This window comes from Pseudomonas sp. IT-P258 (assembly GCF_949767825.1).
Taxonomy (GTDB): Bacteria; Pseudomonadota; Gammaproteobacteria; order Pseudomonadales; family Pseudomonadaceae; genus Aquipseudomonas; species Aquipseudomonas monachiensis.
In genome coordinates this window covers 1-112,107 of the sequence record NZ_CATKPU010000032.1, presented here as the reverse complement: position 1 = coordinate 112,107, position 112,107 = coordinate 1, and the positions used below count along the sequence as shown (strand labels likewise).

At 60.7% G+C, this 112,107-nt stretch carries 107 protein-coding genes, 1 tRNA gene and 1 riboswitch; of the genes, 59 read left to right on the top strand and 49 right to left on the bottom strand.

All coding sequences use genetic code 11. The features are described 5' to 3' along the window. Complete coding sequence (gene pdxH / locus ACM6G4_RS13095; protein ID WP_056720842.1) at positions 1 to 648, top strand: pyridoxamine 5'-phosphate oxidase; 648 nt, start codon at positions 1 to 3, stop codon at positions 646 to 648. Between the two features lie 5 nt (positions 649 to 653). On the opposite strand, the gene ACM6G4_RS13090 is transcribed toward pdxH, so the two are convergent. Beyond that, a complete protein-coding gene (locus tag ACM6G4_RS13090; protein WP_056720840.1) occupies positions 654 to 890 on the bottom strand; it encodes a hypothetical protein in 237 nt (78 codons plus the stop codon). A gap of 165 nt (positions 891 to 1,055) precedes the next feature. Here ACM6G4_RS13090 and ACM6G4_RS13085 point away from each other — a divergent pair, with 165 nt between their 5' ends. Beyond that, positions 1,056 to 1,520 (top strand): glycine zipper 2TM domain-containing protein, encoded by a 465-nt coding sequence (locus ACM6G4_RS13085; RefSeq protein WP_056720838.1) that lies wholly within the window; start codon positions 1,056 to 1,058, stop codon positions 1,518 to 1,520. A gap of 104 nt (positions 1,521 to 1,624) precedes the next feature. On the opposite strand, the gene nhaA is transcribed toward ACM6G4_RS13085, so the two are convergent. Continuing rightward, positions 1,625 to 2,812: a Na+/H+ antiporter NhaA gene (gene nhaA / locus ACM6G4_RS13080; RefSeq protein ID WP_414913848.1), complete on the bottom strand. Its 1,188-nt coding sequence runs from the start codon at positions 2,810 to 2,812 to the stop codon at positions 1,625 to 1,627. A 247-nt stretch (positions 2,813 to 3,059) separates the two neighbouring features. On the opposite strand from nhaA, the gene ACM6G4_RS13075 reads away from it, so the two are divergent. Then, positions 3,060 to 4,157, top strand: coding sequence for a PLP-dependent cysteine synthase family protein (locus ACM6G4_RS13075; RefSeq protein WP_177336453.1), 1,098 nt, complete (start codon positions 3,060 to 3,062; stop codon positions 4,155 to 4,157). 95 nt (positions 4,158 to 4,252) lie between these two features. Here ACM6G4_RS13075 and ACM6G4_RS13070 read toward each other — a convergent pair whose 3' ends face one another. The 3 genes from ACM6G4_RS13070 to ACM6G4_RS13060 form a co-directional block, all read right to left on the bottom strand. After that, entirely contained in the window at positions 4,253 to 5,866 is a 1,614-nt protein-coding gene (locus tag ACM6G4_RS13070; protein WP_056720832.1) for an NAD(P)/FAD-dependent oxidoreductase, read from the bottom strand. Positions 5,867 to 5,961: 95 nt separating this feature from the next. Continuing rightward, on the bottom strand, positions 5,962 to 6,630 hold the full coding sequence (locus tag ACM6G4_RS13065) for a COG3650 family protein (RefSeq protein WP_056720830.1): 669 nt from the start codon (positions 6,628 to 6,630) through the stop codon (positions 5,962 to 5,964). Positions 6,631 to 6,798: 168 nt separating this feature from the next. Continuing rightward, a complete protein-coding gene (locus ACM6G4_RS13060; protein ID WP_056720829.1) occupies positions 6,799 to 7,395 on the bottom strand; it encodes a short chain dehydrogenase in 597 nt (198 codons plus the stop codon). Between the two features lie 104 nt (positions 7,396 to 7,499). Between ACM6G4_RS13060 and ACM6G4_RS13055 the strand changes: the two genes are divergently transcribed. Beyond that, positions 7,500 to 8,408, top strand: a complete 909-nt coding sequence (locus ACM6G4_RS13055; protein ID WP_414913847.1) for a LysR family transcriptional regulator — start codon at positions 7,500 to 7,502, stop codon at positions 8,406 to 8,408. A 158-nt stretch (positions 8,409 to 8,566) separates the two neighbouring features. On the opposite strand, the gene ACM6G4_RS13050 is transcribed toward ACM6G4_RS13055, so the two are convergent. The 5 genes from ACM6G4_RS13050 to ACM6G4_RS13030 form a co-directional block, all read right to left on the bottom strand. Beyond that, positions 8,567 to 9,268: an ABC transporter ATP-binding protein gene (locus tag ACM6G4_RS13050; protein ID WP_015093834.1), complete on the bottom strand. Its 702-nt coding sequence runs from the start codon at positions 9,266 to 9,268 to the stop codon at positions 8,567 to 8,569. Then, positions 9,269 to 10,036, bottom strand: coding sequence for a high-affinity branched-chain amino acid ABC transporter ATP-binding protein LivG (livG, locus tag ACM6G4_RS13045; protein WP_056720826.1), 768 nt, complete (start codon positions 10,034 to 10,036; stop codon positions 9,269 to 9,271). Next, on the bottom strand, positions 10,033 to 11,289 hold the full coding sequence (locus tag ACM6G4_RS13040; RefSeq protein ID WP_414913846.1) for a high-affinity branched-chain amino acid ABC transporter permease LivM: 1,257 nt from the start codon (positions 11,287 to 11,289) through the stop codon (positions 10,033 to 10,035). The genes livG and ACM6G4_RS13040 overlap by 4 nt, the downstream gene beginning before the upstream one ends. Then, complete coding sequence (gene livH, locus ACM6G4_RS13035) at positions 11,286 to 12,209, bottom strand: high-affinity branched-chain amino acid ABC transporter permease LivH (protein ID WP_414913845.1); 924 nt, start codon at positions 12,207 to 12,209, stop codon at positions 11,286 to 11,288. The genes ACM6G4_RS13040 and livH overlap by 4 nt, the downstream gene beginning before the upstream one ends. Positions 12,210 to 12,442: 233 nt before the next feature. Then, positions 12,443 to 13,570, bottom strand: a complete 1,128-nt coding sequence (locus tag ACM6G4_RS13030; RefSeq protein WP_056720823.1) for a branched-chain amino acid ABC transporter substrate-binding protein — start codon at positions 13,568 to 13,570, stop codon at positions 12,443 to 12,445. A 350-nt stretch (positions 13,571 to 13,920) separates the two neighbouring features. Between ACM6G4_RS13030 and ACM6G4_RS13025 the strand changes: the two genes are divergently transcribed. Beyond that, positions 13,921 to 14,226: a DUF2288 domain-containing protein gene (locus ACM6G4_RS13025; protein WP_414913844.1), complete on the top strand. Its 306-nt coding sequence runs from the start codon at positions 13,921 to 13,923 to the stop codon at positions 14,224 to 14,226. 295 nt (positions 14,227 to 14,521) lie between these two features. Here the strand turns inward: ACM6G4_RS13025 and ACM6G4_RS13020 are convergent, their stop codons facing one another. Continuing rightward, positions 14,522 to 16,717: a hypothetical protein gene (locus ACM6G4_RS13020; protein WP_056720819.1), complete on the bottom strand. Its 2,196-nt coding sequence runs from the start codon at positions 16,715 to 16,717 to the stop codon at positions 14,522 to 14,524. Positions 16,718 to 16,913: 196 nt separating this feature from the next. On the opposite strand from ACM6G4_RS13020, the gene ACM6G4_RS13015 reads away from it, so the two are divergent. Further along, positions 16,914 to 17,810: an NAD(P)-dependent oxidoreductase gene (locus ACM6G4_RS13015; protein ID WP_414913843.1), complete on the top strand. Its 897-nt coding sequence runs from the start codon at positions 16,914 to 16,916 to the stop codon at positions 17,808 to 17,810. On the opposite strand, the gene ACM6G4_RS13010 is transcribed toward ACM6G4_RS13015, so the two are convergent. After that, the gene (locus tag ACM6G4_RS13010) at positions 17,767 to 19,983 is read right to left on the bottom strand and encodes a putative bifunctional diguanylate cyclase/phosphodiesterase (protein ID WP_414913842.1); all 2,217 of its coding nucleotides are present in this window, start codon (positions 19,981 to 19,983) and stop codon (positions 17,767 to 17,769) included. The genes ACM6G4_RS13015 and ACM6G4_RS13010 overlap by 44 nt on opposite strands. A gap of 147 nt (positions 19,984 to 20,130) precedes the next feature. Next, positions 20,131 to 20,496 (bottom strand): YkgJ family cysteine cluster protein, encoded by a 366-nt coding sequence (locus tag ACM6G4_RS13005; RefSeq protein WP_046043993.1) that lies wholly within the window; start codon positions 20,494 to 20,496, stop codon positions 20,131 to 20,133. A 256-nt stretch (positions 20,497 to 20,752) separates the two neighbouring features. Here ACM6G4_RS13005 and ACM6G4_RS13000 point away from each other — a divergent pair, with 256 nt between their 5' ends. Next, complete coding sequence (locus ACM6G4_RS13000; RefSeq protein WP_414913841.1) at positions 20,753 to 22,102, top strand: spinster family MFS transporter; 1,350 nt, start codon at positions 20,753 to 20,755, stop codon at positions 22,100 to 22,102. A gap of 168 nt (positions 22,103 to 22,270) precedes the next feature. On the opposite strand, the gene rapA is transcribed toward ACM6G4_RS13000, so the two are convergent. Then, entirely contained in the window at positions 22,271 to 25,117 is a 2,847-nt protein-coding gene (gene rapA, locus ACM6G4_RS12995) for an RNA polymerase-associated protein RapA (RefSeq protein ID WP_056720815.1), read from the bottom strand. Positions 25,118 to 25,334: 217 nt separating this feature from the next. On the opposite strand from rapA, the gene ACM6G4_RS12990 reads away from it, so the two are divergent. The 3 genes from ACM6G4_RS12990 to ccoM all read left to right on the top strand — a co-directional run bounded on the left by ACM6G4_RS12990 (position 25,335) and on the right by ccoM (position 26,192). Further along, the gene (locus ACM6G4_RS12990; RefSeq protein ID WP_056720814.1) at positions 25,335 to 25,676 is read left to right on the top strand and encodes a hypothetical protein; all 342 of its coding nucleotides are present in this window, start codon (positions 25,335 to 25,337) and stop codon (positions 25,674 to 25,676) included. 99 nt (positions 25,677 to 25,775) lie between these two features. After that, positions 25,776 to 25,937 carry a hypothetical protein gene (locus ACM6G4_RS12985; RefSeq protein WP_008074569.1) on the top strand — a complete coding sequence of 54 codons (162 nt, stop codon included), beginning with the start codon at positions 25,776 to 25,778 and terminating at the stop codon, positions 25,935 to 25,937. 144 nt (positions 25,938 to 26,081) lie between these two features. Next, positions 26,082 to 26,192, top strand: coding sequence for a cytochrome c oxidase subunit CcoM (ccoM, locus tag ACM6G4_RS12980; RefSeq protein WP_007976669.1), 111 nt, complete (start codon positions 26,082 to 26,084; stop codon positions 26,190 to 26,192). Positions 26,193 to 26,376: 184 nt separating this feature from the next. Here ccoM and ACM6G4_RS12975 read toward each other — a convergent pair whose 3' ends face one another. Both ACM6G4_RS12975 and ACM6G4_RS12970 read right to left on the bottom strand, forming a co-directional pair. Beyond that, positions 26,377 to 27,852, bottom strand: coding sequence for an inorganic phosphate transporter (locus tag ACM6G4_RS12975; RefSeq protein ID WP_414913840.1), 1,476 nt, complete (start codon positions 27,850 to 27,852; stop codon positions 26,377 to 26,379). A gap of 376 nt (positions 27,853 to 28,228) precedes the next feature. Continuing rightward, positions 28,229 to 28,429, bottom strand: a complete 201-nt coding sequence (locus ACM6G4_RS12970; RefSeq protein WP_008054177.1) for a hypothetical protein — start codon at positions 28,427 to 28,429, stop codon at positions 28,229 to 28,231. A 690-nt stretch (positions 28,430 to 29,119) separates the two neighbouring features. Here ACM6G4_RS12970 and pcaR point away from each other — a divergent pair. From pcaR to pcaC, 11 genes are all read left to right on the top strand, one after another. Further along, complete coding sequence (gene pcaR / locus ACM6G4_RS12965) at positions 29,120 to 29,962, top strand: pca regulon transcriptional regulator PcaR (RefSeq protein WP_008054175.1); 843 nt, start codon at positions 29,120 to 29,122, stop codon at positions 29,960 to 29,962. 123 nt (positions 29,963 to 30,085) lie between these two features. Next, the gene (locus ACM6G4_RS12960) at positions 30,086 to 31,432 is read left to right on the top strand and encodes an MFS transporter (protein ID WP_056720808.1); all 1,347 of its coding nucleotides are present in this window, start codon (positions 30,086 to 30,088) and stop codon (positions 31,430 to 31,432) included. A gap of 273 nt (positions 31,433 to 31,705) precedes the next feature. After that, a complete protein-coding gene (locus ACM6G4_RS12955) occupies positions 31,706 to 32,563 on the top strand; it encodes a CoA transferase subunit A (protein WP_008054173.1) in 858 nt (285 codons plus the stop codon). Beyond that, positions 32,563 to 33,342, top strand: a complete 780-nt coding sequence (locus tag ACM6G4_RS12950) for a CoA-transferase subunit beta (protein WP_056720807.1) — start codon at positions 32,563 to 32,565, stop codon at positions 33,340 to 33,342. The genes ACM6G4_RS12955 and ACM6G4_RS12950 overlap by 1 nt, the downstream gene beginning before the upstream one ends. Next, on the top strand, positions 33,339 to 34,544 hold the full coding sequence (pcaF, locus tag ACM6G4_RS12945) for a 3-oxoadipyl-CoA thiolase (RefSeq protein WP_414913839.1): 1,206 nt from the start codon (positions 33,339 to 33,341) through the stop codon (positions 34,542 to 34,544). The genes ACM6G4_RS12950 and pcaF overlap by 4 nt, the downstream gene beginning before the upstream one ends. Before the next feature lie 37 nt (positions 34,545 to 34,581). Then, positions 34,582 to 35,286 (top strand): protocatechuate 3,4-dioxygenase subunit beta, encoded by a 705-nt coding sequence (pcaH, locus tag ACM6G4_RS12940; RefSeq protein ID WP_414913838.1) that lies wholly within the window; start codon positions 34,582 to 34,584, stop codon positions 35,284 to 35,286. A 1-nt stretch (position 35,287) separates the two neighbouring features. Then, positions 35,288 to 35,854, top strand: coding sequence for a protocatechuate 3,4-dioxygenase subunit alpha (gene pcaG / locus ACM6G4_RS12935; RefSeq protein ID WP_414913837.1), 567 nt, complete (start codon positions 35,288 to 35,290; stop codon positions 35,852 to 35,854). Between the two features lie 192 nt (positions 35,855 to 36,046). After that, positions 36,047 to 37,351, top strand: coding sequence for an MFS family transporter (locus ACM6G4_RS12930; protein WP_223541658.1), 1,305 nt, complete (start codon positions 36,047 to 36,049; stop codon positions 37,349 to 37,351). Between the two features lie 45 nt (positions 37,352 to 37,396). Further along, complete coding sequence (locus ACM6G4_RS12925; protein ID WP_414913836.1) at positions 37,397 to 38,761, top strand: 3-carboxy-cis,cis-muconate cycloisomerase; 1,365 nt, start codon at positions 37,397 to 37,399, stop codon at positions 38,759 to 38,761. A gap of 12 nt (positions 38,762 to 38,773) precedes the next feature. Beyond that, the gene (gene pcaD / locus ACM6G4_RS12920) at positions 38,774 to 39,565 is read left to right on the top strand and encodes a 3-oxoadipate enol-lactonase (RefSeq protein ID WP_414913835.1); all 792 of its coding nucleotides are present in this window, start codon (positions 38,774 to 38,776) and stop codon (positions 39,563 to 39,565) included. A 10-nt stretch (positions 39,566 to 39,575) separates the two neighbouring features. Next, positions 39,576 to 39,968, top strand: coding sequence for a 4-carboxymuconolactone decarboxylase (pcaC, locus tag ACM6G4_RS12915; protein ID WP_056720797.1), 393 nt, complete (start codon positions 39,576 to 39,578; stop codon positions 39,966 to 39,968). A 95-nt stretch (positions 39,969 to 40,063) separates the two neighbouring features. Here the strand turns inward: pcaC and ACM6G4_RS12910 are convergent, their stop codons facing one another. The 4 genes from ACM6G4_RS12910 to emhA form a co-directional block, all read right to left on the bottom strand. After that, positions 40,064 to 41,323, bottom strand: coding sequence for an OprD family porin (locus ACM6G4_RS12910; RefSeq protein ID WP_414913834.1), 1,260 nt, complete (start codon positions 41,321 to 41,323; stop codon positions 40,064 to 40,066). Positions 41,324 to 41,662: 339 nt separating this feature from the next. Continuing rightward, a complete protein-coding gene (emhC, locus tag ACM6G4_RS12905; protein WP_056720793.1) occupies positions 41,663 to 43,123 on the bottom strand; it encodes an efflux RND transporter outer membrane subunit EmhC in 1,461 nt (486 codons plus the stop codon). After that, on the bottom strand, positions 43,120 to 46,284 hold the full coding sequence (gene emhB / locus ACM6G4_RS12900) for an efflux RND transporter permease subunit EmhB (protein WP_414913833.1): 3,165 nt from the start codon (positions 46,282 to 46,284) through the stop codon (positions 43,120 to 43,122). The genes emhC and emhB overlap by 4 nt, the downstream gene beginning before the upstream one ends. A 3-nt stretch (positions 46,285 to 46,287) precedes the next feature. Then, on the bottom strand, positions 46,288 to 47,445 hold the full coding sequence (emhA, locus tag ACM6G4_RS12895) for an efflux RND transporter periplasmic adaptor subunit EmhA (protein ID WP_414913832.1): 1,158 nt from the start codon (positions 47,443 to 47,445) through the stop codon (positions 46,288 to 46,290). A 264-nt stretch (positions 47,446 to 47,709) separates the two neighbouring features. Here emhA and emhR point away from each other — a divergent pair, with 264 nt between their 5' ends. After that, positions 47,710 to 48,342 carry an efflux system transcriptional repressor EmhR gene (gene emhR, locus ACM6G4_RS12890; RefSeq protein WP_414913831.1) on the top strand — a complete coding sequence of 211 codons (633 nt, stop codon included), beginning with the start codon at positions 47,710 to 47,712 and terminating at the stop codon, positions 48,340 to 48,342. 260 nt (positions 48,343 to 48,602) lie between these two features. On the opposite strand, the gene ACM6G4_RS12885 is transcribed toward emhR, so the two are convergent. The 3 genes from ACM6G4_RS12885 to ACM6G4_RS12875 are packed head-to-tail and all read right to left on the bottom strand — an operon-like array spanning position 48,603 to position 51,181. After that, entirely contained in the window at positions 48,603 to 49,652 is a 1,050-nt protein-coding gene (locus tag ACM6G4_RS12885; RefSeq protein WP_414913830.1) for an alkene reductase, read from the bottom strand. Positions 49,653 to 49,673: 21 nt separating this feature from the next. Beyond that, positions 49,674 to 50,843 (bottom strand): MFS transporter, encoded by a 1,170-nt coding sequence (locus ACM6G4_RS12880; RefSeq protein ID WP_223459332.1) that lies wholly within the window; start codon positions 50,841 to 50,843, stop codon positions 49,674 to 49,676. 35 nt (positions 50,844 to 50,878) lie between these two features. Continuing rightward, positions 50,879 to 51,181 carry an ArsR/SmtB family transcription factor gene (locus tag ACM6G4_RS12875; protein WP_007976715.1) on the bottom strand — a complete coding sequence of 101 codons (303 nt, stop codon included), beginning with the start codon at positions 51,179 to 51,181 and terminating at the stop codon, positions 50,879 to 50,881. A 170-nt stretch (positions 51,182 to 51,351) separates the two neighbouring features. Here ACM6G4_RS12875 and ACM6G4_RS12870 point away from each other — a divergent pair, with 170 nt between their 5' ends. Next, complete coding sequence (locus ACM6G4_RS12870) at positions 51,352 to 51,930, top strand: ACP phosphodiesterase (protein ID WP_056720780.1); 579 nt, start codon at positions 51,352 to 51,354, stop codon at positions 51,928 to 51,930. Positions 51,931 to 51,992: 62 nt separating this feature from the next. On the opposite strand, the gene ACM6G4_RS12865 is transcribed toward ACM6G4_RS12870, so the two are convergent. Together ACM6G4_RS12865 and olsB are read right to left on the bottom strand one after the other, a co-directional pair. Further along, positions 51,993 to 52,784: a lysophospholipid acyltransferase family protein gene (locus ACM6G4_RS12865; protein ID WP_056720778.1), complete on the bottom strand. Its 792-nt coding sequence runs from the start codon at positions 52,782 to 52,784 to the stop codon at positions 51,993 to 51,995. Then, positions 52,784 to 53,539, bottom strand: coding sequence for an L-ornithine N(alpha)-acyltransferase (olsB, locus tag ACM6G4_RS12860; RefSeq protein WP_414913829.1), 756 nt, complete (start codon positions 53,537 to 53,539; stop codon positions 52,784 to 52,786). Before olsB ends, ACM6G4_RS12865 begins: the two co-directional genes overlap by 1 nt. A 150-nt stretch (positions 53,540 to 53,689) precedes the next feature. On the opposite strand from olsB, the gene ACM6G4_RS12855 reads away from it, so the two are divergent. From ACM6G4_RS12855 to ACM6G4_RS12815, 9 genes are all read left to right on the top strand, one after another. Beyond that, the gene (locus ACM6G4_RS12855) at positions 53,690 to 54,568 is read left to right on the top strand and encodes an acyl-CoA dehydrogenase (protein ID WP_414913828.1); all 879 of its coding nucleotides are present in this window, start codon (positions 53,690 to 53,692) and stop codon (positions 54,566 to 54,568) included. Positions 54,569 to 54,737: 169 nt separating this feature from the next. Next, the gene (locus ACM6G4_RS12850; protein WP_414913827.1) at positions 54,738 to 55,832 is read left to right on the top strand and encodes a serine hydrolase domain-containing protein; all 1,095 of its coding nucleotides are present in this window, start codon (positions 54,738 to 54,740) and stop codon (positions 55,830 to 55,832) included. Then, positions 55,829 to 56,152, top strand: coding sequence for an amidase (locus ACM6G4_RS12845; RefSeq protein ID WP_414913826.1), 324 nt, complete (start codon positions 55,829 to 55,831; stop codon positions 56,150 to 56,152). The genes ACM6G4_RS12850 and ACM6G4_RS12845 overlap by 4 nt, the downstream gene beginning before the upstream one ends. Before the next feature lie 145 nt (positions 56,153 to 56,297). After that, positions 56,298 to 57,473 (top strand): M20 aminoacylase family protein, encoded by a 1,176-nt coding sequence (locus tag ACM6G4_RS12840; RefSeq protein ID WP_056720771.1) that lies wholly within the window; start codon positions 56,298 to 56,300, stop codon positions 57,471 to 57,473. Between the two features lie 82 nt (positions 57,474 to 57,555). Continuing rightward, positions 57,556 to 58,866, top strand: a complete 1,311-nt coding sequence (locus tag ACM6G4_RS12835) for a citrate-proton symporter (RefSeq protein WP_056720769.1) — start codon at positions 57,556 to 57,558, stop codon at positions 58,864 to 58,866. Beyond that, positions 58,863 to 60,311 (top strand): amidase, encoded by a 1,449-nt coding sequence (locus tag ACM6G4_RS12830; protein WP_414913825.1) that lies wholly within the window; start codon positions 58,863 to 58,865, stop codon positions 60,309 to 60,311. The genes ACM6G4_RS12835 and ACM6G4_RS12830 overlap by 4 nt, the downstream gene beginning before the upstream one ends. A gap of 69 nt (positions 60,312 to 60,380) precedes the next feature. Then, positions 60,381 to 61,151: an IclR family transcriptional regulator gene (locus tag ACM6G4_RS12825; protein ID WP_414913824.1), complete on the top strand. Its 771-nt coding sequence runs from the start codon at positions 60,381 to 60,383 to the stop codon at positions 61,149 to 61,151. Between the two features lie 102 nt (positions 61,152 to 61,253). Then, positions 61,254 to 61,844 (top strand): YceI family protein, encoded by a 591-nt coding sequence (locus ACM6G4_RS12820; protein WP_056720766.1) that lies wholly within the window; start codon positions 61,254 to 61,256, stop codon positions 61,842 to 61,844. 1 nt (position 61,845) lies between these two features. Beyond that, complete coding sequence (locus tag ACM6G4_RS12815) at positions 61,846 to 63,003, top strand: phospholipase D-like domain-containing protein (protein WP_056720764.1); 1,158 nt, start codon at positions 61,846 to 61,848, stop codon at positions 63,001 to 63,003. Positions 63,004 to 63,078: 75 nt separating this feature from the next. On the opposite strand, the gene bglX is transcribed toward ACM6G4_RS12815, so the two are convergent. Beyond that, on the bottom strand, positions 63,079 to 65,370 hold the full coding sequence (bglX, locus tag ACM6G4_RS12810) for a beta-glucosidase BglX (protein WP_414913823.1): 2,292 nt from the start codon (positions 65,368 to 65,370) through the stop codon (positions 63,079 to 63,081). Between the two features lie 262 nt (positions 65,371 to 65,632). Here bglX and ACM6G4_RS12805 point away from each other — a divergent pair, with 262 nt between their 5' ends. From ACM6G4_RS12805 to ACM6G4_RS12780, 6 genes are all read left to right on the top strand, one after another. Further along, entirely contained in the window at positions 65,633 to 66,238 is a 606-nt protein-coding gene (locus ACM6G4_RS12805) for a LemA family protein (protein ID WP_056720761.1), read from the top strand. Between the two features lie 135 nt (positions 66,239 to 66,373). Continuing rightward, positions 66,374 to 67,129 (top strand): TPM domain-containing protein, encoded by a 756-nt coding sequence (locus ACM6G4_RS12800; RefSeq protein ID WP_056720758.1) that lies wholly within the window; start codon positions 66,374 to 66,376, stop codon positions 67,127 to 67,129. Between the two features lie 28 nt (positions 67,130 to 67,157). Next, the gene (locus ACM6G4_RS12795) at positions 67,158 to 67,775 is read left to right on the top strand and encodes a TPM domain-containing protein (protein WP_056720756.1); all 618 of its coding nucleotides are present in this window, start codon (positions 67,158 to 67,160) and stop codon (positions 67,773 to 67,775) included. Between the two features lie 131 nt (positions 67,776 to 67,906). After that, positions 67,907 to 68,200 carry a helix-turn-helix domain-containing protein gene (locus ACM6G4_RS12790; RefSeq protein WP_082562879.1) on the top strand — a complete coding sequence of 98 codons (294 nt, stop codon included), beginning with the start codon at positions 67,907 to 67,909 and terminating at the stop codon, positions 68,198 to 68,200. Beyond that, the gene (locus tag ACM6G4_RS12785; RefSeq protein ID WP_056720754.1) at positions 68,197 to 68,556 is read left to right on the top strand and encodes a putative holin; all 360 of its coding nucleotides are present in this window, start codon (positions 68,197 to 68,199) and stop codon (positions 68,554 to 68,556) included. The genes ACM6G4_RS12790 and ACM6G4_RS12785 overlap by 4 nt, the downstream gene beginning before the upstream one ends. Beyond that, on the top strand, positions 68,553 to 68,834 hold the full coding sequence (locus tag ACM6G4_RS12780) for a phage holin family protein (RefSeq protein ID WP_223541818.1): 282 nt from the start codon (positions 68,553 to 68,555) through the stop codon (positions 68,832 to 68,834). The genes ACM6G4_RS12785 and ACM6G4_RS12780 overlap by 4 nt, the downstream gene beginning before the upstream one ends. A 16-nt stretch (positions 68,835 to 68,850) precedes the next feature. Here the strand turns inward: ACM6G4_RS12780 and ACM6G4_RS12775 are convergent, their stop codons facing one another. After that, on the bottom strand, positions 68,851 to 69,279 hold the full coding sequence (locus ACM6G4_RS12775) for a helix-turn-helix domain-containing protein (protein ID WP_223541819.1): 429 nt from the start codon (positions 69,277 to 69,279) through the stop codon (positions 68,851 to 68,853). A 300-nt stretch (positions 69,280 to 69,579) separates the two neighbouring features. Here ACM6G4_RS12775 and ACM6G4_RS12770 point away from each other — a divergent pair, with 300 nt between their 5' ends. The 6 genes from ACM6G4_RS12770 to ACM6G4_RS12745 all read left to right on the top strand — a co-directional run bounded on the left by ACM6G4_RS12770 (position 69,580) and on the right by ACM6G4_RS12745 (position 73,038). Then, positions 69,580 to 69,858, top strand: coding sequence for an ogr/Delta-like zinc finger family protein (locus ACM6G4_RS12770; RefSeq protein WP_056720750.1), 279 nt, complete (start codon positions 69,580 to 69,582; stop codon positions 69,856 to 69,858). A 2-nt stretch (positions 69,859 to 69,860) separates the two neighbouring features. Further along, positions 69,861 to 70,223, top strand: coding sequence for a hypothetical protein (locus ACM6G4_RS12765; RefSeq protein ID WP_056720744.1), 363 nt, complete (start codon positions 69,861 to 69,863; stop codon positions 70,221 to 70,223). A 132-nt stretch (positions 70,224 to 70,355) separates the two neighbouring features. Then, positions 70,356 to 71,573: a class I SAM-dependent methyltransferase gene (locus tag ACM6G4_RS12760; RefSeq protein ID WP_414913822.1), complete on the top strand. Its 1,218-nt coding sequence runs from the start codon at positions 70,356 to 70,358 to the stop codon at positions 71,571 to 71,573. A 134-nt stretch (positions 71,574 to 71,707) separates the two neighbouring features. Further along, a complete protein-coding gene (locus tag ACM6G4_RS12755; protein ID WP_008051822.1) occupies positions 71,708 to 72,289 on the top strand; it encodes a DJ-1/PfpI family protein in 582 nt (193 codons plus the stop codon). A 13-nt stretch (positions 72,290 to 72,302) separates the two neighbouring features. Beyond that, positions 72,303 to 72,608: a ribbon-helix-helix domain-containing protein gene (locus ACM6G4_RS12750; RefSeq protein WP_008051823.1), complete on the top strand. Its 306-nt coding sequence runs from the start codon at positions 72,303 to 72,305 to the stop codon at positions 72,606 to 72,608. Between the two features lie 85 nt (positions 72,609 to 72,693). Further along, positions 72,694 to 73,038, top strand: coding sequence for a YegP family protein (locus ACM6G4_RS12745; protein ID WP_414913821.1), 345 nt, complete (start codon positions 72,694 to 72,696; stop codon positions 73,036 to 73,038). Positions 73,039 to 73,172: 134 nt separating this feature from the next. On the opposite strand, the gene ACM6G4_RS12740 is transcribed toward ACM6G4_RS12745, so the two are convergent. After that, on the bottom strand, positions 73,173 to 74,192 hold the full coding sequence (locus ACM6G4_RS12740) for a DUF4917 family protein (protein ID WP_414913820.1): 1,020 nt from the start codon (positions 74,190 to 74,192) through the stop codon (positions 73,173 to 73,175). Between the two features lie 130 nt (positions 74,193 to 74,322). On the opposite strand from ACM6G4_RS12740, the gene ACM6G4_RS12735 reads away from it, so the two are divergent. The 4 genes from ACM6G4_RS12735 to ACM6G4_RS12720 all read left to right on the top strand — a co-directional run bounded on the left by ACM6G4_RS12735 (position 74,323) and on the right by ACM6G4_RS12720 (position 79,091). Then, positions 74,323 to 75,231, top strand: a complete 909-nt coding sequence (locus ACM6G4_RS12735) for a LysR family transcriptional regulator (protein WP_414914029.1) — start codon at positions 74,323 to 74,325, stop codon at positions 75,229 to 75,231. A 236-nt stretch (positions 75,232 to 75,467) separates the two neighbouring features. Then, positions 75,468 to 76,661, top strand: coding sequence for a CaiB/BaiF CoA transferase family protein (locus ACM6G4_RS12730; protein ID WP_056720737.1), 1,194 nt, complete (start codon positions 75,468 to 75,470; stop codon positions 76,659 to 76,661). Beyond that, positions 76,658 to 77,584, top strand: coding sequence for a hydroxymethylglutaryl-CoA lyase (locus ACM6G4_RS12725; RefSeq protein ID WP_414913819.1), 927 nt, complete (start codon positions 76,658 to 76,660; stop codon positions 77,582 to 77,584). Before ACM6G4_RS12730 ends, ACM6G4_RS12725 begins: the two co-directional genes overlap by 4 nt. Positions 77,585 to 77,759: 175 nt before the next feature. After that, positions 77,760 to 79,091, top strand: coding sequence for an MFS transporter (locus ACM6G4_RS12720; protein ID WP_414913818.1), 1,332 nt, complete (start codon positions 77,760 to 77,762; stop codon positions 79,089 to 79,091). Between the two features lie 78 nt (positions 79,092 to 79,169). On the opposite strand, the gene ACM6G4_RS12715 is transcribed toward ACM6G4_RS12720, so the two are convergent. Beyond that, positions 79,170 to 79,658, bottom strand: coding sequence for a DMT family transporter (locus ACM6G4_RS12715; protein ID WP_056720731.1), 489 nt, complete (start codon positions 79,656 to 79,658; stop codon positions 79,170 to 79,172). 77 nt (positions 79,659 to 79,735) lie between these two features. Here ACM6G4_RS12715 and ACM6G4_RS12710 point away from each other — a divergent pair, with 77 nt between their 5' ends. The 5 genes from ACM6G4_RS12710 to ACM6G4_RS12690 all read left to right on the top strand — a co-directional run bounded on the left by ACM6G4_RS12710 (position 79,736) and on the right by ACM6G4_RS12690 (position 83,647). Beyond that, a complete protein-coding gene (locus ACM6G4_RS12710; protein WP_056720729.1) occupies positions 79,736 to 80,671 on the top strand; it encodes a LysR family transcriptional regulator in 936 nt (311 codons plus the stop codon). Positions 80,672 to 80,730: 59 nt separating this feature from the next. Next, the gene (locus ACM6G4_RS12705) at positions 80,731 to 81,369 is read left to right on the top strand and encodes a LysE family translocator (protein ID WP_056720727.1); all 639 of its coding nucleotides are present in this window, start codon (positions 80,731 to 80,733) and stop codon (positions 81,367 to 81,369) included. Positions 81,370 to 81,448: 79 nt separating this feature from the next. Then, positions 81,449 to 82,795, top strand: a complete 1,347-nt coding sequence (locus ACM6G4_RS12700) for a diguanylate cyclase domain-containing protein (protein ID WP_414913817.1) — start codon at positions 81,449 to 81,451, stop codon at positions 82,793 to 82,795. A 117-nt stretch (positions 82,796 to 82,912) separates the two neighbouring features. Further along, complete coding sequence (locus ACM6G4_RS12695) at positions 82,913 to 83,071, top strand: KGG domain-containing protein (RefSeq protein WP_082562877.1); 159 nt, start codon at positions 82,913 to 82,915, stop codon at positions 83,069 to 83,071. Between the two features lie 72 nt (positions 83,072 to 83,143). After that, positions 83,144 to 83,647 carry a DUF4142 domain-containing protein gene (locus ACM6G4_RS12690; protein WP_056720724.1) on the top strand — a complete coding sequence of 168 codons (504 nt, stop codon included), beginning with the start codon at positions 83,144 to 83,146 and terminating at the stop codon, positions 83,645 to 83,647. A 55-nt stretch (positions 83,648 to 83,702) separates the two neighbouring features. On the opposite strand, the gene ACM6G4_RS12685 is transcribed toward ACM6G4_RS12690, so the two are convergent. Next, positions 83,703 to 84,113 carry a low affinity iron permease family protein gene (locus tag ACM6G4_RS12685; RefSeq protein WP_414913816.1) on the bottom strand — a complete coding sequence of 137 codons (411 nt, stop codon included), beginning with the start codon at positions 84,111 to 84,113 and terminating at the stop codon, positions 83,703 to 83,705. A gap of 154 nt (positions 84,114 to 84,267) precedes the next feature. Between ACM6G4_RS12685 and tam the strand changes: the two genes are divergently transcribed. Then, entirely contained in the window at positions 84,268 to 85,038 is a 771-nt protein-coding gene (gene tam / locus ACM6G4_RS12680) for a trans-aconitate 2-methyltransferase (RefSeq protein ID WP_414913815.1), read from the top strand. Positions 85,039 to 85,518: 480 nt separating this feature from the next. Here tam and ACM6G4_RS12675 read toward each other — a convergent pair whose 3' ends face one another. The 14 genes from ACM6G4_RS12675 to ACM6G4_RS12610 all read right to left on the bottom strand — a co-directional run bounded on the left by ACM6G4_RS12675 (position 85,519) and on the right by ACM6G4_RS12610 (position 102,054). After that, the gene (locus ACM6G4_RS12675; RefSeq protein ID WP_414913814.1) at positions 85,519 to 85,788 is read right to left on the bottom strand and encodes a short-chain dehydrogenase; all 270 of its coding nucleotides are present in this window, start codon (positions 85,786 to 85,788) and stop codon (positions 85,519 to 85,521) included. A 462-nt stretch (positions 85,789 to 86,250) separates the two neighbouring features. Further along, positions 86,251 to 87,795: a Fic family protein gene (locus ACM6G4_RS12670; RefSeq protein WP_414913813.1), complete on the bottom strand. Its 1,545-nt coding sequence runs from the start codon at positions 87,793 to 87,795 to the stop codon at positions 86,251 to 86,253. Positions 87,796 to 88,126: 331 nt separating this feature from the next. Further along, positions 88,127 to 88,200 (bottom strand) — tRNA-Gly (locus ACM6G4_RS12665). A 179-nt stretch (positions 88,201 to 88,379) separates the two neighbouring features. Then, entirely contained in the window at positions 88,380 to 89,264 is an 885-nt protein-coding gene (locus tag ACM6G4_RS12660) for an alpha/beta fold hydrolase (protein ID WP_056720712.1), read from the bottom strand. 312 nt (positions 89,265 to 89,576) lie between these two features. Next, positions 89,577 to 90,269, bottom strand: a complete 693-nt coding sequence (locus tag ACM6G4_RS12655) for a pseudouridine synthase (RefSeq protein WP_409079378.1) — start codon at positions 90,267 to 90,269, stop codon at positions 89,577 to 89,579. Between the two features lie 37 nt (positions 90,270 to 90,306). Further along, on the bottom strand, positions 90,307 to 90,522 hold the full coding sequence (locus tag ACM6G4_RS12650; protein WP_409079377.1) for a cysteine-rich CWC family protein: 216 nt from the start codon (positions 90,520 to 90,522) through the stop codon (positions 90,307 to 90,309). Next, positions 90,509 to 92,002, bottom strand: a complete 1,494-nt coding sequence (locus ACM6G4_RS12645; RefSeq protein ID WP_414913812.1) for a diguanylate cyclase — start codon at positions 92,000 to 92,002, stop codon at positions 90,509 to 90,511. The genes ACM6G4_RS12650 and ACM6G4_RS12645 overlap by 14 nt, the downstream gene beginning before the upstream one ends. Positions 92,003 to 92,205: 203 nt before the next feature. After that, complete coding sequence (atzF, locus tag ACM6G4_RS12640) at positions 92,206 to 93,987, bottom strand: allophanate hydrolase (RefSeq protein ID WP_414913811.1); 1,782 nt, start codon at positions 93,985 to 93,987, stop codon at positions 92,206 to 92,208. A gap of 25 nt (positions 93,988 to 94,012) precedes the next feature. Continuing rightward, the gene (uca, locus tag ACM6G4_RS12635; protein WP_414913810.1) at positions 94,013 to 97,672 is read right to left on the bottom strand and encodes an urea carboxylase; all 3,660 of its coding nucleotides are present in this window, start codon (positions 97,670 to 97,672) and stop codon (positions 94,013 to 94,015) included. A 306-nt stretch (positions 97,673 to 97,978) separates the two neighbouring features. After that, on the bottom strand, positions 97,979 to 98,620 hold the full coding sequence (locus ACM6G4_RS12630) for an urea amidolyase associated protein UAAP2 (protein ID WP_056720700.1): 642 nt from the start codon (positions 98,618 to 98,620) through the stop codon (positions 97,979 to 97,981). An 11-nt stretch (positions 98,621 to 98,631) separates the two neighbouring features. Then, on the bottom strand, positions 98,632 to 99,357 hold the full coding sequence (locus ACM6G4_RS12625) for an urea amidolyase associated protein UAAP1 (protein ID WP_414913809.1): 726 nt from the start codon (positions 99,355 to 99,357) through the stop codon (positions 98,632 to 98,634). A 13-nt stretch (positions 99,358 to 99,370) separates the two neighbouring features. Continuing rightward, positions 99,371 to 100,159 carry an ABC transporter ATP-binding protein gene (locus ACM6G4_RS12620; protein ID WP_414913808.1) on the bottom strand — a complete coding sequence of 263 codons (789 nt, stop codon included), beginning with the start codon at positions 100,157 to 100,159 and terminating at the stop codon, positions 99,371 to 99,373. Then, entirely contained in the window at positions 100,156 to 100,971 is an 816-nt protein-coding gene (locus ACM6G4_RS12615; RefSeq protein WP_056720695.1) for an ABC transporter permease, read from the bottom strand. Before ACM6G4_RS12615 ends, ACM6G4_RS12620 begins: the two co-directional genes overlap by 4 nt. 15 nt (positions 100,972 to 100,986) lie before the next feature. Continuing rightward, a complete protein-coding gene (locus ACM6G4_RS12610; protein ID WP_414913807.1) occupies positions 100,987 to 102,054 on the bottom strand; it encodes a putative urea ABC transporter substrate-binding protein in 1,068 nt (355 codons plus the stop codon). Between the two features lie 60 nt (positions 102,055 to 102,114). Beyond that, positions 102,115 to 102,215, bottom strand: a riboswitch (guanidine-I (ykkC/yxkD leader). Between the two features lie 282 nt (positions 102,216 to 102,497). On the opposite strand from ACM6G4_RS12610, the gene ACM6G4_RS12605 reads away from it, so the two are divergent. Both ACM6G4_RS12605 and ACM6G4_RS12600 read left to right on the top strand, forming a co-directional pair. Further along, on the top strand, positions 102,498 to 102,746 hold the full coding sequence (locus tag ACM6G4_RS12605; protein ID WP_414913806.1) for a hypothetical protein: 249 nt from the start codon (positions 102,498 to 102,500) through the stop codon (positions 102,744 to 102,746). Positions 102,747 to 102,913: 167 nt separating this feature from the next. Beyond that, on the top strand, positions 102,914 to 103,369 hold the full coding sequence (locus ACM6G4_RS12600) for a hypothetical protein (protein ID WP_082562875.1): 456 nt from the start codon (positions 102,914 to 102,916) through the stop codon (positions 103,367 to 103,369). Between the two features lie 66 nt (positions 103,370 to 103,435). Here the strand turns inward: ACM6G4_RS12600 and ACM6G4_RS12595 are convergent, their stop codons facing one another. Then, positions 103,436 to 104,548 (bottom strand): enoyl-CoA hydratase/isomerase family protein, encoded by a 1,113-nt coding sequence (locus ACM6G4_RS12595; RefSeq protein WP_056720689.1) that lies wholly within the window; start codon positions 104,546 to 104,548, stop codon positions 103,436 to 103,438. 132 nt (positions 104,549 to 104,680) lie between these two features. Between ACM6G4_RS12595 and ung the strand changes: the two genes are divergently transcribed. Next, positions 104,681 to 105,373: a uracil-DNA glycosylase gene (ung, locus tag ACM6G4_RS12590; protein ID WP_007979816.1), complete on the top strand. Its 693-nt coding sequence runs from the start codon at positions 104,681 to 104,683 to the stop codon at positions 105,371 to 105,373. A gap of 157 nt (positions 105,374 to 105,530) precedes the next feature. Here the strand turns inward: ung and ACM6G4_RS12585 are convergent, their stop codons facing one another. The 4 genes from ACM6G4_RS12585 to ACM6G4_RS12570 are packed head-to-tail and all read right to left on the bottom strand — an operon-like array spanning position 105,531 to position 109,576. Beyond that, positions 105,531 to 106,571: an AbrB family transcriptional regulator gene (locus tag ACM6G4_RS12585; protein WP_056720686.1), complete on the bottom strand. Its 1,041-nt coding sequence runs from the start codon at positions 106,569 to 106,571 to the stop codon at positions 105,531 to 105,533. Beyond that, positions 106,564 to 108,078 (bottom strand): tripartite tricarboxylate transporter permease, encoded by a 1,515-nt coding sequence (locus ACM6G4_RS12580; RefSeq protein WP_056720684.1) that lies wholly within the window; start codon positions 108,076 to 108,078, stop codon positions 106,564 to 106,566. The genes ACM6G4_RS12585 and ACM6G4_RS12580 overlap by 8 nt, the downstream gene beginning before the upstream one ends. Before the next feature lies 1 nt (position 108,079). Then, on the bottom strand, positions 108,080 to 108,538 hold the full coding sequence (locus ACM6G4_RS12575; protein ID WP_414913805.1) for a tripartite tricarboxylate transporter TctB family protein: 459 nt from the start codon (positions 108,536 to 108,538) through the stop codon (positions 108,080 to 108,082). Positions 108,539 to 108,598: 60 nt separating this feature from the next. Beyond that, the gene (locus ACM6G4_RS12570) at positions 108,599 to 109,576 is read right to left on the bottom strand and encodes a Bug family tripartite tricarboxylate transporter substrate binding protein (RefSeq protein WP_414913804.1); all 978 of its coding nucleotides are present in this window, start codon (positions 109,574 to 109,576) and stop codon (positions 108,599 to 108,601) included. Positions 109,577 to 110,018: 442 nt separating this feature from the next. On the opposite strand from ACM6G4_RS12570, the gene ACM6G4_RS12565 reads away from it, so the two are divergent. Together ACM6G4_RS12565 and ACM6G4_RS12560 are read left to right on the top strand one after the other, a co-directional pair. Beyond that, on the top strand, positions 110,019 to 110,690 hold the full coding sequence (locus tag ACM6G4_RS12565; protein ID WP_056720678.1) for a response regulator: 672 nt from the start codon (positions 110,019 to 110,021) through the stop codon (positions 110,688 to 110,690). Continuing rightward, positions 110,683 to 112,071 (top strand): sensor histidine kinase, encoded by a 1,389-nt coding sequence (locus ACM6G4_RS12560; protein ID WP_056720677.1) that lies wholly within the window; start codon positions 110,683 to 110,685, stop codon positions 112,069 to 112,071. The genes ACM6G4_RS12565 and ACM6G4_RS12560 overlap by 8 nt, the downstream gene beginning before the upstream one ends. Positions 112,072 to 112,107: the final 36 nt, after the last annotated feature.

Below are 112,107 nucleotides of genomic sequence, written 5' to 3'. Positions count from 1 at the left end.
ATGACCCAGGGCCTGGCTGATATGCGTCGTGACTACACCCGTGATGGCCTGACCGAGGCACAAGCCCCGGCCGAGCCGTTCGCACTGTTCCACCAGTGGTTCGCCGACGCGGTGAAAACCGAGCAGGCACCGGTGGAAGCCAACGCCATGACCCTGGCCACCGTTGACCAGGACGGTCGACCGCACTGTCGCATTCTGTTGCTCAAGGGCCTGGACGAGCAGGGCTTCACCTTTTTCACCAACTACGAAAGCGCCAAGGGCCAGCATCTGGCCGCGAATCCGTTCGCGGCCATGACGTTTTTCTGGCCGGCGCTCGAGCGCCAGGTGCGTATCGAAGGACGGGTGGTGAAGGTGACGCCTGAGGAGTCCGACGCCTATTATCAGGTCCGTCCGCTGGGCAGTCGCCTGGGGGCCTGGGCGTCACCGCAGAGCCGGGTGATCGCCGGTCGTGGCGAACTCGAAGCGCTGCTCAAGAATACCGAGCAACGTTTCAGCGACACCCAGCCCCATTGCCCGGAACACTGGGGCGGTTATCGCCTGCTGCCGGAACGCATCGAATTCTGGCAGGGCCGCCCAAGCCGCCTGCACGACCGCCTCAATTACCGCCAGCAGGGCGCCGACTGGATTCTTGAACGTCTGGCACCCTGAGCAGTCTACCGATCGGGATAGCCTGCCGCAGCGGCCTCCAGCCACTTCGGCAGGTCTCGACGCTTGATCTTCTGCGCCCGGGCACTCGCCAATCGTTCGAGCATGAAGGCTTTTTTCTGCTCGTCCTTGCCCGCCAGCGCTAGCGCCAGGTCGCGGTCCATCCAGCGTTTGATCCGCACGTACAGCCACCAATGGAAGTACAAACCGGCAACAGTCGTGACGACGATGATAAAGTAGTCCATTGAAATCCTTGGCCAGTGGGGCAGTTTTGCGAATTTGCCGCTACTGTGTGAGTTCGTGGAGGCGCCTTAACGGAGCCTGAATCAAACCAATTTTACCCGGGCGATGCCGTGACAGGCGTCAAGCCGCGGAGTTTAATGAACAACTGTTTCTTTGGAGTTGATGCTATGCGTAAGTCTGTCCTGCTGGTTGCTTCCTTTTCCACGATGGCGATGTTGCTCACTGGTTGCCAATCGAGCCTGACCGGTGACTCCTACTCCCGTGACGAGGCGCGTCGGGTGCAGACCGTTCGCATGGGCACCATCGAAGCATTGCGCCCGGTGAAAATCGAAGGCACCAAGACCCCGATCGGCGGCGCTGCAGGCGCAGTGGTCGGTGGCGTTGGCGGCAGCTCCATCGGTGGCGGCAAGGGCAGTATTGTTGCTGCGGTCATTGGCGCAGTCGCCGGCGGCCTGATCGGTTCGGCCGCGGAAGAAGGCCTGACCCGCACCCAGGGTGTGGAAATCACCGTACGCGAAGACGATGGCAGCATGCGCGCCTACGTACAGGAAGTTCAGCCGAACGAAGTGTTCCGTGTTGGCGAGCGTGTGCGCATCGCAAGTGTGAATGGCACCAGCCGCGTTTCGCACTAAACGCAAACACTGGATAAACAAAAAACCCGATCAGGTGACTGATCGGGTTTTTTGTTTTGCGGCTCAGGCGAGTCTTGATTGGCGCCAGGGTTTATTGCGGTTTATCAGGAGGCCAGCGCACTGTTCTTGCGGCTTGCCATCGCCGTCACCACATAACCGATCAGCGCCGCCAGAATCGAACCGGTCAAGATCCCCATGCGGTCCATCCCGGCGAAATCACTCACGCCCGGCTCGAAGGCCAGCGAGCCGACAAACAGGCTCATCGTGAAACCAATGCCACAGAGAATCGCCACGCCCAGTATCTGACCCCAATTGGCGCCTTGGGGCAGGGTGGCGATACCGGTTTTCACCGCCAGCCAGGTCAGGCCGAAGACGCCGACGGTCTTGCCCAACAGCAACCCGATGGCGATGCCCATGGGGACGTGGTGAGTGAAGCTTTCAACGGTGACACCGCTCAGGGACAGGCCGGCATTGGCAAAGGCGAACAGTGGCAGGATGCCGTAGGCCACCCACGGATGCAGGGCGTGCTCCAGGGTCAGCAATGGCGAAGGCTCGGCATTTTTCGTGCGCAGCGGAATGCAGAAGGCCAGGGTCACGCCGGCCAGCGTGGCGTGGACACCGCTCTTGAGCACGCAGACCCAGAGGATCAAGCCAATGATCATGTACGGCCCGAGCTTGACCACGCCAAGCCGGTTCATCCCGATCAGCGCCGCAATACAGGTCGCGGCCAGCGCCAGGGACAGGGTCGACAGCGCGCCGGAGTAGAAAATCGCAATGATGATGATCGCGCCGAGGTCGTCGATGATCGCCAGGGTCATCAGGAACAGTTTCAGCGATACCGGAACCCGTTTGCCCAGCAGCGCCAGCACGCCAAGGGCGAAGGCGATGTCGGTGGCGGTCGGGATTGCCCAGCCGTTGAGGGCCGCTGGCGTGTCGCGATTGAGGTACCAGTAGATCAGCGCCGGCACCACCATGCCACCAATGGCGGCGGCACCGGGCAGGACGATTTGCGACGGTTTGGACAACTGGCCGTCGAGGACTTCGCGCTTCACTTCCAGGCCGATCAGCAGGAAGAACAGCGCCATCAGGCCGTCGTTGATCCAGAGCAACGCCGGTTTGGCGATTTTCAGCGCGCCGATCTGGGCCACCACGGGAGTGTCCAGCAGGCCGTTGTACAGCCACGACAGCGGCGAGTTGTTGATAATCAGAGCCAGAACGGCAGCGGCGATCAGTAACAGACCGCTGGCAGCTTCCAACTGAAAGAAACGCGTGAAAGTGCTACGCAGAGGCAAGGTCGCTCTCCATCTGTGAATTCAAAAGGTGTTACACCCTAACAAGTACTGTTAGTTGTTAAAACAAAAGTTATATTCTTTTTTGTTATATGTCGTTACAGACTGATCCCCCAGCATCGACCTGAGCCTAGCAGTTGCCGGGCGTATTGGATTTCAGCTGTACCTGTGCCGAACGCGGGTTTTTTCCTAAGCTTGTTGGATGAGCCTTTTCAAAAGGCCGACCCCTGCCCGATACAACGAGAAAACCATCATGAGCGACAACCGACAGTGGTCCCGCGAAGCGATCCGGATCATCGAAGCCGATTTCCAGCGCAGCGCCGACACCCACTTGATCCCCTTGCCGCTGCCGGGTTTTCCAGGCATCGAGTTGTACTTCAAGGATGAGTCCAGCCACCCCACGGGCAGCCTCAAACATCGCCTGGCCCGTTCGCTGTTCCTGTATGCGCTGTGTAACGGCTGGCTCAAGCCCGGTGCGCCGGTCATTGAAGCTTCCAGCGGTTCCACGGCGATTTCCGAAGCGTACTTCGCGCGCATGCTGGGCTTGCCGTTCATTGCGGTGATGCCGGCGACCACGTCCAAGGAAAAGATCGCGCAGATCGCCTTCTACGGTGGCCAAAGCCACCTGGTGGACGATCCGACCCGGATCTATGCGGAGTCCGAGCGTCTGGCTCGAGAACATGATGGACACTTCATCGACCAGTTCACTTACGCCGAGCGCGCCACCGACTGGCGGGCGAACAACAACATTGCCGAGTCGATCTTTCAGCAGATGCGTTTCGAGCAGCATCCCGAGCCGAGCTGGTTGATTTCCAGCCCCGGAACCGGCGGCACCACGGCCACCCTGGGCCGATATGTGCGTTATCGCCAATATGGCACCCGCGTACTGTGTGCCGATGCCGAGCGTTCGGTGTTCTTCGATTACTACCAGACCGGCGATGCCAGCCTGCGACTGGACCACGGCTCGCGTATCGAAGGCATCGGCCGGCCACGCGTGGAAGCGTCGTTTCTGCCCAAGGTGATCGACGCGATGGTCAAGGTGCCGGATGCCTTGTCGCTGGCGGCCATGCACTACCTGGCGGAGCGTCTGGGACGGCATGTGGGTGGGTCGAGCGGGACCAACCTGATCGGCGCACTGATGGCCGCCCAGCACATGAACGCAGCGGGGGAGACGGGCTCGATGGTGGCGATTCTGTGTGACAGCGGCGAGCGCTACGCCACGACCTATTACGATCAGGACTGGCTCAAGGCTCAGGGGTATGAGTTGAGCGGTTTGGTGGCTGTTGTGGCGGCGACGGTGGAGCGGGGGGAGCCGTTGCCGGCGAGCGTGCTGCGCGCCAATATCTGACACAAATGAAAAGATCGCAGCCTTCGGCAGCTCCTACAGGAGATGGTGTAAATCCTGTAGGAGCTGCCGAAGGCTGCGATCTTTTACTTTAAACCTTAAGCCTCCAGGCCAAGGATATCCCGAGCCACAGCCTCGGCAATGCGAATCCCGTCAACACCCGCCGACAGAATCCCGCCCGCATAACCGGCGCCTTCACCGGCCGGGAACAAGCCCTTCACGTTCAGGCTCTGCAACGACTCGTTACGGGTAATGCGCAGCGGCGAGGAAGTGCGGGTCTCGATGCCGGTCAGCACTGCGTCGTGCAGCGAGTAACCACGAATCTGCTTCTCGAACGCCGGCAAGGCTTCGCGAATCGCTTCGATGGCGAATGCCGGCAGCGCCAGCGCCAGATCACCCAGGGCGACGCCCGGCTTGTAGGACGGCTCGACGCTGCCCAGTTCGGTGGACGGTTTGCCCGCGATAAAATCGCCGACCAGTTGCGCCGGGGCTTCGTAGTTGCTGCCGCCGAGCACGAATGCGTGGGATTCCAGGCGTTCCTGCAACTCGATACCGGCCAGCGGGCCGCCCGGATAATCGACTTCCGGGGTGATGCCGACGACGATACCGGAGTTGGCATTGCGCTCGTTACGCGAGTACTGGCTCATGCCGTTGGTGACCACGCGGTTCGGCTCGGACGTCGCCGCCACCACGGTGCCGCCCGGGCACATGCAGAAGCTGTAGACCGAACGGCCGTTCTTGGCGTGGTGCACCAGTTTGTAGTCGGCGGCGCCCAGTTTCGGGTGGCCGGCGTACTTGCCCAGGCGCGCACGGTCGATCAACGACTGGGGGTGCTCGATGCGGAAACCCACCGAGAACGGCTTGGCTTCCATGAACACGCCACGGCCGTGGAGCATGCGGAAGGTGTCGCGGGCGCTGTGGCCGAGGGCGAGGATCACGTGTCTGGAGTGGATCTGCTCACCGCCATTGAGTTCGACGCCGACCAGTTGGCCGTCTTCGATCAACACATCGGTGACACGCTGCTGGAAGCGCACTTCGCCGCCCAGGGCGCGAATCTGCTCACGCATGTTTTCCACAACGCCAGTCAGGCGGAACGTACCGATGTGCGGCTTGCTGACGTAGAGGATTTCTTCCGGGGCACCGGCCTTGACGAATTCGTGCAGGACTTTACGGCCGAGGAATTTCGGGTCCTTGATCTGGCTGTAGAGCTTGCCGTCGGAGAACGTCCCCGCGCCGCCTTCACCGAACTGCACGTTGGATTCCGGGTTGAGCACGCTTTTGCGCCACAGGCCCCAGGTGTCCTTGGTGCGCTGGCGTACTTCGGTACCGCGCTCGAGGATGATCGGCTTGAAGCCCATTTGTGCGAGCAACAACCCGGCGAAAATCCCGCACGGGCCGAAGCCGACAACGATCGGCCGCGCGCTCAGGTCGGCTGGTGCCTGGCCGACTTCTTTGTAGCTGACATCCGGCGCCACGCTGACGTTACGGTCATCGGCAAACTTGTGCAGTACCGCCGCCTCATCGCGAACTTCAAGGTCGATGGTGTAGATGAAGCACAGTTCGGAGGACTTTTTGCGCGCATCGTAGCTGCGCTTGAACAAGGTGAAATCGAGCAGGTCATCGCTGGCAAGCCCTAAGCGCTGCACGATGGCAGGGCGCAGGTCTTCTTCGGGATGGTCGATCGGCAACTTGAGTTCGGTGATTCGTAACATGGCGGGATCCGGTTCGCGGGGCGCACAACTGCGCCAGGGCGTTTGAAGCCCGCGATTATAAGCCTCAAAGGCGCAGGCCCGTGAGGCTTAAACGATCAGTCGTCGCGCGATCCGCCGAAATACCCGCAGCCGCGCTGCACCTGACCGTCGATGCGCAGTTCGGCGCTCATGTGCTGGATGCTGCCGGTGCTGCTGTCGACGCAACGTTGCGGTGCAACCCACAGTTCGATGTGCTGGTTGTTGGCTTCGGTACTGAGGTTGAAACGGCCATCGCCCAGTTGCTCCTCGACGTAAGGCACGGCCAGCGGCGGCTGGCCGGCCCGGTCGAGGACCATGCCTTTGCCGCTGACTTTCACGCTCCACTGCGGGGTGTGGCCGGCGGCGCGCAGGATCAGCAGCTTGAAATTCGGATCGTCGCACGCGTTGCCCGAGCGCTCGACGCGGTACAACTGCTCCAGATCGAGCTGGCCGTCACCACCGCTGCCGGCCACAACCCGCCCGCGCACGTCGGCAAACAGCTTGCCCTGCTTGTCCGCCAGGTTTGCGGCCTGCTGCAGGACGCTGGTACCGCCCGTGTCGTTGACCACGTAGCGGTTTGTCTGGTTGCACGGCTGGAACAGCAGTTTGCCGTCCGCCGCGGTCAACTGGCCTTGCATGCGTGTCTGGCCGACATGGGAGGCGTTCTGCCGCTCACCCTCGAACAACTGGCAAGCGGCGAACAGCGGAAGCAGGGCAACGAGGACTAAGGAACGGGCAACACGCATCTTGGGGTCTCCTGACAAGTGCCGCCACGTTACTCAGCCTGACCGTTCATCACAACCCGTTATCGTCTCCACTTTGTATTGGCGCGGAAAGATCGCAGCCTTCGGCAGCTCCTACGGAATACGCGCACGCCTCTGTAGGAGCTGGCGCAGCCTGCGATCTTTTGCTTTTCAGATGTGAAAGGTCTGACCTGTTTGCAGGCCTTCCACGCTTTTGGCGTAGGCCAAAGCCACATCCGCCGCAGGAACCGGCTTGAAGCCACGAAAATACGGCGCGTATTTGCCCATGGCTTCGACCAGGACATTCGGGCTGATCGAATTCACACGCAGGCCGCGGGGCAGTTCGATGGCGGCGGCGCGGACGAAGCTGTCCAGCGCACCGTTGACCAGTGCTGCCGAGGCACCGCTGTAGATCGGATCGTGGCTGAGCACGCCGGTGGTGAAGGTGAATGAAGCTCCGTCATTGGCGAACTCACGACCGATCAGCAGCAAATTGACCTGGCCCATGAGCTTGTCTTTCAGGCCCAGAGCAAAGCTCTCTTCGGTCATCTCGTTGAGCGGTGCGAAGGTCACGTTGCCGGCGGCACACACCAGTGCATCGAATTTGCCGGTCTGCTCGAACAGTTTGCGAATCGAGGCGCTGTCACTGATGTCCACTTGAAAGTCGCCGCTGGTGCGACCGATGCGGATGATTTCGTGACGTTGCGACAGTTCCCTGTCGACGGCCGAACCGATGGTGCCATTTGCGCCGATCAAAAGAATTTTCATGGGGGGATCCTCGTGTGGGTTGAACGAGGTTTCAGTTTAGGGTGGTTTTTTCTCCGGATAAGCGCACTAATAGGCAACCTTTGGTTTTCAAATGGAAACAATCCATGAGTGAGATGGATGACTTGGCGGCGTTCGCGGTATTGATCGAAGCGGGGAGTTTTACCCTGGCGGCGCAGCAGCTCGGTTGCAGCAAAGGCCAGCTGTCCAAGCGCATCAGCCAGTTGGAAGCGCAGTTTTCCGTGGTGTTGTTGCAACGCACCACCCGCCGCTTGAGCCTGACCGCCGCCGGTGCTGCGTTGTTGCCCCAGGCCCAGGCGCTGGTGGTGCAAGTCGAGCGGGCCCGCCAGGCCCTGGCGCGTCTGAAGGACGACATGGCCGGCCCGGTGCGGATGACGGTACCGGTGTCGCTCGGGGAAACCTTCTTCGATGGCCTGTTGCTGGAGTTCTCCACCAAGTATCCCCAGGTACAGATCGAGTTGGAGCTCAACAACAGTTACCGAGAACTGTCCCGCGACGGCTTCGATCTGGCGATTCGTTCCGACGTGGCCATTGACCAGCGACTGGTGGCGCGTCCACTGCTGGCGTGGCAAGAACTGACCTGTGCCAGCCCGGCCTATCTGGAACAATACGGTGAACCGCAAACCCCCCAGGCGCTGGCCGAACATCGCTGCCTGCTCAACAGCCATTACAGCGGTCGCGAAGAATGGCTGTATCACCAGCAGCACGAGTTATTGCGGGTGCGGGTGTCGGGGCCGTTCGCCAGCAACCACTACAACCTGTTGAAGAAAGCCGCGCTGGTCGGCGCCGGTATTGCGCGCTTGCCGTCCTACTGTTTGCCAACGGAACTGGCCGACGGGCGTTTGCGATGGCTCCTGCGCGATTATCAGACCCGCAGCATGCCGATGTACCTGGTGCATCCGTATCAGGGCGGATTGCCCAAGCGCACGCAGGTACTGGCGGATTATCTGATCGGGTGGTTCAAGCGCAGTGGGGAGGTGCTGGATCGGCTTTGAACCATCACACGGACCCTGTAGGAGCCGCCGAAGGCTGCGATCTTTTGACTTTGGTTTTTTAAGATCAAAAGATCGCAGCCTTCGGCAGCTCCTACACCGATCTCATTCGCAGGCATAAAAAACGGCCCGAAGGCCGTTTTTTTGTTTACCGCAATGGCTCAACCACCGAGGTAGGCTTCGCGCACTTTCGGGTCGGTCAGCAGGGCTTCACCTGTGCCTTGCATCACCACCCGGCCGTTCTCCAGAACGTAGGCACGGTCAGCGATTTTCAGCGCCTGGTTGGCGTTCTGCTCGACCAGGAACACCGTCACACCGTCCTTGCGCAGCTGTTCGATGATGTCGAAGATCTGCTGGATGATGATCGGTGCCAGGCCCAGGGAAGGCTCGTCGAGCAGCAACAGCTTGGGCTTGCTCATCAGCGCACGGCCGATGGCGAGCATTTGCTGTTCGCCGCCGGACATGGTGCCGCCGCGCTGGTTGAAGCGCTCTTTCAGGCGTGGGAAAAGTCCGAGAACCTTGTCCATCTGTTCCTGATAGTCGCCCTTGGCGGTGAAGAAACCGCCCATGGACAGGTTTTCTTCCACGGTCAGGCGGGAAAACACCCGGCGACCTTCCGGCACAACCGCGATGCTCTTGCGCATGATCTGCGAGGAGTCCTGGCCGACCAGTTCCTCACCCATGTAGCGGATGCTGCCGCTGTGGGCGCGCGGCGAACCGCAAAGCGTCATCAGCAGCGTGGACTTGCCGGCACCGTTGGCGCCGATCAGGGTCACGATCTCGCCCTGGCGGACTTCGACGTTGACGCTGTGCAGGGCCTGGATCTTGCCGTAGAAGGTGGAAACGTTTTCGAACTGCAGCATTTACGCTTCCCCCAGGTAGGCTTTGATCACTTCAGGATTGTCGCGGATCTGTTCCGGCGTGCCGTTGGCCAGGGGCGTGCCCTGGTTGATCACGACGATGTGGTCGGAAATGCTCATGACCAGCTTCATGTCGTGTTCGATCAGCAGCACGGTGACGTTGTGCTCTTCACGCAGCATGCTGATCAGCGCCTTGAGGTCCTCGGTTTCCTTCGGGTTCAGGCCGGCGGCCGGTTCGTCGAGCATGAGGATGCGCGGGCGGGTCATCATGCAGCGGGCGATTTCCAGGCGACGTTGCTGACCGTAGGCCAAGGTGCCGGCCGGACGGTTGGCGAACTCGCGCAGGTTGACCTTGTCCAGCCAGTACTCGGCGTATTCCATGGCCTCGCGCTCGCTCTTGCGGAACGACGGGGTCTTGAACAGTCCGGACAGGAAGTTGGTGTTCAAGTGACGATGCTGGGCGATCAGCAGGTTCTCGACCGCCGTCATGTCCTTGAACAACCGCACGTTCTGGAAGGTGCGCACCACGCCCTTGAGGGCGATCTTGTGGCCGGGCAGGCCTTCGATCGCCTCGCCGTCGAGCAGGATGCTGCCGCCGCTCGGCTTGTAGAAGCCGGTCAGGCAGTTGAACACGGTGGTCTTGCCGGCGCCGTTGGGGCCGATCAGCGCAACCACTTGTTTCTCTTTCACGCTCAAGGCAACGCCGTTGACCGCCAGCAAGCCGCCGAAGCGCATGCTCAGGTTTTCTACTTTGAGGATCTCGCGGCTCATTTGCGCAGCTCCATGTGAGGACGTTGCATGGGCAGCAGACCCTGAGGGCGCCAGATCATCATCAGTACCATCAAGGCACCGAACATCAACATGCGGTACTCACTGAACTCACGCATCATTTCCGGCAGCAGGATCATCACCACGGCAGCGAGGATCACGCCCAGCTGCGAGCCCATGCCACCCAGCACCACGATGGCGAGGATGATCGCCGACTCGATGAAGGTAAAGGACTCCGGCGTCACCAGGCCTTGACGGGCAGCGAAGAAGCTACCGGCAAAACCGGCGAAACTCGCACCCAGGGTGAAGGCCGACAGTTTGATGATGGTCGGGTTCAGGCCCAATGCACGGCAGGCAATTTCGTCTTCACGCAACGCTTCCCAGGCACGGCCCAGGGGCATGCGCAGCAAGCGGTTGATGACGAACAGCGCACCCAGGGCAAGCAACAGCGCAACCAGGTAGAGGAAGATCACCTTGTTGATCGAGTTGTATTCCAGGCCGAAATACTCATGGAAGGTCTGCATGCCTTCCGCGGCCTTGCGTTCGAAGGTCAGGCCGAAGAACGTCGGTTTCTCGATGTTGCTGATGCCGTTCGGACCGCCAGTGAGGCCGGTCAGGTTACGCAGGAACAGACGAATGATTTCACCGAAGCCCAGGGTCACGATCGCCAGGTAGTCGCCACGCAAGCGCAGCACCGGGAAACCGAGCAGGAAGCCGAAGGTGGCTGACATCAGGCCGGCGATCGGCAGGCAGATCCAGAAGCTCAGGCCGTAGTAGTGCGACAGCAGCGCGTAGCTATAGGCGCCGACGGCATAGAACCCGACGTAACCGAGGTCGAGCAGACCGGCCAGGCCGACCACGATGTTCAGGCCGAGGCCGAGCATCACGTAAATCAGCACCAGCGTGGCGATGTCCACCGCACCGCGAGAGCCGAAGAACGGCCAGACCAGGGCACCGGCGATCAGCGCAATGATGACCCAACGCTGAGTGGTCGGCAGGGTCAGGAAGTTGCTGGCCTTGGCCGGGATCAGCGGCATGCTCGGCGAAGAGCGCCAGGCCGAGCTGATCTGCTGGTCGAACAGCACACGCAGGAACATCAGTACCGAGCACACCGCGATGGTGATCAGGGTGGCGTCGCTGGTGCCATGAACTTCGAGGTTGATGCCGACGATGGTCAGCTTCAGACCGAGTACCGGGTAGGCCACGGCCCACACCAGCAAGGCACTGAACAGTGCCTGTTTAAGATTCCTAGTCATACCTTCTCAACCTCCGGACGGCCCAGCAGGCCGGTTGGCCGGAACAACAACACCAGGACCAGCAGGCCGAACGCCACGACGTCCTTGTACTGGTCGCCGAAGATATCGGCACCAAAGGCTTCCGCCACGCCAAGTACCAGCCCGCCGAGCATGGCGCCCGGAATACTGCCGATACCGCCCAGCACGGCTGCGGTGAAGGCCTTGAGGCCAACCAGGAAACCGGCGTTCGGGTTGATCACGCCGTATTGCATGCTCAGGAGCACGGCGGCAATGGCTGCCAGTGCCGCACCGATGACGAAGGTCAGGGCAATGATGTTGTTGGTGTTGATACCCAGCAGGTTGGCCATCTTGATGTCCTCGGCGCAGGCGCGGCAGGCGCGACCCAGGCGAGAGCGGGAGATGAACAGGGTCAGGCCGAGCATGGCGACCAGGGTCACCACGAACACCACGATTTGCATGTAGGAAATCAGCACTTCATGTGCGCCACCTGGCCCAAAGGCAAAGTTGCCCGGAATCAGGTTGGGGATGGATTTGTCCTTGGAGTCTTGCGCCAGCAGAACGGTGTTCTGCAGGAAGATCGACATGCCGATGGCGGAGATCAGCGGGATCAGACGGTTGCTGCCGCGCAAGGGGCGGTAGGCGATCCGTTCGATGCTGTAGCCGTAGGCACTGGTTACAACGATGGTGGCGAGAAAAGCTGCGGTCATCAACAGCGGCACGCTGTCGAGTCCCACCATGGCCAGCCCGGCGATGGCGATGAACGCCACGTAGGAACCGATCATGTACACCTCGCCGTGGGCGAAGTTGATCATTCCAATGATGCCGTAGACCATCGTATAGCCGATGGCGATCAGGGCATACGTGCTGCCAATGGTCAGGCCATTAACCAGCTGTTGGAAGAAGTGATAGATGTCAGGCATTACAGCGCTCCTAAAAACCTGATACGCATTTCACTGGTGGAGTCATTTTCCCGCCCGGGCCCCGTGGATCTGCATCCACTTCGAATCCGGGGTTTGCCAGCGAACCGCTGATGACGGTTTTGAGATTTTCAGGTGGGGAGACTGGCGGATCACGCCAGCGCGGCCCAGATACGTTCGTAAAACAAAGCCCACGGCACGCCGTGGGCTTTGTTGGCAGTCAGTCAGGCAATGCCTTACTGAGGCTTGGCTTCAGTTTTTGGTTTGCCGAAGTGCCACTCGTAAACCACGAATTTGAAGTCTTTCAGGTCGCCTTTTTCGTCGAAGCTCAGGTCGCCGGTAGGCGTCTTGAAGGTGCCGGCGTGGATGGCTTCAGCCACTTTGGCGGAGTCTTCGGACTTGGCAGCCTTGATGCCGTCGGCGATCACGGTCACAGCCGAGTAGGCCGGGAACACGAACGGACCGCTCGGATCTTCTTTCTTGGCTTTGAACGCATCAGCCAGGGCAACGTTGGCCGGATCCTGGTCGAAGGATTTCGGCAGGGTCACCAGCAGGCCTTCGGAAGCATCCTTGGCGATCTGCGAAATGGAGTCGTTACCCACGCCTTCCGGACCCATGAACCTGGCTTTCAGGCCTTTTTCCTGGGATTGACGCAGGATCAGGCCCAGCTCCGGGTGGTAGCCGCCGTAGTAGACGAAGTCGACGTTGGCTTGCTTGAGCTTGGAGATCATCGACGAGAAGTCTTTGTCGCCGGCGTTGACGCCTTCGAACACGGCGACTTTCACGCCTTTGCCTTCCAGGGTTTTCTTCACAGCGGTGGCGATGCCTTCACCGTATTGCTGTTTGTCGTGCAGAACAGCAACGATCTTCGGTTTTACGAAGTCGGCAATGTAGTTACCGGCGGCAGGGCCCTGGGCGCTGTCCAGACCGATGGTGCGGAACACCATTTTGTAACCACGGGCGGTGATGTCCGGGCTGGTGGCAGCCGGGGTGATCATGATCACGCCTTCGTCTTCGTAGATGTCCGAAGCCGGTTGAGTGGAGCTGGAGCACAGGTGACCGACTACGAACTTGACGCCGTCGTTGACGACCTTGTTCGCGACTGCCACAGCTTGTTTCGGATCACAGGCGTCATCGTATTCAACGGCTTCGAGTTTCTTGCCGTCCACGCCGCCCTTGGCGTTGATTTGCTCGATGGCCATTTTGGCGCCACTGAACTGCATGTCGCCGTATTGGGCTACAGGGCCGGTCTTGGGGCCGGCGATGCCGATCTTGATGGTGTCAGCTGCGAACGAATGGCTGGCAACCCCGGCCAGAACCATAGCGGCAAACAGTTTGGAAATCTGCTTAGTAGCCTTAGTCATAGTGCTCCACTCTTACTGTTGTAGTTTTTATAGTCCTGGCGCCGAAAGCAGCAGAACCGGGTCAGATATCTGCGACATTCCCCGGAAAAGTCCCTCGGCAACTGTACCGGTACAGTGTAGAGCGCCGATTGTCAGCCTGGGAAGGCAGCGCCGGGGGACAAAACCTGCAAGTGTCGCTTTATTGAAAGTAAAAGACAGAATTGCGGCGGGGTGTTGAGGGGCTTATAGCCATATTCAGTGCATTCCCTGGCTTTCCTGCGCTTTTCATTTCGGTCACTCAATTGCATCCGGGTTTTTCTGCCAGACCACCGACGTTATCATCTACGTCGATTTCTTTTCCGGACAGTCCCATGAATCAAGAACCTAGCACCCTCTATGCCAAGCTGCTTGGTGAAACCGCATCTATTACCTGGAAAGAGCTGGAGCCGTTCTTCGCCAAGGGTGCCCTATTGTGGGTCGATCCTGGCCTGGATCTGATCGCCGCCGCCGAGGCCGTGGCCCAGGATGAAGGGGAGAAAGTGGCTGCCTGGCTGGCCGCTGACAAGGTCGCCAAGCTGTCTGAAACGCAGGCGCTGGATCTTTTTGAGCGTGATCCGCAGTTGTGGGCCGTGGTTGTTTCGCCGTGGATTCTGATCCAGGAAAGAGCGCAGGTATAAGAGGCTGCACCTGATTGGTGCGCTTCTTTCAGAGGGAAAAGTGTGTAGCCGAGTAGCGTGATGGCATGTTGCCGTAGAGAAAGGCCACAGCCTCACGGTGACGTAAACGTAACGGGAACAGTTGGGAGGGCAGCTGAACGTCTGCTCAATTGTTTCTGAATGTTGGATAAAAGATCAAAAGATCAGATCAAAAGATGGCAGCCTTCGGCAGCTCCTACAAAGGCGCGCTGCGGTGTCATGTGAACCGCAGCCCGTAGGAGCTGCCGAAGGCTGCGATCTTTTCAGGCATACCTCATCAAGCCGTCTTGCCCGTATGGTTATTCAACGAAATAACCTTGGTCTTGCCGATGCGGTGACGGTAGATCTCGCGCAGGTACTTGATCGATTTCTTCACGCAATCCCGGGACAGGCGGATGTCATTGATCGAGACAAATTTTTCCTTGTCGTTGATCAGTTCGCGGTACTTCTTCTCGTACATCGGCTTGATCGCGTACCAGTTGGTATCGAGGATCTTCGCCGGGTTCTCGAATTCGTTGAGCAATTCGTCGATGCGGTCTTCATCGAATTGTTCGTTGATGATGAAGTCCAGGATCGAGTTGTCCAGGGTCTCGTCGAATCGGTACGGGTTTTTCGCGAAGCAGCGCTTGATGAACGCCACGATCAGCGTCAGGAAGTCGTCCGACAGGCACGGGCTCTTGGCGATCAGGGTGGTCAGCGACAGGTTGGCCGAAGCACCGATCACCAACGCGTAGCGCTTGAGTGTGGTGTTGGGGAACAGGCTGTTGAGATGGGTCTTCAACCGGTTCAAATCCATGTAGGACAGCTTGTAGTCCTTCGGCAACGAAACGATAGACACCACCGACGAGCAATTCTTGAAGAAGTGCAGGTCATGCAGGGCCGCCGCGTCGTAACCCGAGTTCTTGTACTGTTCCAGCGACGCGCGATAGCGCTTGGACTCGATCGGCAACAGGCTGATGCCTTCGATGGCCTGGGTGACCTTGTTGAAGTGCGGCAGATCGATCGAACGGAAGAACAGGTCGTCGATGTTCAGGCGCTGCGGCTCTTTCTCGAACACTTTGAATTTGTCGCTGCTCGGTGCCGGGGTTTCCGGCACCACGGACTCGGCGTAGGCAATCGCCACCGGGCCGGCCAGGCTCATGAACAGGTCATTGGCGTCCAGGCGGATGGTTTCGCCGATATCGATGCCGGCGCGACGGAAATAGTTCTGGTCGTAGTCAGTCGTAACTGCCTGCGCCGTCAGAATGTTGAAGATCTGCTGCGAGATGTACTGGTTGGCGTGCTTTTCCATGGCATTGACATCAATGTTCTGGATGTTGCCGTCATCGTTCTCTTCGGCGTAACGCATGATGTCGTTGGAGATCAGCATCATCGCGTTCCACGGGCGGATGCGGCCCATGACGCTGGCTTCGCTGCTGTCTTCGTTGGCGAAGTTGTAGGAGAAGTCCCACTCTTCCGACAGGTATTTGCACAGCAGTCGACCGGCGTTGATGTGCAACGCCTCGGACATTTCACTGCGGTGATCGGAAATGTTCGGCAGTACACAGATGCCACTGGTGAAGATCGGTTCGAAGACGAAGGAGTGGCCGCTCTTGCTGTCGTGCTCGTCCATCGGCTTGGTGTCGAACGTCTTGTTCATATACGAATGCTGCTGGGCCAGGCCGAATTCCGAGGCCATGCCCGAGCCGGTACCGCCGCCGGCACTGAAGATCGAGAAATACAGGCGCGACTGGTTGGCCTTGATGCCACAGCTGTCGATCAGGTACGAGTGAATCATCTTCCAGTCGGGGCTGGAGAAACGCTGGGTGTCCTTGTTCAGGATGATCTTGGCCAGGTACTGGCCGAGGATCGGCGCGTTACCGGCGCCACCGGCATGGACTTCCGACAGGTCCATGATTTTCATTTTGCTGTAGTCGCGCAGGAAGCCGCTTTTTTCGCCCTTGCGCGAGAAACGGATGCGTCCGGCGATGTCTTTGTCCAGGTCCCCGAGCATCACCAGCGGCTCGACCAGAAACACTGGCTTGGTGTTTTTGTTCTGGCCCAGGCGCAGGTTGTTACGGATCCACTGGGCCGGGCTGTAGCCCTTTTCGGTAAAACGCTTGTCCGGCGACAGGCGATCTTCGTTGTTGAATTCATTGAGGTAGAACTTGCGGGCGTTATACACAAGCTCCGCCACGTCCAGCGCAATGTTCGAGCCGCAGCGGCCCAGGCCGATCAGGCACACCGACGGGAATTCCTGATCGCTGTGCTGTTCGCTGTCGCCTTCCAGGTGCGGTGCGCGCGGGAACACCATGTCGCGCAGGCCGTCGAGGTTGTCGAGGATGCGGTCGGTGTTGGTTTCGGTGAAGTAGAGGTATTGCTGGGTCGCCAACGGGCGCGATTGAATCAATGGCTTCGGTGATGACGGGCTGTTGGCCGCGGGGCTCAACGTCAGATCGGTTACCGCAGTGGCCGGGTTGTTTTTAGAAGTCATTGTTCGCCATCTACCTGGGCTGATTGGTTGACCGACTCGCAGTCGTCGAACCGTCACGGAATACAATCGCGTCTTTTTTCAGCGCGTACTTGGACCATGCCTTGGTCTTTAGCCTGAGTATTGCTCGGGGTGAATCCTTTCCTAAGTCATGATGAATCGGCCAATATTCGGTGATCTTTAATCAAGAAGAGGCAAAATGATGTCAACGCTACCTTCGCTAGGGTTTGCCGGGATCGGCCTGATGGGGCTGCCGATGTGCCGGCGCCTGCTGGCCGCGGGTTACCCGCTGACGGTGTGGAATCGCAATCCGGACAAGTGCAGGCCGCTGGTGGAGGCGGGCGCGCGTCAGGTCGCCAGCCCGGCCGAGCTGTGCCGGCACGCTGACGTGGTGATGCTGTGCCTGGCGGATACTTCGGTCGTACGCGAGGTGGTATTTGGTCCGGCAGGCGTTGTGGAGGGCGCAAAAAAGGGCCAGCTGCTGGTGGATTTCTCCAGCCTGGAGCCCAACGCCACGCGGGAAATGGCCGCAGCACTTGCCGCTAGAACGGGCATGGGCTGGCTCGACACGCCGGTGTCCGGCGGCGTGGTCGGTGCCGAGGCTGGAAGCCTGGCGATCATGGTCGGCGGTGAATCACAGGATCTGGAGCGGGTCCGGCCTGTGCTGTTGAACCTGGGGCAGCGTGTAACACACATGGGCGGCGTCGGGGCAGGGCAGGTGACCAAGGCGTGCAATCAGATGATCGTCGCCTGCAATGCATTGGTGATTGCCGAAGTGGTCGCGCTGGCGGAGCGTTCCGGGGTCGATGCCAGCCTGATCGCCGAAGCGCTGGCCGGCGGCTTTGCCGATTCGAAACCCTTGCAGATCCTGGCCCCGCAGATGGCGCAAAACCGTTTCGAGCCAGTCAAGTGGCATGTGCGCACCTTGCTCAAGGATCTGGATACAGCGGTGAAGTTTTCCCGTGAGCAAGGCTCGGCAACACCGATCAGCGGCCTGGCCGCGCAGTTGATGCGCCTGCATGGAAGTCAGGGTTTCCTTGAAAAGGACCCGTCTACATTAGTGCAGATGTACCGTGAGCCAGGCTCAGCGTCGTGACGGTGCAGGTGTCCTTGCGCTGGTTGATTTCGTTCAGCACCGGAAGCAACTCGGCCAGTGGCACTGGCCGGCTCAGCAGATAGCCCTGAACGAAGTCACAACCGTGGTTTTCCAGGAATTGGTACTGCTCGAAGGTTTCGACCCCTTCGGTGACCACTTGCAGGTGCAGGGTATGGGCCATGACGATGATGGCCTGGACAATCTCCATATCCTGGGTCGCCTTGGGAATGTCCTGGATGAACGAACGGTCGATTTTCAGCGTGTTAAGCGGCAAGCGCTTGAGGTAGGCCAGGGATGAATAGCCGGTGCCGAAGTCATCGATCGACAGCGAAACGCCGAGAGCGCGTATCTGCCGCAGTAGCACCAGGGTGTTGGCGATATTGCCCATCAAGGCGTTTTCGGTAACCTCCAGTTCGAGCCGGTGGGGCTGCACACCGGAGGCTCGCAATGCGTATTCGATTTCATCGGCCAGTTCTTCGCGCGCCAGGTTCAGGGGCGAACAGTTCACGGCGATCTTCAGGTCCTCACAGCCTTGGCGCGACAACTCGCCCAAGTCTTCGCAGGCCTTGCGCAGCACCCAATTGTCCAACTCGGCGATCAGGCCGTTGGCCTCGGCGATGGCGATAAAACGATCCGGTACGAGAAAACCGTGGACCGGGTGTTGCCAGCGGATCAAGGCTTCGAGTTTGCTGACCTGGCCGGTCTTGAGGTCATAGATGGGCTGGTAATAGAGCATCAAACCGGTGTCTTCACGCAGGGCGTGGCGCAACTCTTCTTCCAGTTGCAGCTCGAGTGTGGCGCGGGTCTTCAGGTTGGCGCTGAAAAAATTCAGTCCATTGCGACCGCTGCCTTTGGATTGATACAGCGCCAGATCGGCGTTCTTCAACAGTTCCTCACAGGTCTTGCCGTCCTCCGGAAACAGGCTGATGCCGATGCTTGTGGTCATGACCATGCGCCTGCCGGCCAGCTCGATGGGCTCCTTCATCTTGAGCATGATGCGTTGGGCCATATGCCGCGCTTCTTCACGATCACGCAGGTCGATGAGCAGGCAGAACTCGTCACCACCGAAGCGCGCGACCACGTCCTCGTGACTGCGAATCGAGCTCTTGATGTGCCCGGCAAGCACCTTTAGCAGTTCGTCACCGGCATCGTGGCCAAGGCTGTCGTTGATCCGCTTGAAATGGTCGATGTCCAGGAACAGGACCGCGAGCATTCCACCTTCGTTGGTTTTCTCGATGAGTTTTTCGGCGAAGATCTGGTTGAACCCGCGGCGGTTGATCAGGTTGGTCAGCGCGTCGTAGTGCGCCACCTGTTGCAGCGACATACGCGCCTGGTCCAGTTGGCTGAGCAGGGAGTTGACCCGTTGCAGGTCGTGGTCCTTGTGTTGCAGTTTTTTGTCCGCCAGTGCCGCGCTGATGCTGCTGCCGATGATCAGCAGGGCCATGACCGTCACGGTCAGTGCCAGTTGCAGGTGGCTGTGTTCGCCGGATTGCACCGGCACGCTGTCGCTGGGCAGCACCAGGTTGAAAGCGGCCATGGCCGTGAGGTGCATGCCGAGGATACCCGCCCCGAGCACCAGGCTGGCGCAGCATTTAAAGAGCTGATGCAGCATGCCGACGCCGTCGCGCAGATACCATGCCAGCAATAAGGCGGCCAGCGCGGCACCGATCGCGATCGCGATGGAAAGGGCGAACAGGCCCGGATGGTAATAGACCGAGGCCTCGGAGTGCATGGCCGTCATGCCCACGTAATGCATGGTCGCGATGCCCAGGCCGATTCCGATCGATGCCTTGAGACAGCGCTGCAAACTCAAGTCCGGGAGGCTGAGGGTATGCATGGCCAACCACGCGGCGAGCAGCGCGATGGTCAGCGAAAACAGCGTGACAGGCAGTTGGTAGTGAAGATCGACAGGCGCCTGGAAGGCCAGCATCCCGACGAAGTGCATGGCCCAGATACCGCCGGCCAGGCATCCGCTGCCCACCCAGCGCCAGAGTGTCTTGGACGCGGATTTCTCAGCGTGAGCAACCCGTTCGGCCATGTCCAGTGTCGCGAAACAGCCGACACAGGCGACCAGATAAGCCAGCAGCACCAGAAAAGGGTCATGTGTGCAATTGAGTATGACCTGCCCGCTCTCTGGTAGCTCGGTAATGAAATGCAAACCAAGCCACTCCATAGCATGCCCCATCGTTATCCTTCAGGCCGGCGCAAGTGGCGACGGCGAATGCCTTGGAGTATAGAGGGCGTGGATGGAGCGCAAGCGGTAGTGGCACATTGGTGCCAATGATTTTGACATTAGCCTGATAGCGATTAGTGCTAGTAGTCAGGCGATTTGCTTCTGAGGCGTCTCGAACGCAGGTTGCAGTGCCGGCAAGCCGAAAGCGGCACGGGCCGCATCGCAATCGGGATTGGCCAGGCCATCGACCCAGGAAGCGTCGAATTCCCGACAGGTGCTGGAGCGTTTTTCGTAAATCGAGCACTGCACCGTACTGCCCACGTCTCCGACCAGGCTGGTGCAGCGTACGGGTTTGCAGCCGGTGCCGAGCATCGCGACCCGACTGGGGCTGATCTGCTCGACAAGCTCATCGGGTACCGTCCCCCCGGACGAGGCGCATTCACCCCAGAAAAATGACACGCGAAAGTGAGAACAGCAGGCACCGCAATTCAGACACGGACTGGCTTCGGACATGGGCAATTATCTAAGGAGAAGTGGAGACACAGGGGGGAAACAAGGCCGCTATTCTAGGCTTCGCCAACGGCTTGGGAAGGGGGGCTCAAAGGTATTTTTCATAGACCGGACGGGCTACGAAATACCCTGTGGGAGCGGCGGTGCGCGATGGGTTGATATCAGCCTGGCGAATAATGAAAGACAGTCGTGGCCGGCCTGTCTAGATTGCAAAGTCCGGGGGCAGTGACGCCCCAAAAACAATAAAAGAGACGGACCCATGCAGAACTCGACCCAAGCGGCCAATGCCTGGCGCATTCTGTTCCTGTTGTTCCTGGCCAACCTGTTCAATTTTTTCGACCGCACCATCCCGGCCATCATCATCGAACCCATTCGCATGGAATGGCACCTCAGTGATTTCCAGTTGGGGATCATCGGGACGGCATTCACCATCGTCTACGCCATTGCCGGCTTGCCGCTGGGGCGCATGGCCGATACCGGTTCGAGGAGCAAACTGATGGGCTGGGGGCTGGCGGTGTGGAGCGGGTTGACCGCCGTCAACGGCATGGTGGGCAGTTTCTGGAGCTTCCTGATCGTGCGCATGGGCATCGGCATTGGCGAGGCCAGCTACGCGCCAGCCGCCAACTCGCTGATCGGCGACTTGTTTCCGGCTCACCGCCGGGCGCGGGCCATGGGGATCTTCATGTTGGGGCTGCCATTGGGGCTGTTGCTGGCGTTCTTCACCATTGGCTGGATGGTCAAGGCCTTTGATAGCTGGCGCGCGCCGTTCTTTATCGCGGCGGTGCCCGGGCTGATCCTGGCGATCTTCATGTTTTTCATCAAGGAACCCAAGCGCGGCGCCGCCGAGAGCGTTCAGGTTTCGCAGGAAAAGATCGATCGACCGATCCGGCGGGTACTGGCTGTGCCAACCTTCCTGTGGCTGGTGATGGCCGGCCTGTGTTTCAACTTCGCTACCTATGCCTGCAACTCGTTTCTGGTGCCGATGCTGCAACGCTACTTCCTCATGCCGTTGCAGGATGCCGCGGTCGCCACCGGGGTTATTGTCGGCGTGACCGGTTTGGTCGGCCTGACCCTCGGAGGCTGGATTGCGGACAAGATTCACCAGCGGGTCGCCAACGGGAGGCTGTTGTTTGCCGCCTTCAGCCTGGTGATTTCGACGGTTTGCACCGCATGGGCGTTGCAATCCGGGCGAATCGAGATCGGTGTGTTTGTTGCGGTGTTTAGCCTGGGTTGGTTGTTTGCCTACAACTTCTACACCTGCGTGTACACGGCGATTCAGGATGTGGTCGAACCGCGTTTGCGGGCAACGGCGATGGCGCTGTTCTTTGCCGGGTTGTACCTGTTGGGCGGTGGCCTGGGGCCGGTGGTGGTCGGGGCCTTGTCGGATCACTTCGCCCACACGGCGATGCTTGCGGCGGGCGCGGAACAGATGACCGAGGCGTTTAAAGCAGTCGGCCTGCATGACGCGATGTACCTGATTCCGGTGGCGCTGTTGTTCACCGTGGTGTTTCTGTTCCTGGCTTCACGGTGTTTCGTGCGCGATGCCAAGCGGATGAAGGAAGGGTTGGTGGCGGTGGTTGAGCCTGACAGTTCTGCAGTGACTGCTTAACCGCCTTCGCGAGCAAGCCCGCTCCCACATTGGTTTTGTGAACGCCACAGATCAAGTGTGGAGCGGGCTTGCTCGCGAAGAGGCCCTGCGCATCACTACAAAAACCAGATAAACAAAAAAGGCCCGCATCACTGCGGGCCTTCTTTTTATAGCGGTGGAAGAGGGTTGTTAACCCGCCACCAATACTCGAATCGCTTCCAGTCGCAGCGCAGCCTTGTCGAGCATGGCCAGGCCTTGCTCGCGTTGTTTGCGCAGGGCCACCAGTTCGCTGTCGCGCACGGTCGGGTTGACCGCTTGCAAGGCAGTCAGGCGCGCCAGTTCTTCGTCGGTATCGGCGGCCAGGCGACGTTGCGCCTCGGCGACACGTTCAGTGTGGCGCGGCAGGATCTTCGCTTCACCGGCGTTGATCCGTGGCGTCAGTTGGTCACGCTGGGCCTGGATGAACTTGTTGGCGCTGGCACGCGGCACGCTTTCGAGCTGGTCGTTCAAGGTCTCGAACGACACTCGGGCCGACAGGTCGTTGCCGTTGGTGTCGAGCAGGCAGCGCAGGGCGGCCGGCGGCAGGTAACGGCCCAGTTGCAGCGAGCGCGGGGCAACCACTTCGCTGACATACAGCAGTTCCAGCAACACGGTGCCCGGCTTGAGTGCCTTGTTCTTGATCAGCGCCACGGCGGTGTTGCCCATGGAACCGGACAGCACCAGGTCCATGCCGCCCTGGACCATCGGGTGCTCCCAGGTGATGAACTGCATGTCTTCGCGAGACAGCGCCTGGTTACGGTCGTAAGTGATGGTCACGCCTTCGTCATCGCCCAGCGGGAAGCTGGCATCGAGCATTTTTTCACTCGGTTTGAGGATCAGTGCGTTTTCCGAATGGTCTTCGCTGTCGATGCCGAAGGCGTCGAACAGGGTTTCCATGTAGATCGGCAGCGCGAACTGATCGTCTTGCTCAAGGATATCCTCCACCAGCGCATCGCCTTCGCCCGCGCCGCCGGAGTTCAGCTCCAGCAAACGGTCGCGACCGGTGTGCAGCTCGGCTTCCAGACGTTCACGCTCGGTGCGGGCTTCGTCGATCAGCGCCTGCCATTCGCCATCGTCGGCTTCTTCGAGCAGTGGCAGCAGGCGCGGGCCGAACTGGTGCTGCAAGGCGTTGCCGGTCGGGCAGGTGTTGAGGAATGCGTTCAGCGCTTCGTGGTACCACTGGAACAGGCGCTCTTGCGGGCTGGTTTCCAGGTATGGCACGTGCAGTTCGATGATGTGCTTCTGGCCGATCCGGTCCAGACGACCGATGCGTTGTTCCAGCAGGTCCGGGTGGGACGGCAGGTCGAACAGCACCAGGTGATGGGAGAACTGGAAGTTGCGACCTTCACTGCCGATTTCCGAACAGATCAGCACTTGCGCGCCAAACTCCTCATCGGCGAAGTAGGCAGCGGCGCGGTCACGCTCGAGGATGTTCATGCCCTCGTGGAACACCGTGGCCGGGATGCCGGAACGCACGCGCAGGGCGTCTTCCAGGTCCATGGCGGTTTCGGCGTGGGCGCAGATCACCAGTACTTTGGTGCGCTTGAGCATCTTCAGCTGGTCGATCAGCCATTCGACGCGCGGGTCGAACTTCCACCAGCGTTCCTCTTCGCTGGCGTCCGGTTGGGCCTGGAAGCTGACTTCCGGGTACAGCTCGGCGTGATCGCCCAACGGCAGTTCGAGGTATTCGTCCGGGCACGGCAGCGGGTACGGGTGCAGCTTGCGCTCCGGGAAACCCTGCACGGCGGCGCGGGTGTTACGGAACAGTACGCGGCCGGTGCCGTGTCGGTCGAGCAGTTCGCGCACCAGACGGGCACTGGCTTCAGTGTCGCCATCATTGACCGCGGTCAGCAGGGCTTCGCCTTCATTGCCGAGGAAACCGTGGATGGTCTTGTGCGCTTCAGGCGACAGGCGTCCCTTGTCGAGCAGTTCCTGAACGGCTTCGGCCACCGGGCGATAATTTTCGCTCTCGGCGCGGAAGGCTTGCAGGTCATGGAAACGGTTCGGATCCAGCAGGCGCAGACGAGCGAAGTGGCTGTCCTGGCCCAGTTGTTCCGGGGTGGCGGTCAACAGCAGCACGCCGGGAATGGTTTCGGCGAGTTGCTCGACCAGCGAATATTGAGGGCTGACCTGATCTTCATGCCACACCAGGTGGTGAGCTTCGTCGACCACCAGCAAGTCCCAGCCTGCCGCGAACAGCGCGTCCTGGGCCTTCTCGTCGTCCACCAGCCACTCAAGCGCGACCAGCGCAAGCTGGGTGTCTTCGAACGGGTTGCTGGCATCGCTTTCGATGAAGCGTTCTTCGTCGAACAGAGCGACCTGCAGGTTGAAGCGGCGGCGCATCTCGACCAGCCACTGGTGCTGCAGGTTTTCCGGAACCAGGATCAGCACGCGGTTGGCACGGCCCGAGAGCAATTGGCGATGGATCACCAGGCCGGCTTCGATGGTTTTGCCCAGGCCCACTTCGTCGGCCAGCAGAACCCGTGGCGCGATACGGTCGGCGACTTCGCGGGCAATGTGCAACTGGTGCGCGATCGGTTGCGCACGCACGCCGCCCAAGCCCCAAAGGGCGGACTGCAACTGGCGGCTGGTGTGTTCCAGGGTGTGATAGCGCAGGGAGAACCAGGCCAGCGGGTCGATCTGGCCGGCGAACAGACGGTCGCTGGCCAGGCGGAACTGGATGAAGTTCGACAGTTGGGTTTCCGGCAGGGTGACCACTTCGTTCTGTCCGTTGAGGCCGTGGTAAACCAGCAGGCCATCGACGTCATCGACTTCGCGAACAGTCAGCTTCCAGCCTTCGAAGTGAGTGATGGAATCGCCGGGCGAAAACCGCACACGGGTGAGGGGCGCATTCCTTAGCGCGTACTGGCGAGTGTCGCCAGTGGCCGGATAGAGCACGGTCAACAAGCGGCCGTCCTGTGCCAGAACGGTGCCTAAACCCAGCTCGGCTTCGCTGTCACTGATCCAGCGTTGCCCCGGTTGATACTGCTGCGCCATGCTGCCTGACTCCCACCTGAAAAAGCGGGCTATCTTAACGGAATGAGGGCTTCAGGGCCAAAGGACTCTCAGAAAAACTCACAGTCATACGTTAGTCCACCTGTGCATGACGCGCCGCCCGGTGCACTAATGAGTGCCAAATGAGTCACAGTTTGCGACCGATGGCTCAAGTCGCCATCCCCGCAGCCGACAGCCTGCTGACAGGAGACTGAAAACCATGCTGCCACCGATGCTCCCCTTGAGTGCCGTGCCGATCACTTCACAGACCGACCCGATCCGTCAGCGTCCGGATATTCCTCCGGTGGTGCCGGTGCAGGAAAGCTCCAGTGAAAGCACCATCGATCTGCAAAAGCGCAATCCTGAAGAGGACGGGCTGGTGCTGCGCGAGGAACAGCGCCGCAGGCAGGAGCAGGAGCGACGTCGCCACGAGGCCGATCATGACCCCGAGGCTCACATGGCGATTCCCGGGGATGAACTCAATGCCGATAACACCGTGCCGGTGGCACCGCTGATGGAAGATCAGCCGCGGCAGGGGCTGTGGGTCGATATCGAGATTTGAGCGCAGGCTGGTCAGCTCAGTCATCAAGCCGCATTATTAGCGCAGGGTTGCCGACCGCTACGGCAGCTGAAACTCATTTCAAGCGATGCACTGACCGCCATGAGCCAAGACGACAAACTGATTGACCTCAATGCCGAGCGCGCCAAGCGCGTTCATGACCTCAATGAAAAGCGGCTCAATGAAGTTCGCCAGGCGTTCGAACAGGCCATGCCGTTGGGCAAGGCTAAAAAAAAGCCGAAGAACAAACCGAAAAAACGCTGAAATCCCCCCGCATTCATTGATGCGGGTCAAACTTCTCCCTTCCTCTTGCCCAGTCTCGGGCGACATTGATCCCGGTCAATATTCTCTCCTGCCCGTTTGGTTAACTTAGCCCTATCGCAACAGGGCAGGTACAGGAGACGCGTCATGTTTTTCGACAACGTGGTGATCGCCGGAGTGCTGACTGTCAGCCTCATGTTTGTATTTTTTGCAGGGTTCGGACTTTTTATCTGGAAGGATTCGCACAAGCGGAAATAACCGCAGTTCTTTCCAGATGTAATGAGCACGCAAGGCATTTTGGGCAACTTCGGTTGCCCTTTTTTTTGCCTTTGAAAATCTGCCAGAGTGCATGGAGCCACTGTGGGAGACTTAAGTGTCTGGTAGATGGCAATAAAAAAGGCGCGCTCCGCAAGGAGCGCGCCTTTTCTGATTTGGCTGCTTATCAGCTGCCAAGGGCCTTCGAGGCCAGCCAGAACAATCCGGCCGACAGGGCCACGGTGGCTGGGAGGGTCAATACCCAGGCCAGCAGGATGGTTCTGACAGTGCCGCTTTGCAGGCCGCTCTTGTTGGCGACCATGGTGCCCGCCACGCCCGAGGACAGCACGTGGGTGGTGGAAACCGGCAGGCTGAAGATGTTGGCCATGCCGATCAGGCTGGCGGTGGTGATCTGCGCCGACATGCCTTGGGAGTAGGTCATGCCTTGCTTGCCGATTTTCTCGCCAATGGTCAGTACCACGCGTTTCCAGCCGACCATGGTGCCCAGGCCCAAGGCCAGTGCAACCGCCAGGATCACCCAGAACGGAGCGTATTCGGTGGTGGTGGTCAGGTCCTTGCGCAGTTTGTCCAGGTCAGCCTTTTCACGGGGGGCGAGCGTTGGCAGCTTGCTGACTTTCTTCGCCGTGTCGTCCAGGCAGAGCAGGTAGCGACGTACTTCGATGCGGCTTTCCGACGGCAGCGAGTGGTAGTCGGCTACACCCTTGAGGGTGCCGAGCAGGGCGGTGATGGTCGGTTCGGTCTGTTGCGGGTTGCAACGGAATTTCTCCGGCAGATCGCCATCCAGGCTCTTGCCCAGGGCCAGGAACTCGCCCAGTGTTTCGGAATTACGCTGGTAGAACTGGCTCAGGTGCAACGTGGCGTCGCGAGTCCGCTCGATCTGGTAGGTCGTGCTGTTCAGGTCGAGGACGAACTGCGCCGGCACGATACCGATCAGGACCAGCATGATCAGGCCGATACCTTTCTGGCCATCGTTGGAACCGTGCACGAAACTCACGGCCATGGCCGAGATCACCAGTACCAGGCGATTCCAGAATGGCGGGTGCTTCTTGTCGTCGATCTTGCGGCGCTGTTCCGGCGTCTTGTGCATCTTCGACAGTGGACGCCACCATTTAAGGCCGATCAGGATCAGCGCGGCGATCAGGAAGCCGGCCATCGGCGAGAACACAAGCGACATGCCGATATCGATCGCCTTCTGCCAGTTCACGCCATCGGCCAACGGTATGTCGTTGATCAAGGCGTTCGCCAGGCCCACACCGAGAATCGAACCGATCAGCGTGTGGGAACTGGACGCGGGAATACCGAAGTACCAGGTGCCCAGGTTCCAGGTAATGGCGGCGGCGAGCAAGGAGAACACCATGGCCAGCCCGTGACCGGTGTTCACATTGATCAGCAGTTCTACCGGCAACAGGTGGACGATGGCATACGCCACGCCGACCCCGCCCAGCAGCACGCCGAGGAAGTTGAACACACCGGAGAAGAACACCGCCAGATGAGGCGGCATGGCTTTGGTGTAGATAACGGTCGCCACCGCGTTAGCGGTGTCATGAAAGCCGTTGATGAACTCGAAGGCGAGGACAAAGGCCAGGGCGAGCAAGAGGCTCACAAGCACCCAAGCATCCAGTCCGCTGAATAAATCGATCATGAAGGTTTTCTGACCCGGTCATAAGGGGGCGCGATTATGCCAGAAAAGACTGCTAATCAATGCACTAGCTGCTCATCGGTAACATTCTTCAACGAATTTTTTTGCCGCCGTACCTGAAAACCCACGGTTTTGCTGCGTTTTTTAAGTCATTGATTTAATTGAAAAAACACACTGTCAAAAAACCTTCACGGCCCGTTAAGAGGGGCTTGAACGGATGTGAGAAAAATCTGAGAAATAGGTCAGATCCCGGAATTCTGTCGGATTCGGCGACGGTGATGGCCGCTGCCCGCTCGTAGCGGGCGCGAAAGGCAGCATCCATACATCCCGCTTTTAGCGGGTGCAGAGGCAGGCCTTTGTCAGGATCAGGCCGAAGCAGTCATGGCTCTTCGGCTTTGAGTTCCTTTTCCATTTTTTGAATTTCCTGCTGGAAAACCTGATCCTGAACAGTGGCGCGTTTACGCCAGGGTTTGCGTTCCGGTTCGGGCTGAGCGGCGTAAGTGGTGACTTCTCCGCCGTAAACTTCCTTGTAACGTTGTTCCTGGCGCTCTAGTTCCGCGCGCAGTTCGTCTTTCGTCACAGTGCTACCTGATTGAGTTGGGATAAATTCTGGTGAAAACGCGCTGCATCAAATCGTTTGATCACGTTCGTCGAATGAGACAATGCCGTCAAGGCATCGTTTTTGACAACAACGTGATCAATACTTCCATGTCACAGGCGGCCACGGCACCAGAGATAAACAGCTGACGTAGCTTCAGTTTCCTGGTTCGGCAAGCGCATCGGCAAGGCTGTGCAATGCGAATCTGGCGCTTGCAACGGGCAACGGCGATGGATCAGCGCGTTGCCGGGCAGCGGGTTCGGCAAGTAAAAAACCGGAGCGCTACTAAATTGTATTATAGCGGCCGATTTGAAGAACACTATCTCCAAAGAGTTAAAAGTTGTTCTTGGTGTGTGACCGTTTTGTTGCCTGCAACTTTACAATGAAGTAGAGCGGCGACTGATACCAGATCGCTGCGATGCCTTTCTGACGCCATTAAGTCAGGTAAGTTTCGGTAATTGGATTGCCCCATTAAGTCCTGTGCCGAGTCAACGTAAACATGGGGGTGAGAGTCGGCGAAAACCGGGCGTCGGTGGATCGGGTTGTTCATAGGGTGGATTGCGATTATCGGTCGATCGTTCGATAATCGCACGGAGTTGGCAGGCCGGGCTTGAGCGTCAGGCGCCAGCCCTTTGTAATAGTCGCTGATCCGAATGGGTAAAAGGACCTTGTATGAACGATCAAATGCGCAATTCCTTCGCTTCAGTGGCTCCTCCCATCGTTGCCTCACCAGCCAAACGGATCCAGGCGCTGACCGGCGACCCGGATTTCATGACGTCCCTGGCCCGTGGCCTGGCCGTGGTGCAAGCGTTCCAGGAGCGCAAGCGGCACCTGACCATCGCCCAGATCAGCCACCGCACGGAAATCCCCCGCGCCGCCGTGCGCCGTTGCCTGCACACCCTGATCAAGCTCGGCTACGCCACCACCGACGGCCGCACCTATTCGCTGCTGCCCAAAGTGCTGACCCTCGGTCATGCCTATGTGTCATCCACGCCGCTGGCGGTTTCCGCCCAGCCTTACCTGGACCGCATGAGCGAACAACTGCACGAGGCCTGCAACATGGCCACGCTGGAGGGTGATGACATTTTGTACATCGCCCGCTCCGCGACCACCCAGCGCCTGATTTCGGTGGATCTGTCGGTGGGTGGGCGCTTGCCGGCCTATTGCACGTCGATGGGGCGCATCCTGCTGGCCGCGCTGGATGACACGTCCCTGGGCGAATACCTTGACCACGCCGAATTGCAGGCCAAGACCAGCCGCACGATCCACACCCCCGAGGCGCTACTCGAATGCCTGCAAGAAGTACGACTGCAAGGCTGGTGCATCGTCGACCAGGAACTCGAGCAAGGGCTGCGTTCGATTGCCGTCCCGGTGTACGACGCTTCCGGGCAGGTGGTTGCGGCCCTAAACGTCAGCACCCATGCGGGGCGGGTCAGCCGCAATGAACTGGAGCAGCGTTTCCTGCCCGGTTTGTTGAGTGCCAGCCGAGACCTCAGCGCCCAGCTGTTTGCCTAAGCTGTTCGATAAACGCACAGAGTCGCGTTTATCGAATTGACGCTGTTTCCTCCGGATCATTACTGTCGCGGCTTCGTCAGCATCTGCTGACACCGTTCGACTGCGATCCGTGGAATAAAAATAATGAACCAGCCTCAGTCTGCTGTAGGTAACTGCCTCGACGTGCAGTCCTTCATCAATGCCCAACCCATTTCGCGCTACCAGTGGCGCGTGGTGATCCTGTGTTTCCTGATTGTCTTCCTCGATGGCCTCGACACTGCGGCCATGGGTTTCATCGCCCCGGCCCTGTCCCAGGACTGGGGTATCGACCGCGCCAGTCTCGGCCCGGTGATGAGTGCGGCGTTGATCGGCATGGTCTTCGGCGCACTGGGCTCCGGCCCTCTGGCTGACCGCTTCGGGCGAAAAGTCGTACTGGTCGGCGCGGTGCTCTTGTTCGGTGCCTTCAGCCTGGCCTCGGCCTACAGCACCAATGTCGATCAGTTGCTGGTGTTGCGCTTCCTGACCGGCCTGGGTCTGGGTGCCGGCATGCCGAACGCCACCACGCTGCTGTCGGAGTACACCCCGGAGCGCAAGAAGTCCCTGCTGGTGACCAGCATGTTCTGCGGCTTCAACCTCGGCATGGCTGGCGGCGGATTTATCTCGGCCAAGCTCATTCCGGCCTTTGGCTGGCACAGCCTGTTGCTGATCGGCGGAGTTTTGCCGCTGATCCTCGCCGTCGTTCTGCTGTTCTGGCTGCCGGAGTCGGCGCGTTACCTGGTGGTGCGCAACCGCGGCACGGACAAAGTGCGCAAGGCACTGGCGCCGATCGACCCGACGGTAGTGGCCCAGGCGTCCAGCTTCAGCGTGCCGGAACAGAAATCCGTAAAGGCACGCAATGTGTTCGCGGTGATCTTCTCCGGTACCTATAGCACCGGCACCTTGCTGTTGTGGCTGACTTACTTCATGGGCCTGGTAATCGTTTACCTGCTGACCAGTTGGCTGCCGACCCTGATGCGTGACAGTGGCGCGAGCATGGAGCAGGCCGCCTTCATCGGCGCGCTGTTCCAGTTCGGTGGCGTTTTGAGTGCGGTAGGCGTGGGCTGGGCAATGGACCGGTTCAATCCGCACAAGGTCATCGGCACTTTCTACCTGCTGGCCGGGGTGTTTGCCTACGCGGTAGGGCAGAGCCTGGGCAACATCACAATCCTGGCGACCCTGGTACTGGTGGCCGGGATGTGTGTCAACGGTGCGCAATCGGCAATGCCGTCACTGGCGGCGCGGTTCTATCCGACTCAGGGGCGGGCCACCGGCGTGTCGTGGATGCTCGGCATCGGCCGCTTCGGCGCCATTCTCGGGGCGTGGATGGGTGCGACGCTGCTGGGGCTGGGCTGGAACTTCGAGCAGGTGCTGACGGCGCTGGTGATTCCGGCGGCGCTGGCAACGACGGCGGTGGTGATCAAGGGCATGGTCAGTCATGCGGATGCGACCTGATTCCGGTTTGAAATAGTGGTGTAGCAGTAAAAGATCGCAGCCTGAGGCAGCTCCTGCAGGGGAATGTGTAAATCTGTAGGAGCTGCCGCAGGCTGCGATCTTTTGGGGGGCAGGCTATAAAGATAGTCAGGCAACAATATGTTCGATAATCGAACGGTTAGTCGATTATCGGATTGTTTGGCGTTTTGCACGGGCTTAATCTTCAGTCATTCCGGCGCTGCGCATCGGCGCCTTCTTCCACTGTCGGTTAACAATAAACGGGAGCCTGCCCCAATGGCTGAAATCCTTTCGCTGCACGACGCGGTGAAGCAATTCGTAAACGACGGCGATACAGTCGCGCTCGAAGGCTTTACTCACCTGATCCCGACGGCGGCGGGTCACGAAATCATTCGCCAGGGCAAGAAAGACCTGACCCTCGTGCGGATGACCCCTGACTTGATCTACGACCAGTTGATCGGTGCCGGTTGTGCTCGCAAGCTGATTTTCTCCTGGGGCGGCAACCCGGGTGTCGGCTCCCTGCATCGCCTGCGTGACGCCGTAGAGAAGCAGTGGCCCCACGCGCTGGAAATCGAAGAACACAGCCATGCCGACCTGGCCAATGCCTACGTCGCCGGCGCTTCCGGCCTGCCATTCGCGGTGTTGCGTGCCTACGCCGGTTCCGACCTGCCGAAGGTCAATCCACTGATCAAATCGGTTACCTGCCCGTTCACTGGCGAAGTGCTGGCCGCCGTGCCTTCGGTGCGCCCGGACATTACCGTGATTCACGCGCAGAAAGCCGACCGCAAGGGCAACGTGCTGCTCTGGGGCATCCTCGGCGTGCAGAAAGAAGCCGCACTGGCCGCCAAACGCTGCATCGTCACCGTTGAGGAAATCGTCGACGACCTCAATGCACCGATGAACTCCTGTGTATTGCCAACCTGGGCCTTGAGCGCGGTTTGCCACGTACCTGGTGGTGCGCATCCTTCCTACGCCCACGGTTACAACGAGCGCGACAACCGCTTCTACCAGGCCTGGGACCCGATTGCCCGCGACCGTGAAACCTTCACCGCGTGGATCAACGAATACATCCACGGCAGCGCTGACTTCAGCGAGTTCCAGGCCAAACTGGCCGCCGCTTCGGAGGCGAAGTAATGACTTACACCACCAATGAAATGATGACCGTCGCCGCCGCTCGCCGTCTGAAGAACGGTTCGGTGTGCTTCGTCGGTATCGGCCTGCCGTCGAAAGCGGCCAACCTGGCGCGCCTGACTTCCTCGCCTGATGTGGTCTTGATCTACGAATCGGGTCCAATCGGTGCCAAGCCAAGCGTACTGCCGCTGTCGATTGGTGACGGTGAACTGGCGGAAACCGCTGACACCGTAGTCCCGACCGGCGAGATTTTCCGTTACTGGCTGCAGGGCGGGCGCATTGACGTCGGCTTCCTCGGCGCGGCGCAGGTCGACCGTTTCGGCAACATCAACACCACCGTCGTGGGTGATTACCACTCGCCGAAAGTGCGTCTGCCAGGTGCCGGTGGCGCGCCGGAGATTGCCGGATCCGCCAAGAGCGTGTTGATTATCCTCAAGCAGTCGTCGCGCTCCTTTGTCGACAAACTGGACTTCATTACCTCGGTCGGCCACGGCGAGGGCGGTGATTCGCGCAAGCGTCTCGGCCTGCCAGGCGCCGGTCCGGTGGGGATCATCACCGACCTGTGCATCATGGAACCGGAGGAGGGCACCCACGAATTCGTGGTCACCGCACTGCACCCGGGCGTGACCCGCGAGCAAGTGGTTGCGGCCACCGGTTGGGCGATTCGCTTTGCCGACCATGTCGAGCAAACCGCCGAGCCGACTGAAGTCGAACTGACCGCGCTGCGCGACCTCGAGGCCCGCACCGCTGCCGCACACGGCCAAGCCCCCGGAGAAGCGTGATGCGTGACGTTTATATCTGCGACGCGATTCGTACCCCCATCGGCCGCTTCGGCGGTGGCTTGTCGACGGTGCGTGCCGACGACCTGGCTGCCGTGCCGATCAAGGCCTTGATGGAGCGCAACCCGTCGGTGGACTGGAACGCCGTGGACGAGGTGTTCCTCGGCTGCGCCAACCAGGCCGGTGAGGACAACCGTAACGTCGCGCGTATGGCGCTGTTGCTGGCGGGCCTGCCGGAAAGTATTCCTGGCGTGACCCTCAACCGCCTCTGCGCTTCGGGCATGGATGCCATCGGCACCGCGTTCCGCGCCATCGCCAGCGGCGAGATGGAGCTGGCGATCGCCGGTGGCGTCGAATCGATGTCCCGTGCGCCGTTCGTGATGGGCAAGGCCGATGCCGCGTTTTCGCGCAACATGAAGCTCGAAGACACCACCATTGGCTGGCGCTTCATCAATCCGTTGATGAAAGCGCAGTACGGCGTGGACGCGATGCCGCAGACCGCTGACAACGTGGCCGACGACTACAAGGTGTCCCGCGCCGATCAAGACGCGTTCGCCCTGCGCAGTCAACAACGCACGGCCGCTGCGCAAGCCGCCGGGTTCTTCGCCGAAGAAATCGTTGAAGTGCGCATTGCTCACAAGAAGGGTGAAACCGTGGTCAGCCAGGACGAACATCCTCGCGCCGACACCACCCTGGAAGCCCTGACCAAACTCAAACCGGTCAACGGCCCCGACAAAACCGTCACCGCCGGCAACGCCTCGGGTGTAAACGACGGCGCCGCCGCGTTGATCCTGGCCTCGGCCGAAGCGGTGAAAAAACACGGCCTGACTGCCCGCGCCAAAGTGCTGGGTATGGCCAGCGCTGGTGTTGCCCCGCGTGTAATGGGCATTGGCCCGGTGCCGGCGGTGCGTAAACTGATCGAACGCCTCGGTGTGGCGGTCAGCGATTTCGACGTGATCGAACTCAACGAAGCCTTTGCCAGCCAGGGCCTGGCGGTGCTGCGTGCACTGGGGATCGCGGACGACGCGGCCCAGGTCAACCCGAACGGTGGCGCGATTGCCTTGGGCCATCCATTGGGCATGAGCGGTGCGCGGTTGGTAATGACCGCTTTGCATCAACTGGAAAAAACCGGCGGCAAGAAAGGTCTGGCGACCATGTGCGTCGGTGTCGGCCAAGGTCTGGCTTTGGCGATCGAGCGCGTCTGACGCGCTCTGAAGACTTATAAGAACTGAGGAATGTTTCATGACTGACAAGCCTGGTTACCGTCGTCCGCAGGCGGGCACTCAACCGCCGTACCTGCATCCGACCTACCAATCAACCAACCTGCGCTCGCCGTCGAAACCGTTGGTGTTCCTGCCGCATTCGTTGTCGGAAATTACCGGTCCGACCATCGGCGCCGAGCGCGTCAATGAGAAGGACAGCGACCTGACCGCCCAGCACGAGGGACAGCCACAGGGTGAGCGCATCATCATCCACGGTCGCGTGCTGGATGAAAACGGTCTGCCGGTGCCCGGGATTCTGGTGGAGATCTGGCAGGCCAACGCCGCCGGTCGCTACGCCCATGCCCGCGACCTGCACGACGCACCGTTGGACCCGAATTTCACCGGCACCGGCCGCACCGTGACCGACGCCGATGGCTGGTACCAGTTCCAGACCATCAAGCCTGGTGCCTATCCGTGGGGCAACCACCACAACGCGTGGCGCCCGGCGCACATCCATTTCTCGCTGTTCGGGCCGAGCATCCTGACGCGCCTGGTGACGCAGATGTATTTCCCGGGCGACCCGTTGCTGGCGTACGACCCGATCTACAACTGCGTGCCCGATACCAGTGCCAAGGAGCGCTTGATCGCCGCGTTCGATCTGGAAAAAACCATCCCTTCCTATGCCCTCGGTTATCGCTGGGACATCGTTTTGCGCGGCCGCGACGCCACGCCGATGGAGAAATAAGATGACGCTGACTGCTACCACGTCCCACACCGTCGGGCCGTACTACCACATCGGCCTGACCTGGCTGAACCGCGAAAACCTGACCGTCGAACAAACCCTGGGCGAACGGGTGGCGATCACCGGGCAAGTGGTCGATGGCAATGGCGACATCGTCAACGACGCGATGCTGGAAGTCTGGCAGGCCAACGCCGCCGGCAAGTATGACCACCCGGAAGACGACCAGGACAAACCCCTGGACCCGAACTTCGAAGGCTTTGGCCGGGTGCCGGTGGATGCCGAAGGGCGTTTTCGTTTCACCACCATCAAGCCCGGTACGGTCGAGGGGCTCAAAGGCACGACCCAGGCTCCGCACCTGGTGGTACTGGTGTTTGCCCGTGGCCTGGTCAAGCACTTGCTGACGCGGATTTACTTTGATGGCGAAGCCGCCAACGTCAACGATCCGTTGCTGGAATGCGTGCCGGCCGAGCGTCGCAATACGCTGCTGGCCAAGCGGGATGCGGCGGGTGTGTACCAGTGGAACGTGATTCTGCAGGGCACCGATGCCGAGACGGTGTTCTTCGACTATTAAGTGAACACCATCCCCTTGTGGGAGCGGGCTTGCTCGCGAAAGCGGTATGTCAGGCAACATTTTTATCAACTGACACTACGCCTTCGCGAGCAAGCCCGCTCCCACAGTGGATTTTTGTTGCTGACGTATTGTGGAACGGGAGTGTTGCTAAGTGTGTCTAGACTCTCACTGTCCCCAAAGAGTGAAAAAACAATGACAACACCCACTGCGCCCATAGCTCTTTATACCGGCGAAGAACGCAAGAAGCGGATCTTCGCCATTGTCGGTGCCTCGTCCGGCAACCTGGTCGAATGGTTCGACTTCTACGTCTACGCCTTCTGTGCGATCTATTTCGCACCGGCCTTTTTTCCGTCCGATAACCCCACGGTGCAACTGGTCAACACCGCTGGCGTGTTTGCCGCCGGGTTCCTGATGCGACCGATTGGCGGCTGGATTTTCGGGCGGTTGGCGGACAAGCACGGACGCAAGAATTCGATGTTGATCTCGATTCTGATGATGTGCTTCGGCTCGCTGCTGATCGCCTGCCTGCCGACCTATAACAGCATCGGGGTCTGGGCACCTATCCTGTTGCTGTTCGCCCGTTTGCTGCAAGGCTTGTCGGTGGGCGGTGAGTACGGCACTACCGCGACCTACATGAGTGAAGTGGCGCTCAAGGGCCAGCGCGGTTTCTTCGCCTCGTTCCAGTACGTGACCCTGATCGGCGGCCAGTTGCTCGCGGTGTCGCTGGTGGTGATCCTGCAACAGTTCCTCACCGAAGATGACCTGCGTGCCTACGGCTGGCGGATTCCCTTCGTGGTGGGTGCCATGGCGGCGCTGGTTTCGCTGTATCTGCGTCGTTCGCTGAAAGAAACCACCAGCAAGGAAATGCGCGAAAACAAGGACGCCGGCAGCATCAGCGCGTTGTTTCGCGACCATAAAGCCGCGTTCATCACCGTACTCGGTTACACCGCCGGTGGCTCGCTGATTTTCTACACCTTCACCACGTACATGCAGAAGTACCTGGTAAACACCGCCGGCATGCCGGCCAAGACCGCCAGCTACATCATGACCGGCGCGTTGTTCCTCTATATGTGCATGCAACCGATTTTCGGCATGCTCGCCGACAAGATCGGCCGGCGTAACTCGATGCTCTGGTTCGGCGCCCTCGGCACGCTGTTCACCGTGCCGATCCTGTTGAGCCTGAAAAGCGTGACCAGTCCATTCCTGGCCTTCGTGCTGATTACCGTGGCGCTGGCAATCGTCAGTTTCTACACCTCCATCAGTGGCCTGGTGAAAGCTGAGATGTTCCCGCCCGAGGTGCGTGCACTGGGTGTCGGCCTGGCATATGCGGTGGCGAATGCAATCTTCGGTGGTTCGGCGGAATATGTGGCCTTGAGCCTCAAGGCCGTGGGCATGGAAAACTCCTTCTATTGGTACGTTACGGTGATGATGGCGGTGGCATTCCTGTTCAGCCTGCGCCTGCCGAAACAGCCGAAGTATCTGCAGCAAGACCTTTGATCTTCACGCGCGGGTCGCAAAGGCCCGCGCCTTCAGGAACTGTTTATGAACCAGCGACCGGGCAATCAATTGTTCGATGCCTATTTCACTGCCCGCGATATGCGTGAGGTGTTCTGCGATCAGGGCCGGGTCCAGGCCATGCTCGATTTCGAAGCGGCACTGGCCCGGGCCGAAGCGCGGGCAGGGTTGATTCCGTCGAGTGCTGTCGCGCCGATTGAAGCGGCTTGCCGTGCCGGGCTTTACGACTTTGCGGCGTTGGGCGAGGCGATTGCCACGGCCGGGAATTCGGCGATTCCGTTGGTCAAGGCGCTGGGTAAACAGATCGCGGCCACCGATGCCGAAGCCGAACGCTATGTGCATCTGGGCGCGACCAGCCAGGACGTGATGGACAGCGGCCTGGTGCTGCAACTGCGCCGCGCGCTGGAACTGATCGAAGGCGACCTGGCACAACTGGGGCAGACCCTCGCGTCCCAGGCCCAGCGCTACGCGACCACGCCATTGGCCGGACGCACCTGGCTGCAGCATGCGACGCCGGTCACCCTTGGCATGAAGGTCGCCGGCTGGCTGGGGGCAGTGACCCGCAGTCGTCAACGTTTGGCCGAACTCAAGCCGCGTCTGCTGGTGCTGCAATTTGGTGGCGCGTCCGGAACCCTGGCGGCCCTTGGCGAGCAGGCCATGCCGATTGCCCAAGCGCTGGCCGAAGAGCTGCAACTGACCTTGCCCGATCAGCCGTGGCACACCCAGCGTGATCGCGTGGTGGAGTTCGGCGCCGCGCTCGGCCTGATCGCCGGCAGTCTCGGCAAGCTCGGGCGTGATATCAGCCTGTTGATGCAAACCGAGGCCGCCGAAGTGTTCGAACCCTCGGCGCCGGGCAAGGGCGGTTCCTCGACCATGCCGCACAAGCGTAATCCGGTGGGCGCGGCGGTGCTGATTGGCGCGGCGACGCGTGTGCCGGGTCTGCTGTCGACGCTGTTCAGCGCCATGCCTCAGGAACACGAGCGTAGCCTGGGCCTGTGGCATGCCGAGTGGGAAACCCTGCCGGAGATTTGCTGCCTGGTGTCGGGCAGCCTGCAGCAAGCGCTGTTGATCGCCAAAGGACTGGAAGTGGATGCCGGGCGCATGGCTCGCAACCTTGATTTGACCCAGGGCCTGGTGCTCGCCGAAGCGGTGAGCATCGTCCTCGCGCAGCGGGTTGGGCGCGATACCGCGCACCATCTGCTGGAGCAATGCTGCAAACGCGCCGTTGCCGAACAACGTCACCTGCGCGCGGTCCTCGGCGACGAACCGCAAGTGACCGCCGAGCTGTCGGCGGCTGAACTCGATCATCTGCTGGCCCCCGCCCACTATCTCGGTCAGGCCCAGACCTGGGTCGAGCGGGCGGTGGCTGAACATTCTGCATTGACTGCCTGAAGGAGACTTGCTGTGGCTTTTGTACAACTCGCCGAGGGCGAACTGCATTACCAACTCGATGGACCGGTCGATGCGCCGGTGCTGGTGCTGTCCAACTCCTTGGGCACGGACCTGCACATGTGGGACGCGCAGATCCCGGCGTTCACTGAGCATTTTCGCGTGCTGCGTTTCGACACCCGTGGTCACGGCCAATCGCTGGTGACGCCGGGCCCGTACAGCATCGAGCAACTGGGCCGCGACGTGCTCGCCTTGCTGGATGCCTTGCACATCGAGCGCGCGCATTTCTGCGGATTGTCCATGGGCGGGTTGATCGGCCAGTGGCTGGGGATCAATGCCGGCGGGCGCCTGAGCAAACTGATCGTGTGCAACACCGCGGCAAAAATCGGCGATCCGTCGGTGTGGAACCCGCGCATTGAGATGGTGCTGCGCGATGGACAGGCGGCCATGGTTGCCCTGCGCGATGCGTCGATTGCCCGCTGGTTCACCCCGGATTTCTCCGAAGCCAACCCGGCGACAGCCAAGCAGATTACCGACATGCTCGCGGCCACTTCGCCAGAAGGCTATGCGGCCAACTGCGGGGCGGTGCGCGATGCCGATTTCCGCGATCAGCTGTCTTCGATCAAGGTGCCGTTGCTGGTGATTGCCGGTAGCGAAGATGCGGTAACGCCACCGTCCGGTGGGCATTTTATTCAAGAGCATGTGCACGGGGCCGAGTACGCCGAGTTCTACGCCGCGCATTTGTCCAACGTCCAGGCAGGCAATGCGTTCAGCGAGCGCGTGCTGGCGTTCCTGTCGGCTGACTGAGGGTTTTCCTGTGGATGAGAAACAACGTTACGACGAGGGGATGGAAGTCCGTCGCGCGGTCCTCGGCGACGCCCACGTCGACCGCAGCCTGACCGCCCTGACCGAGTTCAACTCGGAGTTTCAGGAAATGATCACCCGCCACGCCTGGGGCGACATCTGGACCCGCCCGGGCCTGCCGCGCCACACCCGCAGCCTGATCACCATCGCCATGCTGATCGGCATGAACCGCGAGGGCGAACTCAAACTGCACCTTCGCGCCGCCGCCAACAATGGCGTGAGCCGTGGCGAGATCAAGGAAGTCATCATGCAGAGTGCAATCTACTGCGGGATTCCGGCGGCCAATGCGACGTTCCACCTGGCCGAGTCGGTGTGGGATGAGTTGGGGGTTGAGTCGCGGGAATAGGGTGGCAGCTTCAAAAAAGATCGCAGCCTGCGGCAGCTCCTACAGGGGTAAGTGAACACCTGTAGGAGCTGCCGCAGGCTGCGATCTTTTGATTTTTAAAGCAGGCTGATCGGGTAGCTGATGATCACGCGGTTCTCATCGAACTCGTTGTTGCTGTAGTCGCGACGCATGGTCGAGTTGCGCCACTTCAGGTTCAGGTCCTTCAGCGCACCGCTTTGCACGGTGTAGCCCAGTTCCGATTCACGCCCCCATTCCTTGCCGTCGGTGATAGTGCCGGTGTGCACATTGTCACCGCTGATGTAGCGGTTCATCAGGGTCAGGCCCGGTACGCCCACGGCGGCGAAGTTGTAGTCGTGGCGTACTTGCCAGGATTTCTCCTGGGCATTGTCGTAGCTGGAGTTGTAGCTGTCGTTGGCCAGTGTGCCGCCGCTGGTGCCGTTGACCCGCATCCAGGCGTTGTCGCCGGTGAGTTTCTGCAGCCCGACATAGAAGGTGTGGCCGCCGTGCTTGGCCGAAAACAGGCCGTACAGGGTCTTGTTGTCCAGCTCGCCGGCCTGGGCGCTGCCGTCATCCTTGCCGTAGAAGAAACCCAGGTTGGCGCCCAGGGTCCAGTCGCCGATCGGCTGGCTGTGGATCAGATTGATGAATTGCTGGCTGTAGATGTCCTTGAGCTCGGCATTCCACAGACCGATCTGGGTGCGCTTGTCGTTGAACACGTACTCGCCGCCCTGAAAGTTGAAACGGTCGGAGGTGAACGCGGCTTTGCCGGTCATCGACATGTCATCCATGCTGCTGTCGTCCCGTGGGCTGTTCTGGCGGAACTGGCCGCCGTAGAGCGTCAGGCCATTGATCTCCTTCGAGGTGATCTGGCCACCACGGAAGGTTTGCGGCAACGAGCGACCGTCGTCCGAACGCAGGATTGGCAACACCGGCATCCACTCGCCGACTTTGACTTCGGTCTGCGACAGCTTGACCTTGAACGCCACGTTGGTGCGGCCAAAGTTGTCTGCCGGGCGACCGTCATGATTCAGCGGCAGCAGTTGCGTACCGCCGGTGCCTTTACCGCCGTCGAGCTTCACCGAATACAAACCGAGCACATCCATGCCGAACCCGACGGTGCCCTGGGTGAAGCCGGATTTGGCGTCGAGGATGAAACTTTGCGTCCACTCTTCAGCCTTGCCCTGAGCCTTGGTCGGGTTGGTGAAGTTGCGGTTGATGTAGAAGTTGCGCAGGTTCAGGTTGACCTTGGCCCCTTCGACAAAACCCGACTCCTCGGCGTAGGCGGGCAGGGCGGCGCTGGCCAGGGCGATGGCGATCAGGCCGGGAACGAAATACTGCGCGGTGGAAGACGTCATGAGCTCGGGTCTCTCTAATTCTTGGGGATAAAGCGCGGTGATGCCGCAACCCGGGGTTGCAGACGAATATTTGAAATCAGCACAAAACGAAGCGGGTCAGCCGGAGAGGGCAGGGCGCGGGGGCATGGTGTCGAACCTGTTGTTATTGGTTTTGTGGTTCGGATGGTGCGTGGAATGTACTGGATGGTTCAATCGTAAAAAACGGGTTTTGGGCGATTATCGAACGCAAGATTGATTCGGGTTTTGTGGTGTGTTGGCCGGCCATAACGGACAACAAAGATTTTCAGACTGCCAACAAAAAGCCCACCAAAAGGTGGGCTTCGTGTTTTCACAGCGCTATCAGAAGTACTTCATCTTCGGCGCTTCTTCTTTCAACGGCTCGTTCTTCGCCGTCTGTTCGTTCCAGCCACCACCCAGGGCCTTGTACAGGTTGACCTGGCTGACCAACTGCGCCAGACGGTCGGTAATCAACACCTGTTGCGCACTGAACAGCTGACGCTGGGCATCGAGGAAGGTCAGGTTGCTGTCGACACCGATGCGGTAGCGACGCTCGGCCAGGCGGTAGTAGTCCTGGTTGGCATTGACGAAATCTTTCTGCGCCTGCAACTGCTGGACGTAGGTCTGGCGGGCGGCCAGGCCGTCGGCGACTTCCTGGAAGGCCGTTTGAATGGACTTCTCGTAGTTCGCCACGCCAATGTCTTTCTGGATCTTCGAGTAATCCAGGCTGGCGCTCAGGGCGCCGGCGTTGAAGATCGGCAGGTTGATTTGCGGCTGGAACAACCAGGTGCCCGAGCCACCCTTGAACAGACCGGACAGGTCCGGGCTCAGGCTGCCCGCATTGGCCGTGAGGCTGATGCTCGGGAAGAACGCAGCCCGCGCCGCGCCGATGTTGGCATTGGCGGCCTTGAGGTTGTACTCGGCCTGAAGGATGTCCGGACGACGATGCAGCAGGTCCGACGGCAGGCCGGGCGGAACGTCGCTCAGCAGGTCGTCGTCAAGCGGTTTGGCTGCTTGCAGGTTGGCCGGGACGCCGGTACCGAGCAGCAGCACCAGGCTGTTTTCGTCCTGGGCGACCTGACGGGTGTACTTGGCCAGTTGCGCACGGGCGTTTTCCACCGAGGTACGCGACTGCGCCAGGTCCAGGGCCGAGGCGACGCCGACTTCGTTGCTGCGGGCGGTGAGCTTGTAGCTCTCCTCGAAGGCAGCCAGGGTGTCCTGGGTCAGCTTGTACAGTTCCTTGTCGGCCTGCCAGGTCAGGTAGGCATTGGCCACGCTGGCCACCAGGCTGATCTGCGTGCTGCGGCGGCCTTCTTCCGTGGCGAAGTACTTCTGCAGCGCTTCTTCGTTCAGGCTGCGAACCCGACCGAACAGGTCGAGTTCGTAGGCGCTGACGCCAACAGTTGCCGAGTAGGAACTGGTGATGCCTGCTTCGCCGGTCTGCGAAGCGTCAGCCGGAAGCCGCTGACGGCTGCCGGTGCCGTTGGCCGAGACGGCCGGGAACAGATCGGCACGGGAGATGCGGTATTGAGCCGCAAACGCGTCGATGTTCAGGGCCGCGACACGCAGGTCACGGTTGTTTTCCAGGGCCACCTGGATCAGCTGTTGCAGCGCCGGGTCATGGAAAAACTGCTTCCAGCCCTGCTCGGCAGCCGCTTGCGCCGGTGCCTGGGCCGGCGAGTATGCCAGGCCCTGCGGGTACTGGCCCGCCACCGGCGCTTCAGGCTGCTGATAATCAGGTATCAGCGAGCAGCCACCGAGCACGAAGGCGGCGACTGCCAGGGAGAGTAGCGACTTGCTCATTGGCCAGCCTCTTTAGGAGTTTCAGTAGCATCATCCTGGTCGGCGATTTTGCGCTGGCCTATGGACGACACGGTGACGAAGAACAGCGGGACCCAGAAGATCGCCAGCACAGTCGCCGTGATCATACCGCCGATCACGCCGGTACCGATTGCATGCTGGCTACCGGAACCTGCGCCCGTGGATATCGCCAGTGGTACCACACCGAGGACGAAGGCGAGCGAGGTCATGATGATCGGTCGCAGACGCATGCGGCAGGCCTCGATCGCTGCATCGCGCAGGCTACGCCCTTGTTCGTGCAGTTCCTTGGCAAATTCGACAATCAGAATGGCGTTTTTCGCCGCCAGACCGATAGTCGTCAACAAACCTACCTGGAAGTACACGTCGTTGGACAAACCGCGCAGGCTAGTGGCCATCAGTGCACCGATGATCCCCAGCGGCACCACCAACATCACCGCGATCGGAATCGACCAGCTTTCATACAACGCCGCCAGGCACAGGAACACCATCAGCAGCGACAGGGCGTACAGCGCCGGAGCTTGCGAACCGGACAGACGCTCTTCATACGACAGGCCGGTCCAGGAAATACCGACACCCGCCGGCAGTTTCCTGGCGATGGCTTCGACTTCGAGCATGGCTTCACCGGTGGAGTATCCCGGAGCTGGGGCGCCGAGGATTTCCATCGCTTCCACGCCGTTGTAACGGGCCAGTTTCGGCGAACCGTAGATCCACTCGCCCTTGGCGAACGCCGAGAACGGAACCATGGTGCCGGTGGCGTTACGCACGTACCACTTCTGCAGGTCTTCAGGGCTCATGCGAGCACCGGGCTGGCCTTGCACGTAAACCTTCTTCACACGACCGCGGTCGATGAAGTCGTTGACGTAGCTACTGCCCAAGGCAATCGACAACGTGTTGTTGATGTCAGCGATGGTCACGCCCAGGGCGCTGGCCTTCTCGTCATCGATCTCCAACTGGTATTGCGGTTCGTCGTTCAGGCCGTTCGGACGGACCTGGGACAGGATCTTGCTTTGCGCCGCCATGCCGAGGAACTGGTTGCGCGCCTGCATCAGTTTTTCGTGGCCGATACCGGCACGGTCCTGCAGGAACACGTCGAAACCGGTGGCGTTACCCAGTTCCAGTACCGCTGGTGGCGCGAAGGCGAATACCATGGCATCGCGGAAGGTGAAGAAGTGCTGCTGGGCACGGGCCGCCACCTTGAACACGTTGTTGTCGGCGTTACGTTCGTCCCACGGACGCAGCATGATGAACGCCATGCCCGAACTCTGGCCACGGCCGGCGAAGTTGAAGCCGGTCACGGTAAACACCGAGTTCACCGCATCGCCTTCGCCGCCATCCTTGCCAGGGCGCAGCAGGAATTCACGCATTTCATCCACCACCACCTGGGTGCGCTGGGCCGTGGAGCCGGCCGGGGTCTGCACCTGGGCGAACAGTACACCCTGGTCTTCTTCCGGCAGGAACGCCGTTGGAATGCGGGTGAACAGCCAGATCATGCCCACCACGATCAGCAGGTACGCCAGCAGATACGGGATCTTGCGCTGCAGGATATTGCCGACACCGCGTTCGTAGCCGCGAACGCCGCGGTCGAAATTGCGGTTGAACCAGCCAAAGAAACCACGCTTGGGTACACCATGCTCGCCTTTCGGGATCGGTTTGAGCATGGTGGCGCAAAGCGCCGGGGTGAAGATCAGCGCGACCAGTACCGACAGGGCCATGGCCGAGACGATGGTGATCGAGAACTGCTTGTAGATCACACCGGTGGAGCCGCTGAAGAACGCCATCGGCAACAGAACCGCCGACAGCACCAGGGCGATACCGACCAGTGCGCCCTGGATCTGGCCCATGGATTTCTTGGTGGCTTCCTTGGGCGACAGGCCTTCTTCGCTCATTACCCGTTCGACGTTTTCCACCACGACGATGGCGTCGTCCACCAGCAAGCCGATGGCCAGCACCATGCCGAACATGGTCAGGGTGTTGATGCTGAAGCCGGCGGCCGCGAGGATCCCGAACGTACCGAGCAATACCACCGGCACAGTCATCGTGGTGATGATGGTGGCGCGGAAGTTTTGCAGGAACAGGAACATCACCAGGAACACCAGTGCGACCGCTTCGACCAGGGTGTGAACCACGCCTTTGATCGATTCGGTCACCACCGGGGTGGTGTCGTACGGGAACACCACTTCCATCCCTTCAGGGAAGAACGGCTTGAGGCTGTCGATGGTCGTGCGCAGGGCTTTTGCGGTGTCGAGAGCGTTGGCACCGGTGGCCAGTTTCACCGCCAGGCCGGAAGCCGGGGCGCCGTTGAACTGGGCGTTGATGCTGTAGTTCTCGCCACCCAGACCGACTTCGGCGACATCCTTGAGGCGAACCTGGGAGCCGTCCTTGTTGACCTTGAGCAGGATCTTGTCGAATTGCTCCGCGGTCTGCAGGCGGGTCTTGCCGATGATGGTTGCGTTCAGCTGGGTGCCGGGCAGGGCAGGCAGGCCGCCGAGCTGGCCGGACGACACCTGGACGTTTTGCGCGGCGATAGCGGTCTTGACGTCGATCGGGGTCAGGTTGAAGTTGTTCAACTTGGCCGGGTCGAGCCAGATACGCATGGCGTACTGCGAACCGAACACCTGGAAGTCACCGACACCGGCGGTCCGCGAGATCGGGTCCTGCATGTTCGACACGATGTAGTTGGACAGGTCGTCCTTGGTCATGCTGCCGTCACGCGACACCACGCCGATCACCAACAGGAAGTTCTTCACCGCCTTGGTGACGCGGATACCCTGTTGCTGCACTTCTTGCGGCAGCAGCGGGGTGGCCAGGTTCAGCTTGTTCTGGACCTGAACCTGCGCGGTATCGGAGTTGGTGCCTTGCTCGAAGGTCGCGGTAATGGTCATGGTGCCGTCGGAGTTACTTTCCGACGAGACATAACGCAGGTGGTCGATACCGTTGAGCTGTTGCTCGATCACCTGAACCACGGTGTCCTGAACCGTTTGTGCCGAAGCACCCGGGTAGGCCACGGAGATCGCAATCGCCGGAGGCGCAATGCTCGGGTACTGGTTGATCGGCAACCGGAGGATCGATAGTGCCCCGACCAACATGATCACCAGGGCAATTACCCAGGCGAAAATCGGACGGTCGATAAAAAATTTCGACATGGTTTACTCCCCTTTGCCGCCAGACGCTTTATCAGCTGCCTGGGCGGGGGCCGGGTTCTTTGCGGCTACGTTGGTCGCTTCACTGGCCTTGACTTCGATGCCGGGTTTGACGAATTGCAGACCTTCGGTGATCAGGCGATCGCCGGCCTTCAGGCCGTCTTCGATCAGCCATTGGTTGCCGACGGTGCGGTTGGCCTTGAGTTGACGCAGTTCGACCTTGTTGTCCGGGCCGACAACCAGTGCGGTTGGCGTCCCCTTGAGATCGCGGGTCACGCCTTGTTGCGGGGCCAGGATCGCCGCGCTGTTCACACCGGCCAGCAACTTGGCGTGCACGAACATGCCAGGCAGAAGGGTGTGGTCAGGGTTCGGGAAGATGGCGCGCAGGGTGACAGAACCGGTGGTCTGGTCAACCGAGATTTCGGAGAACTCCAGCTTGCCGTCCAGCTTGTACTCGCTGCCGTCTTCGAGGGTCAGCTTGACCGAGGCTGCGTTATCGCCGGCCTTTTGCAGGCGACCGCTTTCCAGCTCACGGCGCAGTTGCAGCAACTCGACCGAGGACTGCGTCACGTCGACGTAGATCGGGTCGATTTGCTGGATCACCGCCATCGCGTCGACCTGGGCATTGCTGACCAGCGCGCCTTCGGTCACCGAGGAGCGGCCGATGCGGCCGGTCAGCGGGGCATAGACCTTGGTGTAGCGCACGTTGATCTGTGCGGTCTGCAGCGCGGCTTCCGATTGCAGGCGATTGGCCACGGCAGTGTCGTATTCCTGACGGCTTACGGCTTGTTCGTCGACCAGTTGCTTGTAGCGGTCGGAAATCGACTTGGTCGAACGCAGGTTGGCTTCGGCGCTGGCGAGCGTTGCTTCATAAATCGACGGGTCGATCTGATAGAGCTGCTGTCCGGCCTTGACGTCACTGCCTTCCTTGAACAGGCGCTTGAGAATGATGCCGTTGACCTGCGGGCGGACTTCGGCAATGCGGAACGCACTGGTACGGCCTGGCAGATCGGATGTCAGGGTGAAAGCTTGCGGTTGCAGAGTCACGACGCCGACCTGAGGCGGTGGGGCGGCCGGTGCTGCCTCTTCCTTTTTGCATCCGCTGAGCAGCGATGCCAGGGCGACGGCGGCGACCAGAGCGGTAACAGCTGGCTTGAATTGCATGAAAATCCTCGGGTCAGGCGCGCAAGGTGCGCACTAGAAAGGTGGAAGGTTGAAAAATGTTTGCCGAGTGGATAAGTAGCTTGCTAAGGAATATACTTACGTACATGGCTGTTTGTAAATACCCAGGCTATGTACCCGCGCCGTTACACAAGCCGTTGAAAGGTTGAAATTGTAGGCCGGGGACGCCCCCCAGAACGTTCGCCCCACTTTTATTCAGCCGATGTTCAGGCATCGCTGAAGCACCCTGATTGAGGTTGTACTGCCATGGTCCGTCGTACCAAAGAGGAAGCTCAGGAAACCCGCGCGCAAATTCTCGTGGCGGCCGAAAAGGCCTTTTACGAGCGAGGCGTGGCGCGCACCACCCTGGCGGACATCGCGACCCTGGCCGGCGTCACTCGAGGGGCCATCTACTGGCATTTCAGCAACAAGGCGGATCTGGTGCAGGCCATGCTCGACACCCTGCATGAGCCGCTGGAAGAAATGGCCAAGGCCAGCGAGAGCGAAGACGAACTCGATCCCCTGGGCTGCATGCGCAAGCTGTTGATTCATTTGTTTCATCAAATTGCGCTGGACCCGAAAACCCGACGCATTAACGAGATTCTTTTTCATAAGTGCGAATTCACCAATGAAATGTGCGATCTGCGCCAACAACGGGTGTCAGCCAACCTCGAATGTAATGTGCGGATCGGCCTGGCCCTGAGCAATGCCGTGAACCGTGGCCAGTTGCCGGAAAACCTCGACACTGCCCGCGCCGCGATCAGCTTGCATGCTTATATTGATGGCATCCTGTACCAGTGGCTGCTGGCCCCCGACAGTTTTGAATTGCACGCCGAAGCCGAGCGTTGGGTCGATACCGGTCTGGATCTGTTGCGCTTTAGCCCCAGCCTGCGCAAATAAAGCAAAATGCGTAATCGGCGCCTTGTGTGTCAACCGTTGAAGCCGAAGATGAACAGTTCTTCACGCGCCCTTCCACAATGGGGTGCTTTTATATACTTACACTCGGCAGGTTGACAGGTAGCAAGCTCAGTAATTTGTAGTGAATTTGTGTCGAGTGCTGTGAGTACCTGCCGATGATCGTGGGGATAGTGTCAAACCGTCACATATTAAAAAGCCCCGGCTCTTTCGAGTCGGGGCTTTTGGTTTTCAACAGTTGTCGATTACAGCGTCGGGTAGTCGATGTAACCAACCGGACCCGGGGCGTAGAACAGTTCCGGGCGCGCTTCGTTCAGCGGTGCATCAGCCTTCAAACGTGCCGGCAGGTCAGGGTTGGCAATGAAAGGTACGCCGAATGCGACTGCATCGGCCTTGCCGCTGGCGAGCAACGCGTTGGCGCTGTCCTTGGTGAAACGCTCGTTGGCAATGTAAGGGCCGCCGAAGGCTTCCTTGAGTTGTGGACCGAGGCTGTCGGCACCTTCTTTCTCCCGCGAGCAGATGAAGGCAATGCCACGCTTGCCCAGTTCGCGAGCGACGTAGGTGAAGGTTTCGGCCAGGTTGTCGTCACCCATGTCATGCAGGTCGGCGCGTGGCGACAGGTGCACGCCCACACGGCCGGCCCCCCAGGTTTCGATCGCCGCGTCAGTCACTTCCAGCAGCAGGCGGGCACGGTTTTCCAGGGAGCCGCCGTAGTTGTCGGTGCGCTGGTTGGTGCTGCTTTGCAGGAACTGGTCGAGCAGGTAACCGTTGGCGGCATGGATTTCCACACCGTCGAAGCCGGCGGCCTTGGCGTTCTCGGCACCGACGCGGTAAGCGTCGACGATGTCAGCGATTTCAGCGGTTTCCAGGGCGCGCGGCATCGGGAAGTCGGCCAACGGACGCACCAGGCTGACGTGGCCCTTGGGCTGGATGGCGCTCGGGGCGACCGGGGCTTCATCGTTCAGGTACAAACCGTGGGAAATGCGACCCACATGCCACAGTTGCAGGAAGATCTTGCCGCCCGCGCCATGGATCGCCTTGGTCACGTTGGACCAGCCACGCACCTGATCGTTGGACCAGATGCCCGGGGTGTCCGGGTAGCCGACGCCCATTGGCGTGACCGAAGTGGCTTCGCTGAGGATCAGGCCGGCGGAGGCGCGTTGCACGTAGTACTCGGCCATCAGCGCGTTGGGCACGCGACCTTCGTCGGCGCGGCAGCGGGTCAGTGGCGCCATGATGATGCGGTTGGCCAACTCGAGGTCGCCCAGTTTGATCGGATCGAAAATAGTCGTCATTTAATGGCTCTCTTTTGGAGATCAGTTAGAAGTAGCTGGGGCCAGATCGGGATTGCCGCTCTGACGGAAAGTAATCAGGGTCACCAGCAGGGCGAGTACCGCCAGTACGGCTGCCGCGAGGGGCACGCTGGTCAGGCCGAAGCCGTGGGCGATCACGCTGCCGCCGACCCAGGCACCCAAGGCGTTGCCGATGTTGAAAGCGCCAATATTCAGGGTTGACACCAGGTTCGGTGCGGCCTTGCCGAAGGTCACCACGTTCACTTGCAGCGCCGGTACGGCGGCGAAGCACGCGGTGGCCCAGAGGAACAGGGTGATTTCGGTCGGGATCAGCGCGACGCTGGTCCAGGTCAGCACGGTGGACACCACGGCCATGGTGATGAACACGCCGATCAGCGTCGCGGCCATGCCTTTGTCGGCCAGCTTGCCGCCGATGATGTTGCCGACCGTCAGGCCCAGGCCGATGAGCATCAGGGTCCAGGTCACGCCACGGGGCGAGACGCCGGTCACTTCACCCAGCAGCGGGGCGACGTAGGTGAACAGGGTGAACACCGACGCGGCAAACAGCGCGGTCATGCTCAGGGACAACCAGATACCGCCGCCCTTGAGTGCGGCCAGTTCGGCGCGCATGTCGAGTTTTTCTTCATCACGCTTGGCCGGCAGGAAGCGGATCAAGCCGATCAGTGCGATCACACCGATCACGGTCACGGCCCAGAAGGTCGAACGCCAGCCGGCTTCCTGACCGAGGGCGGTGCCCAGCGGTACGCCGAGGACGTTGGCCAGGGTCAGGCCGGTGAACATCAGGGCCACGGCCGAAGCGCGTTTGTTCGCAGGCACCAGTCCGGCGGCTACCACCGAACCGATACCGAAGAAGGCGCCGTGGCACAGGGCGGTGACCACACGGGCGAACATCAGGACGTTGTAGTCGCCGGCGACTGCGCAAAGCAGGTTGCCGACAATGAAGATGCCCATCAACGCCACCAGGGCTGCCTTGCGCGGCAGTTTGGCGGTGGCCAGCGCCATGAACGGCGCACCGATGGCCACGCCCAGGGCGTAACCGGTCACCAGCCAGCCGGCACCGGGAATCGACACACCGAGGTCAGCCGCCACGTTGGGCAGCAGGCCCATGATGACGAACTCGGTGGTGCCGATGGCGAAGGCGCTCAAGGCGAGGATGAGTAGCGAGAGGGGCATTGGTTAATTCCTTGTCGGCTGGCTGACGTTAAGGGTCAGAGCTCTTTGTTGAATATGCGGAGGAACTCCTGAATGGTTTCCTCGTTACGTTTGAAAAAATGCCACTGGCCGACTTTACGGCTGCTGATCAGGCCGGCGCGTTGCAGGGTCGCCAGGTGTGCGGACACCGTGGACTGCGACAGGCCGCAACGTTGATCGATCTGCCCGGCGCAAACGCCGTGCTCGTTACTATGGGACTGGTCGGGAAATTCGACGGTCGGGTCCTTGAGCCAGTGCAGGATTTCTCGCCGTACTGGGTGTGCCAGGGCTTTTATTATTTCGTCGAGATTGATGGTCATGATGTGGGCTCGTGATGTTTAAAACGCTATATCGCGATGAGGCGAACTTTAAATCTGTATTTCGCGATATACAAATATGATTTGGCTCTGACCAGCTCACATTTCGGTATATCGAGTTATAACGATATGGTGAGTGTAACAAGACAAGGGGGCAGTGCTAAGCTGCGCCCATGAACTATCTCGCACATCTTCACCTCGGTGGCCAGCGTCCTGGCCAATTGCTCGGCAGTCTGTACGGCGATTTCGTCAAGGGACGGCTGCAAGGGCAGTTCGCTCCGGAAATCGAGGGGGCTATCCAGTTGCACCGCAGCATCGACGTGTTCACCGATCGCCATCCGCTGGTGGACGTCGCGTTGTCGCGTTTTTCCCTGACCCGTCGTCGCTACGCGGGGATCGTGCTCGACGTGTTTTTCGACCATTGCCTGGCTCGTGACTGGACTCTGTACGCCGACCGGCCGCTGGAGCTGTTCACTTCAGACGTGTACCGGGTGCTGTCCAGCGAACGACAACTGCCGGAGCGGCTGGCGAAGATTGCGCCGCACATGGTGGCCAATGACTGGCTGGGTTCGTATCAGGAATTCGAAGTGCTGGAGCAGGTGTTGCGCGGGATCTCGCGGCGCCTGACCCGGCCGGAAGAGCTGGCGGCGGCGATGCAGGAGTTGCGGCGGTTGTATGAACCGTTGAGCGAGGACTTTCGGTTGTTCTATCCGCAGTTGCAGGATTTTGCCCGGAACTATCCAACACCATAGAACCCCTGTGGGATCGCCGCACCGCCGCTCCCACAGGGTTTACTGTTGAATCGGAGATTGAATCAAGCCGCAATGGCAGGGCGCATCGGTGCGCGCTGAGGTTCTGCGACAGCTCCAAACAACGCCTTCTGCACCGCCTGCTGTGCCTCGAACGCCAGGGCCGCGCGCTCCCGACCTTCGCAAGCGATTGGCTTGAGCAGATGAATCTCCACGCCGCCACGGTCATTGGCAAACAAGCGCATCAGATGCGAAAGCAAGTCATCGTCGCCAATGAACGGCGCCAGCGCGCAAGGCTGGCCATCACGCACATAACGAATCGCCACCGGCTGCATCGCCACTTCGGAGTCGATGGCGGCGGACAGCAGGCGGCCGTGGAAAGTACGCAGCGAACGGCCGTCGGTGGTGGTGCCTTCCGGAAACATCAGCAGGGGGTGTGCCTGTTCCAGGTGACGGGTCATCTGCTTGCGGATCAACTGGCTGTCACCCGAGCCACGGCGGATAAACAGGCTGCCGGCCTTGGCCGCCAACCAGCCGGCCACCGGCCAGGTGCGCACTTCGGCCTTGGACAGGAACGACAGCGGCGTGAGCATCCCCAGCAACGGGATGTCGGTCCAGGACACGTGGTTGCTGACCCACAGCATCGGCGTCTTCGGCAGCTCGCCGTGGACGGTCACGTCGAAGGGCAGGGCGTTGCTCAGGCGGGCCATGAAAAAACGCGACCAGCGCTGACGACGCGCCATCGAGTGGGCCAGGCCCAGGCGCTCGAACAGCCCGAACACACTGGCCATACAAAGGCCCAGCGTCACCACCAGCAGCACTCGCGCGATTCGCGCGTACACCCGCAGCCGGCTCATTACACAGCCGCCTTGAAGTGTTTGGCGTAACGCGGGCACAGCTCGTCGCGTTTGAGCAGGATGAACACGTCGGCGACCTGGAAATCTTCGTCCCAGCATGGCTCGCCGCAGATCTTGGCGCCCAGGCGCATGTAGGCCTTGAGCAGCGGTGGCATTTCGGCGATCACGTTCGACGGGATGGCCAGGCTCGGCAGCGGTTTTTTCGGTTCGGCGCGCAGGTGTTCGGTGCACAGGTAGCGTTCGCGCAGACGCTGCATGATCGCGTGGGCCTGTACACCGCCGTCCTGCATCGGAATGCTCGCGCAACCCATCAGGTAGCTGTAGCCGCCCTGGTTCAGGACTTCGGCCAGCTCGCCCCAGAGCACGGCGATGGTGCCGCCGTTGCGGTAGGCCGGGTCGACGCAGGTGCGACCGATTTCCAGGATCGGGCCTTGCAGGTGCACCAGGCCGTGGAGGCTGAATTCTTCTTCGCTGTAGAATTTGCCCAGGCTGCTGGCAGCCGTGTGGTCGAGCAAACGGGTGGTCGCCACCAGACGGCCGGTATTCAGGTCACGCACACCGATGTGGGCGCAGTGAACGTCGTAGTCATCCATGTCCAGACCCAGTTCCGCGCCTTTCAGCTTGGCGTTGAACTCACCGCTGAACACGTTGAAGCGCAAGGCCTGGGCCTCCTGCAATGCCTCGGCGCCCACCAGGCGTTCGGCTTGCAGGCGGCGTTCGTTGCCGGTGTCGCTGATGCGGGCGATCTGAGTCATGGCGAATCTCCGTGCGGGCTGCTCACCTGTCTTTGGGCTACAGCGAATCGACTTGTCTAGCCGTGTTGTGCAAAGTCAGGCTATGTAGCCCCGGTGTCATCGCCATTAAGCTTTGGTGATGCTTATATGACAGCCCTCGAGGAGCCCCTTATGCCCTGGCAAACCCTGTTGAACCGCCGTGATCGCTTGCCCGCCAACCCGGATCTGGCCGAAGGCTTCGCGACTTTGTTGCAGCAGTTGGGCACGGTCGCGCCGTTTGAACTGGCGGTGCTTGGCGGGCGGCTGATGGCGACGCCGGGGCTGGCGTTTCTGGTGGGGTATCAGGCGGCCTTGCGCATGCTCTGGCCAAGCGCGCCACTGAGCCTGGGTGCGCTGTGCGCCACCGAACAGCGCAGCCTGCGCCCGGCCGACATGCAAACCCGGTTGAGCGGTTTGCGCCTGAGCGGACGCAAGGATTTCGTCACCGCCGGTAATGCAGCCGACTGGCTGCTGGTGGCTGCGCGCAGTGAGGAGCCCGGCGCAGATCCACGCTTGAGCCTGGCGGTGATCTATCGCGACGAGCCGGGTGTGTGGGTGGAAAAGCTGGCGCCGATCCCGTTGATGCCGGACATCAGCCATGGCCGCCTGTTTCTGGATAACGCGCTGTGCGAGTTGCTCGCGGGGGATGGTTGGGACGCGTACGTCAAACCGTTCCGCACGCTGGAAGACATCTATGTACTGAGCGCCATGACGGCGTGGTTGTATGGCGTCGGCCAGGAATGCGATTGGCCGCAAGGCTTGCAACTGCGATTGCTGGGGTTGCTGGCGGGGTGTGCGGAAGCCAGCCGCCAGCCACCGACCCATCCGGCCGGGCATGTGATGCTTGGCGGGTTGTTTGCTCTGTTCGATGGGCTCAAGGCTGAGGTGAATGAAGCGCTGGCTGGAGGGCCTCCAAAGTGGGCGACGATGTGGCAGCGGGATCAGGCGGTGATGGATTTGGCGGCAGGGGCTCGGGGCAAGCGGTTGGCCAAGGCAATGGCAGACCTCTGACGATTCCGGGTAGGAGCTGCCGAAGGCTGCGATCTTTTGATCCTGTTCTTTTCGGTATGGCCAAAGAGCAAAATCAAAAGATCGCAGCCTTCGGCAGCTCCTACAAGGGTCGCGTGAGTGTCATTTAACTGGGCTAGGCTGATCCGGTTATTCCCTGTGAGCCCCCGCCATGCCCAAAGGCTTGTCCCTGATTTTCCTGCTGTTGCTCAGCCTCACGGCCCAGGCTGAAAACTGGCTCACCGAGCAATGGCCGACCGCCCCGACGCCCGCTGGCCCGGCGCTTCAAGCCCTGGAAGCCTATGCCTTCCCACCCCGCGACGACACTACTCGCCAGGGCATTCGCACCGATGCCTTGCTGGTGATCCGCGACGGCCAGTTGATCTACGAACGCTACGCCGGCCCGACGACGGCCGAGACGCCGCACCTGACCTGGTCGATCAGCAAGAGCCTGATGGCGACGGTCCTCGGTGTGGCTTACGGCGAAGGCTTGTTCAAACTCAGCGACCCTGTGGCGAAGTTTTATCCGCCCCTGCAAAAATACCCCGACATGACCATGGCCGACCTGCTGCACTGGGCCTCGGGCCTGGACTGGCAGGAAGACTACGAATACGCGCCGCTAAAGTCTTCGGTGGTGGCCATGCTCTACACCCGTGGTCACCACGACATGGCGGCGTTCACCGCGGCCCATGCGGAGTACGCAGCGCCCGGCCAGGCATTTCGCTACTCCAGCGGTGACAGCAACCTGTTGTCCGCCGCATTGAAAACCATCGTCGGCCCCAGCCGCTATCCCGACTATCCGTGGACTGCGCTGTTCGAGCCGCTGGGCATTCGCCATGCCATTTGGGAAACCGATGACACGGGCACTTTCGTCGCTTCTTCCTATGCCTACCTCACTGCAAGGGACCTGGCCCGGGTCGGTCTGTTGATGGCCCGCGAGGGGCGCTGGGCAGACAAGCAATTGCTGCCCAAGGACTGGGTGGCGTTCAACCGCGAGCCGTTCACTCACTATCACGCCGGTCAAGACGATGCCGTCCCCGGCGGCCAGTGGTGGCTCAATCGAGCTGTTGAGGGCGTGGCACGACCCTGGCCCGATGCCCCCGCCGACACCTTCGCCGCGTTGGGTCATTGGGGCCAGGCAATGTATGTGATCCCCAGTGAACAACTGGTGATCGTCCGCTACGGCGATGACCGCGACGGTCGTTACCGGCACAACCAATTGCTGCAGCTCGCGCTCAAGGCCTTTGCCGGGAAGGTGCAGCCATGAGCGGTTTCATTCGCCGTCGACCGGTCAGTTCCCTGTTGCTGATCCTGCTGATCGCCTTGCTCGGCTGGATCTGGCACGAGCGGGTGGCGTTGTGGGCGTTCCCCGACATCATCAGCGCCTACACCGCCAAGGAATACTGTTCGTGCCGCTACGTGATGAACAACGACGCCGAGTACTGCCGCGGCTATGTGAAACAGTGGCTGCCCGCCAGCGGCTTTGCCGATGACCCGTTCGGCAAGCGCGTCACGGTCAGCGGCATGGGCCGCAGCAACAGTGCGGCGTGGATCGGCGAGCGCCAGGGCTGCCGCTTGCGGCCCTGATTTCCCTTCAGGTTCCACTCTGTGGAACCACATTCGATTGTCCTTGCGCGCGACTCGCGGTTATCTGGCGGTGAGCGCGACCTGCTGTCGCGAAATCACAGCGAACAACAAGAACGGGACTACACCCGGCCCGAGGACAATCGTCATGACCCGATATCAGCACATCCTTGCCTGGCTCAACGACGTGGCCAGCGACCTGCACGCCACCCGCCAGGACATCCACGCCCACCCGGAACTCGGCTTCGAGGAAAACCGCACTTCGGCGCTGGTGGCCAAATCCCTGGCGGATTGGGGCTACGAGGTGCACACCGGCATCGGCAAGACCGGTGTGGTTGGCGTGCTGCGTAACGGCAGCAGCCCGCGCAGACTCGGCTTGCGGGCGGACATGGACGCGCTGCCGATCAACGAGAACACCGGCGCAACCTACAGCAGCCAGCATCAGGGCTGCATGCACGCTTGTGGGCATGACGGCCACACCACGATGCTGCTGGGCGCGGCGCGCTACCTGGCGGCGACCCGCCAGTTCGATGGCACCCTGACGTTGATTTTCCAGCCTGCCGAAGAAGGCCAGGGCGGTGCCGAAGCGATGCTCGCCGATGGCCTGCTCGAACGTTTCCCCTGCGATGCGTTGTTCGGCATGCACAACATGCCGGGGCTACCCGCCGGCCATCTGGGGTTTCGTGAGGGGCCGATGATGGCCTCGCAGGATTTGCTTAACGTCACCATCGAAGGTGTCGGCGGCCACGGTTCGATGCCGCATCTGGCAGTCGACCCGCTGGTGGCGGCGGCCAGTGTGGTCATGGCCCTGCAGACCGTGGTCGCGCGCAACATCGATGCGCAGCAGGCGGCGGTGGTCACGGTGGGCGCGTTGCAGGCCGGGGAAGCGGCCAACGTCATTCCACAGCAGGCGATCCTGCGCCTGAGCCTGCGGGCACTGAATGCCCAGGTGCGCGAGCAGACCCTCGAACGCGTGCGCGCAATCATCGAATCCCAGGCCCGGAGTTTCGGATGCAGTTCGCGCATCGAACATCGCCCGGCCTACCCGGTGCTGGTCAACCACGCGGCCGAAACCGAGTTCGCCCGGCAGGTCGGTGTCGAGTTGGTTGGCGCTGATGCGGTGGACGGCAACACCCCCAAACTCATGGGCAGCGAAGACTTCGCCTGGATGCTGCAACGCTGCCCTGGCGCCTACCTGTTCATCGGCAATGGCGTGTCGCGGCCGATGGTCCACAACCCCGCCTATGACTTCAACGACGACATCCTGCTGACCGGTGCCGCGTATTGGGGCGCGCTGACCGAGAGCTGGCTCAAGCCTGCCTGACTCCTGGCACTTTCTACTGCCGCTGGACCGGGTGCGCGCTGCCGTGCCCGCCGTTTCCCAACAGGTTTCTGGAGAGCTCCCCATGCACACTTCGAGCACAGGCGTTTCGCGCACCCGGCAGGTGGTCGCCGCGGTTATCGGCAACGCGCTGGAATGGTATGACTTCATCGTTTACGGCTTTCTGGCCAGCATCATCGCCCGGCAATTTTTCCCCTCTGACGACGAATACGCATCCTTGCTGATGGCCCTGGCGACTTTCGGCGTCGGCTTTTTCATGCGTCCGGTGGGCGGCATCCTGCTGGGGATGTATTCGGACCGCAAAGGGCGCAAGGCGGCGATGCAGATGATCATTCGCCTGATGACCGTATCCATCGCACTGATTGCGTTTGCGCCGAACTACGCCGCTATCGGGATGGGCGCGCCGCTGTTGATCGTGGTTGCGCGGATGCTGCAAGGCTTCGCCACAGGTGGCGAGTACGCCAGCGCCACGGCGTTCCTGGTGGAGAGCGCCCCGGCACACCGCAAGGGTTTGTACGGCTCGTGGCAATTGGTCGGGCAATGCCTGGCGGTGTTCTCCGGGGCGGCGATGGTCGCCTTGTTCACCCACCTGCTGTCCCCTGAGGCACTGGAGAGCTGGGGCTGGCGGATTCCGTTTGTGCTGGGCTTGCTGATCGGCCCGGTGGGCTTGTGGATTCGCAAGCACATGGAAGAACCGGAAGAATTTCTCGAAGCACGCAAACAGGCCAAAGGCGCGAGCCCAAGCCTGATGCAAGTGATCCGCGAACACCGACGCAGCATTCTGGTGTCCATGGGCCTGGCCTGTGGCGCGACCGTGTCGTTCTACGTGGTGTTGGTGAACATGCCGACTTTCGCCCACAAGAATCTCGGCCTGCCGCTGGATCAGGTGCTGCTGGTGCAAATGCTCGCGGTGGCGCTGATGACCGTGATCATTCCCTTGTCTGGCGCACTGTCGGACCGCCTCGGCCGCCGCCCGGTGTTGATGGCCTTCACCCTGGCGTTTTTCCTGATGGTTTATCCCTTGTACGTGTGGGTGGCGGCGGCGCCATCGGTGGAGCGTTTGCTGGTGATGCAACTGTTGCTGTGCAGTGCGATCGGTGGTTTTTTCGGCCCGGCTCCGACGGCACTGGCCGAGCAGTTCCCGATCGAAGTGCGCTCCACCGGGGTGTCGGTGGCTTACAACGTCGCGGTCATGGTCTTCGGCGGGTTCGCGCCGCTGATCGTCACCTGGCTGAGCAAGGTTTTGGCGACTCCGGTGGCGCCATCGTTCTACGTGTTGTTCGCCTGCTTGCTGACGTTGCTCGGCACCTACTGCATGCAGGAAGCACCACGGGCAAAAAGATCCGTTGAACTCAATCTTGGGGTGAAACCTTGAGCAGCAATCCGATTGTTGAAATGGAGGCCGATGCGCTGTCCCGGGCCATTCATGGGCGGCAGGTGTCCTGTCGCGAGGTGATGCAGGCGTATCTGGCGCAGATCGAACGCTTCAATCCACAGGTCAATGCGCTGGTGTCCCTGCGTCCGGCCCAGGCGTTGCTGGCAGAGGCCGACGAGCGTGATAGCGAACTCAACCTGGGTCAGTCCCGAGGCTGGATGCACGGCATGCCGCAAGCGGTCAAGGACCTGGCGGCCACCGCCGGTTTGCGCACCACAATGGGCTCGCCGCTGTTCGCCGAGCAGGTTCCGCAACACGACGCCATCAGCGTGGCGCGGGTGCGCGACTGCGGGGCGATCATCATCGGCAAGAGCAACGTCCCGGAGTTCGGCCTCGGCTCGCAAACCTACAACAGCGTGTTTGGCACCACCACCAACGCCTACGACCCGACCCTGGTTGCCGGCGGCAGCAGTGGCGGGGCGGCGGTGGCGCTGGCGTTGCGCATGCTGCCGGTGGCCGACGGCAGCGACATGATGGGCTCGCTGCGCAATCCGGCGGCGTTCAACAACGTCTATGGATTTCGTCCGTCCCAGGGGCGCGTGCCGTTCGGGCCCGGGCCGGAAATGTTCGTCCAGCAACTGGCCACGGAAGGCCCGATGGGCCGCACGGTCACCGATGTTGCCCGTTTGCTCGGCACCCAGGCCGGGTATGACCCGCGCGTGCCGTTGTCGCTGACTGAAGATCCGGGGATATTTCATCAGTCGTTGCAGCAGGATTTCCGGGATGTGCGACTCGGCTGGCTGGGGGACTACAACGGCTACCTGCCGATGGAGCCCGGCGTCATGAGCCTGTGTGAATCGGCGTTGCAGGACTTCGCCGCCCTGGGTTGCAAAGTCGAGGCCTGCCAGCCGGACTTCTCCATGGAACGCCTGTGGCAAACCTGGCTGGTGCATCGCCACTGGCTGGTGCAAGGCAGCCTCGGCGGGTTGTATGCCGATGCGCAAAAACGCGAACGACTCAAACCCGAAGCCCGATGGGAAGTCGAGGGCGGGCTGCGTCTGACGGCGGCGGATGTCTATCAGGCCTCGGTCAGTCGCAGCGAGTGGTATCGAGCGCTGAACGAATTGTTCGAACGTTACGACTTCCTGCTGCTGCCTACCGCCCAGGTGTTTCCTTTTGATGCACAAACCCCTTGGCCGCGCGTCGTTGGCGGGCAGGCCATGGACACCTACCACCGCTGGATGGAGGTTGTCATCGGGCCGACCCTGGCCGGGTTGCCGAGCATGAATGTGCCGGTGGGATTCAACCTGGCCGGACTGCCGATGGGCCTGCAAATCATAGGTCGGGCCCAGGCTGACCGCGCGGTGTTGCAACTGGCGTTTGCCCATGAGCAGTTGACTCAATGGGTCAAGCGCAGGCCGCCCGGCTGTCTGCAAAATACCTGAGACTGGCCGACAGGCCCGCATCTTGCTGCGCAAAGTGAACATCCATCTGCGCTTAGGGAGATCGAACCTATGGAGAGCAAGGCAGAATCCGGCAGCGTGCGTTCCGTCGAGCGCGCCCTGGCGATTGTCGAGTTGCTGGGTGAGCATCAGGCGTTGGGGCTGGAGGCGTTGCACTACTTGACGAACCTGCCCAAGGCCACGGTGTCGCGCATGTTGCTGACGTTGCAGGAGCAGGGCTGGATCTATCGCGGCCTGAGCGATCGGCGCTACCGGTTGTGCGCCAAGCGCCTGTTTGGTGACAGCCAGCAGCGCTTCAAGCGGCGCCTGGTGGAGAACGCCGCGCCGCTGTTGCTGGAGTTGAGCGAGCGCACCGGGCTGGTGGCGGACTTGTCGTGTTTTGATGGTGAGCGGATCGAGGTCATGGAAAGCGCGATTCCCACGGTGCTGCGCAAGCGATACCCGAACAACTGTCAGATCGTCGGCCAGCACGCCAGCCTGTTCCATTCGGCCATGGGCCGGGCGTGCCTGGGCGAACTGGACAGCCATGAAGTGGAGCGTCTGGCCAGCCGTGAGCGAGTGACGGACGAAGCCTTGTTCAACACCACTGAGCAGGCATTGCATCAAGGCTTCGGGCAGCGCACCGAGGGTTATTGGGAGTATCCGGTGCGCCTGCCGTTCCTGATTCGCGCGGTGGCCCTGCCGATCCGCACCGATGGCCGCCTGGTCGGCAGCATGGCGCTGCACTGGCCGATGGATCAGGCGCCGGTGGAGCGGGTACTCAACCTGCACCTCAACAGCCTGGCCGCGACCATTGGTAATGTGCAACAGGCGATGGCCTGAGTGGAACTTGTGATGGTTTAGAGACTCAAGGCAACACATTTCTTGCAACCTGTGTCAGGCCGGTTAAGGTTCAGCACAGGTTTCCCTGCCTGACGAGTCTCTATGTTCAAGCGCTCCGCCCTCCGATCCCTCGTTTTTCTGCTACTGACGGGTGCCGCATTGTCGGCCCGCGCCGACTGGTACCTCGACGGCGAGTCTTCGCGCCTGTCGTTTGTCAGCACCAAGAATGCCAATGTCTCTGAAGTGCAGCGCTTCCTGGTCCTGCACGGCAAAGTCGATCCCGAGGGGCTGGCGCAGGTGGAAGTCGAGCTGGAGTCGATCAACAGCGGCATCCCGCTGCGCGATGAGCGCATGCGCAAGGAACTGTTCCAGATCGACCGGTTTTCCGACGCCTTGATCACCACGAAAATCGATCTGCGCCCGATCAACGACCTCGCTCCCGGCGCGCAACTGGAGTTGCGCCTGCCGCTGACCGTCGACCTGCATGGTCAGAAACACACGTACAACGCCCAATTGCTGGCGACCCGGCTCGATGACCGGCGCTTTCAGGTGGTGACCCTCGAACCGCTGGTGATCAATGCCGAGGATTTCGATTTGGCTCCCGGGCTGGAAGCGTTGCGCAAAATGGCCGGCCTGTCGGCGATCAGTCTTTCAGTGCCGGTGAGTGCGGTACTGATATTCACGGCGCGCTGACATGGCCGGAGCGATTTTTCCCTGGCGTGAAGGCAACCACTTCGAACTGCTGATCGATGGTCCGCAATTCTTCCCGCGCATGCTGGTGGCGATTGCCCGTGCCGAAGAACAGGTCGAACTGGAGCTGTATCTGGTGGAGGCGGGTGCCTGCGCCGAAGCCATGGTCCAGGCGCTGGTCCAGGCTGCCGAGCGCGGTGTGCGGGTGCGTTGCCTGTTCGATGACTACGGCAGCCTCGCGTTCACACTGACCTTGCGACAGCGCCTGATGGCGGCCGGGGTCGAATTGCGTTTCTACAATCGCCTGAACTGGCGGCGCTGGGTTGGTAATTTCTACCGCGATCACCGCAAGCTGTTACTGGTGGACCAGAGCCTGGCCGTGGTCGGCGGCACCGGTGTCACCGACGAGTTCTGGACACCGGGCGAAGACGTCAGCGAATGGCACGAAGTGATGGTGGAAATCACCGGGCCGCTGGTGCTCGACTGGCAGTTGTTGTTCGATCGTCAGTGGATTGCCAACCGCCATCGACGTGCCTGGCGACCGGCCTCGCATTTCGGTCTGCCGCGCCTGCCACGGGTGCCGTCCGTCGGAGAGGGCATGGGTCGGGTGGCCTATGCCGACGCCCGTCAACACCGTGACATTCTGCAATCGCTGGTGCGTGCCCTGAACAGCGGTCAACGACGGATCTGGCTGGCCACACCGTATTTTTTGCCGACCTGGAAAGTCCGCCGTTCCCTGCGCCGGGCCGCTGCCCGTGGCGTCGATGTGCGGTTGCTGCTGACCGGGCCCCGTACCGACCATCCGTCCGTGCGCTATGCCGGGCATCGCTACTACCCGCGACTGCTCAAGGCGGGGGTGAATATTTACGAATACCAGCCGTGCTTCCTGCACCTGAAAATGGTCCTGGTCGATGATTGGGTGAGCATCGGCTCGTGCAATTTCGATCACTGGAACCTGCGCTTCAACCTGGAAGCCAACCTGGAGGCCCTGGACCCCGGATTGACCCGCTCGGTGGCGGCGAGTTTCGAGCGGGACTTTGGGTTGAGCGAGCAAGTCAGCCTGGAGGAATGGCAGCGCCGACCGCTGTGGAAACGGGTCAAGCAGCGGGTGTGGGGATGGGTGGATCGGGTGGTGGTGAATCTGCTGGATCGACGGGGATAGCCCGTATTTTTTGACCACCACAAACCACTGTGGGAGCAAGCTCGCTCCCACAGGGTTATTGCGGTGTTTGATTAATTACAGCAACTCAAAACTCTGCTGCGTCACGTCCTCTGAATCCAGGCCGATCTGCACGTTGAACTTGCCCGGCTCCGCCGCGTACTTGAGCTGGGTGTTGTAGAACTTCAGATCGTCCTCGGTGATGGTGAAGTGCACGACTTTCTGTTCGCCGGCCTTGATCATCACCTTCTGGAAGTTCTTCAGTTCCTTGATCGGGCGGATCATCGAGCCTGCCACGTCCTGGATATACAACTGCACCACGGTTTCGCCGTCGCGCTTGCCGGTGTTTTTCACTGTGACGCTGGCGTCGAGCTTGCCGGTCTTGTTCAGCGTGGTCGACGACAGGGCCATGTCGCTCAGGCTGAAGTCGGTGTAGCTCAGACCGTAACCGAACGGGTACAGGGGACCGGTGGTGTCATCGAAGTACTGCGAGGTGTAGTTGCCCGGCTTGCCCGGGGTGAACGGTCGGCCAATGGTCAGGTGGTTGTAGTAGGTCGGAATCTGGCCTACCGAGCGCGGGATGCTGATCGGCAGTTTGCCCGACGGGTTGTAGTCGCCGAACAGCACGTCGGCGATGGCGTTGCCGCCCTCGGTGCCGCTGAACCAGGTTTCCAGGATGGCGTCGGCCTGTTCCTTCTCTTCGAGGATCGTCAGTGGACGGCCGTTCATCAACACCAGTACCAGCGGTTTGCCGGTGGCTTTCAGGGCCCGGATCAGCTCGCGCTGGTTTTCCGGGATGTTCAGGTCGGTACGGCTCGACGATTCGTGGGACATGCCACGGGATTCGCCGACGGCGGCAACCACCACATCAGCATTCTTGGCCGCTTTTACCGCTTCGTCGATCAGCACCTTCGCCGGGCGCGGGTCATCCACCACTTCCGGGGCGTCGAAGTTGAGGAAGTTCAGGTAACCGAGGATTTTCGGGTCGCTGGTGATGTTGGCGCCACGGGCGTAGATCAGTGTCGATTTGTCGCCCAGGGCGTTGGTCATGCCGTCGAACAGGGTCACCGATTGAGCAGGGCGACCGGCGGCGGCCCAGCTGCCCATCATGTCGATCGGTGCCTTGGCCAGCGGACCGACCAGGGCAATTTTCGCTGTTTTCTTCAGGGGCAGGGTTTCGTTGCTGTTTTTCAGCAGCACCTGGCTGCGACGTGCCACATCACGGGCCTCGGCGCGGTGCAGGCGGCTGTCGGCGTAGGTGTCGACCGGATCATCCTCGGCCTTGCCGATGCGCAAGTACGGGTCCTTGAACAGGCCCATGTCGTACTTGGCGCCGAGCACCGCACGCACGGCGTTGTCGATGTCGCTCTGCTGGATCTCGCCGGCCTTCAGCAGCCCTGGCAGCTCTTTGCCGTACAGGGTGTCGTTCATGCTCATGTGGATGCCGGCCTTGATCGCCAGCTTCGCCGCTTCGCGACCGTCGGCGGCAACGCCGTGCTTGATCAGCTCGAAAATCGCCCCGTGGTCGCTGACCGCCAGACCCTTGAAGCCCCACTCCTTGCGCAGCAGGTCGTTCATCAGCCAGGTGTTGGCCGTGGCCGGCACGCCGTTGATCGAGTTCAGCGCGACCATGACCCCGCCCGCGCCGGCATCGATGGCGGCGCGGTACGGCGGCAGGTAGTCCTGGTACATCTTGACCGGGCTCATGTCGACCACGTTGTAGTCGCGGCCACCTTCAACGGCGCCGTACAGGGCGAAGTGCTTGACGCTGGCCATGATGCTGTCGGCGGCGTTGGCGCCCGTGCCCTGGAACGCCTTGACCATCACACCGGCAATGCGCGACACCAGGTAGGTGTCTTCGCCGAAGCCTTCGGAAGTACGGCCCCAGCGCGGATCGCGGGAGATGTCGACCATTGGCGCAAAGGTGATGTCGAGGCTGTCAGCCGCGGCTTCCTTGGCGGCGATGCGCCCGGACAGGCCGATGGCGTCCATGTCCCAGCTCGAGGCCAGGGCCAGCGGGATCGGGAAAATGGTGCGGTGGCCGTGGATCACGTCGTAGGCGAAGAACATCGGGATCTTCAGGCGGCTGCGCATGGCCGCGTCCTGCATCGGGCGGTTTTCCGGGCGGGTGATCGAGTTGAACGTACCGCCGATGTTGCCGGCCGCGATTTCCTTGCGGATCATTTCGCGCGGCATTTCCGGACCGATGCTGATCAGGCGCAACTGGCCGATTTTTTCATCGAGGGTCATTTGCTTCATCAGGTTGCTGACGAAGGCTTCCTTGTTCTCCAGGGGTGCGGGCGTCGTGGCGGCCAATACGTTATGACTGGCCAGGCTGACGAACAGGCCCAGCAAACACAGCTTCTTCATGAATAGTTTTCTCAAGGGCCCAAACGGCGATGTACACGCCGGCCAGCCAAAATTTAGGGAGCGTCTATTGTTGTTCGGGTGCCTGCTCAAAAGACCAGAGCCAAAAAACACAGCCAGATGGCGGATGCGTTTTCGCGCAGGGCCTCTTTTTAGCCCATCGGCCCGTTGCAATCCAGAGGCGCGGGCGATTATGCCCCAAGAGCCGGCCCAGAAGGTTTCACGGTCGGTTTTTTCATGAAATGCACAAGGGAGCATCATCCTGATGAATGTAAGTCCAACCTACCGCTCGCGTTTGCAGGTCGTCACGCTGCTGATGCTGGCCTCGTTGCTGACCGCCTGTGGCATCAACAACATCCCTACCCTCGACGAACAGGCCAAGGCCGCCTGGGGCCAGGTGCAGAACCAGTATCAGCGGCGCGCCGACCTGATTCCCAACCTGGTGGAAACCGTCAAGGGCTATGCGGCCCACGAGAAGGAAACCCTGACCGCCGTCATCGAGGCCCGGGCCAAGGCCACGTCGATCCAGGTGGATGCCTCGACTCTGGATGATCCGGAAAAACTCAAGCAGTACCAACAGGCCCAGGATCAGCTCAGCGGCGCCTTGAGCCGTTTGATGGTGGTCTCCGAGCGTTATCCGGACCTCAAGGCCAACCAGAACTTCCTCGCCCTGCAATCGCAGCTTGAAGGCACAGAGAACCGCATCAGCGTGGCCCGTCGCGATTTCATCCTCGCGGTGCAGAAGTACAACACCGAGATCCGCACGTTCCCCGGTCGCCTGTGGCACACCGTGATGTACAGCGACCTGCCGGTACGCGAGACCTTCGAAGCTACGCCGGGTTCGGAAAAGGCCCCCGAGGTCAAATTCTGAATCAACCCTGTAGGAGCTGCCGTAGGCTGCGATCTTTTGACTTTGATTTTTTCGCGAGCGCTAAAGGTCAAGATCAACAGATCGCAGCCTGCGGCAGCTCCTACAGAGCCAGGCTTGGAACGGAAGAGGTTGCCAATGCGTGTGTTTAAAACGGTCCTGTTGCTGTTGTTGTGGGTGGTGGCGATCGCTGCCCGGGCCGAGCTGAACTTTCCGGCGCTGACCGGGCGGGTGGTCGACAATGCGCAGATGATCGAGCCATCGGTGCGCCAGCAGCTCACCCAACAACTTCAGGCTCATGAGCAAGCCACCGGCGAGCAGCTTGTGGTCGTGACGTTGCCGGATTTGCAAGGCACCGACATCGCCGACTTCGGTTATCAACTCGGGCGCCACTGGGGCATCGGGCAGAAGGACAAGAACAACGGCGCCCTGCTGATCATCGCCCGGGACGAGCGCCGGCTGCGTATCGAAGTCGGTTACGGCCTGGAGGATCGCCTGACCGATGCCCAGAGTTCGGTGATCATCAACCAGGTCATCACCCCGTCATTCAAGACCGGCAATTTCAGTAAAGGCATCAGTGACGGCGTGGCGGCGATGCTGGTGGTGCTGGGCGGCAACCCCCTGGACGAACCCTCCACGGCGTATGAATCCAGAGGCGATCCGGGGGAGGATTTCATCGCGCGGCATCCCGGGTTGTTCGTGTTTTTGGTGATGTTATTCATCCTGACTGTTTTTGTGTGCCAGATGCTCGGTATCCTTCCTGCCGGCCGGGGCGGCTCCGGTGGATCCGGGGGCGGCTTTGGCGGTGGTGGATTTGGCGGCGGCGGTGGAGGGGGAGGTTTCAGCGGCGGCGGGGGCAGTTTCGGCGGGGGCGGTTCGTCCGGCGGCTGGTGATAATAAAAACGAGCAGGCACTTCACGACATGGCATTACTGACTGAACACGAACAACGCAAGGTGGCCGAGGCCATTGCCCGGGTCGAGCGCGAGACCGACGCAGAACTGGTGACCGTGCTCGCGGCCCGCGCCGACGACTATGCGTACATCCCGTTGCTGTGGGCCAGCCTGCTGGCGCTGCTGGTGCCGGGCATCGTGCATTACTTCACCGGTTGGCTGACCCTGCACAGCCTGCTGCTGGTGCAGTGGGCCATCTTCATCGTGCTGTGCCTGGTGTTCCGCCTGCCGAAAGTCACCACCCATCTGGTCCCGCGCTCGGTGCGACACTGGCGCGCCTCGAACCTGGCGCGTCGGCAGTTCCTGGAGCAGAACCTGCACCACACCGAGGGCAGCACCGGCATGCTGATTTTCGTTTCCGAGGCCGAGCGTTATGTGGAGATCCTGGTGGATGAAGGGATTTCCAGTCGCCTGGACAACAAGAACTGGGACGCGATCGTCGCGACGTTCACCCAGCAGGTTAAACAGGGGCAGACGTTGCAGGGTTTTGTCAGTTGCGTCGAGGCCTGTGGCGAGTTGCTCAAGGTGCATGTGCCGGTGACCCATGTGCGCAACGAGCTGCCGAATCGTCTGGTGGTGTTGGGTTAAGCCAGGGCTTCATCCGCTTTTGTAATGCGCCGCGACACAGTTGCGGAGCGTTGTCCACCGCGGAGCTTGTCTTCAACATCTCTCTCATGGTGCGCGCCCTGCGATGGGCGTTCTGTATAGAGGGAGTTCTTATGAAAACGCAACAATCGCTGGATACCCGGGTGGAGGATGCACCCGCAAACGCAATGTTTACTCCGCGAGTGCAACTGACAACGAAAGAGACACAAGCCCTGGAGTGGTGCCTCAAAGGCAAGACCACCTGGGAGATCGCCAGGATTCAGAGTTGCTCGGAATCCACCATCAACTTCCACTTCTCCAATATCCGTCGCAAGTTTGCCGTCAGATCTCGCAACGCTGCCGTGTTCAAAGCGCTGGAGTCGGGAGCCATCACTGTTGATCCATCGCAGTCGCGAGATAATCCATGAGCCTGACTGATTCGACCTACAACAGTATCAGCGGACTCATGGTGGGGTTGGGTATTGCGACGTTGCCGGTTATCAATGGAGAAGTCCTGTTCGGCGCGACGCTTGGCGCGTGGCTGGTCACGACCACTCGCGCCAACTTCAAGGCCTGGCAACGCATCGGTTCCTGGCTGTTGTCGGCGGGTGTCGGTTACCTGTTTGCCCCGGTCGCCCAGCCACTGGCGCCTTTTCTGACCGCCGGTGTGACGGCCTTCCTGTGCGCGCTGCTGGTCATTCCCATCAGCATCAAACTCATGCAGTGGATCGATGGCGCCGGCCTCGGTGACATCCTTCGTCATCTCAGAGGGCGAGGGCAATGACCTTTGAGATGGCGGCCCTGGTGTGGGTGACGGGGGTGGCTCACCTGATCAGTGCGTTCAGGCTGGCGTGTTACCAGCGCGACGAGCTGCGTTACAACTGGCGCGACAGGATATTGATCAGCTTGTGTGGCGCAGTGTTTTGCCATGCCGGCATCGATGTATTGCTGACATTCCTGCCGGTGAGCCCATGGCATGCAGGGGTGAGTGTTTTTTCATGCGTAATGATTGTTCGCAGTAGTGGCAACATTATTGTTTTGTGGCATGCCTTCAAGCATTGAAACGTCGGACTTCAAGTCAGGTTTTGTTCGAGTGTCCAAGTGTTGCCAGGATGGCGGCCATTTCCGAAAGTTGCGTTTCCAGATCCCTCAGGCGTCGCTTTTCCTCCAATGCGCTTTGTATTGCGCAGCGGTCATCCTCATCAAGCAATCGCCACAGCGAAAGGATGGTGTTTTCCTGTGTTGTTGCAGTTTCCGCAACATTTGCAGTCGCGTTGACATGGGTTTGCCGCAGCATCGGCCCCTCGCCCAGCAGCAACCAGTCAAGGGAGATGCCGCGAGCTTGTGCAATATCTACGCATAATGAGTATGGCGTGCTGTCACGGCCTTTCCAGCTACTGAGTGTCTGGGGGCTGATCTGTAGTGCAGTAGACAGGGAAGCGTCAGTTTTTGTACCCGTTACTTGCTTCAGACGGGCCAAAACAGCTTGTGATTTTTTGCTACGCAATTTGAGCCTCTTCCTTTTGACATATGCTTTTTGAGTGCTTAACGTATGCGTAATGAGTACTTTTTTTCTTGTAAGTAATCAATCATCAACTATGAATCAGAAGAATACGATGTCGAAACTTCCTAATGGTATCAGGGTGATTTCCTACGAGCTTGGCTCGTATCTATTACGTGTCCGCCCGTTGCACTTCCTTTTGTCTGGCGGACGTTATTTGCAGCACCGGACTTTTACGAATTGTGTTTCAAACAGTATTGCGTTTGATCAATTCGATTACCACCGGATGGCCCAAGGGAAACATATATGAGTACTTACAAGATGGTGTGCCCGCACTGCCTGAGCAGGATGCGCATACGTACCAGCGAAGGACGGCATATTTTCCTGCGGGTGGCGTACCTGCAATGTACGTCGGAGGCCTGTGGCTGGTCGGTGCGGGCCGAGTTCGAAATGACCCATGAGCTTTCCCCCAGTGGCATGCCCAACCCGGCCGTGCATTTGCCGTGCGCCGGGCCTGATTTGCGCCGCGCCGCGAAGCCTGTCGCCGAGAGTGCTCCGGCGGCGCAAGCGCAACAGGAGCCTTGAGCATGAAGGAGGTTGATGAACAGGCCCATTTGAATGCGGAACTATTGGCCATAGCTCAGGCGTTTCTGGCCCGTCATGAAGGCGAGGGTGTGATTGATGATCAAGTGTTGTTCTGCCGTGCGGTGAGGCATTTGCAGAGTCTGGATATGCCGATGCACCAGGCGGAGCGGCTGGTCAGCCACGCGTACGGATTACTCAAGTCCAGCAACGATCGCCGACGTCTGGATCTGGCTGCAAGCTCCGAAACTGTCGCCGTGGTCACTGATCCGGTCAACGGTCTGACGTGGGCGGTGCCGGTCGGGTTGATCGTCAAGTTCGTCATCAACTCGCCGACCAACCGCAAACTTCGACTGGTGGAGCCATGATGTAGCGATGGTTGGATTCAGGTCCCGATCGGCGGGAACGGGGCCTGGCGCAAAATTACTCCGTGCCCAAAACACTCGTCCCCCCTAAAATACCCGGCATTCCCCGATTCGTATTGCCGAGGCCGTTTTTCCATGTCCGTCACCGCCACTCCCGCCAGCCTCGCGCCGGATCATCACGCCCAGTTCATCGACCTGCTGCAATCGAGCCTGGAGCACAACGCGTTCATCAAACTGGTGCTGGCCAAGTACGTGGGCGATGAAACGGACCTGCAGCGGATCATCATCAAGCCGGTGACGGTCAAGGCGCAACCTTGCCTGTCTTTTGTCTACCGCTACAAGACCCGCGATATCACCAAGAACCTGCCACTGGCAGAAGGTGTGGCGAGCATTTCCGGGCTGCTGCCGGCGTCGTTCAAAAATGCGCATTTGTTGTCGTTGACCGACGAAGCCCAGCTCGAATACAGCAAAAAGGGCAAGTCATCGCTGTTCAAGAGCCAACCTCAGCAATTGCGCGAAGTGCCATCGGCCGAGCACAACCGTGAGAAAAACCGTTTTCTTGACCTGAACCGGCCGTTTCTCGCCGACCTGGGTGTGACCAACAAGCAGCATGAGCTGATCCCGGCGATGTCGCGCAAGTGGAAGCAGATCAACAAGTTCATCGAAGTGTTCAGCCATGCGCTGACGTCGTCACCCTTGGCGCTGGACAAGCCGGTGCGTGTGGCGGACTTCGGATCGGGCAAGGGCTACCTGACCTTCGCCATCCACGATTACCTGCGCAACACCTTGAAGGCCGAAGGCGAGGTGACCGGCGTCGAACTGCGCGAAGACATGGTCAGCCTGTGCAACACCGCCGCCGCCAGGCTTGAACACCCCGGCCTGGTGTTCAAGTGCGGTGACGTGCGCAGCGTGGCGCCGAGCGAGCTGGACGTGATGATCGCCCTGCATGCCTGCGATATCGCCACTGACTATGCGATCCACACCGGCATCCGTTCCGGCGCTTCGATCATCATGTGCTCGCCGTGCTGCCACAAACAGATCCGCCTGCAAATCCAGAGCCCGGCGCTGCTCAAGCCGATGTTGCAGTACGGCTTGCACCTGGGCCAGCAGGCCGAGATGGTCACCGACAGTTTGCGCGCGTTGTTCCTTGAGGCCTGCGGCTACGAGACCAAGGTGTTCGAGTTCATCTCGCTGGATCACACCAACAAGAACAAGATGATCCTGGCGGTCAAGCGCGCCGAGCCGGTGGACCCGGCCCAGTTGCTGGCGAAGATTCAGGAGTTGAAGGATTTCTATCACATCCGCGAGCATTGCCTGGAAACATTGCTGCGCGCTGACGGTTATTTGAGCTGATCCAAAAAAGATCGCAGCCTGCGGCAGCTCCTACAGTGGTCCTGTGCATTCGTAGTAGCCGGTTGTTACCCACCCCACCGGATAAGGACTACCTTGAATACTCCTGCACGCCCACTTCCAGAGGAGTTCTCCCCATGGCTGCGAAAAAAATTCTGATGCTGGTCGGTGATTACGTCGAAGACTATGAAGTGATGGTGCCGTTCCAGGCATTGCTGATGGTCGGCCACACGGTACACGCCGTTTGCCCGGACAAAGCCGCCGGCCAGACCGTGCGCACGGCGATCCATGACTTTGAAGGCGACCAGACCTACAGTGAAAAACCCGGTCACCTGTTTGCCCTGAACTTCGATTTCGCCAAGGTCAACGCGGCCGATTATGATGCGGTGCTGATTCCGGGCGGACGCGCGCCGGAGTACCTGCGCCTGAACGAAAAAGTCCTGGAACTGGTGCGCGCGTTCGACAAGGCCGGCAAGCCGATCGCTGCCGTGTGCCATGGCGCGCAGTTGCTGGCGGCCGCGGGTGTTCTCGAAGGTCGCGAATGCAGCGCTTATCCGGCCTGCGCTCCGGAAGTGCGGCTGGCGGGCGGTACGTATATTGATATTCCGGTGACGGACGGCCATGTCCAGGGCAATCTGGCCACGGCTCCGGCCTGGCCTGCGCACCCGAACTGGCTGGCCGGTTTCCTGGGATTGCTGGGTACCAAAATCACGCTGTAACGAGGCCGTGTCCATGTGCGAGCTGTACGTCAAAGCCGACCCGATACTCTATGAATCGCGCTCCCGCTCTCTGCGCATCTGCGGGGTGGTCACCACCCTGCGGCTGGAGAATCAGTTCTGGGACATCCTCAGCGAAATCGCCGAGGTCGACGGCATGACCACCAATCAGTTGATCGCCAAGCTGTATGAAGAGGTGATGGACTACCGCGGCGAGGTGGTCAATTTCGCGTCGTTCCTGCGGGTGAGTTGTACGCGGTATTTGAGCCAGCGACGGACGTCGGCACCGGAGTTGTCGGTGGTGCGGGCAGTGGTGAAGTAGTGAAAACTGCCGTTCAGGCGACAGAAATCCCGGCTTGGTCTTTACTGTGAAGCGCGAAACCTCTCAATCGCCAAGGAGAAACAGCATGTCCGGATGGTATGAAGTGAGCAAAAGCAGCAATGGCCAGTTCAGGTTTGTCCTCAAGGCAGCCAACGCCGAGACCATTCTGACCAGCGAGCTGTACACCACCCACGCCGCCGCCGACAAAGGCATCGCCTCGGTCCAGGCCAACAGCCAGCTGGATGAGCGCTACGAGAAGAAAACCACCAAGGATGGCCACCCGTATTTCAACCTCAAGGCGGGTAACCACGAGATCATCGGCAGCAGCGAGGCCTATGCCTCACCGGCGGCCTTGGAAAAAGGCATTGCCAGCGTGAAGGCCAACGGTTCGTCCAAGGTGGTCAAGGACAAGACATTGCCGGTGCTTTGATCGCTACCTTCGCATCCAGTACAAATCCTGTGGGAGCGAGCAAGCTCGCTCCCACATTCGACCGCATTTTATCTGGAGGAACTCGGTCACCTGTGGGAGCGAACCTGCTCGCGATAGCGTCAGATCGGCCAGGACTAAACTTCGACTGGAACCGATAACTTGGGGCCACCCAACGCATGGCTCCTGGAATCAAAAAACCGCAACTCAACCCCCGTCCCCTCAAACACCTTCGCGTAATGCCGTTTCTGGTGCTGGATGAATGCCTTGCTGCGCGGGTAAATCGAGATCGCCAGCACCTGCGGCTTTGCCTGGCGCAAGGCATGAATGATATGGCTGTCCTGCTCCCCCAGCGCATGGCCGAAGATGCACAGCGCCTGGCCGTGACCGAGTAGTTGCTCGTAGCAGAACGACAGATAGTCCGAACTGCGGATGGTCTTGAGCTTGTCCGCACTCGGCCCTTCGTTGACGAACAGCGGTACGTCGTCGAGGGTCTTGATCGTGTTGTTGATGGCGAAACTGCCCAGCAACGTGCCCTCGGTCGACATCAGCTTGCGCGCCGTACCGTCCTGGTTGCGCACCAGATGCAGACCGCCGTGCAGGTACAGCAAGCGGGTTTTGTCGGTGGCGGTGTCGCTCAGGTCGAAACCGGGCTCGGTACCCTGGAACAGATCGGTGATCGCCTCAGGCTGCTGTTGCACCGCCCAGTAGTTGAGCAAGTCGTAATTGGTGGTGAACACCGTGCGGTAACCGGCCAGTTCCTGATTGATGGTAACCAGCGTTGAAGGCACCACCAGCCGCCACGGGATATGCACCGCATGCACGGTGTTGATCAGCGCTTCCTTGATCGCGTAGTAGCGATTGCGCGGGGCGGCGGAGCTGACAGCCAAGGCCTTGTTGACCCGGCTGGTGATTTTCAGGGCGCTCAGTACCTGTTCGAAACTGCGGGTCTGCATCGCATCGAACACGCTCAGCTCGGACGGGCTCAGGGGTTTTTCTTCAACGGTGCGGGCGTTTTCGAACAGCGACTCGTAGCCGAAATCGTCCCACACCGCGCGACTGGCACCGTTGCCCACCAGCAAACCACTGAACGAAGCGGTGCTGCGCAAGGCGTTCCAGTCTTCAAGTTGAGCATCGACATCCTGGAAATCGGTCATTGCGGTCTTCGTCTCACGGCAAAAGGTCTGTGGGCGGCGACTTTATCACGACCGGTGACCGGACCACGGCACGACGCGGGTGAAGAACGCTATGCTGCGACTTCGCCTGAGCCGACTCGCCGAGTACCCGATGCTGCAAAAAAGCCTGATCCGCCGTCTCGACCTGATCACCCTGCAACTGTTCGTCGCCGTGCATGAAGAGGGTACGCTGACCCGCGCCGCCTCGCGCGAAGCGATTGCAGTCTCGGCGGCGAGCAAACGCTTGATGGAACTGGAGGAGGCGCTGGGCATCAGCCTGTTCGTGCGCCAGGCCAAGGGCATGTCCCTGACGCCGGCCGGTGAAACCTTGCTGCACCATGCCCGGCAGATGTTGTTTAACGTCGAGAAAATGGGGCTTGAGCTGGGGGAGCACAGCCACGGTGTGCGCGGCTATGTGCGGATGCTCGCCAACCTGTCGGCGATCATTCAGTTTTTGCCCGAGGACCTGCGGGATTTTTCCGAACGTCACCCACAGGTCAAGACCGATCTCGAAGAGCGCCCCAGCTCCGGGGTGATTCAGGGGGTGCTCGACGGGGTGGCCGACTTCGGGATCTGTTCCATCGACAGTGACATCAAGGGCCTGCACAGCGTGCTGTATCGCCAGGACAAGCTGGTGGTGTTGATGCCGCCCTACCATTCATTGGCGGGCCGGTCGAGTGTGGCGTTCGCCGATACGCTGAGCAGTGATTACGTTGGCTTGCATGCCGCCAGTTCGATCAACATGCGCACCCACGCGGCGGCGCGCGAGGCCGGCAAGGTGCTGCGGGTTCGTATTCATGTGCCGGGGTTCGATGCGATGTGCCGGATGGTCCAGGCCAACATGGGGATCGGCATTTTGCCGCACAGGGCTTATGAATTGTTTGGCCGGGCACTGGGTTTGCACGCGGTGCCGTTGACGGATGAATGGTCCGATCGGGCCTTGATCCTGGTGGTGCGCGATGAGGCGTTACTGTCGCCGGTGAGCAGGATGTTGTTTGAGCATTTGCGGGGGCCAGCCTGATAGTTCTTCGCTGACTAGGCCGGCCTCTTCGCGAGCAAGCCCGCTCCCACACTGGATCTGTGTAGCGCTGAAAATCCCTGTGGGAGCGGGTTTGCCCGCGAAGGCGGCCCTGAGGTCGCGACAATCTCCCCGAGCGTTCGCATTTCGCGAACGCTCGTTGCCAACTGAAGGTTGGATTCCCGAGTCCCCTGTCCTCTAGCCTTGGCGCATATTCCAAGAACAAGAGGTACCCCGCGATGACTGCCCCCTTGAGTGCGATCAAAGTGATCGAGATCGGCACGCTGATCGCCGCGCCGTTTGCGGCGCGCATGCTGGCCGAGTTCGGCGCCGAGGTGATCAAGATCGAAGCCATGGGCCAGGGCGATCCCCTGCGCAAATGGCGCAAGCTGCATGAAGGCACCTCGCTGTGGTGGTACCTGCAATCGCGCAACAAGAAGTCCCTGGCGCTGAACCTCAAATCCCCCGAAGGCATCGAACTGGTCAAGCAACTGGCGACCAGCGCCGATGTGCTGATCGAAAACCTGCGTCCTGGCGCCCTGGAGAAACTCGGCCTGGGTTGGGACGTGTTGCACGCGCTCAATCCCAACCTCACGCTAGTGCGGATCTCCGGTTACGGCCAGACCGGCCCGTACCGCGATCGTCCCGGTTTCGGTGCCATAGGCGAAGCCATGGGCGGGATTCGCTACACCACCGGTACCCCCGGTTCGCCGCCAGCGCGGGTCGGCGTGAGCCTTGGCGATTCCCTGGCGTCGCTGCACGCGGTGATCGGTGCGCTGATGTCGCTGCTAAGGGTCAAGACCGGGCAGGGCGGCGGGCAGATCGTCGATGTGTCCCTGGCCGAAAGCGTGTTCAACGTCATGGAAAGCCTGGTGCCGGAATACGACATGCTGGGCCATGTGCGCGAACGCAGCGGCGGCGCCTTGCCGGGCATCGCGCCCTCCAACACCTACCTGACGGCCGACGGCGCCTACGTGGTGATTGCCGGCAACAGCGATCCGATCTACAAGCGCCTGATGCAAACCATCGGCCGCCCCGATCTGGCCGATGCGCCGGAATTCGCCCACAACGACGGGCGTGCAGCCAAGAGCAATCTGCTCGACGCCGCCATTACCCACTGGACCAGCAGCCTGCCCATCGACGAGGTGCTGACCGCCCTTGAAGCCGCCGAGGTCCCGGCCGGCCGCATCTACTCGGTGGCCGACATCGTCGCCGATCCGCACTATCAGGCGCGGGACATGCTGCTCAATGCCGAACTGCCCGGTGGCGCCACGGTGAAGATGCCAGGCATCGTGCCGAAACTCTCCGAAACTCCCGGCGGCGTGAATTGGTCCGGTCCCGGTTTGGGTCAGCACACCGACGGCATCCTCGCGCAATTGGGCCTGACCGCGATGGACATCGAACGCCTGAAAGTCGAAGGAGTGGTGCAATGATCAGCGATTATTCCGACAGACTGATCGTGCAGGAAGTGTCCCCGCGCGACGGATTGCAAATCGAGCCGACCTGGGTTGAAACCGACGACAAGATTGCCCTGATCGATCAACTGTCGCAGGCCGGATTCAGCCGCATCGAAGCCGGTTCGTTCGTGTCGCCCAAGGCCATTGCGGCGCTGCGCGATGGCGAACTGGTGTTCAAGGGCATCGCCCGGCAACCGGGGGTGATCTACGTCGCGTTGATCCCCAACCTGAAGGGCGCGCAACGGGCGCTGGCGTGCCGTGCCGATGAGCTGAACCTGGTGATGTCCGCCAGCCAGACCCACAACCTGGCGAACATGCGCATGCGCTGTGAAGATTCGTTGGCCGCGTTCGGCGAGATTGTGCAATTCGTTGGCGACAGTCCTGTGCGACTCAACGCCAGCATCGCCACCACCTTCGGCTGCCCGTTCGAGGGCAAGATCGATGAGGACCGCGTACTGCAAATCGTCGAGGCCTATCAGGAACTCGGCATCCAGGGCATCACCCTGGCCGACACCACCGGCATGGCCAATCCGCGTCAGGTCGACCGCTTGGTGCGGCGAGTGTTGCAGCGTGTATCGCCAGTGGACCTGACCCTGCATTTTCACAATACCCGCGGCCTTGGGCTGTGCAACGTGCTGGCTGCCTATGAGGCCGGTGCCCGACGCTTCGACGCGGCTCTCGGTGGCCTAGGCGGCTGCCCGTTTGCGCCGGGGGCATCGGGAAACATCTGCACCGAGGATCTGGTGAACCTGTGCGATGAAGTCGGAATTCATACCGGCATCGATTTGCCGCTGCTGCTGAAACTGTCCCGGGGACTGCCGGCACTGCTCGGTCATGAAGTACCTGGACAACTGGCCAAGGCTGGACGCAATTGCGATCTGCATCCCGTGCCGTCCTGACCTAACTGAAAACCCTGTGAGAGCGGGCTTGCTCGCGAAGACGGAGTGTCAGTCGACATCACTGCTGAATGTCAGACCGCTTTCGCGAGCAAGCCCGCTCCCACAATAAAAAAGCACCTCAACCAGACAACAAAAACAATCGGACACCCACGGGAAGTCCGCCTGGAGAACTGCAATGAGCCTTAAAGCACTGGAGGCCGGCGCAAACCCGGCCGTTAGCCACGACGAAGAAAAAGCCCTGGTCAGCAAAGTCGCCTGGCGCCTGATGCCGCTGATCATGGTCTGCTACCTGTTCGCCTTTTTCGACCGCATCAACATCAGCTTCGCCAAGTTTCAACTGCAGGCCGACCTGAGTCTGAGCGACACCGCTTACGGCCTCGGTGCCGGGTTGTTTGTGGTCGGTTATGTAATTTTCGAAGTGCCCAGCAACATGATGCTGTACAAGGTCGGCGCCCGGCGCTGGATCGCCCGGATCATGATGTCCTGGGGCCTGGCCACGGCGCTGATGGTGTTCGTCAACAGCGAATGGCAGTTCTACGTGCTGCGCTTCGTGATCGGCGCGATGGAGGCCGGTTTTGCCCCGGGCGTGCTGTATTACCTGACGTTGTGGTTCCCGCAGCACTATCGCGGGCGCATCACCTCGATGCTGTTCCTGGCGTCGGCGTTCGCCGGCCTGGTGGGCGCGCCGTTCTCGGGCCTGGTGCTGCAACACCTCGACGGCGTGCTGCAAATGCGTGGCTGGCACTGGTTGTTCCTGCTCGGTGGCGTGCCGTGTATCGGCCTCGGTTTGCTGGTGCTGACCCTGCTCAAGGATCGCATCGAAGATGCCCATTGGCTGACTTCATCGGAGAAGACCCTGCTGGCCAGCCGCATCGCCCGGCATGAGCCGCACAAGAGCGGTGGATCGCTGCTCGCAGCGCTGCGGATTCCGGGTTTCCTGACCTTGGGCCTGATCTATTTCCTGATTCAGGTGGCGTCCTACGGCTTGAATTTCTGGGCGCCGCAACTGATCCGCAGCGCCGGTACCGAGAGCCCGGTGATGATCGGCTTGCTGACGGCCATCCCATACATCTGTGGTGCCATCAGCATGGTGGTGATCGGACGCCTGTCCGATGCTACTGGCGAGCGACGCAAGTTTGTCGCCGGTCTGGTGGCGGTCGGTGCGATCGGGTTCTTCTGCGCGGGAATCTTCGCCAACCACACGACTTTCCTGATTGTCGCGCTGGGCCTGCTCGGTGCCGGGATCATCGCCTCCATCCCGAGCTTCTGGACCCTGCCGCCGAAACTGCTGGCCGGTGCCGGTGCGGGCGCTGCGGGCGGGATCGCGGTGATCAACACCCTGGGCCAGTTCGGCGGCATCGTCAGCCCGGTGATGGTCGGCCGGATCAAGGACCTGACCGGCAGCACCACACCGGCGCTGTATGTCATTGGTGTCTGTGCGTTGATCGCGGTGGCGCTGTTGCTGTGGGGGCTGCCGCAGAAGTTGCGCACACTCGACAAGTTTTAAAAGATCGCAGCCTTCGGCAGCGCCTGCTCGGACCACGCATCCCCGTAGGAGCTGCCGGAGGCTGCGATCTTTTGATCTTCAAGAAGTCGCTGTCATCGCTTTTTGCGCCGCGTCACTGAACTGAATCAACACCACCCCGGCCATCAACAGCACCACCCCAACCACCTTTGGCAAAGTGACCTGTCGCTCCACCAACCCAAACCAGCCGTAGTGATCCAGCAACAGCGACGCCACGACTTGCCCCGCCAGCGCCAATGCCATGAACCCCGCGGCACCCAGCTTGGGCAGCAGTACCAATGCCAGGGAAATGAAGATCACCCCAAAAGCGCCACCGGCCCACATCCAGAGCGGAGCCTTGCTGATGAATGCCAGTGACGGCAATGGCAAGCGCATCGCAACGATGATCGGCAGCAGCACGATAACGCTCACCAATAGCGAAGCGAGCGTCGCCCACAACGGATGGCCCAACCCGCGTCCGAGGTTGACGTTGATCGCGCTCTGAAATGGCACCACCGCCCCGGCGATCATCGCCAGCCCTATCAGGCCGGCCCAATGCAACGTACTCATGATCGATCTCCAACAGGTTTTGCTGGACTCTAGGGTATTCGTCGCGCAGATTTAAATTCCGTTTTGTTATCCAGAACATGCAGCAAATGAATGATCTACGACGCATCGACCTCAATTTGCTGGTGATCCTCGACGCTTTGCTCAGCGAGCAGCACGTGACCCGGGCGGCCGAGCGTCTGCATTTGAGCCAGCCAGCAGTCAGCCATGCGCTGGCGCGCTTGCGTGACCTGCTCGGCGATCCGCTGCTGGTTCGCGCCGGTGCCGGCCTTGTACCGACTGCGCGAGCGCTGGAGCTGGTGGCACCGCTGGCCGAAGCCCTGGCCCAGGTGCAAGCGCTGCTGGCGCCGAATGCCTTCGATCCCGCGACCACCCGGCGGACCTTCCGCCTGGCGATGTCCGACTACGGCGCCGCCATTGTCTTGCCGGGACTGATCCGAACCTTGCGCCGCGAAGCGCCGGGCATCGACCTGCAAATCAGCCATGGCAGCCGCGAAAGCATGCTCGAAGGCGTGCTCAATGGTGACATTGATGTCGCCGCCGGGGTTTTCCCGGAAATGCCCAACGAATTGCGCAGCACCCCACTCTTCGAAGAGCACTACGCCTGCCTGGTGGACCGCAATAGCTTGCCCGCCGACGGTGGTCTCGACCTGCCCACCTACCTGGCTCGGCCCCATGTACTGCTGGAAATGCGCGGCAGCGGCACCCCGGAGATCGAACGCGCGCTGACCGCCTTGCGCGAACGCCGGCGTGTCGCCATCAGCCTGCCGCACTGGAACGTCGCCCCGCAGCTCATTAGCGGCACCGACCTGATCCTCACCGTCGCGTCGCGCGGCTTGCGCGATATTGGTGAGCCTTCATTGGTTGTCGTGCCGCCGCCGTTTCACATTCCGTCGTTCACCTTTGTGTTGGCGTGGCATAAACGGCGGGGTGGGGATCAGGCATTGAACTGGTTGAATGAGCGAGTCGTGCAGGGGGCCACCGCTGAAGAATTTCTGTCGCGATCAGGCAGCTGACAGTTGAAGACCTGATATAGACTGGTGGCCATTCACCCTGCCGTTCATAAGGACTTTCCATGACCCCATCGTTGCTAATGGCCGTGCTTGCCTCGGGTTTTATCTACGGCATCACCCCGGGGCCGGGTGTGCTGGCAGTGTTCGGCATAGGCGCGGCCCATGGACGACGGGCCGGGGCGGGGTTTCTGTGCGGCCATTTGCTCGGCGATGTGGTGTGGTGCAGCACGGCGCTGATCGCGATTGTCGGTGCGCGGGAGATCGGCAGTACCGCGTTCGACGTGCTCGGAGTGCTCAGTGGCTTGTACCTGTTCTGGCTCGGCTGGCGTGCGGTGCGCGCCCGTCGCAGCAGCGCTGATGCGCCGCAGGGCCCGGCGCGGCAGCCGTTCTGGCACGGCATTGTGTTTGGTTTGACCAATCCCAAGGCCTACCCGGTGGCGGTGGCGACGTTCACGGCACTGCTGTCGAGCCGCGCGGAACTGCTCAACTGGTCAATGCTGCCGGGGCTGATCGCCCTGAGTTTCGTCGGCGGGTTGCTCGCCTACGCCATTCTCATTGGCGTTGTCGGTGCGCGGCGGGTGCGCAGCCTGTACCAGCGTCATGAATTGGCAATCACCCGGTTGTGCGGGGTGATGTTCATCGGTTTTGCCATCAACGCGTTGGTACATGCGTTGCCGGGGCTGATGCCGAACAAGGCTTGAACGAGATCACAAGGATGCAAGACTGACAGGGCAGGGATGATTGATGAGCGCTGTATTATCGGGACACCCACGCTGAACCATGGAAAACCGGAATTCCGCGCCGCTGGCGAGTTATATCGATCTGTTGCTGGATGCCGTCTGTGCGGTGGATAAACAGGGCCGCTTCGTTTTTGTCAGCGCGGCGTGCGAGCGTATTTTCGGCTACAGCGCCGATGAGATGATCGGCGAGGCGATGATCGACATGGTGCACCCGGGCGACCGCCAGCGCACCCTCGACGCCGCCCGGGAAATCATGGACGGCGAGCCCAAGCTCAACTTTGAAAACCGCTACCTGCGCAAGGATGGCAGCGTGGTGCACATCCTCTGGTCGGCACGCTGGTCCGAGGACGATCAGTTGCGCATCGCGGTGGCACGCGACATCACCGAACGCAAGCAGGCCGAATCCCGGCAGGCAGCGTTGTATGCGATTTCCGAGGCTGCCCATGCGGCAGAGGATCTGCTGGCGTTGTTCAAACGCATCCACCTGATCATCGGCGAATGGTTGCCTGCACTGAATTTTTCCGTGGCGCTGTACGACGAGCACTGCGCGCAGCTGAATTTCCCTTATCACGTCGATGACCACGAGCCTCAGCCCGAACAGCCCGGAACCATGACCGGGCGTTTGTGTGCCGAGGTAATCCGCACGGGGTTGCCGATCCTGTTGACCCCGGACCAGTGTCCACCTCCCGCCGGCTTTGAAATGCTGCAGGACGAACAGAACGCACCCTGTTGGTTGGGTGTGCCGCTGAATTCGCAAAACGGCACCATCGGCGCGTTGATCGTCAAAAGCATTCCGGGCGGCGAGCGCTACACCGAGCAAGACAAGGAACTGCTGCAATACGTCTGCGCCCAGGTCGCGACCGCCATCGAGCGCAAGCAATTGCACGCCCGCCTGCAACACATGGCCCAGTACGATCAATTGACCCAGTTACCCAACCGCGAGCTGCTGCGCGACCGGCTCAAGGTATCAATGCAAGCGGCCCGGGAGGACGGCGGGCGCATGGCGCTGTTGTACGTCGACCTCGACCGCTTCAAGCAAGTCAACGACACCCATGGCCACGCGGTCGGCGACATGTTGCTGCAAGCGGTGGCCAACCGGCTCAAGGGCTGCGTGCGGGAAACCGACACAGTGGCCCGCATCGGCGGTGATGAATTCGTGGTGTTGTTGCACAGCATTCACGCGGCGGACGATACCGATATCGTGGTTGAAAAAGTCCGTCAGGTCCTGGCCCAACCCCTGCGACTGGACGGGCATAGCCTGAACATCCAGCCAAGTATCGGCGTCGCCCGATACCCCGATCACGGCACCGAAGAGAAGCAATTGTTCCGGCATGCCGACGAGGCGATGTACTGCGCCAAACGCGAGCATCACCTGCGACTCGTCTGAAAACCCGGGCACCGTTCGTCGTGGCATCCACGTAATTTTCTAAACCTTTTGGAGCGCGCAAATTCAGATTCTATGCGGGCGCAAGCTCCCGCGACTACTACCAAGAGGAAGAGAATCATGCCTAATTCAAGAAACTCGAACTCGGGGAACTTCGCCAACGATCGAACGAAGGCCTCCGAAGCCGGTCGCAAGGGAGGGAAAACCACTACTACGACCGTCGATAAAGACCCGACGAAACCCGACATGGGTCGCAAGGGCGGTCAGAAATCCCGCTAAGGGATTCAGGTGGTTTTGATTGAGAGGCGGGGGCGAAAGCTCCCGCTTGAATTTGAAGAGGAGGGCGCGACCATGAACCGGATGGCCACCCGATTATGTAGTACCAGTCTTGCCACGTTACTGGGCCTGTTTGCCAGCGGCGTCTTTGCCCAGTCGACTGCCGAATTCATCGACGAGGCCTCGGCAAAAGGTATCGCCGATATTGAAGCAAGTCGCCTGGCGCACCAGAAGGCCGAGTCCAAAGAGGTCAAGGACTACACCATTATCGTCATCAACGACCGTACCACCGCGAACCAGCACCTGGCGAAAATCGCCAAACAACTGGATATACCGGTCGCCCCCCGGGAAGAGATTGTCGAAAAGGCCAAAGCCCTGATGCCACAGGTCATGGACGGGGCGACCTACGACGAGGCCTATACCGCCAGTCAGGTGAAGACCACCCAGGAAGCCATCGATCAATTGCAGCAGGAGGCGCAGACCACCGACGTGCCGCAAATCAAGGCATTCGCCGAAGAAACCCTGCCTAAATTGCAAAATCATCTGCAAATGGCCAAGGCGCTGCAAGCCAAAAGTTGAGCGCAAGATTTGAACATGAACGGCGCGGGGCTTGAGTCACGCGCCGTTTTTCTGTTCAGCACTGATCCAGATATGGCTTGGGATTATGCGTTGGGTTCAGGCCATCGAGGTCGAACACCTGGTTCTCGCCCATGGCGCGGTAATGCCTGCGCAGCGCCTCCAGTTGCTTGAGGTCCAACGCCTCAAGCCCGAGCATGGCCTTTTGCGCCTCCTTGTCCACCCGCAACAACTCATCGACTTTCAAGTGCAGGATGTCGGTGTCGCGGTTCTGCGTGTTCTGGATCAGGAACACCATCAGGAACGTGATGATGGTGGTCGAGGTATTGATGATCAGCTGCCACGTATCGTTGAAATGAAAAATTGGCCCACTCAGCCCCCACAGGAAAATCAGGAGCAACGCGCTCATGAACGTCTTGGGGCTACCGGCCCAGAGGGCGAGTTTCTGCGCGATTTTTGCGAATTTCATGACCGAGTTCCTTTTGAGAGGGCGCCTGATTTTTCAGACAGTGGCGGCGGGATGAAAATTCGAAATGACCGAAAAGGTGATTTTCTGAAACATTTGGTGGCGCTCGCCGCGGTATCGTAGCGTCCCGAGGACAACGCACCGACAGGAGAACGCAATGAGTTGGTCCGCCAAACAGTACGTCGCTTTTGAAGATGAACGCACCCGTCCCGCCCGTGACCTGCTGACGGCCGTCCCCGCCGGAGACGTGCGCTCGGCCATCGATATCGGTTGCGGGCCCGGCAACTCCACCGAGTTGCTGGTGGAGCGCTTTGCCGATGCCAAGGTGCGTGGGCTGGACAGTTCCAGCGACATGATCGAAGCCGCTCGCAAGCGCTTGCCGCAAGTGCAGTTCGACATCGCCGACATCGACACCTGGAATGACAGTGGCCCCTTCGATGTGATTTTCGCCAACGCGGTGTTGCAGTGGGTGCCGGATCACGCGACTTTGCTACCGTCGCTGGTGAGCAAACTGGCGCCGGGTGGCAGCCTGGCCGTGCAGATGCCTGACAACCTGAATGAACACTCGCACCGCTTGATGCGCGAAGTCGCCGCTGATGGCCCTTGGGTCGGCAAACTGGCAGGCGCCGCGGGGCAGAGGACTGAAATGGCCGATGCCAGTGGCTACTATTCGATATTGAAAGCCTGTTGCACCCGCGTCGATGTCTGGCGCACCACTTACCATCATCCGCTCGCAGGCGGTGCGTCTGGCGTGGTGGAGTGGTTCAAGGGCAGTGGCTTGCGGCCGTTTCTCGATCCGCTGGACGAGGCGGAACGGGCGCAGTATCTGAAGCAATATCAAGCGGCTATCGAGCGGGCCTACCCGGCATTGGCCGATGGTTCGGTGCTACTGCCATTTCCGCGATTGTTTCTGGTCGCAACTCGCTGATGCGCAAAGGGGACAGATGACCTTGAGAGTCATCTGTCCCATTTTTTGAGCGCTCGAGAAAATCACTACGACTTGTTCTTTTTTGAGCGTCGGGCGCTCAAATATTCAAACGCAAACGAGGCAAAGCCGAACAACCCGATCAATGAAATGATCATGATTCCCAACTCTGAGTTGTGCATGTTGATCTCGGGGTGAAGGGTGAAGGGTGAGCCGGGAGCATAAGGGATCAACTGCCAGGCTCAACGCTGCACTACGGCCTCTTTACTCGCGAGCGATGATCTATACGCAAACGATATGAGCGTCTGGGGGGCGGCGAATAATGGCAACCTGTGGCGAGGGAGCTTGTCGGATCGCCGCACCGTCCCGTTGGACTGCGCAGCAGTCCCTTTCCGGGGTCGCTTCGCAACCCAGCGGGAGCAAGCTCCCTCGCCACTATCGCCCACGCTATCTCTTAACTGGCCGCGTTTGGCCGATGTGACGTCAGGACGGTTCTGCGTCCATTCGGCGAGCGATCACATCCAGTACATCGCAACCGTCACGCAAGGGCACACAGCACAGCAACGCAAAGTCACTGAGTACAACCGAGTCAGAGGTCAGGTCGCCGCGCATCGCGAGGTTTTCAAGAATCTGCGTCACGGCGCGAATTCTGTAGCTAGCGGTGCTGAGCAGGGAGTGCAGGGGTTGGGTGGTATTGACATACAGGGAGGGAAGGTCGTCGGCATTGCTGGTTAAAGCCATGAACTCTTTCATGAGTGATTCCTTGAATTGAGGTGAACTACCACTCAGTGTCGCCAAACAATGGGTGGCAGCTGTACGCAGGTTGGCGAACCGGGACAAGGCAAACCGGCAGACCCATAGGTCTCCCACGCACAGCCACCATAAACAGGTAGCCAAGTGCGTTCAGAAACGCTCCGAGATAGCTCGGAGGTTTCTATGCTTTGCCATCGAGTCGCCAAACCCGATACGCCATTTGGGCGCGGTCGGACTATAGGTCTCATGGCAAAGGCACAGCAATGCGCAAGTGTACGGACAATTCCCAGTGTCGTGTAGGACGTTGCTTTTTCTGGCGTTGATCTCCGTTGGGCCTTTAAAAGTGGGCGCTTAACACTAGCGTTGACAGGCGTATCACCAAATCTCGCGCACAAAAAAACCGGTCACCCGGACCGGCTTTCTCCTGAGTTGCAGATGTAAGCTATCCAGTTCTACCGGAGATCACTCTTCACCGGCCCCCATCAATTGATCCTCAAACGCCGAACGCACTGCATCCACAACACGTTGCGCCATGCGCTCATCTTCAAGTATTGGGTACCCTTTTTTCAGCTTGCCGGAGACCTTCCAACCGTTTTCCTTGATCGAGCGGATGATGCGATTGGCATCCTGATCCGGCATCTCGATCACTTCTTTGAGTTGTTCCTGCGCTCGCTGAAAGATCACCAGTACTCTGGCCTCATCTGCCATCTCCGTACGAATCGTATGTTCGACAACGCGTGCGGTGTAGAGAACGTGCTCGGTCAGGTCTGGGTACCGCCAGGCAAAGCTTGCGTCTACGTATTCATCGAAGTTGAAATTGCTAAGCGTCCCGTCCTCGTAGGTCACCAGTTCGCCAAACCGATAGGCTGCCGCGTAACGGCGCATGAACGGTCGTGAGAATACTTCAAGCGTACGATCGTAGCCGGCCCTGAAATCGATAGAGCTGGTGATCGTGGCTGACACGGGCAGAATCACTCCGTCGGGCACTGCCTTATCCCGGATCAAGGTGTCATTGATTAGAAAGCGATGGATCCGGCCGTTGCCGTCACGCATGGGATGGATGTACACGAATCCGAATGCAAGTACTGCGGCGCGTGCCACTGACTCGGCACCACGCGTTGCGACCTCGAACTCGTTGAGGCCTTCCAGGAGGGGGCCAAGATCTTCAAAGTGCGGGGCAATGTAATGCACGATGTCTTCGCGCATTGTGGCTTGTCCCACGAAGACAGGGGAGCGTCGCAAGCCTAGTCCGATGGCATCGTGGCCCAGGATGCCGGCTTGCAGGGATCGAAGGGTGTCGTTGCTCAATGGGGCATCTATATGGCCGCAGTGCTGGGCAATGACATGCGCAAACCGCTGGATGCGATCGGCCTGGTCGGCTTCCTTTTCGATGAGAAAGCTCGCGCGCGATTCCTTGAACGTCAGCCAACTGGCCGTTCGCATCAGGATGTCGGAACCAAAGGCTTGATCCAACTCATCCAATGCCGCACGCAGTTCGAATTGCAAGGCCTCCCGCACTGGCTCGGTACGACGAACCAAGGGGCAGAAGTCGGGTGTCCCCGGCAGATTGTTATTGATTCGCCAGCGCCGCGTTCGCAACGACTCACGACGAGTCAGGTAATTTTGTGGTGAAAGTACATCAACATAGGCGCCATTGGTCACATCAGGCACCTCCAGACGTTCCCCTGTCAGCCATTCGTAGAGGAATCCTGTGCGACGGGCATACTGGCCAAAAGGCTCCCGTCGACACCAGTCTTCAACAGGCTGCGGGCCTATGGCCGCAAACAGGCGAGCAAAGAACTCGAGATGAATCTCTTCGTATTTGAGACCGAACTCGAAATGCCCTGCGAAATCGTCTGCAGGGCGGTAGCGTGGCGGATACCTGTTCTCCACGTTTCCGGCGCTTTCACGGCTGACACGTACGGTGCCAATCATCGACTGTACGCGCAGAGGCTGCGCCAATGCGATGTTGTAACGGTTCGCGAGGGTCTGGAAACCGACTTGCATTGACGAAATCCTTTACGGGGACAGGAAAAACGCTAACAGAACTTCAATATTATGGCGAAACGATAATTTCGTGGGTGGAAAAATACTAATGCTGGATGAAATTTGATACTGAATTCGTACTTTTGGAGAAAAACGCTAATAGCTTTCAGAGTAGTCGCCACAGCCGCGAAAGAAAGAATGTACTCTCCGATAACCGGAAAGTGACCGACCAAGCTATCCACAAATCCGACGCCATCAAATTACGCCCACAAAAAAACCGGCCACTTGGGCCGGTTTTTTCTGTCTCTACATCCCCCGTCAAAAACACCCTGACGTGAGATCAAAATTCGATTGGAGCGGGTGAAGGGAATCGAACCCTCGTTATCAGCTTGGGAAGCTGGAGTAATGCCATTATACGACACCCGCTCAGAGCGGTGACTTTGTACCAGATACGGCCGCGAATTTGAAGTTTTTCTTTACGTGGAGCGGGTTTAACGCGATATGACAAAAAGCCCGGACCCCATGACGGTCGATCGCGGGCAAACCTCGCGCCTGCAGAATACGTTTAACGCAGCAGGGCGGGGCTTGCTCGCGATGACGCTGTTTCAGATGGACAATGCATGGTGGTCCTGGACGTAGTGGTAACGCGGTCGGCTTTCATGCGGTGCCGGCTTCAGGAAGCCCATCAGTGCATTGCGGCTGTCCCGGCAAGCGGCTTTGTGTTCCATGTCGAGAAAGTGCCCGGTGGCCTGCAAGGTAGTGAAGGTGGCGTGTTGCACGTGATTGGCGAACAATCGGGCGCCATCGGCGGCGGTGTATTCGTCCCATTCGCCGTTCATGAATAACACCGGTACGTTGATTTTCTCCGCAGCTTTGAAAAAGCACTGGCGATCACTTTGCAGCAGGTCGTTGATGTGGAAGTGCATCTGCCCGTATTCATGCTCGGCCAGGGAACTGACGTGCCGATAATTGAAGCGTTTGAACAACGTTGGCAGGTGTTTGCCGATGGTGCTGTTCACCAGGTTGCCGACCCGGTCCCCGTCCCGGTTGCCGAGGTAATCCACGCCGCGCTCGAGGTAATCGAGCATATGCGAGTTGATTTCCGGGGAGAACGAGCTGATCACCGCTTTTTCAATGCGTCGCGGCTGTTGGGAAAGCGCGACCATGGTCGCGGCACCGCCCCAGGAAAACGACAGCACGTGTTCGGCGGCGAAGTGGTCGATCAGCTCAATAAGGATCTGCCCTTCGATTTCCTTGGTGAGCATTTTTTCATGCAGGTTGTGGGCTTTTGACCGGCCCGCGTAGGGCTGGTCGTAGCAGACGACGTTGAACTGCGGATGGAGGTTTTTCACGGTTTGTGCAAACGACGCAGTCGTGGCCATCGAGCCGTTGACCAAGATAATGGTCTTCTCTGCGGCGTCTGCGCGATAGAACTCCGTGTAAACCCGGTACTGACCCTGTATATCCAGCACAGCGATTTCTGGCCTCATGTCATAAGACTCCTGGCAAGCGGGTATGCGCGCAAATGAGATTGCACGAGCTTTGTGACAGGTAGGCATACGCCTGGAATTTGAGAGGCCCATGTCGATCCATTGCAGTCCGGTCGACGGGTATTGTTATTGGCGGGCAGTCTGCCGGATGAGGCCGGAACCCTTGGGTTCCTACCGGCAAAAAGTTTCTTAGAAGTATGGGGTGACTCGTCGGTCACATTTCGGCCGACGTCCTGATTCAAGCAGGGGTCACATCAATGCGCAAGTGCCTTTGGTAAATTGTTCGACAACTTCTGCTGAGCGGTCGCTGGCTTAGATCGATCCGATCTCTTCAGCGCTCAGCGGGCGGTATTCGCCCGGTTTCAACGTGTCGTCGAGCAGCAGCGGCCCCATGCGTTCGCGGTGCAGGCGCATCACCTTGTTGTTGAAGTGGCCGAACATGCGCTTGACCTGGTGATAACGGCCTTCGACGATGCTCAGGCGCGCGCATTTTGGCCCGAGCAGCTCTAGCCCGGCCGGTTGCGTGGTGAGGTCTTCGAAGGCGAAGTACAGCCCCTGGCTGAACGTGATCGCGTATTCGGGGCCGATGTCCTGCTCGGTTTCGACGTAATAGACCTTGGGTAGCTTGGTCTGCGGTTGGGTCAGGCGCCGCGACCAGCTGCCGTCGTTGGTGATCAGCATCAGGCCGGTGGTATTGAAATCCAGGCGTCCGGCGATGTGCAGTTCGTCCTTGTCCGGTTCATGAATCAAATCGAGCACGGTCGGGTGTTGCGGATCCCGGGTGGCGCTGACGCAGCCGGCGGGCTTGTGCAACATGAAGTGGCGCAGGGGTTTGCCGACTTGCAGCACCTCTTTGTCGACTTCGACGCGGCTGAATTCGCGGACTTCGCTGTGCGGGTCGCTGACGACGTTTCCGTCAACCCGGACGCGTTTTTCCACCAGCAACAGGCGTACTTGCTTACGGTTGAAGCACGGCAGGTTGCTGAGGAAGCGGTCGACACGCATGACTTAAGGATTGGTGAATAAAGGGGCGCGCATCTTACTAGATCGATTCGGGCGCTGCTTGCAACTGCGCCTCGACCTCGGCGCAACGCGGGCACAGGCACGAGGCGTCGCGCAGTTGCGCCGGCAGCGCCTGGAGCACGGCCGGGTCGATGCTGACTCCGTAGCACCAGCAGGCGCGGTCAGCGGTTCGCGGATCGGCCAGGGTGCAGTCGTTGGGGGCGCCGCAGGCGGGGCAGAGGTCAGGCTGGTTCATAGCTGGAGTGAGACATTTCCACACAGGTTCGGTTACGGCCACTTTGCTTGGCCCGATACATCGCATGATCCGCCCGTGACAGCAGGCTGTGCAAGGTGTCATCGGGCAGCAGGGTGGTGAGGCCAATGCTGACGGTCACATGCAAGGCCTGGCCGTTGTAGGCATAGCGCTGTTGTTCCACGTGCTGACGAATTTTCTCGGCAATCATCAGGCCAGTCTTGCCGTCGGTGTCCTTGAGCAGCACGATGAACTCTTCACCGCCCCAGCGGCAGACGATGTCGGAGTGCCGCAGGCAGCTCTTCAGATCCCGGGCAAAGCCAATCAATACCTGATCACCGGCCAGGTGGCCATAGGTGTCGTTCAACACCTTGAACCGGTCGAGGTCCAGCAGCAAAGCGGTCAGCGGCCTGGGCTCGCGCCGGGCTTCTTGCATGGCCTGTGCGGCCAGCAGGTCGAAGCCGCGACGGTTGGGCAGTTCGGTCAGGCTGTCGAGGACGGCCTGGGCCTGGATCTTGTCCTGATAGCGTTTGATCACCTGGTTGAGCAGGGCCAGCACGATCAAGGTCACCAGCAGGCAGATCAGCAGGTTGAGGTACAGCGACTGGCGGATTTCACCGAGGGCGCTGTCTTCGCGTTTGTCGACGAACAGGTACCAGTTCAGCTCCGGGATAAATCGCACGTTGAGGAAATGCCCCTGGCCCTGCACGGAGTATTCATAACTACCGCTGTGGGGTTTGGGCAGCCGGCTGACCAGGTCTTTCATGCTGTCGAGTTCGCCGAGCTTCTGCCCGATGTGCGCACCCTGCGGACCCCCTTCGGCACCGGTGAGCACCAGGCGCCCGAAGTTGTCGACGAAATACACACTGCGTTGATAACGCTGCTGGTACTTGTCGATCAGCTTGATCACGGCGTCGACGGTCAGGCCCACCCCGGCCGCGCCGATGAATCGGCTGTTGTAGTCGTAGACCTTGTAGTTGATGAAGAAGGTCAGGTTGTCCTTGTTGGCGAGGTCCGGGTCGACGTTGATCTCGTACGGATCCTTCATGTCCCGCACACGAAAGTACCAGGCGTCGCGGGGCTCGGTGGCCTTGACCTGCTTGAGCACACCCTTGGCGTGGTAGTAGGTCAGGCTGGTGTTGGAGACGAAGAATGCGGTGTAGGCGCCGTAGTGGGTCATGACCTCGTTGAGGTAACGGGTCATCTGGTCGGAGTCCTTTTCGCCGTTGACCACCCAGTCGCGCATGAAGGTGTCGCGGGCCATCATCGAGGAAATCAGGATCGGCCTGACGAGGTCTTTCTGGATTTCCGAGTAGACCGTGTCCGACGTCAGCGGCAGTTCGGTGTTGACGATGTTGTCGCGGATCGAGGCCCGGGAGGCGTAGTAACTGAGAAAGGAGGTGGCGAGGAAACCAGCGCCCAGCAACGCGACCAGCGTGAGCACCAACGAACGTTGAGAGTACAGCGGCGAGCGAAGCGGCATGGTAGTTCCATTGGCAGTCATCCGATGGTTGCATTCTAATGGCACTGCGGGGAAATAACTGCTTCATGTGCGCCGCGAATGGTCGTTCCTGCGTACCACAGTGGTTACACCGGTCCTTGTGGGAGCTGCCGAAGGCTGCGATCTTTTGATCTTGAAAAAACAAAATCAAAAGATCGCAGCCTTCGGCAGCTCCCACAGGATCACTATCCGGCGAGAGTTTTCAGGTAGGCGCGCCACCCGCCCAGATGGCTGATGTTCACCGCGCCCTCCAGCCCATAGGCCTCGCAGATAAACCCGCTCTCCCAGCGACCGTCCGCCAGTTGCACCTTGCCCAACCCCAGTGGCGCCGGAATTCCGGTCAGGAACGAACCCAACTCGCCGCTCGGCAACTCCCAGACTTCCACCGCAATCGCCACGCCGCCATCCTTCACGCGGACCATGCCCGGACGAAACGGCGGGCCACCGGCCAGGGCATGGAGTTGATAATCCGGTGAGCTGAATGTCGTTTCCACCAGGCGGGCACCGCGCTGCTTGAGCTGCCAGTTCAACGCCAACCCGTCCAGGTGCGCACCGCAGACCACCAGTCGCGCCCGATCATGGCGGGCAACCGTCGCCGGTGCAGGCGCGGCCAGGCCTTGCTGGCGCTGCAGGGCATCCGCCACGCTCAATAGATACTGATCGGTGAAGGCGCGGCCAAACAGCGTCACGCCCCAGGGCAGGCCGTTGTCCATGAACGCGCCGGGCACGGCGACGGCGGCGTAGTCGAGCAGGTTCATGAAGTTGGTGTAGTAGCCCAGTTCCGAATTGCGCAGCACCGGTTCGGCCTCGAGCTCCGCCAGCGTCACCGGGCGGCCGATGGTCGGCGTGACGACGCAATCCAGGCCTTCCAGTGCTGTGTCGCACAGGGCTTTGAGCGCTTGCAGCCGGTATTGGGCGCGGAAAGTTTGCACACCATCGACGGCGGGTGCCTTGGCCAACACGGCGCGAATCACCGGCAACACGGCCTCCGGGTTTTGCGCCATCAACTCCCCGGCCACGCTGTAGCGCTCGGCCACCCACGGGCCTTCATAGAGCAAGCGTGCGGCCTCCAGAAATGGCGACAGGTCCAATTCCACCGCTTCGCCGCCCAGGGCCTTGAGGCGGTCGATGGCATCACCGAACAACAGCGGGCCTTCAGGGCAACCGAAGAATTGCAGGTCCTGTGCACGGGGTACGCCGAAACGGAAGGGGCGTGGGGTACCGAATGCCGAGCCGTCGTTCCACAGCGGGTTGCTGCGGCTGTATTCGTCCCGTGGGTCGAGGCGTGCGGTGAGCGCCAGTAACTGACTGGCTTCCCGCGCCGTGGCGGTGAAGGTGGTGACGCAATCGAGCGTGCGACAGGCCGGAACCACGCCGGCTGTCGAGATCAGGCCCTTGGTGGCCTTCAGGCCGACCAGGTTGTTCAACGCCGCCGGCACACGCCCGGAGCCGGCGGTGTCGGTGCCCAGCGCAAAGCTCGCGACCCCGAGCGCCACCGCCAGTGACGATCCGGCGCTGGAGCCGCCCGACGGATACTCCGGCAATACGCTGTTGGGGCATGCGCCGTACGGTGAGCGGCTGCCGTTGAGCCCCGTGGCGAACTGGTCGAGGTTGGTCTTGCCCAGCGGAATCGCACCAAGGGCCAGCAGTTGTTCGACGATGGTCGCCGAACGCTCCGGCACGTAGGCGAATGCCGGGCACGCCGCCGTGGTCGGAATGCCCGCCAGGTCGATGTTGTCCTTGATCGCGAACGGCACGCCATACAGCGGCAGGCTGTCGAGGTCGCGACCGTCGAGGGTGGCGAGATAAGGCTCCAGTTCATCGACACTGAGCAAGTGGATGAACAGGTGATAGTCCGGGTTCAGCGCGGCGGCTTTGTCCCGCAGTTGCAGCAGTAATTGCCGTGGCGTGGTGCGGCCTTCGCGATAAGCGCTGCGCAGGGCGTCGAGTTGCAGATTGATGTTCATGACATGCGTCCTTTTCAAAATGGGTTCAGTCAAGTTCCAGCACCACGACGCGCTGCCCGGCGCGCACCGCCGAACCCGGTTGCACGCGAATCTCGCGCACCACGCCGGCCAATGGCGCGAGCAGGGGGATTTCCATCTTCATCGACTCCAGGATCACCAGCACATCGCCGGCCGCGACACGGCTACCGGTTTCTACCTGGACCTGCCAGAGGTTGCCGGCGATGTGGCTGTCGACGCTCTGCTGGCCGTTTTCCAGCGGTGCATCTTCGGTGGCCTCCGGGGCCAGCTCTTCACTGTCGAAATGCGCCTGGCCACTGGCGATCCAGCGTTCGCGCTCGGCATTGAATGCGCCTTTTTGCTGATCGCGAAACGCGTCGATGGTCTCGGCTTCCCGGGCCAGGAACGCCTGGTATTGCGCCAGGTTCAACTGACTGTGCTCGATGTTCAGGTCGAAGCGCCCGAGGGGGAAATCCCGGCGGATGCGCAGCAGTTCATCGGCGCTGACCGGGTAGAAACGGATCTGGTCGAAAAACCGCAGCAACCAGGGTTTGCCTTCGAACGCGGCGACTTCGCGATAGCGGTTCCACATCTGCAACGTGCGCCCGACAAACTGATAGCCGCCGGGGCCTTCCATGCCGTAGACGCACATGTAGGCGCCACCGATGCCTACTGAGTTTTCCGCGGTCCAGGTGCGCGCCGGGTTGTACTTGGTGGTCACCAGGCGGTGGCGCGGGTCGAGCGGAGTGGCGACCGGCGCGCCGAGGTAGACGTCGCCCAGGCCCATCACCAGGTAACTGGCGTCGAACACCGTGCGCTGCACTTCATCGAGGTCCGGCAGGTCGTTGATGCGGCGGATGAACTCCAGGTTGCTCGGGCACCACGGCGCGTCCTTGCGCACGGTGGTCATGTATTTCTCGATGGCCAACTGGCACGCCGGGTCGTCCCAGGAAAGCGGCAGATGCACGATGCGCGAGGGCACTTGCAGGTCCTTGGCGGCGCACACGGCGTCCCATTCGCCGGCGACGATGCCGAGCAGGTCGGACAGCGGCAGTTGCTCGGGCTGATAGTGGATTTGCAGCGAGCGGATGCCAGGGGTGAGGTCGATCACGCCGTGCAGGTCTTTGCTTTCCAGCGCCTGCATCAGGGCGTGGGCGCGGAAGCGCAGGACCAGGTCCAGTTCCGGGGCGCCGATTTCCAGCAGCAGGTGGGTGTCGCCGGAAAGGCGCGCCACCAACCGCGTGTCGTCCTGCCCAATATCCAATACAACAGGCGACACCAAACCCTGTGGGAGCGGCGGTGCGGCGATCCGACTTGCTCGCGAAAGCGGTGCTTCAGACACATCAATGTTGACTGACACGCCCTCTTCGCGAGCAAGCCCGCTCCCACATTGATCCCATTTCAAGGCCAGGGGGCGGGCGGTCTTGATGTCGACGGGGGAGAACTGCACCTTGTCCCCAGCCTTGAGCTGCCCCAACTGCCAGAGATCCGCCTCGATCACGGTCACCGGGCACACGAACCCGCCAAGGCTCGGGCCATCCGGGCCGAGGATCACCGGCATGTCCCCGGTAAAATCCACCGCACCGATCGCATACGGGTTGTCGTGGATGTTCGACGGATGCAAACCGGCCTCACCACCGTCGGCACGCACCCACTCAGGCTTCGGTCCGATCAGGCGAACGCCGGTGCGGCTGGAGTTGAAATGCACTTCCCACTGCGTGGCGAAGAAGGTGCCGATGTAGTTTTCAGTGAAGTATTCCGGCGCGCCGTGGGGGCCGTAGATCACGCGAATCTGCCGAACTGCCGGCAACTCGGTGACCTGTTTTTCAGCCAGTTGCCGGCCGGCACTGTGGTCATTGAGGGCCGGCAGGTGCAACACATCGCCGGCTCGCAACGCGCGACCACCGTGGCCGCCAAACTGGCCGAGGGTGAAGGTGCTTTTGCTGCCCAGATAGTCCGGTACCTGCAGGCCGCCACGCAGGCACAGATAGCTGCGCGCACCTGCGCCTGCGATGGTGCCAAGGCTCAACGTCGCGCCCGCTGGAATCAGCAGTGCCGAGTTCATCGGTACGCTTTCGCCGTTCAAAGCCAACGGAATCACCGCCCCGGTCACCGCCACCACCGCCTCGCAATTGAAGCGCAGCAACGGCCCGCTCATGGTGATTTCCAGCGCCGCCGCGCCTTCGTTATTGCCCAGCAAACGGTTACCCAGACGCAGCGCCCGGCTGTCCATCGGCCCCGATGGCGGCACGCCGACCGCCCAGTAACCGAGGCGGCCGGGATAGTCCTGAACGCTGGTCTGGGTGCCGGCGCTGAGTACCTCGAACGTGTTGGCCTGATAGACCAGCCCTTCCAGGCAACGGGTCCACGGCTGGCCGCTGGCGAAAGGCGCATCGAGCAGAATCTGCCGCAGGTAATCGCGGTTGGTTTCCACGCCATACAACTGACTGTCGCCGAGGGCTTGATGCAAATCGGCGCGGGCCTCTTCGCGAGTCGGCGCCCAACTGATGACCTTGGCGATCATCGGGTCGAAGTAGGGCGGAATCTCGCAGCCAGCCTCGACCCAAGTGTCGACGCGCAGTTCAATGCCATTGGCCGCGGGGAAATCCACGGCGGTGAGCAAGCCGGGGCTCGGTTGAAAATCGCGGCCCGGATCTTCGGCATACAACCGCGCCTGGATCGCATGGCCCACCGGTTTCAAACCTTGCATCAGTTCGCTCAGGGGCGGCAGATCACCGGCCGCCAGTTGCACCATCCAGCGCACCAGGTCGACCCCCCACACCTGTTCGGTGACACCGTGTTCCACCTGCAAACGGGTGTTCACTTCCAGGAAGTAAAAGCGCTGGGCCTCGCTGTCGAACACAAACTCCACGGTGCCGGCGCTGCGGTAGTTCACGGCCTTGGCCAGTTTGATCGCCGCTGCGCACAGCTCTTCGGCCATGCCGATGGGCAGGTTCGGTGCGGGGGTTTCTTCGAGGACTTTCTGGTTGCGTCGTTGCACCGAGCAATCACGCACGCCGAGGGCGATCACTTCACCTTGACCGTCGCCGAATACCTGCACTTCCAGGTGCCGGGCGCGCTGGATGTACTTTTCGATGAACACCCCGGCGTCGCTGAAATTGTTCTGACCCAGGCGCTTGACCGCTTCGAAGGACTCGCTCAACTCGGCCGCGCTGCGGCATACGCGCATGCCGATGCCGCCACCGCCAGCGGTACTCTTGAGCATCACCGGATAGCCGACCTGCTCACCGGCCAGCAGCGCGGTATCGAGGCTGTCGAGCAGCTCGGTGCCTTCGAGCATCGGCACGCCGTGTTGTCTGGCCAGGGCACGTGCGGTGTGCTTGAGGCCGAACACCCGCAGTTGTTCGGGTGTCGGGCCAATGAAGGCGATGTTGGCGGCTGCGCAGGCTTCGGCGAACGCGGCGTTTTCCGAAAGAAAGCCGTAGCCGGGATGGATCGCGGTGGCGCCGCTGGACTTGGCGATGGCGAGGATCTTGTCGACCGCCAGATAAGTGCCGGCGGCCGCGCCTTCACCGAGGCTGTGGGCTTCATCGGCTTGCAGGATGTGCAGGCTGGCGGCATCGGCTTCGGAGTACACGGCAACGCCCTGCACTTGCAGCTCGCGCAAGGTTCGCAGGATGCGGCAGGCAATGGCGCCACGGTTGGCAATCAGGACTTTTTCGAACATGGCATAACCCCCGGAGGCGATAGCGCATCAGCCTCGACTGGGATGCGGGCCGTCCCGCAGTTTTTCGACAGGCACCGGAGTCGTCCCCGGTGGCAGAATCAATTCTCTTCCAGACACCGCTGATCCCCTGTGGGAGCGGGCTTGCTCGCGAAGGGGGCGTGTCAGTCGACTTCGATGTGTCTGATACACCGCTTTCGCGAGCAAGCCCGCTCCCACATGGGGATTTGTGGTGTTTTTACTGTTTGAGGCACTGACCGGAACGGGCTTGGCACAAGGCGAACAACCAGCGACGCAACCGCGAGAACTTCAGTTCCATACCAACAGCTCCGCAGGGGTGGGGTTGTAGGCGTTGCAGGGGTTGTTCAGTTGCGGGCAGTTGGAGATCAGCACGATCACGTCCATTTCTGCCCGCAGGTCGACGTACTTGCCCGGTGCCGAGATGCCGTCCTCGAAGGTCAGGCCGCCGTCTGCGGTGACCGGTACGTTCATGAAGAAGTTGATGTTCGGCCCGATGTCGCCCTTGCCCAGGCGGCCATCATGAGCACAGGCGCGCAGGTAGTTGTCGCGGCAGCTGTGCATGTAGCGTTTTTCCAGGGCGTAGCGCACGGTGTTGCTCTCTTGCGCGCAGGCGCCGCCCAGGGTGTCGTGACGCCCGCAGGTGTCGGCGACGATGGTCAGCATCGGCTTGCCGAGGTTGGAATAGAGCACGCTGCCAGTGCTCAGGTACACGCTGTTCTGCCGACGCAGGGTGCGCTGCACGTCGTAGCGCTCCCTGGGATTGGCGACGCTGTAGAACAAGGTGTCGACAGCCTGGTTGCCCTCAAGGTCGAGGATGCGCAGGGTCTGGCCGGCCTTGACCTCCATCAGCCAGGGCTCGCCGGCGGGGATGGTGGCGCGGTAGACGGCGGTTTCAGGTGACTGTGGAGCGGTAGCGATAGCGAGTGACATGGCAGCGATCCTCAGGCAAACAAACGGTCGGTGTTGATAAAGCCGCGCTCGTTTTCCGGGCGCGAGGTGCGGCAGTGTTCGGCGACGCTGGCGTCGGCGTTCATCCAGCTGAGCTTCAGCGGTTTCGGTGCATATTCCGGCGCCGGGTCCATCGGGTGCTGCAGGGCTGTTAGCACCACCAGGGTGTCCATCGGCGCGTACAGCTCGATGTAGTCGCCAGCCTTGGAATTGCCCTCGACGAAATGGAAGCGCCCTGCGTCATCGACGTTCACGCGGCTGAACAGGTTGAGGGTCATCAGCAGGTCGGACAGACCCAGCCCCCACTTGCCCAGCTCCACCAACAGGTTGTCGGTACCGTTGCGGAAGAAGCCGTTGCGCAGTTCCTGGTAGCGGCCCGTGCCGTACTTTTGCGCCACTTCCTCAGCGCAAAGCACGCCGCCCAGGCTGTCGCTCCAGCCGCAGGTGTCAGCGGTGATGGCGGCCAGCACGCGGCCCATGTCCGAGTACAGGCAGTGGCCGGTGGTGAGCTTGGCGGTGTGTTGGCACTTGAGGCTGTCGGGCAGGTTCAGCCGTTCGGTTTTTTCATTGGCGTTGAGCAGCGTCAGGCTGACGTTGGCGCCACCACGCAGGTCGGTCAGGCGCAGCAATTGGCCGCGTTTGAGCACGAAGGAACGATGGCCGCCGCCGGGGAGCATTTCCTCGGCGAAGGGTGGGAACAGTCGGGTCGAATCTGTCATTTTCAGAATTCCTCTAAGCGATACGAAGCGTGCCTGCCAAAGGCGCCGGCAGGGCGTCGACGGCGGCACGGTGGGTGCGGCGGTCGCTGTTCAAAGGGATGTCATAGGTGATGCGCGCGCCATAGCGGCCGGGTGCATGGGGGTCGAGGCGGACCTTGTCGAACACCAGCAGGCGGGTGCCGAGGCTGAAGCCTTCGGACAGGTCATGGGTGACCATGAACACCGTCAATCGGGTCTCGCGCCACAGCTCCAGGAGCAAGGCGTGCATGTCTTTGCGGATGCCCGGATCGAGGGCGCCGAACGGTTCGTCGAGCAGCAACACCCGCGGCTTCATGATCAGCGCCTGGGCGATGGCCAGCCGTTGTTGCATGCCGCCGGAGAGCTGCGCCGGGTACTTGTCCAGCGAGTGGCCCAGGCCGACTTTGTGCAGCAGCACTGAAGCCTGTTCACGGGCCTGCTTTTTCGCGCTGCCGAACAGGCGACCAAGCAACGGTGAGCGCGGCAGTTCGAGGCCGAGGGCGACGTTGTCCAGCACGCTCAGATGGGGAAACACCGAGTAGCGCTGGAATACCACGCCACGGCTGGCGTCCGGCTCAGCGGCCAAGGGCTGGCCGTCGAGCAGGATCTCGCCGCGACTGGTTCGCTCCTGACCGAGCAGCAGGCGCAGGAAGGTCGATTTGCCGCAACCGGAGGCACCCACGAGGGTGCAGAACTCACCTTCGTTGACGTTCAGGTTGAGGCCTTCGAGCACCACTTGATCGGCGTATTGCTGCCAGACGTTTTTCACCGTGATGAAGCTCATTTTGCCGCTCCTTCATACCAAGGGAACGCGCGGCGGGTCAGCTGCTTGAGCCCCCAATCCATCAACCAGGCGAGCAGGGTGATCCACACCACGTAGGGCAAAATCACGTCCATCGCCAGGTAGCGGCGCACCAGGAAAATCCGGTAGCCGAGGCCGTCAGTGGAGGCAATGGCTTCGGCGGCAATCAGGAACAGCCACGCCGAGCCGAGCATCAGTCGCAGCGAGATCAACAGGCGTGGCAGCAGTTGCGGCAACACCACTCGCAGCATCAGGGTCCAGGTAGAGGCGCCGAGGGTCTGGGCCTTGATCAGCAACTCCACGGGAATTTCCCGGGCGCGCTGTTCCAGGTCACGGGCCAGCGCCGGAGTAATGCCGATCACGATCAGCATCACTTTCGACAACTCACCCAGGCCGAAGACGATGAACAGGATCGGCAGGATTGCCAGCGGTGGCACCATCGACAGCACGGTCAGCAAGGGAGACAACGGCGCACCGAACAACGGCAGGGTGCCGGCGGCGATGCCCAGGCACAGCCCGGCCAGGGCGCTGATGCCCAGGCCGATGGCCAGACGCTGCAAGCTGGACGCCGTGTCCTGCCAGAGCAGGTATTCGCCGGTGCGGCTGTCGGCCACGAAGGCCAGGCGTTTCACCGCATCGGTCATCTGCACGGCGCTGGGCAGCAGCTTGTCGTTGGGGTTTTCCGCCAGTCGCTCGGCCGAGCCCGTGAAGTAGGCGAACAGCACCAGGGCGAACGGCAGGATCACCAGCAGCAGGCGACTCGGGCGGTCCGGGTGACGGTTGATCAGGCGCATGGCCAGTTCTCCTGATTACAGCTTGGCGTCGGCGGCCATCTGCACGTAACTCGGGTCGAAGCGCAGCTTGAGGTTGCCCTTGTCGCCGCTGGTCACGCCGTTGGCGAAGGCCATGCCGACCGCGCTGGTGTCCTTGGCGCCTTCACCCAGCAAGCCGTGCTGGAAGGAGAATTCGGCGACCTTGCGCATGGTTTCCGGCAGTTGCTTGCTGGTACTGAACGCCAGGGCTTCTTTCGGGGTGGCGAACAATCTGGTGGTGTCCAGTTGCGCCTGGAAACCCGCCAGGTCAGTGCCCGAGGCTTTGGCCATGTGCTCCAGGGCGGCTTTGCTGGCGGCGTTTTTCGCGTTCATCAACTCGACCACTTCGAACCAGGCGCCGGTCAGTGCCTTGCCGAGCGCCGGGTTGTCTTTGAGGGTCTGGGAGTTGACCACCATCATGTCCATGATCTCGCCGGGGATCTGGCTGGAGTTGAACACTTCGGTCACCGCAGGCTTGGCCTTGATGTCCGAGAGCATCGGGTTCCAGGTGGTGACGGCGTTGACCTGATCGGTGTTGAAGGCTGCCGAGATATCGGCGTCGGAGGTATTGACCACTTTCAGGTCTTTTTCGGTGAGGTCCACCGAATCCAGGGCCCGGGCCAGCAGGTAGTGGGAGACAGAGAGCTCCACCAGGTTGATGTCCATACCCTTGAGGTCGGCGACTTTCCTGCCTTCGCCCTTGAGCACGATGCCGTCGTTGCCGTTGGAGAAATCGCTGACGATCAGCGCGGTGCTGTCGACGCCGCCGGCGGCCGGAATGGTCAGCGCGTCCATGTTGGTCATGGTGCAACCGTCGAACTGCCCGGCGGTGTACTGGTTGATGGATTCGACGTAGTCATTGAGCTGCACCACATCGATCTTGATGCCGTACTTCTTTGCCCATTTGTCGACGATGCCCTGGCTGCCGGCGTATTCCCAAGGCATCCAGCCGGCGTAGATCGTCCAGCACACGCTGAAGTGGTCTTTCTGTGCAGCCTGGGACGAGAAGCTCACGAAGGCGGTGAACGCCGCGGCGAGCAGGGCGGGTAAACGAAGCTGGGACATGGTGGTTCTCCAGTTGATCAAGGACGGACAGGAAGGCAGCGGCACCGCTAACGGTGGCTTGTCTCCCGGGCTTTTGTCCCGCCGTGTAACCTCAACTGGAGGTCGCCAACTCTCGGACCAGTCACTCGCGATTGCGAGCCGGAACCCTAGTCAGCCATTGCAAATTGTGGTGCCGCGAACCTGTAGTGACTCCTGCACGGCTTTACTAAAGCGAGAGGCGTGCCAAGTTGACCCGAGCGCTCTAGCGTGGGGGGCAGGAAGGTCGACGGTGCCGGTTGGAAAGGCGCACTGCCTTGTGATGGTGCGTTGGTGCACCGCATTGGAACCTGTCCGCCGCTGATCAGAAGGAGGGTGCAACGTCGCACTTGGCAGGGGATTGCCAGTCAAAACAGGTGTCAGTCGATGTGTTTCGACTGCTGTTACAGGTCTTTACGGAGGCCGCCATGTTGCGACGATTATTGTTAGGTGCAGTGCTTGGTCTTGGATTGTCTGGCTGCTACTACTACGCCGGTCCTGCCGACCCCTACGGGGGACCTTATTACTACCCCGGCTACTACTCGCCCTATTACTACGGTTACTACGGTCCACGTTATTACGGTGGCTATCGCACCTATTACTACGGTGGGCATGGTTACTACCGTGGCCACGGCGGTGGGCATCATGGCGGTGGACATCGCGGTGGCCATCATTGATCAGGGCGCGAATGGATGAAAAACCTTTCATCGGCCAGATGTTTCTACTTGTTTCGCGGACGCACCAGATTCCGAATTCGGTGTCTGATGTTTCGACAGTCAGCGAACATTTGACTGTCGCCTGCCAGCGTCGCTGGTGTGGCTTACCCGCGGTCCAGGAGGCCGCCATGCTCTGTCGAATTCTTCTGCTAGCTGTGTTTGGATTGTCCCTTGGTGGGTGCGTGCCTTATTACGATGAAGGAGGCAGTTACTACAGTTCCGAGGTCTATACCTCTCCATCGCCAACCTATTACGCCGGGGGGAGTTCCTACTACTCCAATGGTGGCGGTTATTACACACCGCCGCCCCGGTACTACGCGCCTCCAGCGCGCTACTACCAGCCGACACCGCGCTATTACTCACAGCCGCGGATCTATCAACCGTCGCGCTATTACTCGCAGCCGCGGATGTATCAACCCTCGCGCCATTACCAGTCGGCCCCTCGTTACAATCAGCCGTCTCGGGGTGACTACCGCATGCATCAGAACCATGGCTGGGACGGCCGTAGCCGCGGGAGCGGGAACAACGACTATCGCGGTCACGACGGTCGCGGCTATCGCAATGGGCGGGGTAACCACCGCTAATCATTAAACTGAATACAAAACCTGTGGGAGCGAGCAGGCTCGCTCCCACATTTTTATGCCCTGTCTTCAGTATTCCGACAAATCCGCCAGCGGATGTCGACCTTCCCACGCCTTGTGAAAGTGCGCTTCTACTACCGCGTCCGGCACGTTGTTGATGTCCGGCCAGTGCCAGTGCGGCTTCTGGTCCTTGTCGATCAACCGGGCTCGTACGCCTTCGCTGAACTCCGGATGCCGGCAGCAGTTGAGGCTCAGGGTGTATTCCATCTGGAAGACTTCGGCCAGCGACAGGTGGCGGGCACGGATGATCTGCTCCCACACCAGATGAGCGGTCAGCGGCGCGCCTTCGCTCAGGGTCTTGGCTGCGCGGCTCAGCAACAGGTCGGTATGGTCACGCAAGGCGCTGATGGCCTTCCAGGCGCAACGCACGTCGCTGACATCCAGCAGTTCGTCGATCTGCTGTCGGCGCGGTAGCCACTGGGCTTCGGGCATCTGTGCCACGGCTTCCTGCTGCAAGGCCTTGAGCAGGCTGTTGAGCTGCATGGGTGTCTGTTCCTGCCAGTTCAATTGCAACAGGCCTTCGATCAATTGCGGCTGCTGCTCATCGAGCAAGAAACGATCGGCCAGGTCCAGGTCGATGGCATCGCGGCCGTTCATGTGCGCTCCGGTCAGGCCCAGGAACAACCCGAGCTTGCCGGGCAGGCGCGACAGAAACCAGCTGGCGCCAACATCCGGGTACAGGCCGATGCTGATCTCCGGCATGGCCAGGCGGCTGCTCGGTGTAACGATGCGGGTACCTGCCCCTTGCAACAGTCCCATGCCGCCGCCGAGCACATAGCCATGGCCCCAGCAGATCAGTGGTTTCGGGTAGGTATGAAGTTTGAAGTCCAGGCGATATTCCGCCGCAAAGAACTGCGCAGCCAGTGGCGGTACTTCGCCCGGATGGACGCGACAGGCTTCCACCAGGCTGCGCACTTCGCCGCCGGCGCAAAAGGCCTTGGCGCCATTGCCGCGCAACAGCACGCAGACAATCTGCGGGTCCTTGGCCCAGGCTTCCAGGCGGTCGCGCAGGGCGTTGATCATTGGCAGGGACAGGGCGTTCAGGGATTTTTCGGCATCCAGGCTGGCGATGCCGATGCGTGCGCCGTCGGTGCCGGTGAGTTCTTCGAAGTGCAGATTCATCGTGACCTCGATCGGGAATTTGAGGGTTAAGTATGATCGCTGTGTGGGAAAGTGCCGGATCTGCATCAGATCAATTGACAAGCGTGATGCGCTTTCCTAGGGTTCGCCCCATTGTTTTTGCCGGATGTAACCATGACTGCTGATGACCGTATCAAACTCGAACCGGGCTGGAAGGAGGCACTGCGTGCCGAATTCGACCAGCCCTACATGGCAGAGTTGCGAAACTTCCTGCAACAGGAGCGGGCGGCCGGCAAGGAGATCTATCCACCGGGACCAATGATTTTCAATGCGCTGAATTCAACGCCACTGGACAAGGTCAAAGTGGTGATCCTCGGTCAGGACCCTTATCACGGCCCGGGCCAGGCCCATGGCCTGTGCTTCTCGGTGCAGCCGGGCGTACCGGCACCGCCGTCGCTGGTGAACATTTACAAAGAACTCAAGCGCGACCTGAACATCGACATCCCCAACCATGGTTACCTGCAGAGCTGGGCCGATCAGGGCGTGCTGATGCTCAACACCACCATGACCGTCGAGCGCGCCAACGCCAATGCGCACAAGGACAAGGGCTGGCAGTTTTTCACTGATCGAGTCATTGAAGTGGTCAGCCAACAGCAACCGCACCTGGTGTTCATGCTGTGGGGCGCCCATGCCCAGAGCAAACAGAAACTGATCGATGCCACCAAGCATCTGGTGCTGACCTCGGTGCACCCGTCACCGCTGTCGGCTTATCGCGGCTTCCTCGGTTGCGGGCACTTCAGCCGGACCAACAAGTTTCTGGAGCAGAATGGCGAGTCGCCGATCGAGTGGCGGTTGCCGCCGGTTTGATGGGAGTGTGCTGATTTTTGTGGCGAGGGAGCTTGCTCCCGCTGGGCTGCGAAGCAGCCCCAATTTCTGCAACCTGATTTCTTCTGACACACCGTGCATACAGGCTTTACGACTGCTGCGCAGCCGAGCGGGAGCAAGCTCCCTCGCCACAGGTCTATCAGGCTGAATCCGGATTCCGGTTCCAATACTTGAACAACGGCTCCGCCAGAAACAACACAAACAACAGCCGCATCACCTGCATCGCCGTCACCAGCGGTACCGACAGTTGCAGGGTTTCCGCCGTCAGGCTCATCTCGGCAATACCGCCGGGCATCATGCCCAAGGTCAGCGAACGCAGATCCAGATGGGTCAGCGCACTCAAGCCCAACGCCGCTGCCGTGGCGATCAACATGGTCAACACCGTGCCGACCAAAGTGCGCCCCATGAACGATGGCGCACGCCGGAAAAACTGCCGGTTGAAGTGACAGCCCAGACCGCTACCGATCAGCCATTGGCCAATCTGGCTGCCACCATTGGGCAAACCGATGTGCAGATCCCAGCCGATGCTGACTGCCGCGCTGACCAGCAAGGGCCCGAACAGCCAGGGGTTGGGTTGGCGCAGGCGTTCCCAGATCCAGGCGGCCAATGCGCCTGCCGGGAACAGCAAGGCCAGCCAGCGCCAGTCCACAACGGTGGCATGTAAAACCGGGGCACCATCGCCCAGTAAATACTTGAAAGCCGCCGGCACGCACAGCACCACCACCAACACCCGCAGACTCTGCCCCGCCGCCACGCGGCTGAGCACCGCGCCATTGCGGGCGCCGAGGTTGACCATCTCCCCGGAACCGCCGGGCATGCTGGAAAAGAACGCCGTGGCGCGATCTTCACCGGTGCGGCGCATCAGCCACACGCCGACGACCGCCGACAGGCTGGTGACCAACGCACCGAAGAAGATCAGACCGAAATGACTGAGTACCTGCTCCATCACCACTGGAGTGAAATGCAGGCCGATACCGATGCCGACGATCCACTGGCCGCACTTGCGGCCGCCAGGGATTTCGGCCAATTGCCAGGGTGTCAGGCAGCGCACGAGGATGATCGCCAGCAACGAGCCGACCATCCACGGCAAAGGCCAGCCGACCTGGCTGGCGAGGAAACCGCCCAGCAGGCCGACCAGCGGGGTTCCCCACCAGAGTTTGAGGGGGGACCGATCAGACATCGGCAATAACGCGTTGCGCGGCCGAACGTTTGCGCCAGATGCGGATGAGCGGCATCAGCAGCATGATCGCCGTCAGCACCCAGCAACCGAAGGTGATCGGGCTCGACCAGAGGATTTCCAGCGCACCGTTGGAAATCGACAGGGCGCGGCGCAGGTTCTGTTCCATCAGGCCGCCGAGGATGAAGCCCAGCAATACCGGTGACAGCGGGAAGTCCAGCTTGCGCAGGATATAACCGAAGATGCCGATGCCGATCATCAGGAACAGGTCGAACGTTGTCGCGTGTACCGCGTAGACGCCAATCCCGGTAATGATCGCGATCACCGGCACCAGTGCCCAGTTCGGCACGGCGAGGATGCGGGTGAAGATGCGGATCATCGGGATGTTGAGGATCACCAGCATCACGTTGGCGATGAACAACGAAGCGATCAGGCCCCAGACGATGTCCGGCTGCTGTTGGAACAGCAGCGGACCCGGAGTGATGTTGTACAGCGACAGGGCGCCGATCATCACCGCCGTGGTGCCGGAACCTGGAACGCCGAGGGTCAGCATCGGCACCAGCGCACCGCAGGCCGCGCCACCGATGGCGGTTTCCGGCGCCGCGAGGCCGCGCATGTCACCTTGCCCGAAAGTACCCTTGGCACCCGCCATGCGTTTCTCGGTCATGTAGGCGACGGCACTGGCCAGGGTCGCACCGGCACCCGGCAACACGCCCATGATGAAACCCAGTACGCCGCAACGGATGTTCACCACGAACACCGACGCCGCTTCCTTGAAGTTGAACATCATGCGCCCGGTGGCTTTCACCGCTTCCTGGCCGTGGTGGGTTTTTTCCAGCAGCAGAAGAATTTCGCTGATGGAGAACAGGCCCAGCACCAGCACGACGAACTGGATGCCGTCGGTCAGGTGGATGTTGTCCCCGGTGAAACGGTACACACCGCTGTTGGCGTCGATGCCGACGGTCGACAGGAACAGGCCGATCAGTGCCGCGATGAACGTCTTCAGAGGACGGTCGCCGGCCATGCCGCCGAGGCAGACAATCGCGAACACCATCAGTACGAAGTATTCCGCGGGGCCGAAGGCAATCGCCCATTTCGCCAGCAGCGGGGCGAACAGCACCATGCCGCAGGTCGCGATAAAGGCACCGATGAACGAGCTCCATGCCGACAACGACAGCGCTACACCGGCCAGGCCTTTACGGGCCATCGGGTAACCGTCGAGGGTGGTCATCACGGTGGACGCTTCGCCCGGGATGTTCAGCAGGATCGAGCTGATCCGGCCGCCGTATTCGCATCCCAGATATACCGCCGCCAGCAGGATCAGTGCCGACTCCGGTGGCAGGCCGAGGGCGAATGCGATCGGGATCAACAGTGCCACGCCGTTGATCGGCCCCAGGCCCGGCAACAGGCCGACCACGGTGCCGATCAGTGTGCCGCACAGCGCGGTCACCAGGTTGTACGGGCTCAGCGCGACGCCGAAACCCTGACCCAAATAGCCAAGAGTATCCATATCAGTTCTCCAGAACGTCGAGCACGCCCAGCGGCAGTGGAACGTCCATCAACTTGTCGAACAGCAGGTAGAGGCCGACGGCCATCAGGCTGATGATCACGATGCTTGGCACCCAGCGACCGCCATACAGACGGGCCATGGGCACGCCGATCAGGATGCTGGCGACGATGAAACCCAGGGGTTCGAACGTGCCGGCGAACACCAGCAACAGCAACACGCAGATGCCGATTTTGGTCAGGGTTTCGCGATCCAGCGGCGGCTCGTCAGCACTGTGCTTGATCGGCGCCGGACGGAACACCATGTACAACAGCGCCGAGCCCATCAGGCCAAGCATCAACAGCGGAAAGGCCCGAGGCCCAACCGGTTCGTAGGAAAAAGCCGCTTGATACGGCCACGCCATCAATGCCAGGCCGAGACAGGCCAGCAACAGCACCGAAGCAAAAATGCGTTGTAAGAGCATGGGAGAACTCCTGTGCCGCGACTCCGTGAAAGGGGAGCCGCAGCCGCTAGACAGAGACGATCACTGGATCAGGCCGAACTCTTTGGCCAGCACTTTGTAGTCCGCAACCTGCTTCTTCACGTAGGTGTCCAGTTCCGGGCCGGTCATGGCAAACGGGAAGAGCTCGCGCTGATCGCGCAACTTGGCGAAGTCTTCGGAAGCCAGCAGCTTGTCGAAGGCCGATTTCCACCAGGCATAGTCTTCGTCGCTGACTTTTGGCCCGAGGTAGAAGCCACGAACCACTGGCCAGACGATGTCGTAGCCTTGCTCGCGGGCGGTCGGAATATCCTTCATTTCCGGCTCGTCCAGGCGCTTGTCGGAGAACACTGCCAACAGGCGCATGTCGCCGCTCTGGATGTGTGGCATGGAGTCGGAAATGTCGGTGCTGCCGACCTGAATGTGACCGCCGAGCAGGGCGGTGGCGATTTCGCCGCCACCTTCGAGGGCGACGTAACGCAGGTCACGGGGGTTGATCCCGGCGGCCTTGGCGATCAGCGCGGTTTGCATCCAGTCCTGGCTGCCGACGGTGCCGCCGGAACCGATCACCACTTTGCTCGGATCTTTCTTCAGTGCCTGTACGAGGTCGTCGAGGGTCTTGTAGGGCGAATCGCTTTTCACCGCGATGGCACCGTAGCTGGTGCCGACGGCAGCGAGCCAGCGCACGTTGGTTTCATCGAAACGACCGAACTTGCCCTGGGCCAGGTTCAACAGCGAACCGCTGGACCAGGCCACCAGGGTGCCGGCATCGGCCGGACGCTGGGCGACCACCGCGTTGTACGCCACCGCGCCGACACCGCCGGGCATGTAGGTCACGCGCATCGGTTTGGTCAGCAGTTTTTCGTTGACCAGCGCGCTTTGCGCCAGTTTGCAGGTCAGGTCGAAACCACCGCCGGGCGAGGCCGGGGCGATGCATTCCGGGCGTTTTGGCTCGGCCATGAGTTGGCCGGCGAACAGCACACAGCTGGCGGCGAGGGCGAAACGGCGCATTGAACGATTCATTTTTGTCTCCACTGGAGTTTTTGTTTTTCGGGATGATTCAGGTGCGACGATTTCGCACGGCGCTGGCGCGTTCGAATCCGTACGGACTGAACGACGAGCAGCCGGCTTCGGCGCTGGCAAGCGTAAACATCGGGGAACGAGAGAAGGGGTGGGACGGGTAAGCCTGAAGCTGTATGGACAGCATGATGCAGTACCTCGGTTATTGTTCTTATTGGCGAAAACGCTTCGAGGCGTTTTTCGGTAGTTACATGTCAAAGCACGCTTTCAAACTACGATTCGATGGTTGGCAGTCGAAACCATCCGTGGGGCGACTCTAACGCCCCAACCTTTCGCTAACCTTTCATCGGGCTTTCACGGTTTTTTGGGCTTCACAGCGGCAATTGCGGCTGTAAACTCCGCGCCAAAGAATGGCGTCGGCCATCCCTGAACGAGGTAAAGATCCATGCGTGTCCTGCTCGTCGAAGACCATTTGCAGCTCGCCGAAAGTGTCGCCCAGGCGCTCAAGAGCACCGGGCTGACCGTGGATGTCCTGCACGATGGCGTGGCAGCCGACCTGGCGCTGGGCAGCGAGGAATACGCCATGGCGATCCTCGACGTCGGCTTGCCGCGCATGGATGGTTTCGAAGTGCTGGCGCGTTTGCGGGCGCGGGGCAAGAACCTGCCGGTGTTGATGCTGACCGCCCGCAGCGACGTCAAGGATAGGGTCCACGGCCTCAACCTCGGCGCCGACGACTACCTGGCCAAGCCGTTCGAATTGACCGAACTCGAAGCCCGTGTCAAAGCCTTGTTGCGCCGCAGCGTGCTGGGCGGTGAGCGCATTCAGCGTTGCGGTGTGCTGGCCTACGACCTGGAAACCCGGCGTTTCAGCCTTGGCGAAGAATTGCTGACCCTGACTTCCCGCGAACAGGCCGTGCTCGAAGCCCTGATTGCGCGCCCCGGTCGGGTGATGAGCAAGGAGCAACTGGCTTCTCAAGTATTCGGTCTCGATGAAGAGGCCAGTCCCGATGCCATCGAAATCTACGTGCACCGCCTGCGCAAGAAACTCGACGGCCAGCCGGTCGCCATCGTGACTTTCCGCGGCCTCGGTTACTTGCTGGAAAGCCGCGATGCATAAGCCCAGCAGCCTGCGCTGGCGGTTGCTGTGGAACCTGGCGCTGCTGCTGGTGGTGTTGATGCTGGCCAGTGGTTTGAGCGCTTACTGGAACGGCCGCGAAGCCGCCGACACGGCCTATGACCGGACCCTGCTGGCCTCGGCGCGAACCATCGCCGCTGGCGTCTCCCAACGCGACGGCACCCTGAGTGCCGACGTGCCCTACGTGGCCCTCGATACGTTTGCCTACGACAGTGCCGGGCGAATTTTCTACCTGGTCAACGACATCAATCAGAAGCTGATTTCCGGTTACGAAAACCTGCCGGCGCCACCGCCGGGAACGCCGCGCACCGATGACTATCCGGCGCTGGCACGTTTCTACAACGCGCAGTACCGTGGGCAGAACGTGCGTGTGGTGAGCCTGCTCAAACCCGTGAGCGAGCCGAACATGAACGGCATGGCGGAAATTCGCGTGGCGGAAACCGATGAGGCGCGGGTGAGCATGGCCCGCAGCCTGGCGGCCGACACCTTGCTGCGCCTGGGCATGCTGGCCATCGGTGCGTTGATGCTTGTGTGGTTTGCGGTGAGTGCCGCGTTGCGCCCGCTGGAGCGCTTGCGCACGGCGGTGGAAGAGCGCCAGCCGGACGATCTGCGCCCCTTGCCTCTGGTGGAAGTGCAGCGCGAATTGTGGCCGCTGGTGCGCGCACTCAATCACTTTACCGAGCGCTTGCGCGGCCAGTTCGAGAAGCAGGCGCAATTCATCGCCGATGCCGCTCACGAGTTGCGCACGCCGCTGGCGGCACTCAAGGCGCGCCTGGAGCTGGGCATGCGCTCGGCCGAACCCGATACCTGGCGCAGCACGCTGGAAACCGCCGCCCAAGGCACCGATCGCTTGACCCATCTGGCCAATCAGTTGCTTTCCCTGGCACGGGTCGAAAATGGCGCCCGGGCGATTGCCGAAGGCGGCGCGCAGTTACTCGATCTGAGTCAATTGGCCCGGGAACTGGGCATGGCCATGGCGCCGTTGGCCCACAAACGTGGTATCGCGCTGGCGCTGGAGGCGGATGAACCGGTCTGGCTGCGGGGCGAGCCGACGTTATTGAACGAACTGCTGAGCAATCTGGTGGATAACGCGCTGGCCCACACGCCGCCAGGTGGCAACGTGATTCTGCGGGTCTCGGCGCCCGCCGTGCTGGAAGTCGAAGATGATGGCCCGGGAATACCGCTTGAAGAACGCGATCGGGTATTCGAGCGCTTTTACCGACGCAATCAGCAAGTGGCCGGTTCCGGATTGGGTCTGGCAATTGTCGGTGAGATCTGCCGCGCGCATCTGGCGCAGATCAGTCTGCACGATGGTGAGCCCGCGGGGTTGAAGGTGCGGGTGAGTTTTGTTGCGGGGGATTGATGCAGCGTCTGTTCAGGCCCCTTCGTCGGAACGCCG

Bases quoted from the DNA above. Each gene is read 5' to 3' on its own strand.
- pcaG (WP_414913837.1), top strand. From the start codon at position 35,288: ATGACGCTGACTGCTACCACGTCCCACACCGTCGGGCCGTACTACCAC.
- ACM6G4_RS12720 (WP_414913818.1), top strand. From the start codon at position 77,760: ATGAGCCTTAAAGCACTGGAGGCCGGCGCAAACCCGGCCGTTAGCCAC.
- emhA (WP_414913832.1), bottom strand. From the start codon at position 47,445: ATGCAATTCAAGCCAGCTGTTACCGCTCTGGTCGCCGCCGTCGCCCTG.
- ACM6G4_RS12960 (WP_056720808.1), top strand. From the start codon at position 30,086: ATGAACCAGCCTCAGTCTGCTGTAGGTAACTGCCTCGACGTGCAGTCC.
- ACM6G4_RS13010 (WP_414913842.1), bottom strand. From the start codon at position 19,983: ATGGAGTGGCTTGGTTTGCATTTCATTACCGAGCTACCAGAGAGCGGG.
- olsB (WP_414913829.1), bottom strand. From the start codon at position 53,539: ATGACTCAGATCGCCCGCATCAGCGACACCGGCAACGAACGCCGCCTG.
- ACM6G4_RS12865 (WP_056720778.1), bottom strand. From the start codon at position 52,784: ATGAGCCGGCTGCGGGTGTACGCGCGAATCGCGCGAGTGCTGCTGGTG.
- ACM6G4_RS12620 (WP_414913808.1), bottom strand. From the start codon at position 100,159: ATGAGCTTCATCACGGTGAAAAACGTCTGGCAGCAATACGCCGATCAA.
- ACM6G4_RS12765 (WP_056720744.1), top strand. From the start codon at position 69,861: ATGAAGGAGGTTGATGAACAGGCCCATTTGAATGCGGAACTATTGGCC.
- ACM6G4_RS12730 (WP_056720737.1), top strand. From the start codon at position 75,468: ATGACTGCCCCCTTGAGTGCGATCAAAGTGATCGAGATCGGCACGCTG.
- ACM6G4_RS12930 (WP_223541658.1), top strand. From the start codon at position 36,047: ATGACAACACCCACTGCGCCCATAGCTCTTTATACCGGCGAAGAACGC.
- ACM6G4_RS12615 (WP_056720695.1), bottom strand. From the start codon at position 100,971: ATGCGCCTGATCAACCGTCACCCGGACCGCCCGAGTCGCCTGCTGCTG.
- ACM6G4_RS13055 (WP_414913847.1), top strand. From the start codon at position 7,500: ATGAGTGAGATGGATGACTTGGCGGCGTTCGCGGTATTGATCGAAGCG.
- ACM6G4_RS12805 (WP_056720761.1), top strand. From the start codon at position 65,633: ATGAATGTAAGTCCAACCTACCGCTCGCGTTTGCAGGTCGTCACGCTG.
- ACM6G4_RS12565 (WP_056720678.1), top strand. From the start codon at position 110,019: ATGCGTGTCCTGCTCGTCGAAGACCATTTGCAGCTCGCCGAAAGTGTC.
- ACM6G4_RS12710 (WP_056720729.1), top strand. From the start codon at position 79,736: ATGCAGCAAATGAATGATCTACGACGCATCGACCTCAATTTGCTGGTG.
- ACM6G4_RS12725 (WP_414913819.1), top strand. From the start codon at position 76,658: ATGATCAGCGATTATTCCGACAGACTGATCGTGCAGGAAGTGTCCCCG.
- ACM6G4_RS12750 (WP_008051823.1), top strand. From the start codon at position 72,303: ATGTGCGAGCTGTACGTCAAAGCCGACCCGATACTCTATGAATCGCGC.
- ACM6G4_RS12715 (WP_056720731.1), bottom strand. From the start codon at position 79,658: ATGAGTACGTTGCATTGGGCCGGCCTGATAGGGCTGGCGATGATCGCC.
- ACM6G4_RS13040 (WP_414913846.1), bottom strand. From the start codon at position 11,289: ATGACTAGGAATCTTAAACAGGCACTGTTCAGTGCCTTGCTGGTGTGG.
- livG (WP_056720826.1), bottom strand. From the start codon at position 10,036: ATGAGCCGCGAGATCCTCAAAGTAGAAAACCTGAGCATGCGCTTCGGC.
- ACM6G4_RS13005 (WP_046043993.1), bottom strand. From the start codon at position 20,496: ATGTCCGAAGCCAGTCCGTGTCTGAATTGCGGTGCCTGCTGTTCTCAC.
- ACM6G4_RS12575 (WP_414913805.1), bottom strand. From the start codon at position 108,538: ATGCTCTTACAACGCATTTTTGCTTCGGTGCTGTTGCTGGCCTGTCTC.
- ACM6G4_RS13060 (WP_056720829.1), bottom strand. From the start codon at position 7,395: ATGAAAATTCTTTTGATCGGCGCAAATGGCACCATCGGTTCGGCCGTC.
- ACM6G4_RS13050 (WP_015093834.1), bottom strand. From the start codon at position 9,268: ATGCTGCAGTTCGAAAACGTTTCCACCTTCTACGGCAAGATCCAGGCC.
- ACM6G4_RS12855 (WP_414913828.1), top strand. From the start codon at position 53,690: ATGCCCTGGCAAACCCTGTTGAACCGCCGTGATCGCTTGCCCGCCAAC.
- ACM6G4_RS12790 (WP_082562879.1), top strand. From the start codon at position 67,907: ATGAAAACGCAACAATCGCTGGATACCCGGGTGGAGGATGCACCCGCA.
- emhR (WP_414913831.1), top strand. From the start codon at position 47,710: ATGGTCCGTCGTACCAAAGAGGAAGCTCAGGAAACCCGCGCGCAAATT.
- ACM6G4_RS12955 (WP_008054173.1), top strand. From the start codon at position 31,706: ATGGCTGAAATCCTTTCGCTGCACGACGCGGTGAAGCAATTCGTAAAC.
- ACM6G4_RS13065 (WP_056720830.1), bottom strand. From the start codon at position 6,630: ATGCGTGTTGCCCGTTCCTTAGTCCTCGTTGCCCTGCTTCCGCTGTTC.
- ACM6G4_RS12690 (WP_056720724.1), top strand. From the start codon at position 83,144: ATGAACCGGATGGCCACCCGATTATGTAGTACCAGTCTTGCCACGTTA.
- ACM6G4_RS12655 (WP_409079378.1), bottom strand. From the start codon at position 90,269: ATGCGTGTCGACCGCTTCCTCAGCAACCTGCCGTGCTTCAACCGTAAG.
- ACM6G4_RS12925 (WP_414913836.1), top strand. From the start codon at position 37,397: ATGAACCAGCGACCGGGCAATCAATTGTTCGATGCCTATTTCACTGCC.
- ACM6G4_RS12885 (WP_414913830.1), bottom strand. From the start codon at position 49,652: ATGACGACTATTTTCGATCCGATCAAACTGGGCGACCTCGAGTTGGCC.
- ACM6G4_RS12685 (WP_414913816.1), bottom strand. From the start codon at position 84,113: ATGAAATTCGCAAAAATCGCGCAGAAACTCGCCCTCTGGGCCGGTAGC.
- ACM6G4_RS12840 (WP_056720771.1), top strand. From the start codon at position 56,298: ATGACCCGATATCAGCACATCCTTGCCTGGCTCAACGACGTGGCCAGC.
- ACM6G4_RS12570 (WP_414913804.1), bottom strand. From the start codon at position 109,576: ATGAATCGTTCAATGCGCCGTTTCGCCCTCGCCGCCAGCTGTGTGCTG.
- ACM6G4_RS12705 (WP_056720727.1), top strand. From the start codon at position 80,731: ATGACCCCATCGTTGCTAATGGCCGTGCTTGCCTCGGGTTTTATCTAC.
- livH (WP_414913845.1), bottom strand. From the start codon at position 12,209: ATGCCTGACATCTATCACTTCTTCCAACAGCTGGTTAATGGCCTGACC.
- emhB (WP_414913833.1), bottom strand. From the start codon at position 46,284: ATGTCGAAATTTTTTATCGACCGTCCGATTTTCGCCTGGGTAATTGCC.
- ACM6G4_RS12740 (WP_414913820.1), bottom strand. From the start codon at position 74,192: ATGACCGATTTCCAGGATGTCGATGCTCAACTTGAAGACTGGAACGCC.
- ACM6G4_RS12845 (WP_414913826.1), top strand. From the start codon at position 55,829: ATGAGCGGTTTCATTCGCCGTCGACCGGTCAGTTCCCTGTTGCTGATC.
- ACM6G4_RS12990 (WP_056720814.1), top strand. From the start codon at position 25,335: ATGCTGCCACCGATGCTCCCCTTGAGTGCCGTGCCGATCACTTCACAG.
- ACM6G4_RS12975 (WP_414913840.1), bottom strand. From the start codon at position 27,852: ATGATCGATTTATTCAGCGGACTGGATGCTTGGGTGCTTGTGAGCCTC.
- ACM6G4_RS12870 (WP_056720780.1), top strand. From the start codon at position 51,352: ATGAACTATCTCGCACATCTTCACCTCGGTGGCCAGCGTCCTGGCCAA.
- ACM6G4_RS12700 (WP_414913817.1), top strand. From the start codon at position 81,449: ATGGAAAACCGGAATTCCGCGCCGCTGGCGAGTTATATCGATCTGTTG.
- ung (WP_007979816.1), top strand. From the start codon at position 104,681: ATGACTGCTGATGACCGTATCAAACTCGAACCGGGCTGGAAGGAGGCA.
- uca (WP_414913810.1), bottom strand. From the start codon at position 97,672: ATGTTCGAAAAAGTCCTGATTGCCAACCGTGGCGCCATTGCCTGCCGC.
- ACM6G4_RS12910 (WP_414913834.1), bottom strand. From the start codon at position 41,323: ATGACGTCTTCCACCGCGCAGTATTTCGTTCCCGGCCTGATCGCCATC.
- rapA (WP_056720815.1), bottom strand. From the start codon at position 25,117: ATGGCGCAGCAGTATCAACCGGGGCAACGCTGGATCAGTGACAGCGAA.
- ACM6G4_RS13030 (WP_056720823.1), bottom strand. From the start codon at position 13,570: ATGACTAAGGCTACTAAGCAGATTTCCAAACTGTTTGCCGCTATGGTT.
- ACM6G4_RS12780 (WP_223541818.1), top strand. From the start codon at position 68,553: ATGACCTTTGAGATGGCGGCCCTGGTGTGGGTGACGGGGGTGGCTCAC.
- ACM6G4_RS13000 (WP_414913841.1), top strand. From the start codon at position 20,753: ATGCAGAACTCGACCCAAGCGGCCAATGCCTGGCGCATTCTGTTCCTG.
- ACM6G4_RS12785 (WP_056720754.1), top strand. From the start codon at position 68,197: ATGAGCCTGACTGATTCGACCTACAACAGTATCAGCGGACTCATGGTG.
- ACM6G4_RS12745 (WP_414913821.1), top strand. From the start codon at position 72,694: ATGTCCGGATGGTATGAAGTGAGCAAAAGCAGCAATGGCCAGTTCAGG.
- ACM6G4_RS12825 (WP_414913824.1), top strand. From the start codon at position 60,381: ATGGAGAGCAAGGCAGAATCCGGCAGCGTGCGTTCCGTCGAGCGCGCC.
- ACM6G4_RS12815 (WP_056720764.1), top strand. From the start codon at position 61,846: ATGGCCGGAGCGATTTTTCCCTGGCGTGAAGGCAACCACTTCGAACTG.
- ACM6G4_RS12595 (WP_056720689.1), bottom strand. From the start codon at position 104,548: ATGAATCTGCACTTCGAAGAACTCACCGGCACCGACGGCGCACGCATC.
- ccoM (WP_007976669.1), top strand. From the start codon at position 26,082: ATGTTTTTCGACAACGTGGTGATCGCCGGAGTGCTGACTGTCAGCCTC.
- pdxH (WP_056720842.1), top strand. From the start codon at position 1: ATGACCCAGGGCCTGGCTGATATGCGTCGTGACTACACCCGTGATGGC.
- ACM6G4_RS12760 (WP_414913822.1), top strand. From the start codon at position 70,356: ATGTCCGTCACCGCCACTCCCGCCAGCCTCGCGCCGGATCATCACGCC.
- ACM6G4_RS12755 (WP_008051822.1), top strand. From the start codon at position 71,708: ATGGCTGCGAAAAAAATTCTGATGCTGGTCGGTGATTACGTCGAAGAC.
- ACM6G4_RS12670 (WP_414913813.1), bottom strand. From the start codon at position 87,795: ATGCAAGTCGGTTTCCAGACCCTCGCGAACCGTTACAACATCGCATTG.
- ACM6G4_RS13015 (WP_414913843.1), top strand. From the start codon at position 16,914: ATGATGTCAACGCTACCTTCGCTAGGGTTTGCCGGGATCGGCCTGATG.
- tam (WP_414913815.1), top strand. From the start codon at position 84,268: ATGAGTTGGTCCGCCAAACAGTACGTCGCTTTTGAAGATGAACGCACC.
- ACM6G4_RS12850 (WP_414913827.1), top strand. From the start codon at position 54,738: ATGCCCAAAGGCTTGTCCCTGATTTTCCTGCTGTTGCTCAGCCTCACG.
- ACM6G4_RS12585 (WP_056720686.1), bottom strand. From the start codon at position 106,571: ATGTCTGATCGGTCCCCCCTCAAACTCTGGTGGGGAACCCCGCTGGTC.
- ACM6G4_RS12645 (WP_414913812.1), bottom strand. From the start codon at position 92,002: ATGCCGCTTCGCTCGCCGCTGTACTCTCAACGTTCGTTGGTGCTCACG.
- pcaR (WP_008054175.1), top strand. From the start codon at position 29,120: ATGAACGATCAAATGCGCAATTCCTTCGCTTCAGTGGCTCCTCCCATC.
- ACM6G4_RS13020 (WP_056720819.1), bottom strand. From the start codon at position 16,717: ATGACTTCTAAAAACAACCCGGCCACTGCGGTAACCGATCTGACGTTG.
- ACM6G4_RS13090 (WP_056720840.1), bottom strand. From the start codon at position 890: ATGGACTACTTTATCATCGTCGTCACGACTGTTGCCGGTTTGTACTTC.
- ACM6G4_RS12880 (WP_223459332.1), bottom strand. From the start codon at position 50,843: ATGCCCCTCTCGCTACTCATCCTCGCCTTGAGCGCCTTCGCCATCGGC.
- ACM6G4_RS12600 (WP_082562875.1), top strand. From the start codon at position 102,914: ATGCTCTGTCGAATTCTTCTGCTAGCTGTGTTTGGATTGTCCCTTGGT.
- ACM6G4_RS12660 (WP_056720712.1), bottom strand. From the start codon at position 89,264: ATGAGGCCAGAAATCGCTGTGCTGGATATACAGGGTCAGTACCGGGTT.
- ACM6G4_RS12605 (WP_414913806.1), top strand. From the start codon at position 102,498: ATGTTGCGACGATTATTGTTAGGTGCAGTGCTTGGTCTTGGATTGTCT.
- atzF (WP_414913811.1), bottom strand. From the start codon at position 93,987: ATGAACATCAATCTGCAACTCGACGCCCTGCGCAGCGCTTATCGCGAA.
- ACM6G4_RS13085 (WP_056720838.1), top strand. From the start codon at position 1,056: ATGCGTAAGTCTGTCCTGCTGGTTGCTTCCTTTTCCACGATGGCGATG.
- ACM6G4_RS12800 (WP_056720758.1), top strand. From the start codon at position 66,374: ATGCGTGTGTTTAAAACGGTCCTGTTGCTGTTGTTGTGGGTGGTGGCG.
- ACM6G4_RS12770 (WP_056720750.1), top strand. From the start codon at position 69,580: ATGAGTACTTACAAGATGGTGTGCCCGCACTGCCTGAGCAGGATGCGC.
- ACM6G4_RS12625 (WP_414913809.1), bottom strand. From the start codon at position 99,357: ATGACAGATTCGACCCGACTGTTCCCACCCTTCGCCGAGGAAATGCTC.
- ACM6G4_RS12650 (WP_409079377.1), bottom strand. From the start codon at position 90,522: ATGAACCAGCCTGACCTCTGCCCCGCCTGCGGCGCCCCCAACGACTGC.
- bglX (WP_414913823.1), bottom strand. From the start codon at position 65,370: ATGAAGAAGCTGTGTTTGCTGGGCCTGTTCGTCAGCCTGGCCAGTCAT.
- pcaH (WP_414913838.1), top strand. From the start codon at position 34,582: ATGACTGACAAGCCTGGTTACCGTCGTCCGCAGGCGGGCACTCAACCG.
- ACM6G4_RS12835 (WP_056720769.1), top strand. From the start codon at position 57,556: ATGCACACTTCGAGCACAGGCGTTTCGCGCACCCGGCAGGTGGTCGCC.
- ACM6G4_RS12985 (WP_008074569.1), top strand. From the start codon at position 25,776: ATGAGCCAAGACGACAAACTGATTGACCTCAATGCCGAGCGCGCCAAG.
- ACM6G4_RS12950 (WP_056720807.1), top strand. From the start codon at position 32,563: ATGACTTACACCACCAATGAAATGATGACCGTCGCCGCCGCTCGCCGT.
- ACM6G4_RS12560 (WP_056720677.1), top strand. From the start codon at position 110,683: ATGCATAAGCCCAGCAGCCTGCGCTGGCGGTTGCTGTGGAACCTGGCG.
- ACM6G4_RS12675 (WP_414913814.1), bottom strand. From the start codon at position 85,788: ATGAAAGAGTTCATGGCTTTAACCAGCAATGCCGACGACCTTCCCTCC.
- ACM6G4_RS12875 (WP_007976715.1), bottom strand. From the start codon at position 51,181: ATGACCATCAATCTCGACGAAATAATAAAAGCCCTGGCACACCCAGTA.
- emhC (WP_056720793.1), bottom strand. From the start codon at position 43,123: ATGAGCAAGTCGCTACTCTCCCTGGCAGTCGCCGCCTTCGTGCTCGGT.
- ACM6G4_RS12630 (WP_056720700.1), bottom strand. From the start codon at position 98,620: ATGTCACTCGCTATCGCTACCGCTCCACAGTCACCTGAAACCGCCGTC.
- ACM6G4_RS12580 (WP_056720684.1), bottom strand. From the start codon at position 108,078: ATGGATACTCTTGGCTATTTGGGTCAGGGTTTCGGCGTCGCGCTGAGC.
- ACM6G4_RS12735 (WP_414914029.1), top strand. From the start codon at position 74,323: ATGCTGCAAAAAAGCCTGATCCGCCGTCTCGACCTGATCACCCTGCAA.
- ACM6G4_RS13070 (WP_056720832.1), bottom strand. From the start codon at position 5,866: ATGTTACGAATCACCGAACTCAAGTTGCCGATCGACCATCCCGAAGAA.
- ACM6G4_RS12610 (WP_414913807.1), bottom strand. From the start codon at position 102,054: ATGTCCCAGCTTCGTTTACCCGCCCTGCTCGCCGCGGCGTTCACCGCC.
- ACM6G4_RS12820 (WP_056720766.1), top strand. From the start codon at position 61,254: ATGTTCAAGCGCTCCGCCCTCCGATCCCTCGTTTTTCTGCTACTGACG.
- ACM6G4_RS12795 (WP_056720756.1), top strand. From the start codon at position 67,158: ATGGCATTACTGACTGAACACGAACAACGCAAGGTGGCCGAGGCCATT.
- ACM6G4_RS13025 (WP_414913844.1), top strand. From the start codon at position 13,921: ATGAATCAAGAACCTAGCACCCTCTATGCCAAGCTGCTTGGTGAAACC.
- ACM6G4_RS12695 (WP_082562877.1), top strand. From the start codon at position 82,913: ATGCCTAATTCAAGAAACTCGAACTCGGGGAACTTCGCCAACGATCGA.